This is a genomic window from Streptomyces sp. enrichment culture (assembly GCF_964273255.1).
Lineage (GTDB): Bacteria > Actinomycetota > Actinomycetes > Streptomycetales > Streptomycetaceae > Streptomyces.
The window spans coordinates 1,485,703-1,599,628 of record NZ_OZ186835.1 but is presented as its reverse complement, the minus strand read 5'-3'; the positions used below and the strand labels follow the sequence as shown (position 1 = coordinate 1,599,628).

Here is a 113,926-nt window from a genome sequence, read left to right as displayed (position 1 = left end):
TACTGGCATTGATCAGCCGTAGGTCGGTAAACCGAAGCATTGTGGCCATGGTCGTGTTCGGTTCGGTGCTTTTGGGGACCGTGGCTTGTGGAGGGGGTGAGGACCAGGAGGTGAAGGAAGTTGCAGGAACTCAGCTTTGCGGCGGGGAGGCGGTGTCTGCCGAGGCGGCCAAGGCGCTCGAAGTGATTACGGGTTCGTCGAGGTTCGAGGCGACAGGGGAAGGAAGTACCCCTGTGCGGGCGGCGGAGGACCTGGTCGAGGCTTTTCCCGCCCCGTCCGTTGCTAGAAAAGACATCTGTCGCATATTTACGGCCAAACAAGTGCCGAAGTTTGTGATGAGGATCAGCTGGAGGTTGCTCGACGGCCCTCCGTCTAATCCACCTAATCCGGACGTCACAGTACTGAATATGGGGGAGCGAACTGTGGCGCAGGCGGACAATGCGTACTTGCAGTTTGCGTGCCAGAGCGACAGATTGTCTGACTCCTCGGAAGCGGGTTACATCAGCATCAGCGTATGGCAATGGTCGAAGTACCCGGAGCCTGAAGGCGACCCCAAAGTGCTGAAGAACGCCTACGCGACCGTTGCTCATTCCTTCGCCCTAGCCATGGCCAAGGAACTGCGCTGTGAGAAGAACGGCGGGCTTCCCGAGAAGCCTGTGCTCGATCCCGTATAACCGGGGACGTGGTCGGGTAGTGGTGGCCCGACCGACCTTGCGTGGAATTCCCCGGAGCCGGACCAGCGGGCGGGAGGCTTTCCGGTGTTGTAGCGGTCGTGCGGGCGTGGCGTGAGGAGTGTCCCGGTGGGTCAGCCCGGGGAGCATGCCTCACGGCAGGGCAGGGCAGGGGTGGGCGCCGGCGTAACGGTTCCGGGCTGGGCCCTCTTCAGGTGTTCTTCTCGGAGCTGTCGTGCCGCCCCGCGCCCGGACGGTCCTGGCGGTGGCGGCTGCCCGGCAGCATCTCCTGCACCTTGGCCTTGAGTCCCTGTGTCAGCACCGAGCCGCGGTCGCTGTCGCCCTTGAGGATCGCGGCCGCCGCGGCCTCGATCTGGTCCAGTGAGGCGTGCGGCGGGATCGGCGGGACGGCCGGGTCGGTGCGGAAGTCGATCACGAACGGCCGGTCGGCGGCGAGGGCCCGGTCCCAGGCGGCTTCGACCTGCTTGGGCTTTTCCACCCGCACGCCGTCCAGGCCGATGCGCCGGGCGATGTCGGCGTAGGGGAGGTCGGGGATGTGCTGGGACTCCTCGAACTGGGGGGCGCCGGACAGGGCGCGCATCTCCCAGGTGACCTGGTTGAGGTCGCCGTTGTTCAGGACCGCCACGACGAGCCGCGGGTCGGACCACTCGCGGTAGTACTTCGCGGCGGTGACCAGTTCCATCATGCCGTTCATCTGCATCGCGCCGTCGCCGACCAGGGCGATGGCGGGCCGGTCCGGGTGGGCGAACTTCGCGCCGATGGCGTAGGGCACGCCGGGGCCCATGGAGGCCAGGGTGCCGGACAGGGAGCCGCGCATGTGCCCGCGCAGCCGCAGGTGGCGGGCGTACCAGTTGGCGGCCGACCCGGAGTCGGCGGAGAGGATCGCGTCGTCGGGCAGCTTGCCGTCCAGGGCGTGGACGACGTACTCCGGGTTGACGGGGTCGGCGCTGACCGCGGCACGGCGCTGCATGACCTCCCACCAGCGGGCCACGTTGTTCTCGATCGTGTCCCGCCATGCGCGGTCCTGCTTGCGGTGCAGCTTCGGCAGCAGGCGGCGCAGGGTCTCGCGGGCGTCACCGACGAGGTTGACCTCGTTCGGGTAGCGCAGGCCGATCATGTGCGGATCGATGTCGATCTGCACCGCCCTGGCCTGATCCAGTTCCGGCATGAACTGGGTGTAGGGGAAGCTGGAGCCGATCATCAGCAGGGTGTCGCACTTCTGCATCAGCTCGTAGGAGGGGCGGGTGCCCAGCAGACCGATGGCTCCGGTCACGTACGGCAGGTCGTCGGGCAGGGCGTCCTTGCCGAGGAGGGCCTTGGCCACTCCTGCACCCAGCACGTCCGCCAGCCGCTCGACCTCCTCGCGCGCGCCGCGGGCGCCCTGGCCGATCAGGACCGCGACCCGCTCCCCGGCGTTCAGCACGTCGGCGGCCCGCTGGAGGTCCTCGTCGGCCGGCACGGGTGCGGAGCGGCCCAGGCCGAGGCTGGAGGGGACCATCTTGAACGCGTGCGTGGGCGGGCTGTAGTCCAGCTCCTGCACGTCACCGGGGAGGATGATCGCGGTGACGGTGTGCTTCGCGTACGCGGTGCGGAACGCCCGGTCGATCACGTTCGGCAGCTGCTCGGGGACCGTGACCGTCTCGCAGAAGTCGGAGGCGACGTCCTTGTACAGACTCGCGAGGTCCACTTCCTGCTGGTAGGAGCCGCCCATGGCGCTGCGGTCGGTCTGCCCGACCAGCGCCACCACCGGCACGTGGTCCAGCTTGGCGTCGTACAGCCCGTTCAGCAGGTGGATGGCTCCGGGGCCGGAGGTGGCCGCGCACACCCCGACCTTGCCGGAGAACTTCGCGTAGCCGACGGCCTGGAACGCGGCCATCTCCTCGTGACGGGCCTGGACGAACTTCGGGTCGTTGTCCGCCCGCCCCCATGCCGCCAGCAGCCCGTTGATGCCGTCGCCCGCGTAGGCGAAGACATGGTCGACGTCCCACTCACGGAGCCGTTGGAGGATGTAGTCGGACACCTTGGTGCTGGCCATGAAGCTCCGTTCCGATCCCGTCGACGACCACGCCGCCCGCGGCCTTCGGAGCGTGCGTGACGACAGGGGCGCGCGGGGGCACGAGCGGTCCGGGTAACCCGTGCGGAATCGAGCGAAACGTTGCCCGGACCGAGCGGACACCCGTCACGTTGCCCGGACCGAGCGGACGCCCGTCGGTCCCGTCGGCCCCGTCGGCGGAGCGTCGGGGGCCCGGGCATCCGCCGGGCGCCCGGGCCCCGCCGGAGAACCGGAGCGAGGTCCTTGCGGGCCTGCTGCCATGCTTGGCACGGGTCGGGGCGGTTACCCGTCCGCCATGACGGACACACGACCGGACACCCGGCCCCTCGCTCTGATCACCGGCGCGTCCAGCGGAATCGGTCGCGAGCTCGCCCGGGAGTTCGCGCGGCACGGGTACGACCTCGTGGTGAACGCCGAGGACGAGGCGCTGGAGTCCGTGGCCGAGGAGGTGAGGACGACGGCGGGGGCCGAGGTCCGGGCGGTGCGTGCCGATCTCCGGTCGGGCGAGGGACGGTTCCGTCTCCTGGACGCGCTCGACGGCCTGACCGTCGACGTGGCCGTCCTCAACGCCGGGGTGGGCCAGGGCGGCGCCTTCGTGGACACCGATCTCGCCGACGATCAGGAGGTCATCGACCTCAACGTCACCGCCACCGTGCGGCTGGCCAAACCGCTGCTCAGGGGCATGGTGGTCCGTGGCGAGGGCCGGCTCGCCCTGACCTCGTCCGTCGCCTCGGCGATGCCCGGATCCTTTCAGCCGGTCTACAACGCCTCCAAGGCGTTCGTGCAGTCCTTCGCCCAGGCGTTGGCCGAGGAGGTCAAGGACACCGGCGTGACCGTCACCTCCTTCCTGCCGGGCCCCACCGACACCGAGTTCTTCGACCGGGCGGACATGGCGGACGACACCCGGATCGGCACCATGAAGAAGGACGATCCCGCACAGGTCGCCGCGCAGGCGTTCGAGGCGATCATGACGGGTGAGAGGAAGGCCGTCACCGGGTCGTTGAAGGCGAAGGCCCAGGGGCTGGCCGGGAAGGTGCTGCCCGACGGGCTCAAGGCGGCGGCCCACCGGCGCATGGCGGAGCCGGGCTCCGCGGGGACGGAGGACGAGGAACGGCGCACCCCGTGACGTCCGTCCAGCCGGGCCGCAGGGAGGGCGTTCGTGTCGTCCGCCCAGCCGGGCCGCCGGAGCTTCGGGTACCCGGGGGCCGTTCCCCGGCTCGTGCGGACACCGTCCGGCAGCCGCGGTGAGGGGCAGACCGTGCGGCCGTGACGGCGTGCCGTCCCCGGAGAGGCGGGATGCGCACGCGGGGCCGCTGGAAGTGTTCGGCGCGGTCCGGCTACCGGCGCCCGGCGCGGCGGATGCGGAGGGGACCGCGGGCGGACTCCTCCGCGACCGGCCGGCCCGCCTGGGTCACCTCGACCTCGCCGGCCGACACCAGACGCCAGGCGGCGCGGCGGACGGGTTCCATCAACGCCCGCCAGCCGTCGTCGTCACCGTCGTAGGCCGTGCGCGCGGCGTCGGACGGGCAGATCGAGGCGGTCGCCGAACGCTGGTCCAGCAGGCCGATGATGACCTGCTCCAGCCGCCGGTCCCGGTCTCGGTCCCGGCCATGATCCTGGCCCCGCTCCCGGGCCTCTTCCCGGTCCTCCGGATCTGCCATTTCTCCAGTGTGGCACCGTTCGCCGGGCGCGCGGGTTGTGCGGCGAGCCGGCCGCCACCGGTGGCCGAGGACCGTCGGCCGGGGGGCGACGACTTACCGCTGCACGAAGGGCGGTCCCGCCGTCGTCGTCCCGTGGGCCGGGGTGGTCCGTTGCCGTCCCGGCCCACGGGACACTGTCGTCAGGAGCCGGACAGCTCACCGCGGAGGGTGCGCGCGGCGGTCACCAGGTTCTCCAGGGAGGCCCGGGTCTCCGGCCACGCCCGGGTCTTCAGGCCGCAGTCGGGGTTGACCCACAGGCGTTCGGCCGGGATCGCCTCGAGGCCCGTGCGGAGGAGCGCGGCGGCTTCGTCCGCGTCGGGTACGCGCGGGGAGTGGATGTCGTACACGCCGGGGCCGGCCTCACGCGGGTAGCCGTGCGCGGCGAGTTCGCGGGCGACCTGCATGTGGGAGCGGGCGGCTTCCAGGCTGATGACGTCGGCGTCGAGGTCGTCGATGGCCTGGACGATGTCGCCGAACTCGGCGTAGCACATGTGGGTGTGGATCTGGGTGTCCGGGCGGACGCCGGAGGTGGTGAGGCGGAAGGCCTCCGTGGCCCAGGTCAGGTAGGCGGGGCGGTCGGTGGCGCGCAGCGGGAGGGTTTCGCGCAGGGCGGGTTCGTCGACCTGGATGACCGTGGTGCCGGCCGCCTCCAGGTCGGTGACCTCGTCGCGCAGGGCGAGGGAGACCTGGCGGGCGGTGTCGGCGCGGGGCTGGTCGTCGCGGACGAAGGACCAGGCGAGCATGGTGACCGGGCCGGTGAGCATGCCCTTGACGGGCTTGTCGGTGAGGGACTGGGCGTAGGTCGTCCAGCGGACCGTCATGGGCTCGGGGCGGGAGATGTCGCCGGCCAGGATCGGCGGGCGGACGTAGCGGGTGCCGTAGGACTGGACCCAGCCGTGCTGGGTGGCGAGGTAGCCCGTCAGCTGCTCCGCGAAGTACTGGACCATGTCGTTGCGTTCGGGTTCGCCGTGCACGAGGACGTCCAGGCCGGTCTTCTCCTGGAAGGAGATCACCTCCTGGATCTCCGTCTTGACGCGTTCCTCGTACCCGGCGGTGTCGAGACGGCCGGCGCGCAGGTCGGCGCGGGCGGTACGCAGTTCGGTGGTCTGCGGGAACGAACCGATGGTGGTGGTCGGCAGGAGCGGCAGGCCGAGGTGGGCGCGCTGGACGGCCGACCGTTCGGGGTACGGCTGGGAACGGCGGGTGTCGGTGTCGGACACGGCCTCCGTGCGGGCGCGGACGGCCGGGTCGCGGGTGATCGGGGAGGCGGCGCGGGCGGCCAGATCGGCGCGATTGGCGGCGAGTTCGGCGGCGATCGTGCCGGTGCCCCGGGCCAGGCCCTTGGCGAGGGTGACGATCTCGGTCGTCTTCTGCCGGGCGAAGGCGAGCCAGCGCAGGATCTGCGGGTCGATGTCGCGCTCGGCACCGGTGTCCAGGGGAACGTGGAGCAGGGAGCAGGAGGCCGAGACGTCGACGCGGTCGGCGAGTCCGAGAAGGGTGCCGAGGGTGGACAGCGACTTCTGGAGGTCGTTGATCCAGATGTTGCGGCCGTCGACCACGCCGGCGACCAGGCGCTTGCCGGGTAGTCCGCCGACGGCTGCGAGGGCGTCCAGGTTCGCCGCGGCGGACCCGGTGAAGTCCAGGGCGAGGCCGTCGACGGGGGCCTTGGCGAGGACGGGCAGGGCGTCGCCGAGGCGGTCGAAGTAGGAGGCGACGAGCAGCTTGGGGCGGTCGGTGAGGGCGCCGAGTTCGCGGTAGGCGCGCTCCAGGGCGGCGAGTTCGGCCGGGGTGCGGTCCTGGACGAAGGCCGGTTCGTCCAGCTGGACCCAGTCGGCGCCGGCCGCGCGCAGGTCGGCCAGGACTGCCGCGTACACGGGCAGCAGCCGGTCCAGGAGGGTGAGCGGTTCGAAGTCGGCGGGGGCGCCGGGGGCCGGCTTGGCCAGCAGCAGGTAGGTGACCGGGCCGACCAGGACCGGGCGGGCGGTCAGGGACAGCGCCAGGGCCTCCTTGAGCTCGGCGACCTGCTGGGAGGCGTCGGCGGTGAAGAGGGTGCCGGGGCCCAGTTCGGGGACCAGGTAGTGGTAGTTGGTGTCGAACCACTTGGTCATCTCCAGGGGAGCGACCTCCTGGGTGCCACGGGCCATGGCGAAGTAGCCGTCCAGGGCATCGGCCGCGACGGCGTCGCGATGGCGTTCCGGGACGGCGCCGACCATGACGGAGGTGTCGAGCACGTGGTCGTAGTACGAGAAGTCGCCGGTCGGCACCTCGTCGATGCCCGCCTCGGCGAGCTGCCGCCAGTGGGCGGCGCGCAGGTCGGCGGCGACGGAACGGAGCCGGGACGCGTCGACGCGGCCCTTCCAGTAGCCCTCGATCGCCTTCTTCAGTTCACGGTGCTGTCCCTGACGGGGGTAGCCGTACACGGTGGCCCGTGCTGCCGCGGCTGCGGACTTCGCTGTCACGGAGATCTCCTTCGCGAGATGAATCCCTGAGATCCCGGGGACGGGGGAGGACGCGAAGGGGACGGTGCACCGGACCGGACGCATGCGTTCCGGTGGCTGCGGGAACGTCCGCTCCGTCCGATGTGGTCGCCGACCCGCCCTCGAGGTCACCGGGATGTCCGCGCACGGAGTGGTCCGGGCGCGGGCAGGTGGCAGGTCTTCGGACTCGCGGGCCCGTCCTCCGTGCCGGAGGACACCTACTGGCCGTCGCTTCCCGGGTCCGGTACGTCGGACCCAGTGCGTGTGACGGCGGTCGTTCCCGCTCACCGCTGCGGGGCAGTCCCGGATTCCCACCGGGTTCCCTCTTGCGACGCGCCCGCCGTGGGGGTCCCCCATGCCTTTAGGGCTATGGGGGAGGACGGGGCGAACCAGCTGCACCCGCCAGCCTACGGGGTATGGGCTTCCCGGCGCCGGACTGTCCGTGTACCGGGACCGGGACGGAGACCGGAGCCGGGGCCGAGGCCTGGGCAGACGGCGGGGGGATCCGACGCGAAAAGGTGGATACTGGAACCTTCCGCCTCCTCCGTACCGAGCTTCTCGTGTGCACGTCACCCGGGACATGTCACCCGAGACACGTCACCCGGGGGCACACGCCCCCGGACCGGCACGCGGCGGGGGTGAAAGGGGGGCAGCGCGGGACGACGAGAGGTACACGCACATGGAGCACCCGAGGCGAGGGCCCGCCCCCGGGGAGCCCGAGCAGCAGACCCTGTTCGGGTGGGCCGACGCGGCACCGGAACCGGCGTCGACGCAGCCGTCCCGGCCGTCGTTCCGGGACAGTGACCGGGCGCGCCGGATGCTGGACATCCGGGAGATCTACGCGGAGCCGGCCGCCCTGGACTCCCCGCGTGGTGCCCGGATCGTCGCCGGGCTCCCGGGGGTCCGTGTCACCGAGGTGCCCGGCCACTGGCGCATCCCCTCCCTGCACGGCAACGACGGCAACGTCTCCCGCTGGGTACGGGTCAAGACCGAGACGCTGGTCCTCGGGGTGAAGCAGTCGCTCACGACCCGGCCCAACGGCCGGTCCGCCGACTGGATCGCCCCCGGCCCCTCCAACGGCTGCGCCATGGCCTGCGCGTACTGCTACGTCCCACGGCGCAAGGGGTACGCCAACCCCATCACCTTGTTCACCAACATCGAGGCGATCGTGGCGCACATCCGGCGCCACGTACGGGCGCAGGGGCCGAAGCCCGAGCCCAACCAGTGCGACCCTGAGGCGTGGGTCTACGACATCGGTGAGAACGGCGACTGTTCCGTCGATGCCCTGATCTGCGACAACACGGCCGACCTGATCACGGCGTTCCGGAGCCTGCCGACGGCGAAGGCGTCCTTCGCGACCAAGTTCGTCAACCCCGACCTGCTCGCTCTCGACCCGCAGGGGCGTACCCGGGTGCGTTTCTCGCTCATGCCCGCCGACGACTCCCGGCTGCTGGATCTGCGCACCAGTCCGGTCGCCGAGCGCATCGCCGCCGCGGCCGACTTCCTCGACGCGGGCTACGAGGTCCACTTCAACCTCTCGCCCGTCGTCCTGCGCGAGGGCTGGCAGCGGGACTGGGCCGACCTGCTCACCCACCTCGACGACGTGCTGCCCGCCCGTGTGAAGGAGCAGGCGGCCTGCGAGGTCATCATGCTCACCCACAACCGGGCGCTGCACGATGTCAACCTCGGCTGGCATCCGCAGGCCGAGGAGGTGCTGTGGCGGCCCGAGGTGCAGGAGGCGAAGCGCTCGCAGAACGGCGACCTCAACGTCCGCTACGCCCGCGACGTCAAGCGCCGGGCCCTGGCGGAACTGCGGGACCTGATCGCGGCCCGGGCGCCCTGGCTGCGCGTGCGGTACGCGTTCTGAGCGTGCCGCGTCGCGTCGCTTCCCGGCTCCGGGGGCGAGGGATGGTGCCCTGGGGGGGCGAGGGGCGGGGGCCCCGGCGCTGATCGCTCGGCCTGACGGCGCGGACCGCTTGACTTAGGTATGTCGTCATACCTAATATCCCGGGTGTGTCCGACAGCAGTGCCTCCGAACAGCGCATCGACCGCGTCGCCTCCGAGCTCGCGGCCTGCCTGCCTGCCCTGCACCGGGCACTGGACCGGCGGATCGCCGCCGGCTATGCCCACCCGAAGCCGCAGGAGGGCCAGCTCGCGCTGCTGCGGTACGTCGCCCAGCACGAAGGCACGACGGTGCGCGAGGCGGCGGCCGCACTGCTGATGAAGCCGAACAACGTCAGCGCCCTGGTCTCCCAGCTCACGGAGCGGGGAGAGCTGGAGCGGCGGCAGGACGGTGCCGACCGGCGCATCGCCCGCCTCCACCTCACGGCGACCTCCCGGCAGCGCATCGCCGAAGTGTCCGCCCTGGAGCGCGGCTACCTCGGTGAGGCGCTGCTCACGCTGACCGAGGGCGAGATGGACGCGCTCGGCTCCGCCATCGGCGCGCTCAACTCGCTCACGCGCGGTCTCCGCCCCGCAGCCGGCTGACAGACCGGCCCGCTGCGCGCGGGCACGAGGGGCGAGGCACGAAGGGCTCGGGCGCGAGGGGCCGAGGTCCGGTCCGGCTCACCACCGCCGGCCTCGTGTCGGCGCCGCCTCCCTTCCTCCCTTCCGTTCCCTCCATACCCCTCCCCTTCCCCTCCGTCTCCCGGGGCCTGCCGCGTGGCCCGTCCCCGGGACCGGGTGAATCCGGACGGACGTGCGGATTCACGCGGGCGTGAGCCTCGGGCGGGCATCCAGGGAAGTCCGGGGCCACCTCCGGACTCCCCTGGTCCTTCCTGATCCCGGGCGCCCCCGTGCTGCCGCGCGTCCTTTGGTTACCGCACCCCGCACCCCGCACTCCGCATACCGGTGACCGGTTGCTGGTCGACCGGTCGCCTGTCCTGCGGTGCGTATCCCCTTCCGAGAAAGAAACGGGCTTCCTTCATGACGTCCACTTCCGCGGCCCACACGGCCCCGGGCCCGGTGTCCGAGACCGGCAGGACCGCCGGCCGCCGGGGCAACCCCTGGCTCGCTCTGATCGCCGTGTCATTCGGCCTGCTCATGGTGCAGCTCGACGGCTCCGTCGTGGCCATCGCCAACCCGGCGATCGGCAAGGACCTCGGGGCGACCACGGCCGAGCTCCAGTGGGTCACCAATTCCTACCTGCTCGCACTCGCGGCCTCGATGATCCTCGGCGGCAAGCTGGGCGACCGGTTCGGCCGGCGCTTCTACTACCTCGCCGGAGTCGGCGGCTTCGTCGTCACCTCCGTCGCCATCGGTCTGGCGGGCAGCATCGAGGGTGTCATCGCCTTCCGCGCCCTCCAGGGCCTGTGCGGGGGCATCCTCATGCCCAACACCCTGGGCATCCTGCGGGCCGTCTTCCCGCCGCGGCGATTCCCGCTCGCGGTGGGCATCTGGGGCATGGTCTCGGCCGTCTCCACCTCGCTCGGCCCCATCGTCGGCGGCCTGCTCGTCGAACACGTCGACTGGACGTGGGTCTTCTACCTCAACGCGCCGATCGGCCTCGTCGCGCTGCTGTTCAGCATCGCGGTGCTCAAGGAGTCCAGGAACGCGGACGGCGGCGGGCGCTTCGACATCGCCGGTGTCGTCCTCCTCACCGCGGGACTGCTCGCGCTCGTCTTCGGCATCGTCAAGGGCGAGACGTGGGGCTGGATGTCCGGCGGGACCCTCGGGTCCATCGCCCTCGGCCTGGTGCTGCTCGTCGCCTTCGGCTGGTACGAGACCCGGCAGCCGCATCCGCTGCTGCCGATGCGGCTGTTCCGCAACCGTTCACTGACCACCGGCACGGTGATGACGGTGCTGAACTTCTTCGTGATGCTCGGCGGCATCTTCTTCATCATGCTGTACCTGCAGAACGTGCGCGGCTACACGCCGGTCGAGGCCGGCATCAGCACCCTGCCGATGTCGATCGCCTCGCTGTTCGCCTCCCCGATCGGTTCCCAGCTGACCGCGCGGTTCGGGCCGCGGGCCACGATCCCGCTGGGACTGTGCCTGTCCGCCGCGGCCATGTTCGGCATGCTGACGTGGACCGTCGACTCGTCCTACGCGACGATGTGGCCGTCGTACATCGCGATGGGGCTCGGTGTCGGCATCGTGCTGCCCGCCACCGCCGCCGCGATCATCGGCAACGTGCCGGTCAGGGACGGCGGAGTGGCCTCCGGCCTGCAGTCCACGGCGCTCCAGGTCGGTGGTGCGCTCGGCACGTCCGTGCTGGTGACGGTGATCGCCGGCAAGGCCGGTTCGTCGCTGTTCGGTGAGCTGACCGGAGCCGGGGTTCCCGCGTCCGTGGCGCAGGGCCTGCAGAAGGCGGAGGACGCGGTGGCGATGGGCATCGCGCCGGTAACCTCCGACATGCCCGGACCGCTTCGGGCGGCGGTCGTGGAGGGCAGCGGCCAGGCCTTCGTCAACGGCCTGCACTCGGCCGTCACCGTCACCGGCGTGCTCTGCCTGATCGGTGCGGTGGTCGCGGTCGCCGGGATCAAGAGCCGTGCCGCGGAGGCGCGGACTGCGGCGGAGGACGTCCCGGAGCGCGCGGTGGCGGTCGCCGCTCACTGAGGGACGGGGCGCGACGCGGGCGGCGCACCGCCGGTCTCCTGCGGGAGGCCGGCGGTGCGCACGTGTCGGACCGGCGCGTGTACGCGGGAGACCGGCGGTGCGAGGTGATCAACGCCTCCGCATCACCGGTCTCACGCCTTCCCGCCCGTCCGGGGCGGACGCGGGCGCCGCGTCACGTCATGATCGTCAGAGCGCTGGACCAGTTCAGGCCGAGCCGTTCCTGGGACGCCATGTGCAGCAACTGGAACCCCTCCAACTGGCGCGCCCAGTGCAGCGGACCCACGTCCAGCGGGCGGAGCCCGGCCCCGGTCACGAGATCGGCCACGGTCTGCCTGGCCGCGTCGTCGTCCCCGGCGATGAAGACGTCCAGGGGCCGCCCGGCCACCTCTCCCTCCGCGAGCGGACCGGCGAACGTGGTGTTGAACGCCTTGACGACCCGGCTCTTGGGGGCGGCGGCCGCGATCTGCTCCGCTGCGGAGGTGTCGGAGGGTACGACCAGCTTGTCGAAGGTGCTGAAGTCGACGGGGTTGGAGATGTCGACGACGATCGTGCCGTCCAGGTTCTCGGCCCACGCCGCGGCGATGTCGCGCCCGGCCGGATACGGCAGGGCCAGGACGACGACGTCGGAGTCGGCCGCACGGTCGGCGTCGACCGCCGAGACGTCCGCCCCGGACGCGCCCTCGCGCAACTCGGTGGCCAGCTCCTCCGCCTTGGCCCTGGTGCGGTCGTGCAGGCGGAGGCTGTTCCCCCCGGCCAGGACCCGGGTACCGATGCCGCGGCCCATGTGGCCGGCGCCGACGATGGTGACGTTCATGGGGCGCTCCTCGGAAGACGGTCCCCCCTCCCTCCCACCCTCACACCACGATCCGGACGGTGCCACTGTTCCGGGTGTGCGCGTCCGCCTGTGGGCCGAGGGAGCCCGGGCCGTGGTCCCCTTGGTCCCCGTGGTCCGGTCGGCCGTACGGTCGTGTCGTGAGCACCGTCGACGACTCCGCCTACCGCTGCCGAACCGCTGTCCCGGAGGATGCCGAGGCCCTCGGGGCGCTGGACGGCTCCTTCACCACCGACAGGGTCTTCCGCGTCACCGTCACCGAGGAGGGGTTCGCGCTGCGGGAGGTCCCGGTGGACCCGCCCGTCACCAAGGTGTTCCCGGCCGACGCCCAGGACGGCGACGGCGAGGCCGACGCGGACGACGACAACTCCCGTACCTACGTCGCCCATACGCCCGACGGTGCGCCGGTCGGCTTCGTCGCCGTCTCCTACTCCGGCTGGAACCGCCGCCTGGTCGTCGAGGACATCGAGGTCGCCCCCGAGCACCGAGGGCGCGGGGTGGGCAGGGCCCTGATGGCGCTCGCGGTGGAGTTCGCCCGTGAGCGGGGCGCCGGGCATCTCTGGCTGGAAGTCAGCAACATCAACGCACCCGCCATCCACGCGTACCGACGGATGGGCTTCACCTTCTGCGGCCTGGACACGACCCTGTACGACGGCACCGCGTCGGAGGGCGAGCAGGCCCTGTACATGAGCATGCCGTGCCGTTGAGGACGACGCGGGGGTGTGCAACCACCGGCCCGTGCACTGGCCCCTGCCCTGTCTCCTGCTCCGGTCCATGGTTCCGGGAGCCGTGACTCGATGACGTCACGTCACTACCTAGTCCTGCGGTGGAGGCGTTGACGTGTCACCGCAACCGCGCGCCCGACTGTCGACGGTGATGCACTCACCCAACCGGCTGGCCATCCTGGGCGCGCTCCGTCACGTACAGCAGGTCAACTTCTCCGCGCTGCAAGAAGGGTTGGAGCTGTCGACGTCGGAACTCTCGCGTCAGTTGGCGATCTTGGAGAAGGAGGGACTCGTGGAGATCGCCAAGTTCCGCGAGCGACGGCATGCCGTCACCAGAGTCCGCCTCTCGCCTTCGGGGCGGGAGCGGTTCGAGGCATACCTCGACGAGCTGCGCAAGGTCGTGCAGTCGGACCTCGGCAGCTGACGAGGGCGGGTGGCGAGCGGGTTCACCGTCCGTGCCCCGCCTCTCCCAACCCACTGGATCGACCTGGCGGGAGGTGCCCCGGACAGCGAAGAGCCCTGCCGTCCGACGTGGAGGGCAGGGCTCCCGCTTCGACGGAGCGGGGTGGGGCGGCGTCAGGCGTGGGTGACGAAGTCCGCCCAGGCCTCGGGGGACACGGTGACGACGGGACCGGTCATGGCCTTGGAGTCCCGGATGTGCACCGACCCCGTACCGGCGGCGACCTCGACGCAGTCGCCACCCTCTGCTCCGCTGTAGCTGCTCTTGCGCCAGGTGAGGACGAGCGTGATGGGTGGTGAGGACTCGGTGGTGTTCATAGGTCTTCCAGCAGCCTCTCGATGAACTCCAGGGACTCTCTCGGGGTGAGAGCCTGGGATCGGATAATCCCATAGCGGGCCGCGGCCAGCGCCGTCTGCTGCGGGTCGGTCTGGAGAGTGCTGGTTCCCTGGGCCTCCGTGTACGCGAACTTCCTGCCGTCGTCACGCGTGACGACCGTGAACGGACCGTCCACACCCGCGCTCTCCTCGCAGTGGAGCGGAGCAATCTGGATCTCGACGTTGCGTTTCCGACCCACGACGAGCAAGTGCTCCAACTGCTCCCGCAGCACGCCGGTTCCGCCCAGTGGGCGCCGCAGCACCGACTCGTCCATGACGAAGCTCAGCAACGGCGCGGACGGCCGGTCGAAGATGTCCTGGCGGGCGAGGCGTGCAGCGACCCGCTGCTCAATGGTCTCCTGATCCAGCGGCGGCCGCCGCATGGCCAGTACGGCTCTCATGTAGGCCTCGGTCTGGAGGAGGCCCTTGACCACGAGCGTGTCGTAAGCCAGCAGCTCGATGGCCACCTTCTCCAGGCTCGCCATCCCCTGGAAGAACACCGGATACTGGGCCCGTTCCACCTGCTCCTTCCACACCGTCAGCAGGCCGCCCGCGTCCAGTACCTCGTCGGCCCGCTCGATGGTCCTCGGTGACGGGATGCGGCGGCCCTGTTCGTAGGACGCGACGGTGGACGCGGAATAGCCGATGCGGCGTCCGAACTCCTCGCGTTCCAGGCCCGCTCTCAGGCGCAGGGTCTTCAGTGTCCGCCCGAACGCGACGACGACGGCCTGCCCGGTCGTGTCGGCCGCCGCCCCGTCCGTGTCGTCCGTCATGACGGACTCGCCCCCCGGCTTCGTGCCCTCGGTCATCGGTGCCCCCTGTCGCCTCCCGTGCCCAACGGCTTGCCGCCCGGTCCCGTCACGCACCGCGCCACGTACGGGGGGAGGTGGTGCGCGTACAACGGACCGCGTCGTCGGGTCGCCGCTGGTCACGCCGTGCGGCCGACGGGACCGTGGAGGGCGTGACGAATCACCTCCCGGGTGCCGTCGGCACCGTCCGGTCCGCGGTCGAGGCCGATGCGTCGGGCCGCGCCTTCGAGATGCGCTTCACCTCCACCCCGCGCGGTGCGCGCCTGGCCCGCCGGCTGGCCGCGCACCGGCTGGACGCCTGGGGTGTCCCCTACGGGACCGGACCGCACGAGGAGATCGTGGTGGTCGTCGGCGAGCTGGCCGCGAATGCCGTACGGCACGGTCGTGTGGGCGGCCGGGACTTCCACCTCCGCCTGGAGGTGACGGCATGCCCCCGCACGGTGCGCATCGACGTCACCGACACGCGGGGCGACCGGACCCCGCCCGAACCGGCACAGGTGCGGGCGCCGGGGGCGGAGGACGCCGGCGGCCGGGGGTTGCTGCTGGTGGCGGGGCTGGCCGCCCGCTGGGGCTGGTATCCGCGGTGCGACGGCCCGGGCAAGACGGTGTGGGCGGAGTACGCGCTACCGGCCACCGGGTGAGGAGAGGGCGCGGCCCGGGCTTGACCCTGACATCGTGACAAGGTGTCCCCTGGGTGCAGGAGGTGGTTTCGATCAACCCGACCAACGGAACCCCGCAGCAGACCCGAGTGGCCGCCGCCCTGAGTGCCGAGACGTCGTCGGTGCGGCTCCAGGCGGCGATGGCGGCCGGTTCGGCGCCGGACCCCGCCCTGCTGGAGACGCTTGTCGAGCGGTGCGCGGTCGAGCCGGACTTCTTCGTGCGGGACATGCTGACCTGGGCGCTGATCCGCCTCCCGGCGGACCTCACCCTGTCCCGGCTGCGCACGGAGCTGGACTCCGGGCGCGCCCAGGCCCGGAGCCAGGCGCTTCACACGCTGTCCAAGATCGGTGACCGTCGTGCGTACGCCTGGATCAGGCGCCCGCTGCTGCACGACGCCGACGACGAGGTGGCGCGCACCGCGTGGCGGACGGCGGTGGCTCTCGTGCCCGGGGACGAGGAGGAGAGGGCCCGCCTGGGCGACGTGCTCGCGGAGCAGCTCGGGCGGGGCGACCGGACCGTTCGGCTGAGCCTGAGCCGGGCCCTCGTGGACCTGGGGGACGCGGTTTCGCCCGCTCTGGAGAAGGCGGCGGCGGACCCCGACCCGGAGGTGGCCACCCACGCCGCGGCCACCGAGCTGCTGCGCCGGGACCCGGAGGCCGGGTTCGACGCAGCCGTCGAGGAGGCGAAGCGGGTCGTCGCCCTCGGACCGGAACGGCTCGCCGCCGCGGAGGTGGCCGCCGCGACCGCGCGGCCCGTCGGGGACCACGGGGGCGGGACAGCCGGGGCCGCCGCTTCCGAGGGGGCGCCGCATGCTGATCGGTGAGGTGGCGCGGCACTCCGGGGTGAGCACCCGGATGCTGCGCCACTACGACGCCCTCGGGCTGGTGCGGCCGACCGGCCGGACCGTCGGCGGGTACCGGGAGTACTCCGCCGAGGACGTGCGCCGGATCTTCCACGTGCAGAGCCTGCGGTCCCTCGGGCTCTCGCTCCAGCAGATCGGGCGGGCGCTCGAGGATCCTGACTTCACCCCGTCCGCGCTGGTCGGTGATCTGATCCGGTGGACGGAGGACCGGCTGGAGCGGGAGCGCGAGCTGCTCGACAGGCTGCGCGCGATCGACGCGGCGGAGCCCGGTGACTGGCAGGACGTGCTGCGCGTCGTCGCCCTGATGCAGGGCCTCGGGTCGCCCAGCGCGGCGCGCAGGCAGCAGACGGTGCTCGGCCCGGCCGGTGGTGCTGACGGCGCCACCGAGCTGCTGGCCGAGGCGGTCCTCGCGGAGTCTGATCCGCACGTGGCGGGCGCCCTGCGTTGGGCGCTCGCCCGGTCGGCCGACGACGGCGGGGCGGTGGCGTCGCTGGCCGCCGGCCTGGACTCGGACGACGCGGCCGTCCGGCGTCGGGCGGTGCGGGCGGTCGTCGAGCTGGGGGCGGACGCGCCAGGGGCCTCCGCGGCGCTGACGGACGCGCTCGGGGACGAGGACGCGACGGTGCGCGGGCACGCGGCGCTGGCGCTCGGGCGGCGCGGCGCCGGGGACGCCGTCCCGGTGCTGGTCGCCATGGTGGTCGCGGGAGACCACGACGTGGAGGCGGCCGAGGCCCTGGCGTCACTGTCCCGGGACCCCGGCTGCGCGGACCGGATCACCACCGCGCTGACCGCAGAACTCGCCGCCCCCACAGCCCGGTCCGCGGCCCGGATCCGTCTGGTCCAGGCGCTGGTCGAGCTGCCGGGGGACGGCGTGCGGGAGGTCCTCCGGGACCTGACCCGGGACGACGATCCCGCCGTCGCCCTGGTCGCCTCGGCCTTCGTGACGGTGCTCGACGAGCGGTCCACCGGGGAGTGAGCCGCCCGCCCCGCCGGGTGAGGCTCAGCCCGCAGGAGGGAGGCTCAGTCCGCCGGCCGACCTCGGGGGCGTGCGCGGCTCAGTCCGCCGACCGACCTCGGGGCGTGCGCCGTTCAGTCCGCCGAGCGGCGCAGTTCGCGGGCGCGCAGCGCGATCTGCATCTCGAACTGGGCGGCGGGGTCGCGCAGTTCCTCGCCGAACACCTCCTCCAGCTGGCGCAGCCGGTAGCGCACCGTCTGCGCGTGCACGGCGAGGCGCTGGGCGACCTCGCTGGCGTTGCGGGCACAGCTGAGCCAGCACAGCAGCGTCTCGGCGAGCCGTTCACGCTGCGGGGAGCGCACGGCGTCGAGCGGGGCGAGGCGCTGCCGGGCGAGTTCGTCGACCAACTCCTCGTCGCGGAACAGCAGCAGGGTGGTCAGGTGGTCGGCGCACCGGACGAGGCCGCTGCCGGGCAGGATGCCGCGCTGCGCGAGGTCGAGCGCGTCGCGGGCCCAGCGCAGCGAGCGGGCGCCCGCGTCGAGCGGGACGGTGGGGCCGAGCGCGCCCCGCAGGCCGCGTAAGACCCCGGCGACGGCCCGTTCGCGGCCCGGTCCCTCCGGGTCCGGCACCACGAGAACGCCCGGCCGGCCGTCGAGCCGGGCGAGGAACTCCGGCGGCACGATGCGGTTGACGGTGTCGGGCTCCCCGGTGTGCTCCGTGACGACGACGGCGATGTCCCGGGGGAGCGGCCACTGCGCGGTGCGGGCGAGCTCGGCGACCGCCTCGGGGGAGACGGCCGCGTCACCGGTCAGCAGGTCGATCAACCGGCTGCGCCGCTGCTGGAGTTCGCCGGCGGCGTGCAACCGGGCCTCGGTGTAGCCGCTGGTGGTGGCGGCCGCCATCTCGTCCAGGTGCAGGAACATGGTTTCGCCGAACGCGATGAGTTCCTGCGGCGGCAGCCGGTGGACGTCGACGAGTTCGCTCACCCGGCGCCAGGTCACCCGCGCGCCGAGCCGCAGCGCCGCCTGGAAGGAGTCGAGGCTGCGCCCCTCGTCGGCCTCGCCCTGCCCGATGCGCCGGTACGTGGCCCTGACGTCGTCCCAGTCGGCCCCCGAGCCGGACAGGCGGGACAGGAAGCCCTCCAGGGCCTGTTCGACGCCCCGGTTGACCACGTGCATGTACGTCTCGTCCGTCGGCCGGGCGTACTCGGGGATCTCGGTGCGGATGGCCTGTACGACGTCCTCGGTGATCTCACGGAGGAATGGCCGCAGGTGGTCCTGGAGTTCAGCCGGGAGGTCCGTGGTGCGGGCGTGATCCGGTCCGTGCGGGATCCTGGTGCGGGCGTCGTCCATGGGGCTCCCTCGGTGTCAGGGACATCAAAGGCGGGCCCCGTGACCTTACCGGGGAGTAAGTCCCCGGGCCCGTCGGTGTCCGACAGATCCGGCAGCGATGCTTGTTATGCAAGTGACAACGATACGGTTCGTCCCTGCGCGTCCGCACACAAGTGGGCACAGCGTGCCATGGGCCACCATCCCGGCATGACGGATCTGTTCGAGCGACGGCCCGCCGAGGAACCCGGCGTGGGCTTCTACCCGCACGGCGTCCCGTGGTCCCTGCCCGTGCCCCGGGAGACGCTGCCCGACCTGCTCGACGGCGCGGCCCGCAGGTACGGGGGACGCACGGCCCTGGCCGCCCGGGGGCACCGTACCGGCTTCCGCGCGCTGCGCCGGACGGCCGCACGACTCGCCCCGGCACTGTCCCGGCTGGGCCTGCGGCGCGGCGACCACCTGGCGCTGCTGCTGCCGGACTGCCCGGAGGCGGTGGTGCTGTGCCACGCCGCGTGGCGGCTCGGCGTGGTCGTCGTACCCGGGAGCATTCGTGATCCCGGGCGGGCCCTGGCGCACGCGGCGGTGGCCGCCGTCCCGGAGGACCGGCTGTCCGAGGTGGCCGCTCGCGCGGACCGCGCGCTCCTGCGCGCCGTGGTGACCGTCCCGGTCGCCGCGGAGGGCAGGAGGGCGGGCGCTTCCTCCCGGACCGGGGGGCGGGAGGAAGCGGGGAAGCCGGTCGCGGGGGAGCCGGTCGCGGAACCGGCCGCGGCCGTCCGGCCCGCCGCGACCGTCCCGAACATCCCCGCCCAGCGCACGAGTTCGAGGCCGGTGCACACCGGCGTCGGCCCGCGGGCCGTCCCGGCGCGGCGCGGGCCGGTGGACATCGTGTCCTACCGGGACCTCGACCGGCGGGCGGGCGGCTCGCGGCCGGACCCGGTACGGGACTGGGACTGGTCCGGCGGGCCCGAACCCGACGACGTCGCCGTCGTCGTGCACCGGCGGGACGGCACCCGGATCTCACTGCCGCACCGCGCGATCGTGGCGGCGGCCCACCAGATCGTGGCGTGGCACACCGGCCCGTTGCCGCGCCGGCCCCGTCTGCTCTCCCTGGTCCCGCTGTCCGACGCCCGGGGGATCGTCCTGGTGACGGCGGCCCTGCTGGCCGGGTTCCGCACGGTGCTGGCGCCCGGCGGCGACCCGTCGGGCGTGCTGCGGGCGGCGCGCCGGCACACGCCCACCGTGCTGGTGGCCCCGCCCGCCGCACTGGGCCGGCTCCTGGCGTGCTCCGCCCGGGAACGGCAGGCGCTGGCCGCGGTGCGCACCATCGTCACGGCTCCGCTGGACGTCACCACCGGCGAGCGGTTACGGGCGGCGGTGGGCGCCCGCGTCGTGGAGGCGTACGGGCCCACCGCCGCCGCGGGCGTCGCCCTGGCCAACCCGCTCACCGACGGCGCCCGCCCGGGGACGGCGGGAGTGGCCCTGCCGCGCACCCGGGCCCGGATCGCCGTCGAGGGGTTCGCGGGCGTGGAGGCGCTGCCGGGCCACGCCGGTGAACTGCTGCTGCACGGACCGCAGATCGGCGACGACCAGGGCCGCCGGGCGGGCGGCTGGCTGCGCACGGGGTGCCGCGCGGTGCGCGGTCCGGACGGGTTCGTCACCCTGCTGGGGCGGACGGGGGACCGGTAGTGGCTGCGTCGCGTGCGCAATTCCCCGGGGCCACCGGGCTACCGGGCCACCGGGCCACCGGACCACCGGGGTCACCGGGCCATCGGGCCATCGAGCCTCAGGCTCCGAGGTCTCGCCGCCGTGCCGATCATGACGGCCGTCGATCGGACAGGAGCCCTGATCGGGTGATCATGGGCCCGGCCCGGCCCGGCATGGGATTGGGCCCGGCCCGGCCCGGCATGGGATTGGACCCGGCCCGGTCCGGCATGGGATCGGACCCGGCGGTGGGCGGGAGAAAATCGAGGGAGCGGGCGACCGTGCGCTGTTACGGTCGGGCGCCATGAGCTGGCTTCCCGAGGACTTCGTCCACCCCGTCCAGGTACCGCTGCCGGGCGGTGGTCATCATCTGCGGCCGATCCGGGAGGCGGACACCCCGCTCGACTATCCGGCCGTGATGGGTTCGCGTGAGCGGCTGTGGACCATCTTCGGCCCGGCCTGGGGCTGGCCCGCGGCCACCATGACCTACGAGGCCGACCGGGCCGACCTGGTGCGCCACGAGCAGGAGATCGCCGCGCACCAGTCCTTCAACTACGCGCTGTTCGACGCGGCGGAGACGGCCCTGCTCGGGTGTGTCTACATCGACCCGCCGGAGAGGGCCGGCGCGGACGGCGAGATCTCCTGGTGGGTGGTGGACGACCTGGTGGGCAGCGAGGTCGAGCAGGCCCTCGACGCGCTGGTGCCGCAGTGGATCGCCGCCGACTGGCCGTTCCAGCAGCCGCGCTTCCTCGGCCGCGACATCTCCTGGTCGGACTGGCTCGCCCTGCCGGAGCACCCCGACGCGCGAGTGCCGTGAACGGGTGCGGACGGCACCGGGCGACGGGCCCGGTGCCGTCCGCCCGCCCCGACCCCAGGGGGCGTGCCCCTCGGGGGCGTGGGGCCGGGGTGGCTCGCACGGCGCGGCTCGGACGATGCGGCTCGCGGCTCGCACGGCGCGGCCCGCGGCCCGGACGGTACAGCTCGGACGAGGTGTGACTCAGACCGCTGCCGGGGCCGGGGTGCCGTCGTGGCCGGCTGCCGAGGCGGCCTGGGCCGCCTCCTCGGTGGAGCGCTCCGAGCGGATGCCGAGCATGCCGAAGGCGGTCAGGCCCGCGGCGACGAGGGCCGCCACCCCGCACACCAGGTAGGCCGTGTGGAAGCCGCTGCCCAGGGCCTCCAGGGCGACACCGTGGGCGGCGGAGCCGGGGGCGCCCGGCGGCAGGCTGTTCACGGCGATGGGTCCGCCGGCCTCGGCGATCTGCCGTGCGGCGGCCATCTGGTCGGCGGGCAGGTCCGCGCCGGCGAGGCCGGACATGAAGGCCGAGCCCGCGTTGCTCAGGGCGACGGCGCTGACGACCACGGGACCGAGGACGAAGCCGAGGTCGCGCAGCATGTTGGTGGTGGCGCTGGCCATGCCCGCCAGGTGCAGCGGGACGCTGTTCAGCGCCACGGCCGTCACCGAGCTGACGGTGCAGGCGAAGCCGACGCCGATGAGCAGGGCCGGGGCGACGAACGCGCCGAGGCTCGTGTCGGTGACGTCGAGCCGGGTGGCCAGCAGGCAGCCCGCCGCCATCACCAGGAACCCGGAGGTGAGCAGCCAGGCCGGGGCGACCCGGTGCAGCAGGCGCGAGACGACGGGGATGAGCAGGAAGGCGGGGCCCTGGAGGAGCAGGAAGGGCACCGCCACGCGGAGCGGGTCCTGGTGCTGGACGGGGCCGAGCCACATGCTCGTCGCGAAGCAGGCGCCGAGGAAGGCCAGCATGCCGATCACCGCGACGACGGACGACACGGTGAAGGCCCGGTTGCGGAACAGCTTCAGGTCGAAGATCGGTGACTCGGCACCCAGCTCCACCAGGACGAACCCGGCCAGGAAGCAGGCGCCGAGGCCGAAGGCGAGCATGACGGGCAGGGTGGTCCAGCCCGACTCGGGGCCCTCGACGGCGCCGTACAGGACGAGGATCAGGCCGAGGGCGAAGGTGATCTGGCCCGGGACGTCCAGCTTGCGGCCCTCGGGGGCCTTGGACTCCGTCGCCAGCAGGGCGGTGACCACCATGCTGACCAGGGCGAGCCCCACGAGCACCCAGAACGAGCCGCGCCACGAGCCGACCTTGGCGAACATGCCGCCGAGCAGCGGGGAGAGGGCGGCACCGGCCGACAGGAAGCCGCTCCACAGGGCGACCGCGTGCGCGCGTTCCCGCTTGGTGCGGGTGACCGCGGTGATCGCGGTCAGCGAGCCGGGGAACATGGCTCCGGCGCCGAGGCCGTTGAGGGCGGCACCGACCCACAGGACCTGCACGGTGGGCGCGAGCGCGGCCACGGAGCTGCCCGCCACGACCAGGGCGGTACCGGCGACGACCAGACGCCGGCGGCCGAAGAGGTCACCGAGGACACCGAAGGTGAACTCGAAGCAGACCACCGCGATCATGAAGGTCGCGGTGATCCAGGTGAGCTGGGATCCGTGGGTGTTGAGGTCCTGCTGGAACAGTCCGTTCAGCGAGGCCGGCAGCGCGTTCGCGACCTGGGCGACGAACACCGCGCCACAGGCGGCGGCCAGCGTGCCCGCGTAGCCCGGCATCCGGACAGCCCCCGCGGTTGGGCCCTGGGACGTCGACGTCCCGTTGTTGACGGTCATTGCTGTGATCTCCATGGCTGGGGAAAGAGGGCGTCCCGGGAACGGGAGCCTGGAGAGCCGTGAGGCGACAGCCCGGCGGTCGCGGTGGGGGAAGGGCACGACAGCGGGTCGGGCGTGATGCCGTGGAGAATGGCATTGGCTTTACGTGGCGTCAATGCTTTGAGCATGCCCTAAAGTAAGCAACTGCTCCGTAAGGCAAGGTTTCCGCATGTCGCCTCAGGGGGCGGACCGGTTCGTGGCCGCCCGCCCTGCACAGTCTGTAAGGAAGGCTTACGTAACGTGTGGAGTGGTGTCGGTCCGCCCGTTCGGCGGGCAGAGCCGCGCGTTAGGATCCGGGGCATGGCGAACCTTCGTGAAGCGCACAAGCAGATGACGCGCCGTCTGCTGCTGGAATCGGCGCTCGAACTCTTCGACGCGAAGGGGTACGCCGGCACCACGGTGGACGACATCGCGACCGCCGCGGGCACCACGCGCGTCACCTTCTACGCGTACTTCCCCTCCCGCAGCGAGCTGATGAGGGCGCTCATCGACGAGCGGCTCAACGAGGCGCTGCGCCGGGTCCGTTCCGCCGAACACGGTTCCACGGCCCACGACCTGGTCGCGACCGTCGCCGAGGGCACACCGGAGGCGATCGCGGCGTGGCTGCGGCAGACCGCCGAGCGGTGGCCGGACATCCGGCCCATCATCCGTGCCGGGCGCGCCGCCGCCGTGGTCGATCCGGAGCTCACCGACCTGGTGGAGGGCTGGCTGGAGGAGGCGATCAGCGACATCGAGGACGGTCTGGACCGCGCGGGCCGCTTCGAACCGCACCAGCGCCGCTTCCGCGGCGTCCTCGCGATGGCCCAGTTGGACTTCGTCGCCCAGAACTGGCACCGCGCCGACTGGAAGCTCAGCCGGGACCAGATGCTGGACGAACTCGGCGAGAGCTGGGTACGGCTCCTGACCTGACCTGACCTGACCGGGCCTGCCCTGCCCTGGCCTGACTCGACCTGACCGGGTCTCACCGGGCCTGGTGTGGCCTCTCACCGGGCCTCGCGTGGCCTGGCCTCTCAGCGGGCCTGCCGCACACCGAGCCGCTCAGGCCGGTCCCACCCGGCCCACGACGATTCGTCCGCCGCACCGCGCCACAGGCCCCGTCCCGCCACACCGCGCCACAGGCCCCGTCCCGCCACACCGCGCCACAGGTCCCCGCCCGCCCCACCACGCGCCCCGTCCCGCCGCACCACGCCCCGGCGAGCCGCCGGCGCCCGGAGCAGCCGCCGACACCCGCAGCAGCGGCCGGCACCCGGAGCAGCCGCCGGCACCCAGGGCGGCCCCGGGCGCCCGGGGCAGTGCCGGGCGCCCCGGGGCGGCGGCGCGAGCCATCCCGCCCCTGCCCGGGGTTCCAGGGCGTCACCGGCGCCCGTCAGAGCTGCGCGGCGGCGTCCCGGAGCAGGGTGCGGAACCAGGCGACGAACTCCTGGTCGCCCGAGCGCGGGTTCCACACCATGTCGATCCCGAGACCGGGCAGCGGGAACGGGAACTCCTCGATCCGCAGGTCGGCCAGCGTCCGCATGGCCGCGGCGACCCGGTACCGGAAGAGGGCGACGCCCCCGGCGCGGGCGACCAGGACCGGCACGAGCAGGAAGTCGGAGACCCGCAGGCCGACCCGGTAGGGGACTCCGTGGTCCTCCAGCACCGAGTACGGGAACACCCGCCGTTCGGTGTCGACGACGATGTGGGGGCGGCCCGTCAGCAGGTCCAGGGTGCTCTCTTCCGGCCGGGCGTCCGCGCCGGCCACGACCACCACGCGGTCGTCGTAGAGACGTTCGCGCGGGTGCGGGGCGAAGTGCGCCTCGGAGATGAGGACGACGTCGACGCCCTGGTCGGTGAAGGTCGCCTCGGTGGGCACCGTGATGGTGCGCAGCCGCAGGGTCACGCCCGGCGCCCGTTCGGAGACCAGCCGGATGAGGTGCGGGCCCATGACGAAGGCGGTGCTGTTCGTCATGGCCACCGTGACGACCCGGTGGTCCGTGGCGGGGTCGAAGGAGGGCAGGTCGACGATGTGCGCCGTCTGCTGCAGCACGCTGCGCAGCGGGGCCAGGAGCTGGGTGGCCTTCGGGGTCAGGGTGACGCCCGGCCCCTGCCGGACGACGAGGTCGTCGTCCAGCAGCCGCCGCATCCGCGCCAGGGCGTGACTCATCGCGGGCTGGGAGAGGCCGACCCGCGCCGCGGCACGGGTGACCGAGCGCTCCTCCAGGAGCGCGAGGAGGGGCACCAGCAGGTTGAGGTTGACCGAGGCCAGACGGTCCAGCGACGAACCCGCGGCGCCCTCCGCCCCGGCCCCCGTGCCGTCCGGTGCTCCGGCCCCCGTAACCTCCGCGTCGGCCCTCGTGCCGTCCGCGCGGTCGCCTTCCGCCTGATCGCCTGTGCCGCCCGGTGCCCCGGCCCCCGTACCGGCCCCCGTACCGTCCCGCGCGTCGTCCGCCGCGTCGTCCTCCGCGCGGTTCTCGGCCTCGTCCATGGCCAGGAATGCTACGCGGCGGACTCGCTCAGCCGGCGCAGCCGCGGGATCGGGATCCGGTAGTTGAGCGCCGCGGCGAGGCCGATGCCGTCGGCGTGCTGCCAGCGCATGAGCGCCCGGCCGGTCCCGGGCTCGCCGTCCACGAGGACGGGGTCCCCGGTCGGCGGCAGCGGGCCGACGGCCTTGAGGTTCAGCCCGAACTGCTCGGTCCAGAAGTAGGGCTGGAACGCCAGCGCAGGCGCGTCCGCGCCCTGCACCAGGGCCCTTGCGGCGCACTTCGCCTGCTCGATCGCGCTGCTCCACAGCGGGATGCGGCGCGGACCGGACGGGGTGGGCAGGCCCACGAGGTCACCGGCGGCGGCGATGTCCGGCCGGGCCAGCCCGCGCGCGTCCACCGGGACGACGCCCCGCTTCACGAGTCCCGTGCCGTCCAGCCACTCCGTGTTGGGTACGTCGCCGACGGCGGACACCACGAGGTCCGCCTCCAGCACCGTGCCCTCCGCGAGGACCACCCGCGGGTTGTCCTCCCCCCGCCCCTCCAGGCGGGCCGAAGCGGTGTCGACGACCGTGAGCCCCTGTTCCCGCGCCGCCGTCACGAAGACGCCGGCCAGGTATGGGCCGAGCTGCACGGTCAGCGGCAGCCCCTGGGAGACGACGGTGACCTCGCACCCCGTGGCGAGGCAGCCCGAGGCGATCTCCATGCCGAGCGGACCGCCGCCGACCACGACGACCGACGGGCGGCCGGCCAGCCGGCCGCGCAGCGTCAGCGCGTCGTCGAGCCCGCGCAGGGTGATCTCCCCGTCCAGCGCGGACAGCCGCCGGGCCCGGGAGCCGGTGGCCAGGACGATCCCGTCGTAGGGCAGGTCGGTTCCGTCGTCGAGGCGGACGCGGCGGCGGTCCGGGTCGAGCCCGGTCGCCCGGACGCCCAGCAGCTCGGTGGCTCCGTGGGCGGCCGGCGGCAGCTCGTGCGCGGTCAGGTCCTCACCGTCGAGCAGGAGCGCCTTCGACAGGGCCGGGCGGCTGTACGCCGGGTGCGGCTCGTCGCCGATGATCGTCAGCTCGCCGTCGAAGCCGCTCTCGCGCAGGGTGTCGGCCGCGGTGAGCCCGGCGATGCCGTTGCCGACCACCACCACGCGCCGCAGGGTGGCGGTGCTCATGCCAGCCTCAGCGCGGCGACCGGGCACACCCGGACGGCGGCGTTCGCCGCGGCGGCGTCCGCGGTGTCCGCCGGCTGGCGGTCCAGGACGAGTTCGCCGTCGTCGTCCAGGTGCATGAGCTGCGGGGCGGCCTCCTCGCACAGGCCGTGCCCCTCGCAACGGGCGCGGTCGAGAACGATGTTCATGCCGGGACCACCTCCAGGACGGGGAGTTTCTCGATGCTGCGGGTGATGTTGCTGGGGACGCGGTCCTCCGGGCCCAGGACGAGGCGCTCCACGCGACGGGACAGCGCGTCGATGACGGCGTGCGCCTCCAGGCGGGCGAGCCCCTGGCCGGCGCAGCCGTGCGGCCCGTACCCGAAGGACAGGTGGTCGATCGGGTTGCGCTCGACGAGAAAGGCGTCCGCGTTCTCGTAGTGCCGGGGGTCGCGGTTGCCGGCGCCGAACAGGACGGCGACCTGGGCCCCTTCGGGGATGAGGGTGCCGTCGACGGTGACGTCCCGGGTGACGCGGCGTCCCCAGGCGTGGATCGGGGCCCAGTAGCGCAGCACCTCGCTGAACGCGCTCGGCACCAGCGAGGGGTCCTCGCGGATCAGCGCGAGCTGGTCGGGGTGCTTCCCGAACAGGGCGACGATGTTGCCGATCGAGGCCATCGTGGTGTCGACGCCCGCCCCGAGGTACTGGTGGATGATGTGTCCGGCGGTGCCCGCGGGGATGTCGCCCCGGGCCTCGGCGTGGAAGATGCCGCGGCCCACGGAGCCCTCGGCCAGGTCGGCGGCCCTGACCTGGGAGCACCAGGCGTACAGCTCGCCGGCGATCGGGAAGTTCTCGGCGGTGCGCTGGTTCATCGGGCCGATGACCTGCATGGCGGCCTGGCCCCAGCGCAGCATGTTGTCGCGCGCCTCGCCGGTGAAGCCGATCAGGTCCGCGACGACCTCCAGGGGGAACGCCCGGGCGAGCGCGTCGATCGCCTCGAAGGAGCCCTGCTCGACGAGGGCGGCCACCAGGGCGTCCGCCTTGGCCTCGATCTGCCCCTTCAGACCGCGCAGCGCGCGGGGCGACAGGTTCTCGGTGAGGGTGGCGCGCAGCTGGGTGTGCACCGGCGGGTCGGAGGCGAGCGAGGTTCCGGTGAGTGCCTCGTTGACCGCCGGATTGAATCCGATCGACGTGGAGGAGAAGGACTCCCAGTCCGCCAGGGCGCCCCGGATCGCGTCGTAGCGCGTCAGCGCGTAGACGTCGTTCTCCGGCAGGTGGACGACGGAGCCGAGGTCCCGCAGCGCGGCGTAGGCGGGGTACGGGTCGAGGAGGACCTCGTCGGCGAAGAGGTCGAGGTCCGAAGTGGGTGGGGTGCTCATGCCCTCAGTGAAGGGAGCCCGCACCCATTCGGCAAGTGAATGTTCTGCATGATCCGACATGCATGCGACGCATGATCGCTGGTCACGAGCCCGGATCAGGGAAGTGTGCAATATTTTTTCTATGCGTTCATTTCATTGACGCCGTGTAAACCGAATGGCTACGGTGACCGCACCCACCGGGTGCCGCGCACCCCACCCCGGACACGTGAGGCAGCCATGAGCGTCGAGAGCACCACCGTCAACACCGTCCTGGGCCCGGTGCCGGCCGAGGAACTGGGCGTCGTCGCGATCCACGAGGCGCTGCTGTCCGTGGTGCCCGGCGCGGAGCACGCCTTCGACGTCACCCTCGACCGCGCCGAGATCTACGAGCTCCTCGCCGCGAAGCTGAAGGACTTCCGCGCCCACGGCGGCGGCACCCTCGTCGACAGCACCGGCATGTTCCACGGCCGGGACGTACGGCTGTACGAGACCCTGTCCCGCGCGACCGGCGTGCACATCGTCGCCTCCACCGGCCAGGGCCCGGAGGAACTCCTCGGCGGCTACTTCCTGACCCCGCAGACCAACCCGCCGACGCCGTGGCCGGCCGAGAAGTTCGCCGATCTGTTCGCCCGGGAGGTCACCGAGGGCATGGTCGTCCCCCGGGTGGAGCGGCGTGGCGCCGCCGGACTGGTGGCCACCGCCGCCACCCGGGAGGGCATGACGGCCACCGACGAGAGCCTGTTCCGCGGCGCCGCCCGCGCCGGACTCGCCACCGGCGTCGCCGTCTCCGTCCGCCCCGGCGCCGACGCCCTGCACGACCTCGACGTCGTCCTCGACGAGAAGCTGCCCGCCGACCGGGTCGTCGTCGGCGGACTCGACCGCCGGGACCTCGCCGCCGCCGGCGCCCCCCTGGAGGTCGCCCGCCGGGGTGCCCGCGTCGCCCTTGACCACGTCGGCACCGAGGACGAGGACCACCTCACCGACGCCGAACGCGCCGCCCTGGTCGCCGAGCTGGTGGCGGCCGGGTTCGCCGACCGCGTCCTGCTGTCCACCGGCGCCACCGGCGTCGCCAAGGGCCACACCGGCAACGACCTGCCCTACAGCCACGTTCTCACCGTCTTCGTCCCGCTCCTGAAGGCGCGCGGACTCGGCGACGAGGACACGCGGCGGATCCTCGAGACGAACCCGCGCGCACTGCTGTCGGTGCGACCGGCGCGCTGAGCGTCCGCCCGAACGACCGTCAGGCTTCAGGCTTCTTCATTCAAAGGTGAGTGCTGTGTCGAGAGTGAACACCGTCCTGGGGGCGGTCCCGGCCGAGGAACTGGGGCTCGTGGCCGTCCACGAGCACATCGGCTACGGGATGCCCGGCTCCGAGCTGGACACGACGTGGTGGAAGACCCCCGAGCAGCGGTACGAGGAGACCGTCCCCAAGCTGCGCGCGTTCCACGAGTACGGCGGCGGCACCTTCGTCGACGCCACCGGGATCTGCAACGGCCGTGACGTCGACTACTACAAGTCGCTGTCCGCCAAGACCGGCGTCCACATCGTCGCCTGCACCGGCTTCGTCGGCGGCGACACCGCGCTGCCGCACTTCGCCCGCGCCGACGTGGACTACCTGATGCGGCAGTTCGTCCACGAGATCACCGTCGGCATCGGCGACACCGGCAGCCTCGCCGGCGTCATCAAGGTCGGAGTCAGCCGCGGCGGTCGCATGACCGACCTCGACAAGCGCATCTACCGGGCCGCCGCCCGCGCCGCGCTCACCACGGGCGTGCCCATCCTCACCCACCTGGCGATCGACGCCGAGAATGCGATCTCCATCTTCCGCGAGGAAGGACTCCCCCTGGACCGCGTCCTGTTCGGACACGTCGACGACGGGGTCAACGCCGACAGGACCCGCGACGTGTGGATCGCCGAGCAGGGCGGACGCATCGGCTTCGACACCTTCGGCTACGAGACCGAACTCCCGGACCCGCCCTTCTGGGCCCGCCCCCGCAAGGAGCGCCTCGACCACTTCCTGCGGTTCATCGACGGCGGCCGCAGGATCGGGCAGGTCCTCGCCTCCGCCGACGCCAACTGCAGCCCGCTGGGCTGGCCCGGCGTCAAGGGCCACACCGTCAACTACATCTTCGAGGACCTCATTCCGGACCTCCGTGCCGCCGGTCTCGACGAGGCCGCCATCGAGACGATCTTCGTCCACAACCCGGCCGCCTTCCTCACCCTCCAGAAGTAGAGAGAACCACCATGCAGCTCTCGGACCTCAAGAACCTGAAGATCGCCGTCGTCGGAGCCGGCTACGGCGGCGCGGCGGCCGCCAAAGCGCTGAGCCTGCTCGGCGCCCGGGTCGACGTCTACGAACAGGCCACCCGCATCCGGGAGGTCGGCGCCGGCATCGGCCTGCGCCCGTCCACCATGAACCGCTTCCGCGAGTGGGGCATCTTCGACGCGATCGCGAAGGTCAGCTCCCCGAGCGAGTACTTCGAGATCCTCACCGCCACCGGTGACCCGATCATGAAGGAGGCGTGGCCCGCCGACGGCGAGCAGACCCACACCCACCTGATCCACCGCGGCGACTTCATCGAGGCACTGCTGGGCGTGCTCCCCGAGGGCATGGTGCACCTCGGCCACAAGCTGGAGGCCGTCGAGGACAAGGGCGACCGCTCCGTCCTGACGTTCGCCGACGGCAGGACCGTCGAGGCCGACCTGGTCGTCGGCGCCGACGGCATCAAGTCGGTCGTGCGGGACCGGCTGTTCAGCGACCAGGGCCCGGTCTTCTCCGGCGAGCGCGCCTACCGCGCGGTCATCTCCGTGGACGACGCCCACGGCATGGTCGTCGACGACAACCTGCGGATGTACATCGGCAAGGGCACGAAGATCTACCTGCTCCCGCTGCGCCACCGGGGCCAGGTCTCCTTCGACATCACCGCCCTGTGCCCGGACCCCACCTGGAACCCGCGGGTGACCCGGGAGGACATGCTGAAGACCGTCGAGGGCTTCGACGAGCGCCTGGTCTCCATCACCCGCGGGCTCGACCTCGACACCGTCAACGTCCGCGGCGTCTACGACATCGACCCCGTCGACACCTGGCACTCCGACTCCGTCGTCCTGCTCGGCGACGCGGCGCACTCGATGCTGCACCACCAGGGCCAGGGCGCCAACTCCGCCATCGAGGACGGCGGCGCGCTCGCCGACGCCCTGCGCGAGGCGGACTCCGTCAAGGAGGCGCTGGCCCTCTACCAGGCCACCCGCAAGCCGGTGACCGACAAGCTCCAGAGCATCTCGCGCCAGGGATGGAGCGAGGACGAGATCGACGAGGTCTTCCCCGGACAGAAGCCCGCGGCCGCCGCGGCCCAGGAGTAACCCATGCCTCTGCACCCCGAGATCGCCAAGGTCCTGGCGAGCCTGCCCGCCCCTCCCGAGGGCCCGCTCGACCCCGTCGCCCTGCGCGCCGCCGAGGAGGCGCAGGCCGCCCCGTCCGAGGAGCGGCTGCCCCTGCACGCCGTCGAGGACGTCACCGCCCGCACCGCCGCCGGGGACGTGCCCGTGCGGATCTACACCCCGGACGCCGCGGAACGCCACGGCGTGATCGTCTACTTCCACGGCGGCGCCTTCTTCCTCGGCAGCCTGGAGACCCACGACCACGTGGCGCGGTCGCTGGCCGCCGAGACCGGCCACAAGGTCGTCTCCGTGGACTACCGCCGGGCCCCCGAGGCCGCCTTCCCGGCCGGCCTCGACGACTGCCACGCCGTCGTGCGCTGGGTCGCCGGACAGGGCGACGAACTGGGCTGGGACGGCACCACCCTCGCCGTCGCCGGCGACAGCTCCGGCGGCAATTTCGCCGCCGCCGTCGCGGCCCGCGCACACGACGAGGGCTTCGACCGGATCACCCACCAGATCCTCTACTACCCCTCCCTGGACCTGGACTTCGACACCGGCCGCTACGCCTCGCTGCGGGAGAACGCCGTCGGCTACGGCCTGGAGACGGCGGGGCTGAAGCCCTTCAACGCCTTCTACCTGGACAGCGGCGCCGACCCCGCCGACCCGCTGGTCTCACCGGTCAAGCGGCAGGACCTCACCGGTCTGCCGAAGGCCCTCGTGGTCACCGCCGAGTTCGACCCGATGCGCGACGAGGGCGAGCTGTACGGGCAGCGGCTGCGCGAAGCCGGGGTGGAGGCCACGGTGAGCCGCTACCCGGGCGCCGGCCACGGCTTCGTCCAGCACTTCTCCTGGATCCCCGAGTACCACCGGGTCTTCGCGGAGACGCGGGACTTCCTCGGCCGGTCCTGACCGGCCACCCGGAACGAGCGGAGCGGAAGCAGCATGACGCGAGCAGTCCCCGTCCACCCCCTGGTCTCGCCATGGGGCCGGTTCGGGCTCTACAGCTTCTACATCGACGCGCCCCAGCCCGCGATCGTCGACACCGGTATCGCCTCGTCCCCCGCCGAGGGGATGGCGCCCGCGCTGGAGGCGATCGGGCGGCGCATCGAGGACGTGCGCTGGATCCTGCTGACGCACGGTCACATCGACCACGTCGGCGGGGCGTTCGCCCTCTGGGAGATGACCGGCCGGCGCGCCCAGGTGGTGATCCACGAGGCCGACGCGCCCTTCCTCCGCTCGCGCCGGGCCCATGTGGCGGAGTACGCCGCCGGGCGCGGCCGCTATCTGCGCGACCCGGAGGGCGAGGCGAAGGTGGCGGCCGCGGCCGACGCCGTCATCTCCGGCGAGACGGAGCCCACCCTGCTGGTCCGGGGCGGTGAGACCCTGTCCCTCGGCGGCGGGGTGACCGTGTCCGTGCACGCGGTCCCCGGGCACACGCCCGGCTCCGTCGCCTACGTCCTCGACGGGCAGCGGGCCGCGTTCACCGGGGACGCCGTCCAGGTGCACGGCGCGGCCAACGGCTTCCCCGGCTACACCGACCCGGGGGCCTACCGCGCCGGCCTGGAGCACCTGCGCGACACCGTCCGCCCGCGGCACCTCTACCTCGGGCACCCCTACCGCCGTGCCGACGGCACGCCCTACGGAGTGGAACTCGACGAGGACGAGGCCCGCCAGGCCCTCACCCAGAGCCTCGACATCGAGAGCCGGGTCGCCCGGGCGGCCTGCGACTGCCTGCGGGCCGGCCTCAGGGAGACGGACTCGCCGTACTCGCCGTTCGGGCCTGTCGCCGAGGAACTCGGCTACACCGGTGACCCCACCCTCGAACCGTCGCCGTTCTTCACCACGCTGGCCGGCTACCGCACGCACTTCGACCGCACCCCGTGACACAGGAGCACCACGTCATGACCGACCTCCAGACCATCCGGGCGGGCGAGCAGACCATCGCCGTCCGCAAGGACCTCCGGGTCCCGATGCGCGACGGCGTCGAGCTCGCCGTCGACGCCTACCACGGTCAGGACGACACCCCCCGCCCGGCCCTGATCGCGATGAGCGCCTACGGCAAGGAGCTCCAGGCCCTCGCCCTGACCACGCCCCCGCAGCTGCGGCCCAGCCCCATGTGGGACGGCTGCATCGAGGCGGGGGACATCGCCCGCGTGGTGAAGGAGGGGTACGTCCACGTCATCGGCGACATGCGCGGCACCGGCGACTCCGGCGGCGTCATGATCGGCAACTACAACTTCGGCGGGGTCTCCCAGGGGCAGGACCTGTACGACGTCGTCGAGTGGGTCGCCGCGCAGCCGTGGTGCGACGGCAACGTCGGCATGATCGGCATCTCCTACTTCGGCTCCATGCAGGTGCTCGCCGCCGCCGAACGCCCGCCGCACCTCAAGGCGATCTTCGTCAGCGGCGGCCACTACGACTTCTACGAGACGACGTACCACGGCGGCGTCATGTGGTTCATGCCGCGTGCCGCCCGTGAGGGACGCGGCGGCGACTCGGGCATCGCCCACACGAACGTCAGGTCCCGCATGCAGGAGGTGTACTCGCCCGAGGAGCTGAGGAAGCTGGTCGACGAGCGGCTGCGCGACCCGGACGTGGCGGCCTGGCCCAACCTGGTGCACGTCCTCAAGTACCCCAAGAACCGTGAGTTCTGGTTCGACATCGTGATGAACCCGCTCGACGGCGACTGGTACGAGGAGCGCAACCCGGTCAACCTGGCCCGGAACATCGACATCCCGGTCTACCTCCAGATCGACCAGGGCCGCGGCTGGACCGTCGACGGCCACATCGAGCTGTTCGACGTCCTCAAGGGCCCCAAGAAGCTGGACATCGGTTCCTACCCCCCGATGCAGTCGCGCCCCTGGATCGAGGAGCACGACAAGATGTTCCGCTGGTACGAGTACTGGCTCAAGGGCGTCGACAACGGGATCATGGACGAGCCGGCCGTGCAGGTCTTCGTGGAGGGCTCGCGCGAGGTCGTCACCGCCGGGCAGTGGCCGCCGAAGGAGACCGAGTACAGGTCCCTGTACCTGCGGCCCCGGCGCAAGCTGTCCTTCGAACCGGAGGCGATGGGTGCCGAGCACGCCGCCCCCGACGGCTTCTACCAGGCGCCGCTGACCGTCACCGACCGGGTGGAGATCCTCGACTGGCGCACCGAGCCGTTCGAGAAGCCCACCGAGCTGATCGGCACCGGTGCGGCGCACCTGTTCGCGGAGATCGACCAGGACGACACCAACTTCATCCTGCGCCTGTGGGACGAGGCCCCCGGCGGCAAGCGGCAGCTGATCACCAGCGGCTACCTCAAGGCGTCGCACCGCGAACTCGACGAGGAGCGCACCACCGAGGGCAACCCGTACCATCCGCACACCCGCGCGGTGCCGGTGGAGCCGGGGACGGTCCAGGAGTACGTGCTGCGGCTGTACCCGTTCGCGGCGACCTTCCTGCCGGGACACCGGCTGGTGGTGGAGCTGTCCAACAACGAGCCGCTCGCGGACGCGCACAACGCGCTGCTGCCGCCGGACGCCTTCCACCTGCCGGTGGGCCGCCCGGTCACGCACAAGATCTACCGGGACGCCGCCCACCCGTCCCGGCTGGTGCTGCCGTTCACCACGGCGCCCGCCACCGGCGCGGCGCAGTAGCGGCCCAGGACGCCTCAGGGCCGGCCGGGGGACACCGTCCCCCGGCCGGCCCTTCGCGCGCGGGTGCCGCGGCGGCTCACACCGCCTCGGCCAGGTCCCGCTCCACGGCCCGTGCCGAGGCGTCCAGGACGGCGACCAGGGACCGCAGCCGCTGCGGGTCGTACCGCACGCTCGGCATCGACACCGACAGGCCCGCCCGCGCCCGGCCGCCGGTGTCGCGCACCGGCACGCCGACCGCCACCAGCCCGCGTTCCGACCGCTCCCGGTTGACGGCGCAGCCGTTGCGGCGCAGCCGCTTCAACTCCGTGCGCAGCGCGTCCAGGTCGGGGCGCTCGCCGGGCCGGTCGGTGTACCGCTCCGGTGCGTAGACGTCCCTCAGCTCCTCGTCGGACAGGTCGGCGAGCAGCAGCAGACCGGCCGTCGTGCGGTGCGCCGGGAACACCATGCCCTCCCGGGAGCCCACCCGCAGGGTCTGCCGGCACTCCACGGAGGCGATGAAACGGGCCGTGTCCCCGGTGCGCACGATCAGGTTCGCCGTCTCGTCCAGCAGGTCGACGACCCGTTGCAGGTGCGGCAGGGCCACCGCGCGCAGCCGGGAGACGAAGGACTGGGAGTGCGCGGCGAGTTCCAGTACCGGCCCGGCCCGGTAGACGCGGTCCTCGCCCTGCACGGCGAAGTCCCGGTACACGAGCATCGCCAGCAGCCGGTGCGCGGTCGAACGCGCCACCCCGAGCCGCTCGGCGATCTGCGACACGGTCGCGCCGCCCTCCATCTGCAGCACGGTCGCCGCCCGCAGCGCGTGGTCCACGCTGGCGATGGGGTAGGGCGGCGGCGTCTTGAGCGGTTTGTCCATCCCGTCGGCCCTTCCGGAGGTCGTGGACGCCCCGGTGCCGGGCGCTCCGTCTCCCGCCATCCTCTCATGCGTTCTGCTCAGCAGAATTCGCATGTTCTTCAGAGAGGCACACGGCACCCTGGGGCCATGACGCACTCCTCCCTCGCCCACGACACGGTGACGGGTTCCCCGGTCCGGCTCGAAGCCGTGGCCGCGGAGGGGCAACCCGAGGTCACCCCCGCCCTCGAAGAGCTGTACCGGGGCTTCGAGAAGGAACTCCTGGTCCCCCTGTGGACCGAGATCGGCGACCTGATGCCGGCCCACCCGCGGTCCCGCGCCCTGCCGCACCTGTGGCGGTGGGAGCGCCTGCGGGAACTGGCCGCGCAGGCCGGCGAGCTGGTTCCGGTCGGCCGCGGCGGCGAGCGCCGCGCCATCGCGCTGGCCAACCCCTCGCTCGGCGGGCGGCCCTTCGCCACCCCGACGCTGTGGGCGGCCATCCAGTACCTGATGCCCGGCGAGGACGCCCCGGAGCACCGCCACACCCAGCACGCCTTCCGCTTCGTCGTCGAGGGCGAGGGCGTGTGGACGGTCGTCGGCCGCGACCCGGTGGCCATGCGGCGCGGCGACTTCCTGCCGCAGGCCGGCTGGAACATGCACGCCCACCACAACGCCACGTCCGAGCCGATGGCCTGGATCGACGGACTGGACATCCCCTTCCAGTACACGAGCGAGTCGCAGTTCTTCGAGTTCGGCCGGGACGAGATCAGCGACGCCGAGCGCATCACCCCCGACCGTTCGCGCTCCGAGCGGCTGTGGGGCCACCCCGGGCTGCGCCCGGTCGGCGCCGCACCGGCCGGCCCCGGCTCCCCGCTGCTCGCCTACCGCTGGGAGCACACCGACCGCGCCCTCGCCGACCAGCTCGCCCTGGAGGCCGAGGGGTACGGGGGCACCGTCGAGCCGGGACACGCCGCCGTCCGCTTCTCCGACCCGGCGACCGGCGCCGACGTCCTGCCGACCATCCGCGCCGAGGTGCACCGCGTCGCGCGCGGCACCGAGACGGCCCCGGTGCGCGAGACAGGGTCCTCCGTCTACCAGGTCTTCGACGGCTCCGGCACGGTCACCGTCGGCGACACCACCTGGTCGGTCAGCCGCGGCGACCTGTTCGTCGTCCCCTCCTGGCAGCCGTTCTCGGTCCGTTCCGAGGCCGGGTCCACCGACTCCGACTCCGGCGCCCTGGACCTGTTCCGGTTCAGCGACTCGCCGATCTTCGAAGCCCTGCGGCTCGACCGTACCCACGTGGAAGGAACCACCCGATGAAGCTCGCCACCCTCCGCACCGGCGGCACCACCCGCGCCGTGAAGCTGGACGGCGACGTCCTGGTCGACCTCGGCGCCCCCGACCTGGGCGCCCTGCTCGCCGAGGAGGGCTGGGCCGGGCGCGCGGCCGCCGTCACCTCCGACGGCGCCACCAGCTACCCGGTGGCGGGCGCCGACTTCGCCCCCGTGGTGCCGACCCCCTCCAAGGTGGTGTGCGTCGGCCTCAACTACCGCAACCACATCCAGGAGATGGGCCGCGACCTGCCCGAACACCCCACCCTGTTCGCCAAGTTCGCGGACTCTCTGATCGGCGCCGGCGACGACATCGTCCGGCCCGGCGAGACCGAGCAGTTCGACTGGGAGGTCGAGCTCGCGGTCGTCGTCGGCAAGGGCGTGCGCCGGGCCCGCGGCGAGGAGGCCGAGCAGGCCGTCGCCGGTTTCACCGTGCTCAACGACATCACCTGCCGGGACTGGCAGTTCCGCACCCGCGAGTGGCTCCAGGGCAAGATGTGGGACTCCACCACGCCGGTCGGCCCGTACCTGGTGACCCCCGACGAGCTGCCGGGCGGCGTCCGCCCCGCCCTCGACGTCACGCTCACCGTCGACGGCGAGGTGATGCAGTCCGACACCACCGGCGACCTGCTGTTCGACCCGGTCGACCTGATCGAGTACGTCTCGACCATCACCCGGCTGAACCCCGGTGACATCATCGCCACCGGCACCCCCGGCGGCGTCGGCCACGCCCGCAAGCCCGCCCGCTACCTCCTCGGCGGCGAGCGGATCGTCACCGAGATCCAGGGCATCGGCCGCCTGGAGAACACGGTCGTCAAGGAGAAGTCCGCCTGATGGCCCGCACCTTCGACCAGGCCCGCGACTGGAGCAGGCACGGCACGGAGCTGCTGCTGAAGGCCGCCGACGGTCTCGACGCCGCCGCCTTCGCCGGACCCAGCACGCTGCCGGGCTGGAGCCGGGCCCACCTGGCCGCCCACGTCGCCGCCAACGCTGAGGCGCTGTCCAACCTGGTCCACTGGGCTGCCACCGGCGAGCCCACCCCCATGTACGCCTCCCCCGAGGAGCGCGCCGCCGGCCTCGAGCGGGGCCGGGCCCTGCCCGCCGCCGAGCTGACCGCGTGGCTGCGTTCCTCGGCACGGGCGCTGGAGGAGGGCATGGCCGCGCTCGGCGACGAACAGTGGCGCCGCGAGGTGGTCACCGCGCAGGGCAGGACGGTGCCGGCTACCGAGGTGCCCTGGCTGCGGTCCCGGGAGGTGTGCGTGCACGCCGTCGACCTGGCGGCCGGCGTCACCTTCGGGGACCTGCAGGAGGACTTCCTGGCCGCCCTCTGCGACGACGTCGTGGCCAAGCGCTCCGCCGCCCCCGGTCCGGCCGTGACCCTGCGGGTGCCGGCCGGCGACACCACCTGGAACCTGCCCGGCGACGGCGAACCCGCCCTGGTCGAGGGCACGTTGCCGGACCTCGCGGCCTACCTCACCGGACGGGGCGCCGTGCCGCGCACCGCCGACGGAAGCCCCGCCCCCACGCTGGGCGCCTGGCTCTGACCAGGGGTCCGCGAACCGTAAGGAACCGATCATGAATCCTGAACCCACCCCCGCCGGGCGGCCCGACGTCCTCGTGGTCGGCGGCGGCATCGGCGGCCTCGGCGCCGCCTTCGCCCTGTCCCGCCAGGGGCTGCGGGTCCGTGTCCTGGAGCGGGCCCCGGCGTTCGGCGAGGTCGGCGCGGGCCTGCAGATCGCACCCAACTGCACGCGCATCCTCGACGAGTACGGTCTCCTCGACGAGGCCCGCGCACTCGGCGTCGTGCCGGACGCCATGGTGATGCGCGACGCCCTCGACTCCAGCGAGCTGACCCGGCTGGACCTGCGCGACCTGGAACGCCGCTACGGGTTCCCGTACATGGTCATCCACCGCAGCGACCTGCACGGCATCTTCCTGCGCGCCTGCGAGCGCGCCGGGGTCGAACTGCTCACCGACCGCACGGTCGTCGACTACGAGCAGACCGCGGACGGCGCCCTGGTGCGCCTGGCGGACGGCAGCACCGAGGAAGCTCCCCTGGTGATCGCCGCGGACGGCCTGAACTCCGTGGCGCGCACCAAGCTGATCGGCGACGACGTGGTCAGCTCCAGCTACGTCGCCTACCGGGCGGCCGTGCCGATCGAGCAGGTCCGGGACAACGGCATCGCGGAGAACGACGTCACCGTGTACGTCGGCCCGCGCTGCCACTTCGTCCAGTACGCCCTGCGCGGCGGCGACATGTTCAACCAGGTCGCCGTGTTCGAGTCGCCCAAGGCCCTGGCCGGCCAGGAGGACTGGGGCACCCCGGACGAGCTGGACGCCGCCTTCGAGGCGACCTGCGACCCCGTGCGCAAGGGCATCCCGCTGATGTGGCGGGACCGCTGGTGGCGGATGTTCGACCGGGACCCGGTCGACACCTGGGTCCACGGCCGCGTCGTCCTGCTCGGCGACGCCGCGCACCCGCCGCTGCAGTACATGGCGCAGGGCGCGATCATGGCCATCGAGGACGGCTGGGTGCTCGCCGAGCACTACGCGCGGCTGGCCGGGGCAGCCCCCGAGGGCACCCGACCCGCGTGGGAGGACGCGCTCGCCGCGTACCAGGCGGTCCGGGTGGAGCACTGCCGCCGCGTCCAGACCACCGCCCGCGCCTGGGGCGAACTGTGGCACCTCGACGGGGAGCCGCGGCTGCGCCGCAACGCGATCATGCGGGCCCGGGACACCTACGACTACCACTTCACCGACTGGGTGTACGGTCCCACCGCCCTGACTCCCGACGAGGAGCCGCCCCTGTTCACCCCGATCCCGCTGTCCTCGGCCGCCCCTGAGGAGACCGGGGGAGGTGCCCTGGCGGCGACCGGCAGCGACGCGGCGTAGACCCTCGACGCCCGTCGCCGGCCCCGCGCCGCCCCCACCGCCGCCCACGACCCCCGCCGGGGACGTGGGCGGCGGCTTTTTCAGGCGGGCACCGGCGGGGGAGGGGCGACGGGCCGGACGGGTCCGGAGAAGCCGAGCGTCCGGTAGACCGTCACGCCGTGCGCGAGACCCGCGCACGCCTGCGCCGCCGCGGTCGCGCGGTGGGTGTACGCCGGGTCCGCGGTGTCCAGCAGCACACCCAGGGCCGTCCCGCTGTGGCCGACCGCGACGCCCAGACCGCCGACCTCGCGGCAGATCTCGCACAGCGGGTCCAGCAGCCGTTTCGGGCGCAGCGCCTGGTTCATCCGCGCGCTGCGGGTGGCGATCCGGCCCACCGCGGCGAGGTCCTGGGCGCGCACGGCGAGGGTGAGCCGGTCCAGCAGGCGCGCGTACTCGCGCCGGTCGGCCGCCGTGAACGGCTTCGGGAGGCGGTTGAAGGCGACCGTGTCGACCGCGCCGCCCTCGTCCACGCCCACCACGGCCATCGGCGGCAGTGACCCGAGCACCGCCCGCAGCCGCACGCTGCGGTGGTGGAAGGCGACGATGCCGGGATGCAGCACGCCGTCGGTGGGCTCGATGCGGGCCAGGAGCCGCTCGATCCGGGCGGCGGGCATCGCCAGGCCGAGCGCCTGCCCCATGGCCCGCGCGGTGGCGACCAGATCGGCGGACGAACTGGCCAGCCCTTTGCCCTCCGGCAGCAGGCTGCTGACCGTGAGCACCCCGCCGGCCGGCCGCGGGGCCTCGGCGAGCAGGAGGCGGGCCAGCCGCAGGGCCTTGCGCTTCCCGGCCGGCCGCACCACCACGCCGGTGGCCGCCGGGTCCGGCCGGAAGACCGCTCTCGTCCAGCGCGCCACCGGCAGGGTGACCAGGAAGTCCCCGTCCCTCTCCGGCAGTACGCCCTGCAGCAGTTCGCCGAAGGTGCCGTGGGCGGTACCCACTCCGGTGCGCACGCGAGTCCTCCGTGATGGGGTGTCAGCCGTCATAGATGAAAGTGAAAATCATTTGTACGCGAGTGGGGCCGGAGTGGGCAACCCCGGGTTCCGTCCGCTGGCCGGCGCTCGTGCTACCGACTCTTTCGATGTTGACAATCATTTTCATTTGATGTGATGCTCACGCCGGTCCCGTCGCCGACCAGACAGGAGGACCGGCATGGACCCGCACATCGCGGAGGCGGTCAAGAGACCGGATCTCATCTCGCTGCAACCGGACTTGGTGTGTCTCCGCTTCGAGAGCATGAAGCTCCACTCGGCCCTCGGGGCGGTGCGCCACCTCCTGGAGACCGGCGCCGTCCGCCCCGGTGACACGCTCGTCGACAGCTCCAGCGGCATCTACGCCCACGCGCTCGCCCTCGCCTGCCACCGGTACGGGATGAAGTGCCACATCGTGGGCTCCACCACCGTCGACCACACCCTGCGCGTCCAGCTGGAGATCCTCGGCGCCACCCTGGAACAGGTCCGGCCCTCCCAGGACCTGCGCCTCGACCAGGAGTCCCGGGTGCGGCGCGTCGCCGAGATCCTGGACCGCAACCCCACGTACCACTGGATGCGCCAGTACCACGACGACATCCACTACCTCGGCTACCGCGAAGTGGCCGCACGGATCGACCGGGAGATCCCCGGCGTCCCCCTGACGCTGGTGGGCGGAGTCGGTTCCGGCGCCTCCACCGGTGCCCTCGCCACCTGGCTGCGCGAGGCCGGCCGCGACGTGTCGCTGGTCGGCGTCCAGCCCTTCGGGAGCGTCACCTTCGGCGCGCAGCACGTGACGGACCCCGACATGATCATCGCCGGGATCGGCAGCGCCATCGAGTTCCGCAACGTCCGCCACGCGCTCTACGACCGGATCCACTGGGTCGGCTTCGACTGCGCCCTCTCCGGTGCCGTCCAACTGCTCCGGGACACCGGCATCTTCGCCGGCCTGTCCACCGGTGCCGCCCACCTCGCCGCCCACTGGGAACGCCGCCGGGACGGCGCCCGCACCCACGTCTTCATCGCGCCCGACACCGGCCACCGCTACGTCGACGACGCCTACGCCCGGCACCGCGAGGCGAAGGACCCCGACGCCCTGAAACCGCACGAGATCACCGACCTGCGCGACCTGCGGCGCCCCTGGTCCACCGCGGCCCGAGCCGACCTGCGCCTGCCGGACTCCCCCCGCCCCGCCGACCGGAGAGACTGACATGCCCCACCCCGAGCCGCGCACCGTGGCCGCCCTGACCGACGCCGTCCTGGCCGGCGCCCACGGACCCGACCCCCACGCCCTGCACGTCACCAGCGCCTTCCGGATCTACCACACCACCCGGCTGGCCGGCGGCGATGTCACCTACCACAACCACTACTTCGTTCTGCGGACCGGACCCGTCTTCGGCGCCTGCGCCTTCGAGGCCGGCGAACTCGCCCCCGACATCTGCGAGAACGCCTCCGGACACACCCTCGCCGCGCTGCTGCGGCACCCGGCGACCCCCGTCCGGACCGCCGCGCTCGACGCCTACCTGTCCCACGTCACACCCCACCGGGAGGCGCCCGGCGCCGAACCCGTCGCCCTGCCCGCCGGCACCCCGGAGGTCCGGGCCCGCGCCCGGGACGCCGCCGTCGCCTCCCTGCTCGACATCGCGCCGGGCGCCAAGGTCGCCCTCATCGGCGTGGTCAACCCGCTCATCACCGCGATACACGAGCGGGGCGGCGTCTGCCTGCCCTGCGACCTCAACCTGCGCACCACGCAGTGGGGCGAGCCGGTCACCGACGACATGACCGAGGTGCTCGCCGCGGCCGACGCCGTCGTCGCCACCGGCATGACCCTGAGCAACGGCACCTTCGACCTCGTCCTCGAACACTGCCGGGACCAGGACGTCCCCCTCGTCGTCTACGCCCAGACCGGCAGCGCCGTCGCCCGCGCCTTCCTCTCCCGCGGCGTCACCGCCCTGAACGCCGAGCCCTTCCCGTTCTCCCAGTTCAGCGCCGAGCCCACGACGATGTACCGCTACCGGACCGGCCGCCCGGCCCCCGCACTCCCCGGCGAGGACGGCCCGTGAACACCGACGCCTCCCGCAACCCCGGGGCGGGCGCGGGGACTTCGCCGGGCAAGGACCCCCTGCCGGGCGACCTCGTGATGGCCCGCGCCCTGTGGCCGGTACTGCTGGCCTCCGCCGTCGGACTGCTGCCGTTCACCGTCTTCAGCACCTACCTCGTCCCCATCGCCGACCGCGCCGGCAGCGGCGTCGCCGCCGTCGGCGGCCTGCGCGGACTCGGCGGGCTGGCCGCCCTCCTGGTCGGCACCGCCCTCGCCCCGTTCCTCGACCGGGTGCGCCGCGACCGGGCGGCGGCGGGCGCGCTCGTCGTCCTCGGCGCGTCGGCGGCGCTGGGCGCGAGCGGCGACTTCGTGCTGCTGGCCGCCTTCTGCCTGCTCGTCGGCGCGAGCACCGCCGTACTGAACCCGGCCCTCACCGCCGCGGCCGCCGACCGGTACGGCGACGGGCCGGCGGCCGGGCGGGCGGCGACCCTGGTCACCGCCACCCAGTCGATGACCGCGATGCTCGCCGCACCGGCCGTCGCGCTGCCCGCCCTGTTGTGGGGCTGGCAGGGCGACCTCCTCGCCGTGGCCGCCGCCTGCCTCGTGCTCGCCGCGGTCGTCCTGACCCGCGGCCGGCGCGAGGCGGACGGGGACCGCCCGGGTGCCGAGGCCGCCCGGCACCCCGGCTACCTGGCCTCGTTCCGCGGACTCGTGGCCGTCCCCGGCGCGGTGCCGCTGCTGCTCGTCTCCCTGCTGCGCACCGCCGTGTTCATGGGGTACCTCGCCTACCTGGCCGCCCACTACGACGAACGGTTCGGGCTCGGCCCCGCCGTCTTCGCCCTCGTGTGGACGCTCAGCGGCACCGCGTACTTCGTCAGCAACCTGCTCACCGGACGGATCACCAACTCCGCCACCCCCCGCCTGAGCACCGAACGGCTCCTCGTCGTGGGCCTGTTGACGTCCCTGGCCTCGGTCGTCGCCTTCTACGCCACCGACCGGTTGCCGCTCGCCCTCGCGCTCACCGCGCTGCACGCCGCGAGCCACGCCGTCGTCGCCGCCTGCGCCGTGAGCCTGCTCGTGCGGCGCTGCGGAGCCCGGCGCGGCGCCGCGCTGAGCCTGAACGCGGCGGGGCAGAGCCTCGGCGTCTTCGCCGGCGCGGCCCTCGGCGGCGCGGGCCTCGCCCTGGCCGGCGACGCGGGCATCGCCACCGTCTTCGGCGCCCTCGTGGCCGTCGCGCTCGGCGCCGCCCTGCTGGTCGTCCGCACCCGCCCGGACGAGCCGGAGGAGCAGGATCAGGACCCGGGGCGGACGCCATGAGGGGACGGCTCGCCACCCGGGGCGGACTCCTCGCGGCCTGCGCCGGGCTGACGGCGGTGCTGCTCGCCTCCGTCGTCGTGGCCGTCGGCCTCGGCGCAGCGGTGATCACCCCCGCCGAGACCGCCCGCCACCTGTGGGCGGCACTCAGCGGCGGCACCATCACGGCCGAGGAAGTGACCACCCATCAGATCATCTGGCAGATCCGCACCCCGCGGGTGCTGCTGGCCGCGCTCGTGGGCGCCGGACTGAGCGCGGTCGGGGTCGCCATCCAGGCGCTGGTGCGCAACGCGCTCGCCGACCCCTTCGTCCTCGGCGTCTCCTCCGGGGCGTCCGTCGGCGCCGTCGCGGTGACCGTCACCGGGGGGCTCGCCGCGCTGGGCGTCCACGCCGTGTCGGCCGGCGCCTTCCTCGGCGCGCTGGCGGCGTCGCTGCTGGTGTACGCCGCCGCCCTGCGCCGCGGGACGCTCTCCCCGCTGCGGCTGGTGCTGACCGGTGTGGCGATGGCGCTCGGCTTCCAGGCCGTGATGAGCCTGATCGTCTACACCGTGCCCGACGGCGAGGCCACGAGCACGGTCCTGTACTGGACCATGGGCAGCTTCGGCGCCGCCACCTGGGGGGCCCTGCCCGTCGTGGCCGCCGTCGTGCTGCTCGGCGTGGCGGTGCTGCGCCGGCACGGCAGGGCCCTGGACGTACTGGCCCTGGGCGACGAGACGGCGGCGAGCCTGGGCGTCGATCCCGACCGGCACCGCAAGGGACTCCTCGTCCTGGTCTCCCTGGTCACCGGCGTGATGGTCGCCGTCAGCGGCGCCATCGCCTTCGTGGGCCTGGTGCTGCCGCACGTGGTGCGCATGGTGGCCGGGGCCGGCCACGCCCGGGTGCTCACCGTGGCGCCGCTCGCCGGTGCCGTGTTCATGGTGTGGGCCGACCTGGCGGCCCGGACCGTGGTGGCCCCCAGGGAGCTGCCGCTCGGCGTGATCACCGCCCTGGTCGGGGTGCCGGTCTTCGTGACCCTGATGCGGCGCCGCCAGTACCTGTTCGGGGGCACCTGAGATGGACCTGCGACTGAACGGGCTGTCGGTGGTGACCGACGGCCGCAGCCTGGTGCGCGAGTTGTCCCTGGAGGTGCCCGACGGCAGCGTCGTGGGCCTCGTCGGGCCGAACGGCAGCGGCAAGTCGACCGCCCTGCGGTGCGTGTACCGGGCCCTGCGCCCCACCTCCGGCACGGTCCTGGCCGGCGGGGAGGACCTCGCCCGGCTGCCGGTGCGCCGCGCCGCGCGGATCGTCGCCGCCATGACCCAGGAGGGCGCGGTCGACCTCGACTTCACCGTGGAGGAGGTCGTCGCCCTCGGCCGGGCGCCCCACCTGCCGGGCAACCGGGCCCTCGGGGCACGGGAACGGGAGTTGTGCGAGCGGGTCATGGACCGGCTGGGCATCGGCGGCCTCGCCCGGCGCGGCGTCCTCACCCTCTCGGGCGGCGAACTCCGGCGCGTGCTGCTGGCCCGCGCCCTCGTCCAGGAACCGGAGATCCTCGTCCTGGACGAGCCCACCAACCACCTTGACCTGCGGCACCAGCTCGACCTGCTCTCCCTGCTGCGCGGCTCGGGGCTCACCGTCCTCGTCGTGCTGCACGACCTCAACCTCGCCGCGGCCGCCTGCGACCGCCTCGGCGTGCTCTCGGCCGGGCGCCTGGTCGCCGCCGGGAGCCCCGCCGACGTCCTGACCCCGGAGCGGATCCACGACGTCTTCGGGGTCCGGGCCGACGTGGTCCCGCACCCCCTCACCGGCCGCCCGCAACTGCTGTTCGCACTCGGCTCCGGGCCGAACGACGGCCTGGGCGACGGCCCGAACGACGGCCTGAACGACACCTCCACCTGAAAGGGCACTCCCATCATGCGCACCCCCCGCTCCTCCCGTCCGGCCCGGCGCCGGGCCGCCGTCGGCTCCGCCGTCGCGGCCACCCTGCTGCTCAACGCCTGCGGAGCCGAGGTGAGGCCCGAGGCCGGGTCCACCGCGGAGACCGTCACCGTCAAGCGCTGCGGCGAACCCGTGGAATACACGGTGCCGCGGCGGGCCGTGGCCTACGAGGGCGGCAGCGCCGACAAGCTGTTCGCCCTCGGCCTGACCGACCACGTGCACGGCTACGTCATGCCGCCCGCCAACCCGCCGGTGAGCGAGTCGCCGTGGGCGTCGGAGTACGCCCGGGTGAAGATGCTCAGCGACGACCTCCTCAACAAGGAAGTGGTCGTCGAGGCCCGCGCCGACCTCGTGGTGGCCGGCTGGAACTCCGGCTTCAAGGACGAGCGGGGCATCACCCCCGAGATCCTCGACAAGCTGGGCATCCAGAGCTTCCTGCACACCGAGAGCTGCTTCAACTACCCGGGCCATCCCGAGCGGATGCGCCCCTTCGAAGCGCTCTACACCGACCTCGAACGGCTCGGCACCATCTTCCGCGTGGAGGACCGCGCCCGGCGGGTGGTGGCCGGGCTGCGCAAGCGGGTCGAGGCCGTCGCCGACGGGGCGCCCGCCAACGGCGCCCGGCTCCCCGTCTTCCTCTACGACTCGGGCACCGACCAGCCCTTCACCGCGGGCAACCAGGTGCCGCCGAACGAGATCATGCGCATCGCGGGCGCCCGCAACGTCTTCGACGGGCTCGACCAGCGCTGGACCCAGGTCACCTGGGAGGCCGTGGCCCGCTCCGAGCCGGAGGTCGTCATGATCCTCGACTACGGGGACAAGCCCGCCGAGAAGAAGATCGAGTTCCTGCGGACCTCCCCCCACACGCGGGACCTGCCCGCCGTCCGGAAGGGCAACTTCTTCGTCCTCGACTACAACGAGGGCATCAGCGGCCCGCGCACCGTCGACGGGCTGGAGAAGTTCGCGGCGTACCTGCGCACGCTCTCCGGCTGAGCCCCCCGGGGCCCGTCGCCCGCTTCCGGGCCCGCCGTGCGGAGCGTCACACCCGCCCGGCCGAGCGGGGACCGGGAACCGTCCGTACTCCCGGTGGGCGCGTGATCCGGATGCGAGGATGTGACCTCGATGAGGGCAGGGTGGGCAGCGCGCACGGTGCGGGCCGCGGTGTTCGCGGCCGTCTGTGTGCTGCTCGCCGCGCTCGGCCACACGCTGATGTCCGGCGCGGCGGTGCCCGGGTGGGCCCTGACCGCCGGCGCGGCGGTCAGTGGCGGCGCGGCCTGGTGGCTCGCCGGACGGGAGCGCGGGCCGGTGCTCGTGGGTGCCGTCACCGTCGTCGCGCAGGCGGCCCTGCACGCAGGGTTCTCGCTCGCCCAGGCGTTGACCGGCCCCCCACGGGCGGGCGGTGACACGCTGCTCGGGCGCTGGCTGGACCACCTGCTGTGCGCCGCGGCCGCCGGCCCGGCCGGCCACCACCTCCCGGCGCCCGGCCCCGCCGGGGCCTCGGCCCACGCCGGCCACGCAGCCCACGCCGGCCACCGCGGGCACGACCCGGGGGCGGAGCACCTGGACGCGCTCGCCTCCGTCCCCGGTCCGGTCCTGGACCACGGCGCGGCCGGGCTCTCCCCGTCCGGCATGCTCGCCGCCCACCTGCTGGCCGCACTGCTGTGCGGCCTGTGGCTGGCGCACGGTGAGCGCGCCGCCTTCCGCCTCGTGCGGGCCGTGGCCGGACTGCTGCTGACGCCCCTGCGCCCGCCGCCCCGGCTCCCCGCGCCGCCGGAGCGTCCGCGCGGGCCCCGGCGCACCACGGGCGCGGACCGCGTCCCGCGCCTGCTGCTCCTCACCCACGCGATCACCTCCCGGGGGCCGCCGGCCCGGCTCGCTGTCGCCTGACGACAGCCGGATCCCCGGGGCCGCGGCCCGCCGCCGCCGACGTGCGTCGGCCGCGCGGCCGGTGCCGCCCGAACCACCGGTCGCGCCCCGGGCACCGGCCGCGCACCACCGTGCCCGGCCGCCCCCTCACACCACCCCTCACCGGCCCCGACGTGCCGTGGACGGCCGCCCGGTGCCCGCGCACCGGCGTGCCCGCGGCCCGGGCGCCGCCGTGCCCGTGCGGCGTGCCCCCGCGCGCACGCACCCGTCACGCGACCGCCCGGCGGCCGGCCGAGGGCCCGGAACCCGGACCGCCCGGAAGGACACCCACGTGACCACCCCTGCCCTCGTGCCGCCACCGGCACGGCCCCACGACGAGACCACGACCGCCTGGGCACTGGCCGCCCGGAGCGGCGACCCCGACGCGGTGGACCACCTCGTACGGGCCCTGCACCGGGACGTCCGGTGCTTCCTGCTGTTCCTCGGCGCCGACCCGCAGAGCGTCGACGACCTGGCGCAGGACACCTTCCTGCGCGCCCTCGGCGGCCTGCACCGGTTCGAGGCCCGTTCCTCCGCCCGCACCTGGCTGCTGTCGATCGCCCGCCGCACGCTGGCCGACAGCATCCGGCACACCGCGTGCCGCCCCCGGTCCGCCGACACCGAGGACTGGGCCGCCGCCGTCGAGGGCGCCCAGCCGCGCGGCCTGCCCGGCTTCGACGAGGGAGTCGCCCTCGGCGGCCTGCTGGACGCGCTGCCCGCCGACCGGCGCCGGGCGTTCGTGCTGACCCAACTGCTCGGCCTGCCCTACGCGGAGGCCGCCGCCGTCACCGACTGCCCCGTCGGCACGGTGCGTTCCCGGGTCAGCCGCGCCCGCACCGCGCTGGCCCGGTGGCTGGACGAGGCGGAACGGCCCTGCGCCCTGGACGCGGAGGCGCCGTGATGTGACGGTTCTGCGACGACGGCGGTGACCCGTGCCCCGGGGAACGAGAGGCGGTTCCATGACCAGCAGACACAGCGCGACCGATGGCCCCGGCCCGGCCGGCGCGACCCCGGTGTCCCGGTGGCGGCCGGAGCCGGTGGTCCCCCGCCCGCTCGTCCCGCTGCACCTGCGGCTGACCGGGACCAACCGGCGGTACGTCACCGCCGAGGGCGCGCGGCGGCACCTGCGCGAGCGGACGCTGCGGCCCCGCCCGTACGGGCCGCCCCGGCGGCTGCGCGCGGACGTGACCGTGTCCGTGGAGCGGTGGCGGAGCTGGCCCGTCTACACCCTGGGACCCGCCGCGGGCGGCGCCCGGGGTGCCGTGGTGTACGTGCACGGCGGCGCCTGGGTGAACGAGATCGTCGCCCCGCACTGGCGCCTGGCGGCGCGGATCGCGGCCGAGGCGGGCACGCACGTCGTCGTACCGGTCCACCCCCTGCTCCCGTTCGCCACCGTCGCCGATGTCGTCCCGGCGATGGTCGGCCTGTTCCTCACCGTGCGGGAACGGCACGGCGCCACCGCGCTGGCGGGGGACTCGGCGGGCGGGCAGATCGCGCTGTCCACGGCGGTGCTGCTGCGCGAGACCCACCGGACGGTCGCGCGGCGCACCGTGCTCGTCTCACCCGCCCTGGACCTGTCGTTCACCCACCCGGGCATCGACGCCGTGCAGCCGTACGACCCCTGGCTGGCCCGGCCCGGCCTGCGGGTGTTCGCCGACCACTGGCGGGGCGGCCTGCCCACGTCCGACCCGATGGTCAGCCCCCTCGCGGCCGACCCGCGCGGTCTGGGCCCGGTGACGCTGTTCAGCGGCACGCACGACATCCTCCACCCCGACGCCCGGCTGTTCGCCGACCGGGCGCGGGCCGCGGGGGTGGACGTCGAACTCCACGAGGCGCGGGGGGCCGTGCACGTCTACCCGCTCACCCCCACCCGGGACGGCGCGCGGGCCCGGTCGGTCGTCGTGGACCGCCTGCGCGCCCCGTCCGGCGGCCGGGACCCGTCGGACTGACCGGCGGATGCCCGGCCGGTACGGGGTGGCGACCGCCTGGTCAGGGGGCGGTGGAGAGGGTGCCGCGCTGCCGCACGGAGAACCGCGGACGGTCCCTCGTTCGGCGACACGGTGGGGTTCGAGGACGCGGTGACCGGGTCCGAGGTGCCGAGCAGGGACATCGCCCGGTCGTGACGGGTCGTGCGGAGGTGACGACCGCCGTGCGGGGGAGGTGAGCGGCGCGACGGCGCCGACTGGGCCGACAGGTCGGCGTGTTCGGTGCCGCCGGGAGCCACCGGACCGCTGTGCTCCAGCACGCCACCGGACGGCGGGGCGGCGTCCGCGCGGCCGGCCAGGGGACCGGCCGGCGCCGCGCCGCCGGCCGTGACGGGCGGCGAACGTCCGCGCGCGGGGCCCCTGGGGCCGGAAGGACAGACCGGGCCCCGCGCCACCGGTGACGGGTGGCCGGGACTGCGGGGCCCGGTGACCCACCGGACGGCGCGCGGGAGAGCGCACGCCGTCCGGCGGGCGGTCAGGCGCCCTTCACCGCCGGGACCTCCGGTGCGGGCACCGGCACGGGGCCGTCGCCCGGCTGCGGATGGACGCAGTGCCAGCGGTGGCCGTCCGGGCCGTCCGTCGCGGCCGGGAACGACTGCGCGCACGCGTCGTCCGCTTTCCAGCAGCGGGTGCGGAACGGACAGCCCGAGGGCGGGTTGGTGGCCGACGGGACCGGGCCGTGCAGGACGATGCGGTCGGGCCGCTCCAGCAGGCTCGGCGTCGCCGACAGCAGGGCCTCGGTGTACGGGTGGCGGGAGGCGCCGGACACCTGCGCGGACCTCCCCTCCTCCACCACGCGGCCCAGGTACAGCACCGCGATGCGGTCGGCCAGGTAGCGCACCGTCTGCACGTCGTGCGAGATGAACACCATCGCCAGACCGAGCCGGGCGCGCAGGTCCACCAGCAGGTTGAGGATCTGCGCGCGCACCGACACGTCCAGCGCGCTGGTCGGCTCGTCGGCGACGATCAGCTCCGGCTCCAGGGCCAGCGCCCGGGCGATGGCCACCCGCTGGCGCTGACCGCCGGAGAGCTGACCGGGCAGCGCCTCCAGGGTGTGGCCGGGCAGGCCGACCAGGTCGAGCAGCTCCGTCACGCGCCGCTCGCGTTCCTCCCGGGTCCCGCGCCGGTGCACGTCCAGCGGGTCGCGCAGGATCCGCCGCACCGGCAGGCGCGGGTTGAGCGCGGTGGACGGGTCCTGGAAGACCACGCCCACGCTGGAACCGAACCGGTCGCGGCGTTCCGGGGCGGGCATCCGCCACAGGTCCTGGCCCTTGAAGTACACGTGGCCCTCGGTGGGCTTCTGCAGCCCGGTGACGACCCGGGCCAGCGTGGACTTGCCGCAGCCCGACTCGCCGACCAGCCCGAGGATCTCACCGCGCCGCACCTGGAGGGAGGCGTCGGTCAGCGCGTGCACGGCGTCCCGGCGCAGGATGCCGCCGCTGCGCGCCTTGTGCCGCACGTGGATGCCGTCGAGGCGGACGATCGGGTCGGTCGCGGTCTCCAGCGGTTCCATCGGGGTGTCCTCGGTGACGGTCATCGGGCACCTTCCAGCGACTTGGCCGGCGGGCGCACCGGCGCCGGGTGGTGGCAGGCGAACAGGTGGTCCTGCGCGCCGTCCCGGTCGGTGGCCGGCGGCGGGGTGGTGGCGCACAGCTCGGTGGCGGCGGGGCAGCGGGAGGCGAACCGGCAGCCGGCGCCGAACGCCTTGGGGGCCGGCACGACACCGCGGATCTGGTGCAGCCGCTCCGCGCCCGCCTCCAGCGAGACGACGGAGCCGAGCAGCCCCCGGCTGTAGTGGTGCGCCGGATCGGTGAGCAGGGCACGGGTGTGACCCGCCTCGGCGACCTGGCCGGCGTACATCACGGCGACCCGGTGGGCGAGGTCGCCGACCAGGGCCAGGTCGTGCGAGACCAGGACCATGGCGAAGCCGAGCTCGTCGCGCAGCTTCACCAGCAGCTCCACGACCTGGGCCTGCACCGTGACGTCGAGCGCCGTCGTCGGCTCGTCGGCGATGAGCAGCCGCGGGCTGCGGGAGAGCGCCATGGCGATGAGCACGCGCTGGCGCTGGCCGCCGGACAGCTCGTGCGGGTAGCTGCGCAGGGTCCGCTCGGGCGACAGCCCGACCAGTTCCAGCAGCTCGGACGGGGTCCGGGTGCCGCCGCGCGAGGTGAGCCGCTTCAGCTGGGTGCCGATGAGCACCGACGGGTTCAGCGAGGACATGGCGTCCTGGTAGACCATCGCGATCTCCGGGCCCATCAGCGCCCGGCGTTCCTTCGGCGACAGCGTCAGCAGGTCGCGGCCCCGGTAGAGGATCTCGCCCTCCGCCTCGGCGTTGCGGGCCAGCAGGCCCATGACCGCGAGGCTGGTGATGGACTTGCCGCAGCCGGACTCGCCCACCAGGCCGAGGGTCTCGCCCTCGCGCACGGTGAAGGAGATGCCGTCGACGACGCGGGTGTCGCCGTAGCGGTCGGGGAAGCGGATCGTCAGGTCGCGCACCACCAGCAGGTCGGCCGCGTCCTCGGCCAGCGGGGGCACCGAGGGTTCCATGGCCTCCAGGCGGGTGGCGAGGCGCTCCAGGGCGGCGTCCACGTCGGCGCGCTCGGCGGCCGGGGCGGCCTCGGTGACGGTCTTCTCGGCGGTGTCGCCGCCGTCGGCGCGGGCCTTGTCCGGGGAGGCGGCGGCGTCCGTCATGCCCTCGGAGAGGACGTTGAGCGCCAGCACCGTGATCAGCAGGCACAGGCCCGGGAAGAGGGTCGCCCACCAGCCGCCGGACAGCAGGATCTGCCGGCCGTACGCCAGCACGCTGCCCCAGCTGGGGTCGGGGTCCTGCACACCGGCGCCGATGAAGGACAGGCTCGCCTCGAAGATGATCGAGTCGGCGACCATGACGGTCGCGAACACCAGCACCGGGGCGGCGCAGTTGATGGCGACGTGCCGGGCCACGATGAAGTGGCGGCGGGCGCCGATGACCTGTTCCGCGGCGACGTAGTCCTCGCCGTACTGCTCCAGCACGTTGGCCCGGACCACGCGGGCCAGGGAGGGCGAGTAGACGAACGCGATGGTGAAGATGATCACCGGGACGCTCGGTCCGAACACCGCGACCAGCACGGCGGCCAGGGCGATGGGCGGGAACGACATGATGACGTCGAGCGTGCGCATCACCGACTCGTCGGCGAACTTGCGGGAGGTGGCGGCCAGCGAGCCCAGCACCGAGCCGATGACCAGCGCGAGGAGCGTCGCGCCGAGGCCGATGACGAGGGAGTAGCGCGCACCGTGCACCACCCGGGCGAACACGTCGCGGCCGGCCCGGTCGGTGCCGAACCAGTGGTCGCCGTCCGGCCCCTGGGCGGGGGTTCCGGTGGCGAGCGGGTCCTGGGTGAGCAGCGGCGCGAAGACCGCGGCCAGCACGACGACGAGAAGGACCCCGAGAGCGATGCGGGAGGGGACGGGCAGTCGGCGCAGGCGGGTGCCGGGCCTGAGCCGCTCGGCGAGGGAGCGTGGGGCGAACATCACACCGTCCTGATGCGCGGGTTGACGAGCAGGTAGAGCAGATCGACGACGACGTTGACCACCAGGAAGGCCACGGCGATGGTGAGCACGGTGCCCTGCACCAGCCCGACGTCACCCCCGGTGACCCCCTCCAGGATCAGCTTCCCCATGCCGGGCAGGTCGAAGATCGCCTCGATGACGACGGCGCCGCTGAGCATGTAGCCCACCTTGACGCCGAGCACCGTCAGCGGGGTGACCAGGGCGTTGCGCAGCACCGACCGGATGATCAGGAACGGGGGCAGGCCGCTGCCCCGCGCGGTGCGCACGTAGTCGCGGTCGAGTTCGGTGACCATGGCGGTGCGGATCAGCCGGGCCAGCGAGGAGGCGACCGGCAGGGCCAGGGCCACCGCGGGCAGTGTCATGCTCTGCAGCCAGCCGCCGAAGGAGTCGGCCGGGTTGACGTAGCCGCCCGTCGGGAACACCGGCATGTTCAGCGCGAACTGCTGGATCAGCAGCACGCCGAGCCAGAACGAGGGCAGGGCGATGCCGGCCATGGACAGCACGCGGAAGACCTGGTCGGGCCAGCGGTCCCGGTACATGGCGCTGAGGACGCCGAAGACCAGGGCCAGCACCACGGCCAGCGACAGACCCAGCAGCGTCAGCTGGAGGGTGAGCGGGAAGGCGGTGGCGATCCGGTCGGCGACGGGCTGGCTGGGGGGCACGGTGACCCCGAGGTCGCCCTGGACCAGATCGGTGAGGAAGGCAAAGTAGCGGACCGGCAGCGGGTCGTCGAGACCCTGCGCCTCGGCGAACGCGGCACGCGCCTCGGGGCTCGCGCTGTCCCCGAGCGCGTTGTACGCGGGGTCGACCGGTGAGAACTGCAGCACCACGAAGACCAGCAGCGCGATGCCGAGCACCATCACCGGCATCATCGCGACGCGGCGCAGCGCGAGCCGGAGGAATGCAACCATCGTGAGGTTCCTAGGGGTTGGGGGGCCGGGCCGCCGCCGTCCCGGTGGGGGCGGCGGCCCGGCGGCAGTGCGCGGGCGGGGCTCAGGCGCGGCCGACGTCGACGAAGGACAGGCCGGTGGTGGGCAGCGGCTTGAAGCCCGGCAGCGTCCCGTCCTTCCACGCGGTGGGCAGCTTGCGGTGCAGCACCGGGTAGAGGGCCGCCTCGTCGGCGACCAGATCGGTGACCTCGGCCCACAGCTCCTTGCGCTTGGCCTCCTCGGGCTCCGAAGCGGCCTTGTCCAGCAGCGACTTGACCTTCTTGTAGGCGGCGGAGCCCGTCCAGCCGTACCGGTTCTCCGGCCAGAAGCCGTAGTAGAACCAGCGCAGCAGCAGGTCGGCGTCGTTGCCGAAGACCGACGGGTCGCCGGGCGCGGCCAGCGCCTCGAAGTCGCCCTTGTCGACCTTGGCGTACTGGGCGGGGGACTGGGCGATGTCCAGCTTGGCGTCGATGCCGACGGCGGCCCAGCTCTCCTTGATCAGGGGCGCGATGTCCTTGACCCAGCCGGTGTCGGTGAGCAGCAGCGTGAAGGAGAGCTTGCCGACGCCCGCCTCCTTCAGGAGCTTCTTGGCCTTCGCCGGGTCGTGGCCGTAGACGGTGGCGGCCTTGTGGTAGTCGGGGTGGGTGGCGGGCACGTACCCGCTGGCGGCCTCGGCGTTGCCCAGCAGCGCGGTGGAGATGATCTTCTCGGTGTCCAGGGCGTAGTGCAGCGCCTGGCGCACCCGCTTGTCGGTGAAGCGCTTGTCCTTGGTGTTGAACATCAGGAACAGCAGGCCGAAGGACTGGACGGACTCGACCTTGTCCTTGCCGGAGAAGCCCTTGACGTCGATGTAGGGCACGTCCTCGATGGCTTGGACGCGACCGGACCTCAGGGCGCTGACCCGGGCCGACGGGTCGGACATCAGGTACCAGACCATCTTCTTGGCCTTGGCCGGATGCGGCCCGTTGTACTTGTCGTACTTCTCCATGACGATCTTGTCCTCGCGGACCGCCGACACGAAGCGGTACGGGCCCGAGCCGACCGGCTTGGCGTCGAACGCCTTGGGGTCGGCGCCGGCGATCTTCTTCGGCACGATCCGCACCACGGCGATGCGCGAGGGGAACAGCGCGAAGGGGTGCTTCAGCTTGAACTCGACCGTCTGCTCGTCGAGCGCCTTCACCTGGTCGATGAAGGGCACGAACTGGGCCATCAGCGAGGCGTTCTTCGGGTCGAGCACCCGCTCGAAGCTGAAGACCACGTCCTCGGAGGTGACCGGCGAGCCGTCGTGGAACGTGGCACCCTTGCGCAGGGTGGCCCGGTAGGTGGTCGCGTTGATCTTCTGGGGCATCGCGGTGGCCAGCGTCGGCCGGGCGACGAGCGTCGCCGGGTCGAGGTCGACCAGGCCCTCGAAGATGTGCATGTTGGCGGCGTACGGCGTCGCCCCCGAGGTGATCATGGGGTCGAAGCCGGTGGACAGGGGGTAGGACAGGCCGGCCTCGATGGTGCCGGTGCCGCTGCCGGAGCCGGAACCCTCCGCGTCGTCCCCGGTGCTGCCCGGGCCGCCGCAGGCGGACAGGCTCGCGGTGATCGCGGTCGCCACACCGATGGCGCCGGTGTATCTCATGAAGGTGCGGCGGTCGACGCCGGCTGCGCTGCGCGGGGACAAGGAATCCTCCTGGCGGGGAGTCATGACGGGCGAGGATGAGATGCGGAATGGCTGATTCTGTAGGACGGGGTGGCGTGAACGTATCCCGACCGGACGCATCAGACGTCTGATGTCTGATGCTTGATAGCGTGGGAACGTAGCCGGGCAACGGGAGAGGGGTCAAGAGGTGGCGGTGGGACAAAGGGCGATTCGGGGTGCCGTTTCGGAGTCCAGGGCGGGGCGACAACCCCTGCGCCAGGAGGTCGTCGACGGGATCAAGTCGTACATTCTGCGCAACGAGCTGCGTCCGGGGGACCCGTTGCCGACCGAGCCCGCCCTGTGCGAGGCCCTGGGCGCGAGCCGCTCCAGCGTGCGGGAGGCGATCAGGATCCTGACCGCGCTCGACATCGTCGAGGTGCGGCACGGCCACGGCACCTACGTCGGCCGGCTCAGTCTGTCCGCCCTGGTCGAGAGCCTGACCTTCCGCGGCCTGCTCAGCCCGGACGACGACTTCCAGGTGCTCGGCGACCTCATCGAGGTGCGCGAGCTGTTCGAGCGCGGCATGGCCGAGCGCCTCGTGGAGTCCCTCAGCGACGAGCAGATCGACCGGCTGGAGGTGCTCGTCGGTGAGATGCGCAAGGCGGGGGCGGGGGAGGGGCACGGCTTCGTGGAGGCCGACCGCGCCTTCCACACCCTGCTCGTGGCCCCTCTCGGCAACGACCTGATCGGCCAGCTCTCCGCGGCGTTCTGGGACGTGTACGTCATTGTCGCGCCGCACCTCGACGTGTTCACGCCCGAGCACGAATCGGCCACCATCGCCAACCACCAGCGCATCGTGAACGCCGTGCGGGACCGCGACCCGGTGGAGTTCGCGGCGGCCCTGGCCGAGCACTACGCACCGGTCCGCAAGCGCATCGCGGAGGCCCGCGCCCGGCGCTGACCTGCATCTCCACGGCGGAGGCGGCCCCGGACGGGGGCCGCCTCCGCCGTGGTGCGTGCGGGGCGTCAACGGGTGTCCGGGAGTGGCCCGGTCGGGCGTCCGGCACCCCGGCGGCCCGCAGGGGGCGGTGAGCCGGGGCACTTGACGGCCGTCGTCCGGATCTTTAATGTCCCCAGGACACCAGACATCAGACGTCTGCTGTTGGTCGGGGCGGCGTCACGTCCCCCCGCACCCCCCTCGTCCCACCTCACCCCTCGCCTTTCGTCCCCCTTCCTCGCGCTGCGCCGCGCGCACGCCTCACCCACCGGGGCCCTCTCCATGCCACTGACGGACCTCACCCTCGCCGAGTGCCTCGCGCTCCGGCCCGACCTCGACGAACCCGCCGACCTCGACGCGTTCTGGCAGCGGACCCTGCACGCGGCCCGCGCGGCGGGCGGGACCCCCCGCTACACGCCCGTGGACACCGGCCTCACCCAGGTCACCACCTACGACGTGACGGTGCCCGGCTTCGCGGGCGAGCCCGTCCGGGGCTGGCTGCACCTGCCCGCCGGGGCGCGGGAACCGCTCGGCTGCGTCGTGGAGTTCCTCGGCTACGGACGCGGCCGCGGCCTGCCGCACGAGCAGGTCCTGTGGGCCACCGCCGGCCACGCGCACTTCATCATGGACACCCGCGGCCAGGGCTGGTCCACCGCCGGCGGCGAGACCCCCGACACCGTCACCCTCAACGGCGACGTGCCCGGCTTCCTCACCCGGGGCGTCAACAGCCCGGACGACCACTACTACCGGCGCGTCCACACCGACGCCGTCCGCTTCGTCGAGGCCGCCCTCGCCCACCCGGCGGTCGACCCCGACCGGGTCGTGGTGACCGGGCACAGCCAGGGCGGCGGCATCTCGCTCGCCGTCGCCGGACTGGTGCCGGGCCTGGCGGGCGTCATGACCGACACCCCGTTCCTGTGCGACATCCGCCGCGGCGCCCTGGTGGCCGGCGCACCGCCCTACACCGAGATCGCGGAGTACCTGAGCCTGTACCGCGACCGCGCCGAGACCGTCTTCACCACCCTGTCCTACGTCGACGCCGCCGTGCTGGCCTCCCGCGCCACGGCACCGGCGCTGTTCTCCATCGCCATGATGGACGCCGTCTGCCCGCCCTCCACGTGCTTCGCCGCCTACCACCGCTACGGCGGTGCCAAGGACCTGCGCGTGTACGAGTTCAACGGCCACGAGGGCGGCGGCGGCCACCACCGGCGCGAACAGCTCACCTGGCTCAAGGAGCTGTTCACCACCCCCCAGCCGGAGGCCGACCCCGGTCCCTCCACCCTGCACGACCCGCAGTTCGCCTGATCCCCACCTGAGAAGAGGCCCGATCATGCAGCGCAGAGTCACCACGGCCGTCGTCACCGCCGGAGCCACGCTGGCCCTCCTGGCCGTCGGCACCCCCGCCCACACCGCCGACCAGCAGGCCGCCGCCGCCCCCGCCTTCGGCACGCTCACCTCGCAGGACATCGCCACCGCCGGCACCGGCTCCCCGTACTACCGCATCCCCGCCCTCACCCGGACCACCAAGGGCACGCTCATCGCGGCCTACGACGCCCGCCCCACCCTCGGCGACCTGCCCAGCAACATCGGCGTGGTGATCCGGCGCAGCACCGACGGCGGCACCACCTGGCAGACCCAGCAGGTGGTGCGCAAGGAGGCCGCCCCCAAGGGCAACGGCGACCCCAGCCTCCTCGTCGACCGGGAGACCGGGCGCATCTTCGCCTTCTACTCCTCCACCGTGAACCAGGGCTACTTCGGCTCGGCCACCGGCAACGACGAGAACGACCCCGACATCCAGCAGGCCGACTACAGCTACTCCGACGACGACGGCCTGACCTGGAAGCACGAGCGGATCACCGCCGAGATCAAGAACCCGGCCTGGGGCGGCATGTTCGCGGCCTCCGGAGAGGGCATCCAGCTGCGCCACGGCCGGTACGCGGGCCGCCTCATCCAGCAGTACGCCGTCCGGCACAACGGCGGCAACTACGCCCTGAGCGTCTACAGCGACGACCACGGCGCCACCTGGAAGGCGGGCAGCCTCGTCGGTCCCGGCGCCGACGAGAACAAGACCGTCGAGCTCTCCGACGGCCGCGTCATGCTCAACAGCCGCTCCGCGCCCTACCGCAAGGTGGCCTACTCCAGCGACGGCGGCGTCACCTACACCCCCTTCCAGCAGGACACCGAACTGCCCGACCCCGCCAACAACGGCTCCATCGCCCGCTTCGCCCCCGACGTGCCCGCCTCCCACCCCCGCTCGTCCTGGCTGATGTTCAGCAACACGGCCACCACCAGCGGCCGCAGCAACCTCACCGTCCGCCTCTCCTGCGACGACGGACAGACCTGGCCGGTGCGCAAGACCGTCGAACCCGGCTCGGCCGCCTATTCCACGCTCACCCCGCTCGGCGACGGCACCGGCTCCAACCCGCGGGTCGGCCTGCTCTGGGAGCGCGCCAATTACCGGCACATCACCTACTCGTCCTTCGACCTCCACTGGCTCGGCGGAGTCTGCGCCCCGGTCACCGTCACCCCGCCCGCCTCCCTGCCCGCCGGGAGGACCACCACCGTCACCGTGCGCGTCGTCAGCCAGAACGACGTCACCCTGCCCGGCGGCACCGTCGCCCTCGACCTGCCCGCCGGCTGGAGCGCCCCCGAGGTCGCCGTGCCCGCACTCAACCCCGGCCAGGGCGCCAACATGAGCATCCCCGTCACCGTGCCCGCCGGCACGGCGGCGGGCAGTGTGAAGGCCACGGCCGAGTACACGGTCCGCGGCCGGCAGCACTCCTACGGCGACACGACGTTCACCGTCACCGCGCCGTAGTCCCGGCGGGGCCGCCGCGCGCCGGTCCGGCCGGTGCGCGGCGGCCCGTTCCCCCGATCCACCACTCGCAAGCCCCAGGAGAACTCCCATGTCCCCGTCCCAGCCGCTGCGCGGCGTCGTCCCGCCCGTCTGCACGCCCCTGGACGCGTCGGGCGAGGTCGACACCGTCTCGCTCACCCGGCACGTCGAGCACCTCGTGGGCGGAGGCGTGCACGGGCTGTTCGCCCTGGGGTCCAGCAGCGAGGTCGCCTTCCTCACCGACCGGCAGCGCGACGTGACCCTGCGGACCGTCGTGGAGGCCGTCGCCGGCCGCGTCCCCGTCCTCGCCGGCGTCATCGACATGACCACGCCCCGCGTGCTGGCCCACGCGGAGGCCGCCCGCGCCGCCGGCGCCGACGCGCTCGTCGCGACCGCGCCCTTCTACGCCCGCACCCACCCCATCGAGATCGCCGCCCACTTCCGCACCCTGCGTGCCCGCGTCGACCTGCCCCTGTACGCGTACGACCTCCCGGTCTCCGTGCACAGCAAGCTCTCCGTCGCCCTGGTCCGCGAACTCGCCGAGGACGGCACGCTGGCCGGCCTGAAGGACAGCAGCGGCGACGAGGGCGGACTGCGCCGGCTGATCGTCGCCCTCGGCGGGCGCCACGGCCGCGCCACCGGCCCCGCACCCGGCTTCAGCATCCTCACCGGTTCCGAACTCACCGTCGACGCCGCCCTGCTGGCCGGCGCCGACGGCGTCGTCCCCGGCCTGGGCAACGTCGACCCCGCCGGGTACGTGCGCCTCTACGACGCCGTGCGCGCCGGGGACCTCGGCAGTGCCGTCGAGGAGCAGGAGCGGCTCGTGGAGCTGTTCGGCATGGTCGACGCGGGGCCGGAGAGCGAGATGGGCCGCAACTCCTCCGCCATCGGCGCCTTCAAGCACGCCCTGCGCCTGCTCGGCGTGTTCGCCGACGGCACCACCGCCGCCCCCCAGATCCAGCTGGGCGAGGCGTCGGTCGCCCTCGTCGAGGAGCGTCTGCGCGACGCCGGCCTGCTCCCCGTCCGATGACCGTGCGGCACGGCGCGCCCTCGGTCATCGGCCTCGACCTGGGCGGCACGAAGATCGCCGCCGCGCTCGTCGCGGACGACGGCACGATCCTGGCCCGGCACTCCCTGCCCACCCCCGCGACGTCCGGGGCGGAGGCGGTGCTCGACGCGCTGGCCCAGGAGGTCCGCGCGGTGTGGGCCCCGGGAGCCACCGCGATCGGCGTCGCCGCCGCGGGCGTCGTCGACCCGGTCACCGGCACCGTCACCAGCGCCACCGACACCATCCGGGGCTGGACCGGCACCGCCCTCGCGGACGGCCTCGCCGCCCGCACCGGACTCCCGGTGGCCTGCGACAACGACGTCCGCGCGGCGGCCGCGACGGAACTCGCCCCGCTCCCCGGCGGGCGTCCCGACGGCGACGGCCCGGGAAGCACGATGATCTACGCGGCCGTCGGTACCGGCGTGGGCGGCGCCGTCGCCGTCGACGGGCGGATGCTGAGCGGTGCGGCGGGCGTCGCCGGGCACCTCGGGCACCTGCCGAGCCCCGAGGCCGACGGACTGCCCTGCACCTGCGGCGCCACCGGCCACCTGGAGGCGATCGGCGCGGGGCCCGCCATCACCGCCCAGTACACCAGGACCAGCGGCCTGGCCGCCGAGCGTCTGGAGCGGGTGGCCGCCCGTGCGGCCGACGGCGATCCGCACGCCACCGCGGCCGTCGTGCTCGGCGCCCGCGCCGTCGGCCGTGCGCTGGGCGGTCTGGCCAACGCCCTCGGCGCCGACCGGGTCGTCGTCGGCGGGGGCGTCCCCCGGATCGGCGCCCTGTACCTCGACGCCCTGAACGCCGCCTTCGCCGCCGAACTCATGCCCCCCTTGCGGCACCTGCGTCCCGTGCCGCCCCGCGGCGGACCCGACGCCGCGGTGCTCGGCGCCGCCGCGCTGACCCGCACCCTGCCCCTCCACCACCCCCGCACCATCGGAGCGCCACGATGACCCCGACCCTGGCCGACACCCTCCGGGGCCGCCTGATCGTCTCCTGCCAGGCCCCGCCCGGTGACCCGATGCGGCACACCGACACCCTGGTCCGCATGGCCCTCGCGGCCCGGGCCGGCGGTGCCGCGGCCGTCCGCGTCAACGACCCGGAGGTCGTCGCGGCCACCGTCGCGGCCGTCGACCTGCCGGTGATCGGGCTGTGGAAGGACGGGGACAGCGGCGTCTTCATCACCCCGACGGTGCGGCACGCCCTCGCCCTGGTGGACGCGGGCGCCGCCGTCGTCGCCGCCGACGCCACCGACCGCCCGCGCCCGGACGGCGGTTCCTTCGCCGCCCTGGTGGAAGCCGTGCACGCGGCGGGCGCGCTGGTGATGGCCGACGTCTCGACCTACGAGGAGGGCCGCAGGGCGGCCGAGGAGGGCGCCGACTTCGTCGCCTCCACGCTGTCCGGGTACGTGCCGGGCTCCCCGCAGCAGGACGGCCCGGACCTGCGGCTGGTGGCGGACCTGGCGGTCGGCGCGGGCGCCCCGGTGATCGCCGAGGGCCGGATCGCCACCCCGGAGCAGGCCGCCGGCGCGCTCGCGGCGGGCGCGCTGAGCGTGGTCGTCGGCACGGCCATCACGGCGCCGACCGCGCTGACCCGCCACTTCGTGGCCGGGTTGTCGGACGCCGGGCTGCCGCGTTGACGGGCTGCCGGGCTGACGGGCTGACGAGTTGACCGGCCGACTGGTCGAGCGGCCGGCCGGCTGAGCGGCTGACGTCCGGCCGATGGTCGGGCGAGCGCCGGGCGGGCGGCCGGCGGGCGGTGCCCCAGGGACGTCGGCCCCGTCCCGGTGACCCCAGGACTCCGGAGGGCGGCGTGGATCCACGGTGAGCGTGGACCCACGCCGCCCTCGCGCGCGTCCGCGTCCCCGCGGGCGGAAGGGGCGGCCGTCGCCTCGGCCGACCGGCCGCGGGCCGGCGAGCCTCGTCCGACGGAGCCGGCTCGGGCCCGACGGAGCCCGACGGAGCCGGATCGGGCCCGACGGAGCCCGATGGAGCCGGATCGCGCCCGACGGAGCCGACGGAGCCGGATCGAGCCCGACCGAGCCCGACCGAGCCCGACGGCCCCGTCCCGCCCGCCGGGTGACGTGGTCACCCCGCTGCCGCCCCGGCCGCCGTCACCGCCTCCGCGGTTGCTCCGGAGGCGTCAGGGTCGCCGTGAACCGGTAGCGCGAGCCCCGGTACACCGAGCGGACCCACTCCACGGGGGTGCCGTCCTCGTCCCGCGAGTGACGGGACAGCAGCAGCATCGGCAGGCCCACGTCGGTGCCGAGCAGTCCGGCCTCCCGCGGGGTGGCGGGGGACGTCTCGATGGTCTCGTCGGCCACCGCGAGGCGCACGCCGTAGACCTCGGACAGGGTCGAGTACAGGGAGGCGCTGCGGGACAGATGGCGGCGCAGGTGCGGGAAGCGCCGCGCCGACAGGTGGGTGGCCTCGATGGCCATCGGCTCGCCGCCGGCCAGCCGCAGCCGTTCGATGCGCAGCACCCGGTCGCCCCGGTCCACCTCCAGCAGCGCGGCGAGATCCTCGTCGGCCGGGACGTATCCCAGGTCCAGGACCTCGGACGCGGGGTGGAGTCCCTGCGCGCGCATGTCCTCGGTGTACGAGGTGAGCTGGAGGGTGCGGTACACCTTGGGGCGGGCGACGAAGGTGCCCTTGCCCTGGATGCGGTCCAGGCGCCCCTCGCTCACCAGCTCCTGCAGGGCCTTGCGGACGGTCGTGCGGGAGGTGCGGAACTCGACCGCGAGCAGACGTTCGGCCGGCATCGGAGCACCGGGGCTGCGCTCCTCGGTCATGCGCAGCAACCGCTGCTTGATGCGGTAGTACTTCGGAACCCGGCCGACACGGCCGGTGCGGCCGGGCGCTGCCCCCGGGTCGGCCGGGGCGCTGCTGACGTCCGTGCTCATGACCTGCCTTCCGCCTGGTGTCCGGCGCGCGGACGGCAGGTGCCGGCCGCGGTGCACGTCGGCGGACGGCCGGTGTCGGCGCCGCACGCTCGGCGGTCCCGTTATAACCGCGCCTCGCCCGGTTGGTCTAGTCCAACCCTCGACGCGTCCGAGTTTGGGTGGAATCCGATGCCCCAATTGACGTTGCCGTGCCGTTATCGACTGCCGCGCATTCGACCCTTGACAGGGCCATAGGTCTAGGCCAAGCTCCCCTTGCTGGTCTAAACCATTTAGAGGAAGCCGGGTCCCAGCCCGCCGAGCTGTTGCGCCGTTGTGAGGGTCACCGCCGAGGGCGTGGGTGTGCAAGGCATTCCTGAGGAGGGGTGGCGCGTGAAGCGCAAGCTGATAGCCGCGATCGGAGTCGCGGGCATGCTGTTCTCCGTGGCCGCGTGCGGCGGGAACGACGGCGACGGAGACAAGAAGGCGGGCGCGGACGGTTACGCCGGCCAGACGCTCACGGTCTGGGTGATGGACGGCTCGTCGCCGGACCAGTGGCAGAAGGACCTCACCGCCGAGTTCGAGAAGAAGACCAAGGCGAAGGTCAAGTTCGAGGTCCAGCAGTGGAACGGCATCCAGCAGAAGCTGACCACCTCCCTGTCCGAGGAGAACCCGCCGGACGTCTTCGAGATCGGCAACACCCAGACCCCGGCCTACGCCAAGACCGGCGGCCTCGCCGACCTCGGTGACCTCAAGGCCGAGATCGGCGGCGAATGGACCGAGTCGCTCAACGAGTCGTCCGTCTACGAGGGCAAGCAGTACGCGGCGCCCTGGTACTTCGCCAACCGCGTCGTCCTCTACAACAAGAAGGTCTGGGCGGACGCCGGCCTCAAGGACACCCCCAAGACCCGCGACGAGTTCTACGACGCGCTCAAGACCATCGGTGAGAAGACCGACGCCGAGCCGATCTACCTGCCGGGCCAGAACTGGTACCACTTCGTCGGCCTGGTGATCGGCGAGGGCGGCGAACTGGTCAAGAAGGACGGCGACACGTACGTCTCCAACCTCGACGACCCGAAGGTCGCCGCCGCCGCGGAGACCTACAAGAAGTTCCAGGCGCTGTCCAAGGCGCCCAAGGACAAGGACGAGGCCACCCCGCAGCAGGGTGAGGTCTTCGCCGACGGCAAGGTCGGCGCGTTCATCGGCATGGGCTGGGAAGCGGGCATCGCGACCGAGGCCAACCCGAAGATCGAGAAGGACATCGGCTACTTCACCATCCCCGGTGCCACGGCCGACAAGCCCGAGGGTGTCTTCCTCGGCGGCTCCAACCTCGCCGTCGCCGCGGGCAGCAAGAAGCAGGAGCTCGCCAAGGAGTTCCTGAAGATCGCGCTCTCCGACAAGTTCGAGGGCCAGCTCGCCAAGCTCAACGGCGTCATCCCCAACAAGGAGTCGCTGCAGAGCAACCTGGAGGGCAACGCCCCCGCCGAGGCCGCCGCGCCGGCCGCCGCCGTCGGCGGCACCACGCCGCTGATCCCGCAGTGGGCGGCCGTGGAGAACGACCCGAACCCGATCAAGACGTACCTGACGGCCGTCCTGAACGGCAAGACCCCGGCCGAGGCCGCGAAGCAGGTCGAGGGCGAGTTCAACAAGCGCCTGGCGCAGCAGCAGTAGCCGCACAGCGAGCGCACGGAACGGGCGGGGGCCGGCCACTCGCCGGCCCCCGCCCGGCGTCGAGTATGTCGAGAAGAGAGATCGCGAGCATGACCGTGCAGACCGAACGGCCGCCCTCCGGCCCGGCGGACGTCCGCAAGGCGGACACCGCAGGGCCCGGCAGGCCGACACCGAGAGCGGCGTCGCGCGCCGGCGCGCTCGCCCCGTACCTGTTGCTGCTGCCCGCCTGTGTGGCCTCCGTGCTGCTGCTCGGCTGGCCGCTGCTCAAGGACGTGCTGCTGTCGTTCCAGAACCTCAACATGACGCAGCTGATCCAGCGCGCCACCGAATGGAACGGAGTCGACAACTACCAGGCGGCCCTCACCAGTGAGGACTTCTGGCGGGTCACCCTTCGCTCGATCCTCTTCACGGCGGTCAACGTCGCCCTGATCATGGTGCTGGGCGCACTGGTCGGACTGCTGCTCGCCCGCCTCGGCAAGTGGATGCGGTTCACCCTGCTGCTGGGCCTGGTCCTCGCCTGGGCCATGCCGATCGTGGCCGCCACCACCGTCTACCAGTGGCTGTTCGCGCAGCGCTTCGGCGTCGTCAACTGGGTCCTGGACAAGCTCGGCTGGCACTCCATGGCCGACTACAACTGGACCAGCAGCCAGATGTCGACGTTCTTCGTCATCACCCTGCTGATCGTGTGGATGTCCGTCCCGTTCGTGGCGATCAACCTCTACGCGGCGACCACCACCATCCCCAAGGAGCTCTACGAGGCCGCGTCCCTCGACGGCGCCGGCGCCTGGCGGAGCTTCACCACGGTCACCCTGCCGTTCCTGCGGCCGTTCCTCTACGCGACCACGTTCCTGGAGGTCATCTGGGTCTTCAAGGCGTTCGTGCAGGTCTACCTCATCAACAAGGGCGGTCCCGACCGGCTCACCGAGATCCTGCCCGTCTACGCCTTCGTCGAGGGTGTCGGCAACCAGCACTACGGCATGGGCGCGGCGATCGCCGTCCTGACCATCGCGATCCTGCTCGGCCTGACCGCCTACTACCTCCGGATCGTGCTCAAGCAAGAGGAGGACGAGCTGTGAAGCGCTCGCTCTTCGGCCGCCTGTGGCCCAACGTCACGGCCGCCGTCCTGTTCATCGGCTTCGTCTTCCCCGTGTACTGGATGTTCAACACGGCCCTCAAGCCGACCGGCGACATCCTCTCGGAGGACCCGGTCTGGTTCCCGGCCGACCTGACCTTCGAGCACTTCAGCACCGCGATCAACGTCGACCACTTCTGGACCTACGTCACCAACTCGCTGACCGTCACCGTCCTGGCCGTGGTCTTCTCCCTGGTGATCGCGCTGGCCGGCTCCTTCGCCCTGGCGCGGATGCGCTTCAAGGGGCGGCGCGGCTTCATCATCGGCTTCATGCTGGCCCAGATGGCGCCGTGGGAAGTCATGATCATCGCGATGTACATGATCGTGCGGGACGCGTCCATGCTGAACAGCCTGGTCCCGCTGACGCTCTTCTACATGATGATGATCCTGCCCCTCACCATCCTGACGCTGCGCGGCTTCGTCGCCGCCGTGCCCAAGGAACTGGAGGAGTCGGCGATGGTCGACGGCTGCACCCGGGCCCAGGCGTTCCGCCGGATCATCCTGCCCCTGCTCGCGCCGGGCCTGATGGCCACCTCGCTGTTCGGATTCATCACGGCGTGGAACGAGTTCGCGCTCGTCCTGGTGCTCAACAAGGACCCCGAGTCGCAGACCCTGCCGCTGTGGCTGTCCAGCTTCCAGAGCCAGTTCGGCAACGACTGGGGCGCGACCATGGCCGCCTCGTCGCTCTTCGCCATCCCGATCCTGATCCTCTTCGTCTACCTGCAGCGCAAGGCCGTCAGCGGCCTCACCGCCGGCGCCGTGAAGGGATGACCGCCACCCCATGACGACATTCACCACCGGCACCGACACCCTCACCCGGGACGCGCTCGCCGTCCTGCAGCCGGGCTTCGACGGCACCACCGCGCCCGACTGGGTGCGCCGCCGCCTCGGCGAGGGCCTCGCGTCCGTCGCCCTGTTCGGCCGCAACGTCGCCACCGCCGAGCAGGTGACCGCGCTCACCGCCCAGCTGCGGGCCGAGCGGGACGACCTCCTGGTCGCCATCGACGAGGAGAGCGGCGACGTCACCCGCCTGGAGGTCCGCACCGGCTCCTCCTTCCCCGGCGCCCACGCCCTGGGCGCCGTCGACGACACCGCCCTCACCCGGGACGTCGCCCGCGAACTGGGCCGCCGGCTCGCGGCCTGCGGCGTCAACTTCAACTGGGCTCCCTCGGCCGACGTCAACGCCAACCCCGCCAACCCGGTCATCGGGGTGCGCTCCTTCGGCGGGGACACCGCCCTGGTCTCCCGGCACACCGCCGCCTACGTCGAGGGCCTGCAGTCCACCGGCGTGGCCGCCTGCGCCAAGCACTTCCCCGGGCACGGCGACACCAACGTCGACTCCCACCACGCCCTGCCGCACATCGACCTGGACGCCACCACCCTGCACGAGCGGGAGCTGGAGCCGTTCCGGGCGGCGATCGCGGCCGGCACCCGGGCCGTCATGAGCGCCCACATCCGGGTCCCCGTGCTCGACCCGGAGCGCCCCGCCACGCTCTCCCGGCGCATCCTCACCGGCCTGCTCCGCGAGGAACTCGGCTACCAGGGCCTCATCGTCACCGACGGCATGGAGATGCAGGCGATCTCCGGCACGTACGGGCTGGAGCACGGCGTGGTCCTCGCCCTCGCCGCCGGTGCCGACGCGATCTGCGTGGGCGGCGGGCTGTGCGACGAGGGCACCGTGCAGCGCCTGCAGGACGCGCTCGTCACCGCCGTCCGCGTCGGCGAACTGTCCGAGGAACGGCTCGCCGACGCGGCCTCCCGGGTCCGTGAGCTGGCCGCGTGGACGGCGAGCGTCCGCGACGCACCCGGCACCGCCGCCGCGGCGCGGCCGGAGATCGGCCTCACGGCGGCCCGCCGCGCGGTCACGGTCACCCGCACCGGTCCCGCCGCACCGGTCGCCGGCCCGGTGTTCGTGGCCACGTTCAGCCCGGCGCCCAACATCGCGGTGGGCGACGAGACCCCCTGGGGGGTCGGCGCGGAACTGGAGCGCCTGCTGCCCGGCACGGCCTCCGGCACCTTCACCGGGCCCGACGCCGGGGCGCGGGCCCTGAAGGCGGCGGACGGGCGCCGCGTCGTCGCGGTGGTCCGCGACGAGCACCGGCACCCCTGGATGGGCGCCGCCCTGGACACGCTCCTGGACGCCGGACCGGACACCGTTGTCATCGAGATGGGCGTACCGCAGTCCGCCCCGCGCGGTGCCCTGCACATCGCCACCCACGGCGCGGCCCGGGTCTGCGGGGTGGCCGCCGCGGAAGCGGTGGTCGCGGGCTGACCGGGCGACGCGCCCGCGGCACACGCGTGACGGGCGCCCGGAACACGGCCCTGCCGCGTCCCGGGCGCCCGTCGTGTGCGTCAGGCCGTCGTGCGCGTCAGGCCGCCGTGTGCGTCAGGCCGCCGGCTGCATCAGCCGGGCCAGCAGGTCGTCCAGGGTGACCATGCCGACGAGACCGCCCCCGCCGTCGCGGACCACCGCCAGGGTGGAGCGGCGGCGGCGCAGCACGTCGATCGCGTCGGCGACCGTCGTGCCGACCGTCACCTCGGGCACCGGACGGGCCAGTTCGCGGGCGCTCGTGACGCGCCCCCGGGCCCGGGCCACCAGGGCGTCCCGGGCGTGCACCGAGCCGAGCACGGCGCCCCCGTCCCGCACCAGCAGCCGCGTCCGGTCATGAGCGGCCGCCACCCGCAGCAGCTCCTCCACGCCCGCGCCGCCGCCGACCGAGACGATCCGCGCGGCGGGCACGGCCAGTTCACCCACCGGTGTCTCCGGCTCGGTCAGCGACCGGGTCAGCAGCTGCGAGTCCGCCGCGCTGATCAGGCCGAGCCGTTCCGACTCCGCCACCAGATGCGTCAGCTGCTCCCGGTCGTGGACCGAGGCCAGCTCGTCGCGCGGGGTCACCCGGCACATCCGCACCAGGACGTTGCTCACCGCGTTCAGCACCCGGATCAGCGGCCGGACGGCCTTCACCAGGGCCCGGAACGGCGGCGCGAGCAGCATCGCGGAGCGCTCGGGGTGGGCGATGGCCCACGACTTGGGCGCCATCTCGCCGACCACCATGTGCAGGAACACCACGACGATCATCGCGACGGCGAACGCCACCCCGTAGCTGAGCGCGCTGGGCAGGCCCAGGCTGTGCAGCAGGGGGTCCAGTTCGTGCGAGATCGCCGGCTTGGACACCGAGCCCAGGCCCAGGGTGCACACCGTGATGCCCAGCTGCGCGCCGGCCAGCATCAGCGACAGTTCGCGCATCCCGGCGAGCGCGGCACCGGCACCGCGCCGCCCCTCGGCCGCCGCCTTCTCCATGCGGTGCCGCTTGGCGGCGACCAGCGCGAACTCGGCGGCCACGAAGAACCCGCTGCCGACGAGCAGCAGCACGGTCACGAAGAGAGCCGTCGGGAAACTCATGACCCCTCCTCGGCCGGGTGGAGCTCACCGGTGAGCGACGTGATCCGGACGCGTTCGGCCACGTGCCGGTCGAGCGTGCGCACGTCCAGCACCGCGTGGCCGCCCGCGGGCAGTTCGACGGTCACCCGGTCGTCCACCGTCGGGAAGCGGCCCAGCCGGTCCACGATCAGACCGGCCACCGTCTCGTAGTCGTCCTCCTCGGGCAGCCGGACCCCGGTCGCCTCGGCGACCTCGTCCAGCCGCCGTCCGGCGTCCACCAGCCAGCCGTCGCCGTCGGCCACCGCGAGCTGGGCGACGGTGTCGCTCTCGTCGGCGATGTCCCCGACCAGCTCCTCGGCGATGTCCTCGTAGGTGACGATGCCGGCGACACCGCCGTGTTCGTCGAGGACGACGGCGAACTCGTCGTCCTGCTCCCGCATGCGGGCCACCGCGTCCGGCAGTTCCAGCGTGTCCGGCAGCAGCAGGGGCCGCCGGGCCACGTCGGCGGCGGTGGCCCCGGCCAGCCGGGCGGCGGGCAGCGCCATCAGCTCGCGCACCCCCACCACGCCGGTGACGTCGTCGGGGTGGTCGCCCAGCACGGGGTAGTTGGAGTGGCCGTGGGCGGCGATCAGCCGGACCGCCTCCTCGGCGCCGGCGTCCCCGCGCACGAACACGGCGTCCCGGCGCGGCACCATCACCTCGTGCAGGGTGCGCTCGGAGAACTCCAGCGCGTGGTCCAGCAGGGTGGCGGTGTCCCGGGGCAGGGCGCCGTTCTCGTGGGACTCGCCGATCAGGTGGCCCAGCTCCTCCAGCGTGGCACCGTGGTGCAGCTCCTCGACCGGCTCGATGCCGACACGGCGCAGCAGCCGGTCGGCCGCCCCGTCGAAGATCCGCACGACCGGGCCGACGACCTTCAGGTACGCCAGGGTGGACCCGGACAGCGCCTTGGCCAGCCGCTCCGGCACGGCGATCGCGAGGTTCTTCGGGGCCAGCTCGCCCAGCACCATCTGCACGACGGTGGCCAGGACGAACGCCAGCACCACGGAGATCCCGCTCACGGCCGCGTCGGGCAGCCCCACCCCGGACAGGGCGGGCCGCAGCAGGGCGGACACGGACGGCTCGGCGATGAAGCCGACGACCAGTCCGGTGACGGTGATGCCCAGCTGCGCGCCGGACAGCATGAAGGACAGCCGCTCCAGCACCTTCAGCGCGCGGGCGGCCTGCCGGTTCCCGGCCTCGGCCTCACGGGCGAGGGCGAGCCGGTCGGCGGAGACGTAGGCGAACTCCTGGGCCACGAAGTAGCCGGTTCCGGCGGTGAGCACGAACACGGCGAGCAGGCCCAGCAACGCTTCGGCGGCACTCATCGAACACCATCCCGTCGCGTGCCGCGGTCACTCGAGAGGTGACGGGATGGTCGGGGACTGGGTCCCGGGGGGTCCGTCGATCTGGCGGACACAGATGCACTCCTCATCAGGGGTCGGTCTCGGATCCAACGATTATGACCGGACCCGTGTTCCCGGGCGGGCCGGGCCGATGCCGACGGGCACCGGCCCGGCCCGGGACGTGCTGCGATCCGCGGCCGGACGTCCGGACGGGAGTGCCGGTTCAGAGATCGAACTCGTGCGGCGGCAGGTCGAGCGCGTAGCAGGCCTCGCGGACGACCGCCCGCTCGTCCTGGTCGAAGTCGCCGTCGGCGCCGCCGATGACGATGCCGATCTGGATCACGGCCCGCGCCTCGGCCGGCTTCTTCTTGGCCTTGGCGACCTCCTGCAGCACGCTCACCTTGCCGAACGCGAAGTCGGCGGTCAGCTTGTTCAGGTTGTCCTCGAAGCGCCGGCGCAGGTCGTCGGCGGGGAAGTTCTGCAGCACGTCGTTGCCGGCGATGAGCTGGGCCACGCGCTGCCGCTCGGACGGGTCTACGGTGCCGTCGGCCGCGGCGACCAGGGCGCACATGGCCATGCTCGCGTCCCGGAACGCACCGCTCTTGAGGTCGTTCTTCTTCGCCACCAACTGGTTCTGCATCTGCGACGCGGAATCCTTGAGTCGGTCCCACAGGGCCATGCCCACTCCATGTATCTCGGTGTGCTCGGGGGGTTCCCGGTTCGGTTCGGTCGGAGCACCCGGCCCACGACGCGGACCCGGCCCCCCATGTCTACAGCACTGTAGAAACTAGCGGTCGGGTGCGGAAGTTCCCCTCGGGGGCTGCCGGAGTGCGGTGCGGGTGGACGTGCGTGCGCGGACCGGGTGCCGGGTGTGCCCGGTGTGCCGGGCGTGCGGTCGCAGGCGCGCGGGGCGGTGCGGCGTGACGTGCGGCCGGCCGGTCGCCGTGGCCCGTGAGGGGCGGGCCGGACCCGGCGGTGGCAGTCCGGCGGCGCGGCGGCTGTCCGGCCGTGCCGTGCGGCCCGTGCGGTGGCCGTCCGTCGATGGCGGAGCGTGTCGTTATTGGGCCGAACGGGTGACCATGCGTAAGAATTGCCCGATGCAGACTGCCAGCGCGACCCAGGACGGAGCATGCCGGTGAGCAGCCACGACGTCACCGACGAACAGTGGGCGGGGCTCGCCCAGGTCGTTCCGCTGCGCGGCCGCGACGCCTGGCCGTCCGCGGTGGACCACCGGTCCGTGCCCGAGGCCGAGACACAGGCGCGCCGCCGTTTCGTCGTCCTGCGCGTCAACGTCTTCGCGGACGCCCGCGACGTCGCCGAGACCCTGATGTCCGGCATCCCCGTACTGCTCGACCTCACGGGCGCCGAGACGGAGGTCGCCAAGCGGGTGCTGGACTTCAGCACCGGCGTCGTCTTCGGCCTGGCCAGCGGCATGCACCGGGTCGACCGCAATGTGTTCCTGCTCACCCCGGCCGGCACGGAGGTGACCGGTCTCATGGAGGAGGCGGGGGTCCCGGGGGTCTGAACCGAGGTGATCCGGAGTCCGCGGGGGCGCGGAGACGACCGCGACCTCGGCAGCCGGTGGTGGTCGCCGGGACCTCCGCGGCCCGAGCGGAGCGGCCGGCCCACGGCGACCGGCCGTCCCCGCGCACGGCCCGCCCGCGCCCGCGCCCGGGACCGGTCCCGCGCGCGGGCGTGACGGGGTGCGGGAGGGCGTGCGTGGCGGCGGGACCCGCCTCGCCGTTCGTGGGAAGACCTCCCGAGCGGAACGGTTCGCCGCGCGAAGACGGTCCTACCGTCCCGTCCATGACCCCGCCCTCCCCGGCCCTCGGCCGACTCCGGCCGCCGGCCCCGGACACCCTCCCGCCCGACGCCGCCCCGGCGCCCCGCCACCCCGAACGGCCGCGCGTCACCGAGCTGTTGCTGTCGGCGTTCGCCGGACACCGCGGCACCGTCCTGCCGTTCGGACCGCTCACCCTCCTCGCCGGCCCCAGCGGCAGCGGCAAGAGCAGCGCCCTGCGCGCCTACGAGGCGCTCGCCCGGCTCGGCGGCGGGGCGCACCTCGGCGAGGCGCTCCCGGACCCGGGCGCCTGCGTGCCCGAACGCTCCCGGCCCGACGCCCAGCACCGCCGCGGCTTCCGCATCGGCTGCACCGCCGACGGTCCCGAGGGGCCGGTCCGGCTCGAAGTCGCCGTCCAGGCCGAACCCGGTCTGCGCATCGTGGGGGAGCGGCTGACGGCCGGCGGACGGGTCCTGCTGGAGACCGCGCTGCGCGACCCCGCGCGGCGCGTGGTCCAGGCCGCCTGGCACACGGCCGGCTCGACCCCGGTCACCCGCGGCCCGCTCCCCGACGACCGCCTCGGCACCGCCCTGCTGCCGCTGCGCGTCGCGGGCCGGACGCCCGGCCAGCGCAGGGTGCTCGCCGCCGCCGAGCAGATGGTCGTCGCCCTGCGGTCGGTCTTCTCCTGCGACCCCCGGCCCGGCCGCATGCGCGCCCCCGTCCCGGCCGGCGGCGGGCGGCTGCAGGGCGGCTGCGACAACCTCGCCGACGTGCTCCTGCGCACCCGGACCGAATGCGGGCGGCGGCACGCGCTGCTCGTCGCCGCCGTCCGCGCGGGGTGCGCCGGACCGGTCGTCGACCTGTTCGCCGAACCGGCGCCCGGCGGGCGGGTCCGGGCCCTGCTCGACCGCGGCACCGGCGTGCGCACCGACCTCGGCCGGCTCGGCGACGGCGAACTGCGCTACGTCGCCCTCGCCCTGGTCCTGCTCACCGGCCCCGGCGTGCTGGAGGTCGACGCGCCCGGCGAGGTCCCCGCCGCCCTGCAGACCCTCACCGTGCTCGCCGACGGCCTGGACCGGGGGCTCGACCCGGTCCAGCGCGCGGAGTTGCTGCGCCTGGCGGCCCGGATGTGCGAGCGGGGGCACATCCGGCTGACCGGCACGGTGAGCGACCCCTCGTGGGCCGCGGGGGTGGAGGGAGTGACGGTGGTACACCTGGACCGTGACTGATCCGCACCACGACGAGCCGCCCGCGCCCCTCGACCTGCCGGGACTCCAGCGCCGCCTCGCCGCGTTCGCCGCGGCGCGCGACTGGCAGCCGTACCACACGCCGAAGAACCTGGTCGCCGCCCTCAGCGTCGAGGCGTCCGAACTGGTCGAGATCTTCCAGTGGCTGACGCCGGAGGAGTCGGCCCGGGTGATGGACGACCCGGACACCGCGCACCGCGTCACCGACGAGGTCGCCGACGTCCTGGCCTACCTCCTGCAGTTCTGCGAGGTCCTGGGCGTCGACCCGCTGGCCGCCCTCGCCGCGAAGATCGACCGCAACGAGGACCGCTTCCCGGTCTGAGGCGGACAAGGGGGAGTCTCCTGCTCCGTTTTCACTCTCCGCAGCGGAAAGCGGTCTCGTCTCCTGTTCGTATCCCCAGATTTCGGCCTTCCCCTGGCTTTCTGTTGCGGACTCTCTCACTCTGGGTAATGGACAAGGGAGTTCACGTGGACGCGTGGGCAGCGCGTTCGGACCGGACGGGGGCAGCGCATGGACGCTGTGCGGCTCATCGAGACGAGCAGGCGGGCCCTGGCGGCGAGCACCGACCTGCCGGGCCTGCTGACCGAGGTGTGGCAGGCGCAGGCGCTCGCCCAGGCGATCGGCAGCCGGCTCGCGGTCTGTGGACCGCCAGAGCTGCGGGGGGAGGCCATCGGGCTGACGGAACTGGCCGGCCGAGGCTGCGGCGTGCTGGACGCCCCCGGCCTGAAGGGGGGCGACCTGCGCGCCGCCCGGCTCACCGACCTCGGAGACGCCCGCCGGGCCCTGCTGCACCTCGGCGGTCTCCTCGGCGACGTCGGCATCACCCTGGTCGGCCTGGCCTGTGCCGCCCGGGACGAGGCGACGTACTGGCAGTGCATGGAAGCCATCGACGCCGCGGACGAGTCGCGTGACCGGGTCCTCGACATGCTCCGCAGACTGGCGGACCGCGAGGCGGCGTTACCGGAGCGGGAAGCGGGCTGAACCCCGCCGGCCCCCGCTACCCTCCCGGCCCGCCCGTCCGCACCCCCGGGACGCCGCGTGACCACCGGCTGCGTCGGGTCGGCCGGGTCGGCAGGGTCCGCCTGGTTCGCCGCGCCCGCCGCGTCCGCCAGGCCCCCTGGTCGCCGCGCCCGCCACATCCGCCGGGTTCGTCGCATTCGTCGCGTCCGCCGTTTCCGTCGCCCAGCCGTGCGGCCGCCCGGCCGTCCGGCCGTCGGCGGAACGGCTCCGGGCCCGCCACGGCTCCGGGCCCGCCACGGCTCCGGGCCCGCCACGGCTCCGGGGCCGCCACGGCTGCGGACCCGCCACGGCTGCGGGCCCGACGACGCGGGCTTCGCGCGCCCCGGCCGCCGTCCGGCCGGACCACCGCCCCGCTCCCGCGGCACCCGCGCACACGCCTCTCAGGTGGTGACCCGGCGCTCCCCGCCCGCCCCTGGGCCGGCCCCCGCCCCCTAACCGGCCCCCGCCACCTGGCTCGCGCCCGCCCCCGGCGCCGGCCCCTCCGACGTCCCGGTCCCCGTCCCCGCCCGGTCCGCGGGCGCGGCCGCCCGGTCCGCCGAAGCGTCCCGGAGGTCCGCGTCCAGCGCCGAGAGGTCCGCGTCCAACGCCGCCATCAGCTCCTCCATCTGCTGCAGCAGCCCCTTCGGCTGCCCGCTCCCGCCCTGCTGCGGCACGCTCTCTCCGGACACGACACGGCCTCCTCGGCCCCTGGCCCCCCGCCGGGGGCCGACACGGTGGCGCACCGGCGCACGGCCCCGGCGCGGGCGCCGGGTGGTCCGGCTCCGACCCGGCCAACGATCTTCACCGGGACGGGTCACCGGTCCGGTCATACCGCGGTCGCCGGACCGCCCCGGATTCACCCGACCGTGGAGCGAAGCGCGCGGGGCGTGCGGGGCGCGCCGGGTCCGGGCGGAGCGTCCCGGCCGGGAACAGGCAGGATGGAGGCATGGACCTGCGCATCTTCACCGAGCCCCAGCAGGGGGCCACCTACGACACCCTGCTCACCGTCGCCAAGGCCACCGAGGACCTCGGGTTCGACGCCTTCTTCCGTTCCGACCACTACCTCAGGATGGGTTCCGCCGACGGCCTGCCCGGCCCCACCGATGCCTGGATCACCCTCGCCGGCCTCGCCCGCGAGACCAGCCGCATCCGGCTCGGCACCCTCATGACCGCCGCCACCTTCCGCCTCCCGGGCGTCCTCGCCATCCAGGTCGCCCAGGTCGACCAGATGTCCGGCGGACGGATCGAACTCGGCCTCGGCGCGGGCTGGTTCGAGGAGGAGCACGCGGCGTACGGCATCCCCTTCCCGAAGGACAAGTTCAGCCGCCTCGAGGAGCAGCTGGAGATCGTCACGGGCCTGTGGGCCACCGGTCCCGGCAAGACCTTCGACTTCCACGGCAAGCACTACGACCTCACCCGGTCGCCCGCCCTGCCCAAGCCCGTACAGTCGAAGATCCCGGTCCTGATCGGTGGCCACGGCGCCGTCCGCACCCCGCGGCTGGCGGCCCGTCACGCCGACGAGTTCAACATCCCCTTCGCGTCCCTCCAGGACACCGAGCGCCAGTTCGGCCGGGTCCGCGCCGCCGCGCAGGAGGCGGGCCGCGACCCGGAGGAGATCGTCCTGTCCAACGCCCTGGTCGTCTGCGTCGGCAAGGACGACGCGGAGGTCGCCCGCCGGGCCGCCGCCATCGGCCGGGAGGTCGACGAGCTCAAGGCCAACGGCCTGGCGGGCTCGCCGGCCGAGGTCGTCGACAAGATCGGACGGTACGCCGAGACCGGCTCCCGGCGGATCTACCTCCAGGTGCTGGACCTGCACGACCTCGACCACCTGGAGCTGATCTCGTCCCAGGTGCAGTCGCAGCTCCCGTAGCGCCCCGCACCCGGCCACCCGGTACGCCCACGCCCCCCGACGGGACCGCCCCGCACCCCGGGACGGTCCCGTCGCGCGGCCCCCCGGCACCCCGGGACGGTCCCGTCGCGCGGCCCCCCTGGAAAATTCGAAAGGCTTTCGCCGCCGATCCCGGTACGTTGGCACGACGCGCCGGAGATCCGCGCGTTTCAGCACTTCAGAAGGTGTCCGGGGGGTCCCACCGTGTTCCTGACGATCAGTACCACCGGCGTTCCCGAGCGCCCCGCGACCGATCTCGGTTTCCTGCTGCACAAGCACCCCGGCAAGGCGCAGTCGTTCTCCACGACCTGCGGGCGGGCGCACGTCTTCTACCCCGAGGCCGACGCGGAACGCTGCACCGTGGCGCTGCTGCTGGAGGTGGACACGGTCGCCCTGGTCCGACGCGGCCGGGGCAAGGGCCGCGGCGGCGCACCCGACGCCGCCCTCGCCCAGTACGTCAACGACCGTCCCTACGCGGCCTCCTCGCTGCTCTCGGTCGCCCTCGGCAACGTCTTCTCCAGCGCCCTGCGCGGGGTGTGCAACGCCCGCCCCGAACAGCCCGGCCTGCCGCGCCCGCTGCGCGTCGAGGTGCCCGCCCTGCCCGCCCGCGGCGGCCCCGCGCTGGTCCACCGGCTGTTCGAGCCGCTCGGCTGGAACGTCACGGCCGACCCCGTGCCGCTGGACACCGCGTTCCCGGAGTGGGGCGACTCCCGCTACGTGCGGCTCGTCCTGGAGTCGGACACCCTCACCCTCGCCGAGGCCCTGCGCCACCTGTACGTGCTGCTCCCGGTCCTCGACGACGCCAAGCACTACTGGGTCTCCCCGGACGAGGTGGACAAGCTGCTGCGCGTCGGCGAGGGCTGGCTGCCCGGCCACCCGGAGCAGCGGCTGATCACCAGCCGCTACCTCACCCGCCGCTGGTCGCTGACCCGTCAGGCGCTCGAACGCCTGGAACTCCTCCGGCTCGCCGAGTCCGACGACAGCGACGTCCAGGAGATCGACAACGCGGTCGCCGAGGAGACGGAGACCGAGGAGAAGCCGACGCCGCTCGCCGTGCAGCGCAGGGACGCGATCCTCGCCGCGCTCCGCGGGGCGGGGGCCGCCCGGGTGCTCGACCTGGGCTGCGGGCAGGGCCAGCTGGTGCAGGCGCTGCTCCGCGACCCGGCGTACACCGAGGTCGTCGGCCTCGACGTGTCGATGCGCGCGCTGACCATCGCCTCCCGGCGGCTGAAGCTGGACCGCATGGGGGAGCGGCAGGCGGCCCGGGTCAAGCTCCTGCAGGGCTCGCTCGCCTACACCGACCGCCGGCTCCAGGGGTACGACGCGGCCGTGCTCAGCGAGGTGATCGAGCACGTCGACCTGCCCCGGCTGCCCGCGCTGGAGTACGCCGTGTTCGGTGCCGCCCGCCCCCGCACCGTCGTCGTGACCACACCGAACGTCGAGTACAACGTGCGCTGGGAGACCCTCCCGGCCGGTCACGTCCGGCACGGCGACCACCGCTTCGAGTGGACCCGCGCCGAGTTCCGCGACTGGGCCGCGAAGGTGGCCGGACGGCACGGCTACACCGTGGAGTTCGTCCCCGTCGGACCCGACGACCCCGAGGTCGGACCACCCACCCAGATGGCCGTGTTCACCACCGGCACCGAGAAGGAGGCGAAGGCCGCATGACCACCACGACACCCGCAACCGGCGCCGCGCGTGCGGACGGCCGCGTCCTGCCCGTCACCGACCTCTCGCTGGTGGTGCTCGTCGGCGCCTCCGGCTCGGGCAAGTCCACCTTCGCCCGGCGCCACTTCAAGCCGACCGAGATCCTGTCCTCCGACTTCTGCCGCGGCCTCGTCGCCGACGACGAGAACGACCAGAGCGCCAGCCGGGATGCCTTCGACGTGCTGCACTACATCGCCGGCAAGCGCCTGGCGGCCGGCCGCCGCACCGTCGTCGACGCCACCAGCGTCCAGCAGGAGTCCCGCAAGCAGCTCGTCGAGCTGGCCAAGCGGCACGACGTGCTGCCCATCGCCATCGTGCTCGACGTGCCCGAGGAGGTGTGCGCCGAGCGCAACGCGGCCCGCACCGACCGCGCCGACATGCCCCGCCGGGTCATCCGCCGGCACACCCGCGAACTGCGCCGCTCGCTGCGCCACCTGGAGCGCGAGGGCTTCCGCAAGGTGCACGTGCTGCGCGGCGTGGAGGAGGTCGAGCAGGCCACCGTCGTCACCGAGAAGCGGTTCAACGACCTGACCCACCTCACCGGCCCCTTCGACATCATCGGCGACATCCACGGCTGCTCCGCCGAACTGGACGCCCTGCTCGGCATCCTGGGCTACGCCGACGGCGTGCACCCCGAGGGCCGCACCGCCGTGTTCGTCGGCGACCTCGTCGACCGCGGCCCGGACAGCCCCGGAGTGCTGCGGCGCGTGATGGGCATGGTGAAGGCGGGTCACGCGCTGTGCGTGCCCGGCAACCACGAGAACAAGTTCGGCCGGTACCTCAAGGGCCGCAACGTCCAGCACACACACGGACTCGCCGAGACCATCGCCCAGATGGAGGGGGAGAGCGAGGAGTTCCGCGCCGAGGTGCGGGAGTTCATCGACGGACTCGTCAGCCACTACGTCCTCGACGGCGGCCGGCTGGTGGTCTGCCACGCCGGCCTGCCCGAGAAGTACCACGGCCGCACCTCCGGCCGGGTCCGCAGCCACGCCCTGTACGGCGACACCACCGGCGAGACCGACGAGTTCGGCCTGCCCGTGCGCTACCCGTGGGCCGAGGACTACCGCGGCCGGGCCGCCGTCGTCTACGGCCACACCCCCGTCCCGGAGGCCACCTGGCTCAACAACACCATCTGCCTCGACACCGGCGCCGTGTTCGGCGGCAAGCTGACCGCGCTGCGCTGGCCGGAGCGGGAACTGGTCGACGTACCCGCCGAGCGGGTCTGGTACGAGCCGGCCCGCCCGCTGCGCACCGAGGCCCCCGGCGGGCAGGACGGCCGCCCGCTGGACCTGGCCGACGTGCACGGGCGCCGCGTCGTCGAGACCCGGCACGCGGGCCGGGTGTCCGTGCGGGAGGCGAACGCGGCGGCGGCCCTGGAGGTCATGAGCCGGTTCGCGACCGACCCGCGGCTGCTGCCCTACCTGCCGCCGACCATGGCCCCGACGGCCACCTCGCACCTCGACGGCTACCTGGAGCACCCCGAGGAGGCGTTCGCCCAGTACCAGCGGGACGGCGTCTCCCGGGTGGTGTGCGAGGAGAAGCACATGGGCTCCCGCGCCGTCGCCCTGGTGTGCCGGGACGCGGAGACCGCCCGCGCCCGCTTCGACGCCGACGGAGTCACCGGCTCCCTCTACACCCGCACGGGCCGCCCCTTCTTCGACGACGCCGCCGTCACCGAGGAGATCCTGGACCGGCTGCGCGCCGCGGCGACCGCGGCCGGCCTGTGGGAGCGGCTGGAGACGGACTGGCTGCTGCTGGACGCGGAGCTGATGCCGTGGTCCCTGAAGGCCGGCGGGCTGCTGCGCACCCAGTACGCGGCCGTCGGCGCCGCCTCCGCCGCGGTGTTCCCCGGCGCCCTGACCGCGCTGGAGAGCGCGGCGGCCCGCGGCGTCGACGTGACGGACCTGCTGGGCGGCCAGCGTGAACGGGCCGACGCGGCCGAGGCGTTCACCCGCGCCTACCGCCGCTACTGCTGGACCACCGACGGCCTCGACGGGGTGCGGCTCGCGCCGTTCCAGATCCTGGCCGTGCAGGGCCGCAGCCTCGCCGCGCTGCCGCACGACGAGCAGCTGGCCCTGATCGACCTCATGGTGGAGCACGACGGCACCGGGCTGCTGCAGACCACCCGCCGCCTGTACGTCGACACCGGCGACCCCGAGTCGGTGCGCGCCGGCGTCGACTGGTGGCTGGAGATGACCGGGCGCGGCGGCGAGGGCATGGTCGTCAAGCCGGTCGACGCCCTGGTCCGGGACCCGGAGGGGCGGCTGGTGCAGCCGGGCATCAAGTGCCGGGGCCGCGAGTACCTGCGGATCATCTACGGCCCCGAGTACACCCGGCCGGAGAACCTGGCCCGGCTGCGCGGCCGCTTCCTCAACCACAAGCGCTCCCTGGCCGTCCGGGAGTACGCGCTCGGCCTGGAGGCCCTGGACCGGCTGGCCGCGGGGGAGCCGCTGTGGCGGGTGCACGAAGCGGTCTTCGGGGTCCTCGCCCTGGAGTCCGAGCCCGTGGACCCGCGCCTGTAGCGCCTCCGCCCCGGGACCCGTGACGGGATCCGGCCGACTGCCCCCTCCCGAGGGCCGGCCGGACCCCCTCCCGGGCGCCCGGGGGCCGCGGCCGCCCTCCCTGCGCGTGCCGCCGCGTGGCCGCCCGTGCCGTGCCGTTCCGTGCCGGCCGGGGCCGCCCGGCGGCTCGCGGCGGGCACGGCCGGGACCGGTCCGGTGTCCGCGGGCGGCAGGCGGCACACGTTCACTTTCCGGCCGGAGAGGGGTGAACCCGGGCTCGGGTGGTCAGGATGGAGGCATGACCTACCATGTCGCCTCGGAGACCGGACGCCTGCGCCGGGTGATCCTGCACCGGCCCGATCTGGAGCTCAAGAGGCTCACCCCCAGCAACAAGGACGACCTGCTCTTCGACGACGTGCTGTGGGTGCGCCGGGCACGCGCCGAGCACGACGGGTTCGCCGACGTGCTGCGCGACCGCGGGGTCGCCGTCCACCTCTTCGGCGACCTCCTCACGCAGACCCTCGACATCCCCGAGGCCCGCACGATCGTCCTGGACCGTGTCTTCGACGAGAAGGAGTACGGGCCGCTGGCCACCGACCACCTGCGGGCCGCGTTCGAGACGCTCCCCTCACGGGACCTGGCGGAGGCCCTGGTCGGCGGCATGACCAAGCGGGAGTTCCTGGACACCCACCCGGAACCGGTCTCCGTGCGCTTCCACGCCATGGAGCTGGACGACTTCCTCCTCGGCCCGCTGCCCAACCACCTCTTCACCCGGGACACCTCCGCCTGGATCTACGACGGCGTCGCGATCAACGCGATGCGGTGGCCCGCCCGGCAGCGCGAGACCGTGCACTTCGAGGCGATCTACCGGCACCATCCGCTGTTCCGGGACGAGACGTTCCGGGTCTGGTCCGAGGGACAGGCCGACTACCCGTCCACGATCGAGGGCGGGGACGTACTGGTCATCGGCAACGGCGCGGTGCTGATCGGGATGAGTGAGCGGACCACCCCCCAGGCGGTGGAGATGCTCGCGCACAAGCTGTTCGCGGCCGGGTCCGCGGAGACCATCGTGGCGCTCGACATGCCGAAGAGACGTGCCGTGATGCACCTCGACACGGTGATGACCATGGTCGACGGCGACACCTTCACCCAGTACGCCGGTCTCGGCATGCTCCGCTCGTACACCATCGAGCCGGGCGTGGGGGACCGGGAGCTGAAGGTCACGGACCACCCGCCGGAGCACATGCACCGGGCGATCGCCGCCGCGCTGGGGCTCAGCGAGATCCGGGTGCTCACCGCGACCCAGGACGTGCACGCGGCGGAACGGGAACAGTGGGACGACGGCTGCAACGTGCTGGCCGTCGAGCCCGGCGTGGTCATCGCCTACGAACGCAACGCCACCACCAACACGCACCTGCGCAAGCAGGGCATCGAGGTGATAGAGATCCCCGGCAGCGAACTGGGCCGGGGCCGGGGCGGCCCGCGCTGCATGAGCTGCCCGGTGGAACGGGACCCGGTGACGTGACCCGCTGGCACGGCGCCCGGTGACGTGACGGGCGGGACGCCCCCGTGGTCCGGTCCGGTGACCCGGCGGGCGGGACGCCTCCGTGACCCGGTCCGGTGACCCGACGCCGTGACCCGGTCCGGTGACCCGACCCGGTGAGGTGACCGGGCGGCCTCACCGGCACCGTGGTGGTCCCGTACCGGTGCCCGGCGGCCCGCCTCGGCGCCACCCACGTCCATGACCCCCACCCGCCCGCATACAAATTCTGGTACTCGTATAGAATTCCATCCGTCCTGTCCCGTCCCGTCCCCGCACCCTGGAGCGCCCCATGGCGACTGTCCCGACCGCCCTCGCCGGCCGCCACTTCCTCAAGGAGGCGGACTTCACCGAGCAGGAGTTCCTCGGCCTGCTCGATCTGGCCGCGGAGCTGAAAGCCGCCAAGAGGGCCGGGACCGAGACCCGTCACCTGGTGGGCAGGAACGTCGCGCTCATCTTCGAGAAGCCGTCCACCCGGACCCGGTGCGCCTTCGAGGTGGCCGCCGCCGACCAGGGTGCCTCCACGACCTACATCGACCCCAGCGGCTCCCACATCGGCAGGAAGGAGTCCGCGAAGGACACCGCGCGGGTGCTCGGCCGGATGTTCGACGCGATCGAGTTCCGGGGCGACGCGCAGGCGACCGTCGAGACCCTCGCCGAGTACGCCGGAGTGCCGGTCTACAACGGTCTCACCGACGAGTGGCACCCCACCCAGATGCTGGCCGACGTGCTCACCATGACCGAGCACAGCGCCAAGCCGCTGAAGGAGATCGCCTTCGCCTACCTCGGCGACGCCCGCTTCAACATGGGCAACTCCTACCTCGTCACCGCCGCGCTGCTCGGTCTGGACATCCGGATCGTCGCCCCGAAGACCTACTGGCCCGCGCAGGACGTCGTCGACCGCGCCCGGACGCTCGCCGAGGGGTCCGGGGCCCGCATCACGCTCACCGAGGACGTCGCCGAGGGGGTCGCGGGCGCCGACTTCGTCGGCACCGACGTGTGGGTGTCGATGGGGGAGGCCCAGGAGGTCTGGGACGAGCGGATCGCCGCCCTCGCCCCGTACGCGGTGACCATGGACGTGCTGCGCGCCACGGGGAACCCGGACGTGAAGTTCCTGCACTGCCTGCCCGCCTTCCACGACCTGGGCACCCAGGTGGCCCGCGACGTGTACGAGCGGCACGGCCTGGCGTCCCTGGAGGTCACCGACGAGGTCTTCGAGTCGGCCCACTCGGTCGTCTTCGACGAGGCGGAGAACCGGATGCACACGATCAAGGCCGTGCTGGTCGCGACGCTGGCCTGAGGCATCGCGGGTGCCGTGCCGGTCGTCCGGCGGGCGCGGCACCCGGGCCGGTCCCGTCAGCGGGACGGCCGGCGCGGCCCCGGCACGGCCGGCAGGCGGAACCACACCGCCTTGCCGGTCGGGGTGGGCCGGTGGCCGCAGGACGAGCTGAGGGTGCGGATCAGCAGCAGTCCGCGCCCGTGTTCCTGCCAGGGGTCCGGTTCGCCCGGCAGCGGCCGGGTGAGCCGGAGCGGCGGCTCGGGATCGGGGTCGTGCACCTCCACCCGGCAGCCGGTCGGCAGCAGCTCCACCACCAGCTCTATCGGACTGCTGCCCGTGGTGTGCTCCACCGCGTTGGCCACCAGTTCCGCCGTCAGCAGCTCCGCCGTGTCGCTGTCCGCGCAGTGCTCCACCTCGGCCAGGGCCGTCCGGACCAGGGCACGCGCCACGGGCACGGCCGCGGTCGTGTGCGGCAGCGCGACGCGCCAGGAGGCCGGGGCGGAGGGGTGATCGTGCAAGGCGGGTCCGTTCATGGAGCAGGCTGTCCTGCTTTCAATTACTCAATGGTACGGCTCCCCGGGCAGGCCCCCGGAGGGACCCCGCCGGACCCGCGCCGGGTGCCGTACCGGGGCGTCCGGCCCCGGCACCGCAGGGCGTACCCCTCCCCGGGCCCCGTCCCGCACGGCGGGCCGCGCTGTGACCCGCCCGTCGACGAGCCGTGACGGACGTGACCGGGCCCCGACCCGGGCGGGGCGATCTTATCGTGCACTCGTGACGACGGTCACGAACGGGTGATAGCTTCGAGGGGCAGCACTCAGTGAGCCGCGCAGTGCCCGCCCGAGGAGGCCGCCCTCATGAGTCCCTTCACCGGCTCCGCCGCCCGCACCGCCCGCTGGGGACACCTGCGGGTCGAGCGGGCCGACGGCGTCGCCACCGTCACCCTGGCCCGCCCCGAGAAGCTCAACGCGCTGACCTTCGGCGCCTACGCCGACCTGCGCGACCTGCTCGCCGAACTGTCCCGGGAGCGCTCCGTGCGGGCGCTGGTGCTGGCCGGCGAGGGGCGCGGCTTCTGCTCGGGCGGGGACGTCGACGAGATCATCGGCGCCACCCTCGCCATGGACACCGCCCAACTGCTCGACTTCAACCGTATGACCGGCCAGGTGGTGCGCGCGGTGCGGGAGTGCCCGTTCCCGGTGGTCGCCGCCGTGCACGGGGTGGCCGCGGGCGCCGGCGCCGTCCTGGCGCTCGCCGCCGACTTCCGGGTCGCCGACCCCACCGCCCGGTTCGCCTTCCTTTTCACCCGGGTCGGCCTGTCCGGCGGCGACATGGGCGCCGCCTACCTGCTGCCCCGGGTGGTCGGCCTGGGGCACGCCACCCGCCTGCTGATGCTCGGCGAGCCCGTGCGGGCCCCCGAGGCCGAGCGGATCGGCCTGATCAGCGAACTCGCCGACGAGGCCGGCGCCGACGAGGCCGCCCACGCCCTCGCCCGGCGCCTGGCCGACGGCCCCGCCCTGGCCCACGCCCAGACCAAGGCGCTGCTCACCGCCGAGCTGGACATGCCGCTGGCCGCCTCCGTGGAGCTGGACGCGGCCACCCAGGCCCTGCTGATGAACGGCGAGGACTACGCCGAGTTCCACGCGGCCTTCACCGAGAAGCGCCCGCCGAAGTGGCGGGGGCGGTAGGGATGCGGGTCGCGGTCATCGGCGGCGGACCCGGCGGCCTGTACGCGGCGGCCCTGCTCAAACGGCAGGACCCGGCCCACGAGATCACCGTCTTCGAGCGCAACGCCCCCGACGACACCTTCGGGTTCGGCGTCGTGCTCTCCGACGAGACCCTCGGCGGCATCGAGCACGCCGACCCGGACGTCTACGCGGCGCTGCGCCGGGACTTCGTGCGCTGGGACGACATCGACATCGTGCATCGCGGCATCCGCCACACCTCCGGCGGCCACGGCTTCGCCGCCCTCGGCCGGCACCGGCTGCTGGAGATCCTGCACGCCCGCTGCCGCTCCCTGGGCGTGCGGCTGCGCTTCGGCACCGAGGTGTCCGACCCGGCCCGGCTGGCCCGCACCCACGATCTGGTGGTGGCCGCCGACGGCGTGCACAGCGGCACGCGCGCCGCCTTCGCCGACGTCTTCCGGCCGACCGTGACCGCCCACCGCTGCCGCTACATGTGGCTGGCCGCCGACTTCGCCTTCGACGCCTTCCGCTTCGAGATCGCCGAGACCGCGCACGGCGTGATGCAGCTGCACGGCTACCCCTTCGCCGCCGACGCCTCCACCGTCATCGTCGAGATGCGCGAGGAGGTCTGGCGGGCCGCCGGATTCGACCGGACGACCGAGGACGAGTCGGTGGAACGCTGCGCCAAGCTGTTCGCCGACGCGCTCGGCGGACGCCCGCTGCGCTCCAACAAGTCGGCCTGGACCACCTTCCGCACGGTCGTCAACGAGCGCTGGTCGCACGGCAACCTCGTGCTCCTCGGCGACGCCGCGCACACCGCCCACTTCTCCATCGGCTCCGGCACCAAGCTGGCCGTCGAGGACGCGCTGGCCCTGGCCGGCCACCTCGGCGAGGAGCCCTCGATCGACCGCGCCCTCGCCGCCTACGAGGCGGAACGCCGCCCCGTCGTCGCCTCCACCCAGCGCGCCGCCCGGGCCAGCCTGGAGTGGTTCGAGAACCTGGCCCGCTACCTCGGCCAGCCGCCCCGCCAGTTCGCCTTCAACCTGCTCACCCGCAGCCGCCGCGTCACCCACGACAACCTGCGGCTGCGCGACGCCCGGTTCACCGGGGCCGTGGAGGAGGAGTTCGGCTGTCCGCCGGGCACCCCGCCGATGTTCACCCCGTTCCGGCTGCGCGGACTGACCCTGCGCAACCGGGTCGTCGTCTCCCCCATGGACATGTACTCCGCCACCGACGGCGTCCCCGGCGACTTCCACCTGGTCCACCTCGGCGCGCGGGCGCTGGGCGGGGCGGGACTGGTGATGACCGAGATGGTGTGCGTCAGCGCAGAGGGCCGCATCACCCCCGGCTGCGCCGGCCTCTACACCGCCCGCCAGGCCGACGCCTGGCGGCGCATCACCGACTTCGTGCACGGCAGCGCCCCCGGCACCGCGATCGGCGTCCAGCTGGGCCACAGTGGCCGCAAGGGCTCGACCAAGCTGATGTGGGAGGGCATGGACGAACCCCTGGACGACGGCAACTGGCCCCTGGTCGCCGCCTCCCCGCTGCCCTACCGGCCCGGCAGCCAGACCCCGCGCGAACTGAGCCGGGCCCAACTGACGGACATACGTGAACAGTTCGTGGCGTCCGCCCGGCGGGCGGCCCGGGCCGGCTTCGACCTGCTGGAGCTGCACTGCGCCCACGGCTACCTGCTCTCCGGCTTCCTCTCCCCGCTCACCAACCGCCGCACCGACGCCTACGGCGGCTCCCCTCGGAACCGGCTCCGCTTCCCGCTGGAGGTCTTCGACGCGGTCCGCGCCGCGTGGCCCGGGGACCGGCCGATGACCGTCCGCATCTCCGCGACCGACTGGGCCGAGGGCGGCGTCACCGGCGACGACGCCGTCGGCCTCGCCCGGGCCTTCGCCGCGCACGGGGCGGACGCCATCGACGTGTCCACCGGCCAGGTGGTCGCCGGGGAGCGGCCGGAGTTCGGGCGGTCGTACCAGACGCCGTTCGCCGACCGCATCCGCCACGAGGTGGGCGTCCCGGTGGTCGCCGTCGGCGCGATCTCCTCCTGGGACGACGTCAACTCCCTGATCCTGGCGGGCCGTACCGACCTGTGCGCGCTGGCTCGCCCGCACCTGTACGACCCGCACTGGACGCTGCACGCGGCGGCCGAACAGGGCTACGACGGTCCGGGCGTCGCCTGGCCGGCCCCCTACCGGGCGGGCAGCAGGCCCCCGCAGACCGGGCGCAAGGACGTCACGGCCCCCCGGACCGTCCCGGACCGCGCGCCGGTGCACTGACCCGACGGCGACGGTGGCGGTGGCGGTGGCAGCAACGGCGAGGGTGGCGGTGGCAGCGACGGCGACGGCGGGACGGCACCGGCCCCCGGTGTCACCCCGGACGCGCCTGCGGCGTCAGAGTCCCGCGAAGGCGGCGCCCGCGTCCCGCAGACGGGTGTGCAGTCCGTGGAAGACGGCGGCCGACCGCGCCCCCGGCCAGCCCTCGGGGAGCAGCGCGGCCGGCAGGCCCGGGTCGGTGTAGGGCAGGTGGCGCCAGGAGTCCAGGGCGAGCAGGTAGTCGCGGTACGCCTCCTCGGGCGGGGTGTCCGCACGTCCCTCCCAGCCGCGCAGCACCTCCTCGTGCCGGTCCAGGAACGCCTCGTGCTCCTCGGCGATCCGGGGCAGGTCCCACCAGCGGGCCACCGCGTCGGCGGTGGCGGCGAAGCCGAGGTGCTCGCCGCGGAAGAAGTCGACGTACCGGTCCAGGCCCAGCCGTTCCAGGGTGTGCCGCGTCTCCTCGTGGAAGCGCGCGGGGGCGATCCACACGCCGGGGGCCGCCGTGCCGAAGCCGAGCCCGGCCAGGCGGGAGCGCAGCACGTGCCGCTTCTGCCGCTCCGACTCCGGTACGGAGAACACCGCGAGCACCCAGCCCTCCTCCTCCGGCGGGGCGGTGGCGTAGATGCGACGGTCGCCGTCCTCCAGCAACTGCCGCGCGTCGGCGGACAGTTCGTAGCCGGCGGCGCCCTGTGCGGTGCGGGCCGGGACGAGCAGTCCGCGCCGTTTGAGCCGGGACACCGACGAACGGACGGAGGGGGCGTCCACGCCCACCGCCGCCAGGAGCCGGATCAGCTCCGCGACGGGCACCGGGCCCGGTGCGAAGCGGCCGTACGCGCCGTAGAGCGTGACGATGAGAGACCGTGGAGCAGGCTGGTCGGACACGTTGATCATCTTAGGTCGTGCGGTCGGCGTCCGTCCCACCGCGTCGTGCCCGGCCGGCGCCGCCCGCGGCGGACCGCAGCCGGAAGCGCTGCAGCTTGCCGGTGGCGGTGCGCGGCAGCGCGTCCAGGAACACGATCTCCCGTGGGCACTTGAAGGGCGCCAGCTCCGACTTCACGAACGTGCGCAGCGCCTCCCCGTCGCGCTCGGCGCCCTCCTTGAGGACCGCGTACGCCACCACCACCTGGCCGCGGGCCTCGTCCGGCCGCCCCACCACGGCCGCCTCGACCACGTCCGGGTGCCGCAGCAGGGCGTCCTCCACCTCCGGTCCGGCGACGTTGTACCCGGCGGTGATGATCATGTCGTCCGCGCGGGCGACGTAGCGGAAGTAGCCGTCGGGCTCGCGGACGTAGGTGTCGCCGGTGATGTTCCAGCCGTCGCGCACGTAGTCGCGCTGCCGCGGGTCGGCGAGGTAGCGGCAGCCGACCGGACCGCGCACCGCCAGCAGGCCCGGCTCGCCGTCCGGGACCGGCTCGCCGTCGGCGTCCTGCACGCGCGCCTGCCAGCCGGGGACCGGGACGCCCGTGGTGCCGGGGCGGATCCGCTCGTCGGCGGCGGAGATGAAGATGTGCAGCAGCTCGGTGGCGCCGATGCCGTTGATGATGCCCACGCCGGTGCGCTCCCGCCAGGCCCGCCAGGTCGCCGCCGGCAGGTTCTCGCCCGCCGACACGCAGCGCCGCAGCGAGGACACGTCGTGCGCGTCCAGGCCGTCGAGCATCGCGCGGTAGGCAGTGGGCGCCGTGAACAGCACCGACACCCGGTGCGCGGCGATCGCCGGCAACAGCTGGTCGGGGTGGGCCTGTTCGAGCAGCAGGGCGCTGGCGCCCGCCCGCAGCGGGAAGACGACGAGACCGCCGAGCCCGAAGGTGAAACCGAGCGGGGGACTGCCCGCGAACACGTCGTCGGCGCGGGGGCGCAGGACGTGCCGGGAGAAGGTGTCCGCGATCGCCAGCACGTCCCGGTGGACGTGCATGCAGCCCTTCGGGCGTCCGGTGGTGCCCGAGGTGAAGGCGATCAGCGCCACGTCGTCGGCCGCGGTGGGCACCGCCGCGTACGGGGTGCCGGGCGCCGGGCGCCGCAGCAGGTCGTCCGGGGCGTCGCCCCCGTAGGTGGTGATCCGCAGACCGGGGACCTCGGCCTTCGCCAGGTCGTCGACCGCCCGCACGTCGCACAGGGCGTGCCGGACCTCGGCGATCTCGCAGATGGTGCTCAGCTCGTGCGGGCGCTGCTGGGCCAGCACGGTGACGGCGATCGCGCCCGCCTTGAGCACCGCCAGCCAGCAGGCCGCCAGCCAGGGGGTGGTCGGGCCGCGCAGCAGCACGCGGTTGCCCGGCACCACCCCGAGGTCGCCGCTGAGCAGGTGCGCGAGCCGGTCCACGTGCGCCCGCAGGTCGCCGTAGGTCCAGGTGCCCCCGTCGGGCGTGCGGAAGGCCGGGCGGTCGCCGGGCGGGCCGTGCAGCAGCTCGACGGCGCAGTTCAGCCGCTCGGGATACGCCAACTCCGGCAGGTCGAAGCGGAGTTCCGGCCACTGACCGGGTGGCGGGAGGTGGTCGCGGGCGAAGGTGTCGACGTGCGCGGTGGCCCGTGGCTTCATGACGGTTCGCCCCCTCGGCGTGGTGGGCTCGCAGAAGGAGCGTATCGTGTTGGTGACGACAGTCAACGGTTCGCGATAACCTCGGACGGCCGTCCGGGGCGGAACCCGTGGGGGCGGCCCGGCGGGAGGGAAGGGACCGGCGATGACCGCATTCTCGCTCGAACCGGCACAGGCCGACTGGTGCGCCGAGCTGCGGGAGCTGGCCGCACGGCGCCTGCGGCCGCTCGCCGGCCGGGGCGAGCCCGGCCGCGTCAACCGGGCCCTGGTCACCGAACTCGGCCGGCTCGGCCTGCTGTCCCGGCTGTTCACCTCCGGCGCCCTCGACCTGTGCCTGATGCGCGAATCCCTGGCCCGTGCCTGCACCGAGGCCGAGACCGCGCTCGCCCTCCAGGGACTCGGCGCCCACCCCGTGCACGCGCACGGCACCGAGGCGCAGCGCGGCCGCTGGATCCCCCGGGTGAGCGACGGCAGCGCGGTGGCCGCCTTCGCGCTCAGCGAGCCCGGCGCCGGATCCGACGCGGCGGCCCTGGCCCTGGCGGCCGACCCGGACGGCGCCGGCGGCTGGCGCCTGACCGGCGAGAAGTGCTGGATCTCCAACGCGCCCGAGGCGGACCTCTACACCGTCTTCGCCCGCACCGGCCCCGGCGCCGGATCCCGCGGCGTGACCGCCTTCCTGGTCCCCGCCGATCGCCCCGGACTCACCGGCACCCCCCTCGACATGCTCTCCCCGCACCCCATCGGAACCCTGCGCTTCGACGCCGTCCCGGTCACCGCCGACGACCTGCTCGGCGAGCCGGGCCGGGGCTTCCGGGTGGCGATGGACACCCTCAACCTGTTCCGGCCCAGCGTCGGTGCCTTCGCCGTCGGGATGGCCCAGGCGGCACTCGACGCCGCCCTCGAACACACCGCGTCCCGCGAGGCGTTCGGCGGCCGCCTCGGCGACCTCCAGGCCGTCTCCCACCAGGTCGCCGAGATGGCGGTGCGCACCGAGGCGGCCCGCCTGATGGTGTACGCGGCGGCCGCCGCGCACGACGCCGGTGAACCGGACGTCCCCCGGCGCGCGGCCATGGCGAAACTGCTGGCCACCGAGACCGCGCAGTACGTCGTCGACCGCTCGGTGCAACTGCACGGCGCCCGGGCGCTGCGCCGCGGTCACCTGCTCGAACACCTCTACCGGGAGGTGCGCGCCCCCCGCGTCTACGAGGGGGCCAGCGAGGTGCAACGCGGCATCATCGCCAAGGAGTTGTACAAGTCTCTGGAGGACCGTTGACCGCCGAGCGCATCAACCCGCCCGACCTCTCCCCGCCGGCCGGCTTCTCCCACGCGGTCGTCGCGACCGGCGCCCGGGTGGTGTTCCTGGCCGGCCAGACCGCGCTCGACGGGGACGGCAAGGTGACCGGCGACACGCTGCCCGACCAGTTCACCCGGGCCCTGGCCAACCTCCTGGCCGCCCTGCGCGCGGCCGGCGGCACCCCGGCCGACCTGGCCCGCGTCACCGTCTACGCCACCGACATCGCCGACTACCGGGTCCACGCCCGGGACATCGGCCGCATCTGGCGGGAGGCGGCGGGCCGTGACTACCCGGCGATGGCGGTGGTCCAGGTGGTCCGCCTCTGGGACGAACGGGCGTTGGTGGAGCTCGACGGGTTCGCGGTCCTGCCCTGACCGGCGGCGCGGCCCCGCGTCACCCGGTCCGCCCGGCGCCCCCTGCCCCGGTGCCGTCCGTGTCAGGCGGCGACCGCGAGAGGGCCGACGGGTGCCCGGTGCGGTGCGACCACCCGGCCGTCGGGCAGCAGTTCACCGGTGTCGTCGAAGACGATCGAGCCGTCGCACAGCAGGCTCCAGCCCTGCTCGGGGTGGGCGGCCACCACGTGCGGGGCAGGGGATCCGGTCCGGGCGCAGGAAGGCTGGTGGGCACACATGGTGCACCTCCACATCGGTGGGACGTTCCGAACGGGCCGTACCCCTCGACGATGCGCCCGCCCCGGCCCGCCGCGGAACGGGCGGGCGCGAAGCGTGACAGCTCCCGGACATTCCCGGGACGGTTCCCCGACGCCCGGTGCGGACTCGCCACCGAAGGGGTGAGGGTCACGGCCCCGGGCCCTCCCGCCCGGTACTGGTGGACACCCGCAATTCCCTCATAACGGGAGGTTCCCCCCATGGCTCTCCGCTTCCTGTCCCCGCTCTCCCCGCGCTCCGCGCTCGGTGCCGCCGTCGGCGCAGCGCTGCTGCTCCTGGGCTCCGCCGCCGCGGCCCCCACGGCGGCGGCGTCCACCGCCCCACAGGAACTGGTCACCGTCGACTCCGTCGGCCGCGTCGCCGCTGACGGCACCGTCACGCTCACCGGCACCTACCGCTGCCTCGCCGCCGCCGGACCGGTCTTCGTCAGCTCCTCGCTGCACCAGGAGCCGTCCACCGTCCGCTACGGCATCGGCGGCACCCGCGCGGTCTGCGACGGCCTGACGCACCGCTGGGAGAACACCGGCACCGTGCCCGAGGGGACGTTCACGCCCGGTGCGGCCGACGTCGAGGCCACGCTGCTGGAACTGCGGCCCGCGGGCGGCCTGCCGCTGCCCGCCTTCCACGCCGTCAGCAGCAACGGCATCACCCTCGTCGACGGCTAGGGGGCCTCCCGCTCGGATCCGGCCGGGCAGGCGGGCCCTTGATCCGGCCTGATCCGCACGAAGGACATCAGGGCCCGTCCGGCGGATCATGCCGGAGACGCGGGGCCCGGCATGCGCACCCGCGGCGTTGCCGCCTGTTTCCCGTCCCTCACCCGCACGACGGATCCCCGTGCCCGCGCCCTGCCGGACACGGGCAGGCTGCGGCGCGCGGCCCTGCCGGACCCCGGCCTGGTACCGCCGCGCCCCGGCGGTCACCCTGGTGGCATGGTCACCCTCCGTCACACGGTGCTGCTCACCCCCGTCCCGCGCGCCTGGTCCGCCGACGCCCTCGCCACCGCCCTCGACGTGGTGGAATCCACCCGCGCGGAGGCGGACGGCCGGCTGGTCCTCCCCGACGGGCGGCCGGTGCCGGACGTGCGGCTGACCGGGGGCCGCCATCTGCGGCGCGGCGCGGTCCACGAGGGCGAGCCCGGGAGCGGGGCGGCCGGGAGCGGCGGCGCGGCGGCCGGCCGGAACACGGCTCCCGCGGCGCACGGCACCGCCGCCCCGCCGACCGGTGACCCCGTGACCGCCGTCCCGGCGGCCCGCCACGCCCCCGCGCCACGCCCCCGCGTCACACCTCCGTCGTCGGCCAGTCCAGCAGCCGGGCGCCGATGACCGCCGTCTGCAGCATGTAACGGTGCGCCGGATCCGCCGGGTTGGCGCCGGTGAGGCTGCGGATGCGCTCCAGGCGGTAGGTCAGCGCGCGCACGCTCAGGGAGAGGCGGCGGGCCGCCTCCGCGGCCACGCACCCGGCGTCGAAGTACGCGGTGAGGGTGTCCAGCAGCGGCATCGGGCCGCCGCGCGCCGTGGTGAGCGGGCCCAGGGTGTTGTGCACCAGGTCGGCCATCGCCTGCCGGTCGCGGGACAGCACCGGGTAGACGAGCAGATCCGCGGCCCGCAGCACCGGTTCGTCCATGCCCAGCCGTTCGGCGATCTCCAGCGTGCTCAGCGCCTCCTCGTAGGACTGGACGACCCCGCCGGGCCCCGGCCGTGCGCGTCCGACGGCGACCTGGCCCCCGTCGGTGGCGGCGTGCGCCTGCTTGGCGAAGTAGGACAGGACTTCCTCCTGGTGACCCGGCGCGATGCACAGCAGCCGCCCGTCCTTGGTGGTCAGCAGCACGTTGCGGTCGTCGAACCGTGAGATCAGGGCGAGTTCCACCCGGCGGGCCACCGGGTCGCCCTCGTCGTAGGCGACCGGGCCCCGGGCGACGGCCACCGCGTGGGCGTGGGACAGCCGCAGACCGAAGCGTTCCGCGCGTTCCGCGAGCCGGCCCAGGTCGCTGCGTCCGTGCAGCAGGTCGTCGATGAACTCCCGTCGCGCCGCCTCCTCCTGACGGACCGCCATCCGCTGGGCCCGCTCGTACCCCTCGGCGAAGGCGTCCACCACCTGCTGGACGGCGGCCAGGGCTTCGGCGGCCGATTCGCTGGTGCGCGGCCAGGCGTCCCGGGCCGCCCCCAGATGGGCGCTGACCAGGCGGCGCAGTCCGAAGCCGTCCTCCGCGGCCCGTTCCCCCAGGGCCCGGCGGGACGCGATCTCGTCCCGGGTGAGACGTCTGCCCGTCGCGGCGACCTCCGCCAGGATCCGGGCATAACCTTCGAGATAATCCTCCGGAATCTCGCGTTCCGCCACTGATCCCCCTCAATATTGACGCGCTCCTGACGCGCCCCTGACGCCGTCCTGACGCGGAGTTGGCCCGCCCCCGGCATGCAGACCCTAGTGAATATTGCCGGAATCCGGCAATGCGCGAGTGGATCAGCCTCGGGCATCATGGACCGCGGGGAGCACCACGGAAGGTTCCGGTGCCGGGCACCGGCAGGTGCGGGTGCCCGAACCGGAATCGCGCGGTGCCACCGCGCGGTGCCGGCCGTACAGGCACCGCGGATGTGCGCGGCGAGCGCGAAGACGGAGCGGGACGACGAACGGAAGGGGGCCGGGGGATGCGCGTACTGATGGAGACCGCGACCGGCCTGCCCGTCCTGCTGTTCACCGCCGGCCTGATCGTGGCCGCCGGCTTCTGGCTGCTGGTCGCCCTCGGTGTCACCACCGCCGACGCCTTCGACGGGGACGCGGACCTGCGAGCCTGGGGTCTGGGCGGGGCGCCGGTCGCGGTCGTGCTGTCCCTGCTGACCCTGACGGCGTGGCTGCTCGCCCTGGGCGCCGCCGTGCTGCTGGCCGCGTTCGGGCCGACGGGTTCCGGAAGCGGACTGCTGCGCCTGCCGGTCGCGGCCGGCGCGCTGTTCGCCGCCTGGCGGCTCACCCGCTTCTTCGTCCGGCCGCTGCACCGGCCCTGCCCCGACGAACCCGGGCCGTCCCGGTCGGTCCGCGCGCTCGACGGGGACCGGGGCGGCCTGCCGCACGCGCCGCACGACGGGGCCGGCGCTCCCGTCCTGCCCGTGCCGCACGACCGCGCCGCCTGAGCCCGCTGCTCCCGCGCCCCGGCGCGGCCCGCCTCCGGCACACCACGACCCCACCCGCCTCCCGCCCGGCGGGCCGGCCCCGCGCCCTGCCCGCGGCCCGTCACACCCCGCCGTTCCCCGACACCGCTCCGTCACCGCATTCGCTCACCACCCCAGCTCTCGAAGGACGTGTCCCATGGATGCCGCCACCGTGGGCATCGCCGCAGTCGCCGGCGCCTGCCTGTTGTTCGTGCTCGTCGCCCTGCTCGTCGTCTCCAAGCTGTTCCGCAAGGTGGAACAGGGCAAGGCCCTCATCGTCTCCAAGATCCGCAAGGTGGACGTCACCTTCACCGGCCAGGTCGTCCTGCCGGTGCTGCACAAGGCCGAGGTCATGGACATCTCGGTGAAGACCATCGACATCACCCGGGCCGGCAAGGAAGGACTGATCTGCCGGGACAACATCCGCGCGGACATCCGCATCACGTTCTTCGTGAAGGTCAACAAGACCGTCCAGGACGTCATCCGGGTCGCCCAGGCGGTGGGCACCGCCCGCGCCAGCGACCGTGACACCCTCCAGGAGCTGTTCCACGCGAAGTTCTCCGAGGCGCTGAAGACCGTCGGCAAGCAGATGGACTTCACCGACCTCTACACCAAGCGCGAGGAACTGCGGTACCGGATCATCGAGGTCATCGGCGTCGACCTGAACGGCTACCACCTGGAAGACGCCGCGATCGACTACCTGGAGCAGACGCCGCTGAACCAGCTGGACCCGGGAAACGTGCTCGACGCCCAGGGCATCCGCAAGATCACCGAGCTGACCGCCGTGGAGCACATCCGCACCAACGAGGCCCAGCGCGGTGAGGAGAAGGAGATCACCCGGCAGAACGTCGACGCGCGCGAGGCGATCCTGGAGCTGGAGCGGCGGCAGACCGACGCCGAGATCAAGCAGCGCCGCGAGATCGAGACCGTCCGGGCCCGCGAGGAGGCCGAGACCGCCCGGGTGGTGGAGGAGGAGCGCCTGCGCGCGCAGAGCGCCTTCCTGCAGACCGAGGAACAGCTCGGGGTGCAGCGCGAGAACCAGGCCCGCGAGGTCGCCGTGGCCGCCAAGAACCGCGAGCGGGTCATCGCCGTGGAGAGCGAGCGCATCGAGAAGGACCGCCAGCTGGAGGTCATCGCCCGCGAGCGGGAGACCGAACTGACCAGGATCGCGGCCGAGAAGGAGGTCGAGGCGGAGAAGCGGGAGATCGCCGAGGTCATCCGGGAGCGGGTCGCGGTGGACCGCACGGTCGCCGAGCAGGAGGAGTCCATCAAGCGGCTGCGGGCCGTCGAGGAGGCCGAGCGCGAGCGGCAGGCCGTCATCATCGCCGCCGAGGCCGAGGCGCAGGAGAAGCTGGTCAAGGACATCAAGGCCGCCGAGGCCGCCGAGCAGTCCGCCACCCACCGCGCCGCCGAGGAACTCACCCTGGCCGAGGCCCGGTTGAAGACCGCCGACCTGGACGCACGGGCCAAGCTGCGGGCGGCCGAGGGCATCCAGGCGGAGGCCGCGGCCGAGGGACTGGCCGCCGTCCAGGTCCGCGACAAGGAGGCCGACGTCATCGAGAAGGCGGGCCGTGCCGAGGCCGAGGCCACCCAGGCCCGGATGCGCGCCGAGGCCGAGGGTGCTCGCGCCAAGGCCCTCGCCGAGGCGGAGGCCGTCGGCGAGAAGCTCCGCGCGGAGGCGGCCGGCCTCACCGAGAAGGCGGCGGCGATGGCCGCCCTGGACGAGGCGTCCCGCGGTCACGAGGAGTACCGGCTGCGCCTGGAGGCGGAGAAGGACGTCCGGCTGGCCGGCCTGGAGGTGCAGCGGCAGGTCGCCGAGGCACAGGCCACGGTGCTCGCGACCGGCCTGGAGAGCGCCGACATCAACATCGTCGGCGGGGAGTCCGTCTTCCTCGACCGCCTGGTCTCCTCCATCGCGCTCGGCAAGGGCGTCGACGGGTTCGTCAAGAACTCCGAGACCGCCCAGGCCCTCGCCGGGCCGTGGCTGGACGGCACGGCCAGCTTCACCGACGACCTGAGCCGCGTCCTCGGCTCCGTGTCGACGGCCGACGTGCAGAACCTCACCGTCTCCGCCCTGCTGATGAAGCTGATGCGGGCCGGCGGCGAGAACACCGGTCGGTTCGAGGAACTGATCGCCAAGGCTGGTGAGTTGGGGCTCGCGGACACTCCGCTGGCCGCGTTGAACGGCCACGCCCGGGCCTGACCCACCACCGACCGGGAGCCGCCGCACAGGGGACGGCGGCTCCCGGTCGTCCCACCCCGAGAGGCAGCCATGACCACCGGCACCCACGAGACGGCCACCCCGCACGCGCCCGGCACGGCGGACCCGCACACCCACGGCTCCACGGGCCCCGCCGCGGCCCCCGGAGGCGACCGCGGCGACAACGGCCCCGCGACGCCGGGCACGACGCCCCCCGGTACCGAGACCCCTCCCGGCGGCGACAACACGGCCCGCACCCCCGGCACCGACGACGCCGACGGCGGCGCCTACCAGGTGCTGCGGGACCGCCTCGGCGCCGAGGCCGCCGAACTCGCCCGCCGCGCCGACGAGCTGAACCGGCGCCGGATCGAGGAGTTCGGCTCCGCCGGGCTGCGCCTGGCCGGCACCGAGCGGCTGCGCACCGAGCGCACCAGCGTGCCCCGCGACCTCGTCGCCGTGGGCGACGCGCTGCTCTTCGGCTACGAGGCCCGCCCCCGCCCGGAGACCGACACCGCGGTCGGCGACGTGCTCGCCCTGCACGACCGCGACCTGAACCGGCTGCCCGACGACGCCGTCCCCGGACTCCTCGACGACCCCGCGTTCGTCCGCGAGTTCGCCGCCCTGCACCGCTACTACCGCCAGGCACGCCTGCTGCGGCTGCGCCGGGTCGACGGCAAGCTGCTCGCCGTCTTCCAGACCGGCGACAAGGCCGACGACATCCGCGTCCTGCGCTGGTCGGTCACCGAGGACGGCCGGACCGCCTTCCTCGACGCACGCGGTGACCGCGACCACGCCCGCACCCCGGCCCCGGACGTCGAGTGGACCCGCACCACCCGCGAGGACCACGTCCTCGGCCGCCACCCGCACGTCTCCGTCCTCGGCGAGGTCTTCGTCGACACCCTCGGCGGCACCCTCACCGTCAAGACCGCGAACGACACGGACAGCGCCGACGGCATCCACAGCGAGCCCGTCGAGGAGCCCCTGCAGTCCCTCGCCGACGCCGAGATCGCCCACGCCCGCGTCGGCGCCCTCGTCCTGCTGCGGATCCTGCCCTACAAGGAGACGGCGTACCGCCACCTCGTCTTCAACACCCTCACCCGGACCGTCGTCCGCCTCGACGCCATCGGACAGGGCTGCCGCCGCCTCCCCGGCGACCAGGGCATCGTCTTCCCCGGCGGCTACTGCCTGGCGGCCGGATCACACAAGACCTACGACCTCGACACCGACGGCACCGCGTTCGAGCGCGAGGTCCGCTCGCCCAACGGCGAGGACGTGCTCTACGCCTTCCACGCCCCCGCGCGGGGACGCGCCCTGCTGCTGTCGTACAACGTCATCCGGGAGGAGATCGCCACCCCCCTCACCGGGCACGGCTGGGCCCTGACCGACGACGGCACGCTGACCCTGCTGCGGCCCGACGGCGACGACCCCGCCCGTGTCCACCCCGTCCAGGTCTGGCACACGCCCTACGTCTCCGACACCCACGCCGCCGCCCAGCCGCCCGGCGACGGCCCGCTCGCCCGGCTCGGCAACGCCGACCTGGTGCACGGCATCTCCGACTGCCTGTCCCTGGCCCGCTCCGTCGCCGAGACCACCCCGACGACGGAGGTGTACGAGGCCCTGGTCACCGCCTGCGTGCGCACCCTCGACGCCCACCACTGGCTCGGCGACGGCGAACTGGGCGACCTGCGCTCCCCGCTGGAGCGGATGCGCACCACCGCCGGACAGGTCCTCGCCGAGTTCGAGACCGTCCGCGCCCTCACCCGCCACGCCGCCGACGCCCTCGACGAGGCCGCCGCGCGGGTCGCCGCCGTGGTGCGCCGGCTGCGCGGCGAACAGCCCCGCGAGGCGGCCGCCTGGGTCACCGGACTCACCGAACTCCGGCACGCCCAGGGCCACCTGCTGACCCTGAAGGACATGCGGTACGCGGACCGCGCCCGCATCGGCGAACTGGCCGCCGGCGCCGAGGCGGACCTCGCCTCCTTCGGCCGGCGCGCCGTCGACTTCCTCGCCCGCGAGGACGCCTTCGCCGCCCACCACGCCGACGTCGAACGCCTCGTCGCCGACGCGGAGGCCGTCACCACGGCCGCCGAGGCCGCCCCGGTCGCCGCCCGCCTGGAGGAACTCGCCGACGGACTGCGCACCGTCACCGAGGTGGTCGCCTCCCTCGACATCGCCGACACCACCGTCCGCACCGCCGTCCTGGAACGCGTCGCCGAGGCCCTCGGCGGCGTCAACCGGGCCCGCGCCACCCTCGACACCCGTCGCCGCGCCCTGCTGGAGCGGGAGACCCGCGCCGCCTTCGCCGCCGAACTCGCCCTGCTCGGCCGCACCGTCACCGGCGCGCTGGCGGCGGCCGACACCCCCGAGGCGTGCGACGAGCAACTGGCCCGCGCCCTCGCCCAGCTGGAGGTGCTGGAGTCCCGCTTCGCGGAGTCCGACGACGTCCTCGGCGAGCTGATGGACCAGCGCACCGGCATCCACGACGCGTTCACCGCCCGCCGGCAGAGCCTCACCGACGCCCGCGCCCACCGCGCCGAACAGCTCGCCGCCGCCGCCGACCGCGCCCTGGAGGCCGTCGCCCGCCGCTCCGCGGCCCTGGCCGACGCCGACGCCGTCAGCACCTACTTCGCCTCCGACCCGCTGGTCGACAAGGTCCGGCGCACCGCCGACGAACTGCGCGAACTCGGCGACCCGGTACGGGCGGAGGAACTCGACGGCCGGCTCCGCACCGCCCGCCAGGAGGCGGACCGGGCGCTGCGCGACCGCACCGACCTCTACGCGGACGGCGGCCGGACCGTCCGCCTGGGCGGCCACCGCTTTGCCGTCACCGGCCGGAGCCCCGAACTCACCCTCGTCCCGCAGGGCGACGGCCTGGCCTTCGCCCTCACCGCCACCGACTACCGGGCCCCCGTCGACGACCCCGCGATCCTCGCGGCCCGCCCCTACTGGAACCGGCACCTGCCGTCCGAGTCGCCCGAGGTCTACCGCGCCGAACACCTCGCCGCCCGTCTGCTCCACGAGCACGGCCCCGACGCGCTGAACGCCGCCGACGACCTCGGCGCGCTGGTCCGCCGGGCCGCCGAGGAGGCGTACGACGAGGGGTACGAACGCGGGGTCCACGACCAGGACGCCACCGCGATCCTCACCGCCGCCCTGCACCTGCACGGCACCGCGGGCACCCTGCGCCACGAACCGGCCGCCCGCGCCGCCGCCCTGCTGTACTGGGCGCACGGCACCACACCGGAACAGCGGTCCGTCCTCACCCGCCGGGCGCGCTCCCTGGCCCGCGCGGCCGACGCCTTCGGCCCGACCGCCGCACTCGACGACCTCCGGGCGGAGACCGAGCGGGCGCTCGCCGACTGGCACGGCGACGCGTCCGTCCCCGCCGGGGCTTCGGCCGCCTACCTCCTGGAGGAACTCACCACCGTCCCCGAGGGGTTCGTCCTCGCCGGCCGGGTGCGCACCCTGCTCGACCGCTTCCGCGACGCGGTCCGCACCGCCGGCTACGAGGAGGACCTGCCCGCCCTGGAGGACCTGTCCGCGCGCCGCTGCCTGGTCGAGGCGTGGCTGACGGCCTACGCCACGGCCGCCGGTGCCGATGTCACCCCCGGCGACCTCGCGGAGGCGGTGGCCGCCGAGCTGTGCCCGGACGTGCCGCGGCACGTCTCCGACGCGCCCCTGAGCACCACCGTGGAGGGGCTGCTCGGCACCCATCCCCGGATCACCGACCGCCGGCTCGGCCTGCGCGTCGACGAGTTCCTCGCCCGCACCCGCAGGTTCCGGGAACAGGACGTGCCCGCGTTCCGCGCCTTCCAGCGCCACCGCACCGAGCTGCTGACCGCCGAGCGGGCCCGGCTGCGGCTGGACGACCACCGCCCGCGCGTGATGGCCTCGTTCGTCCGCAACCGCCTCGTCGACGAGGTGTACCTGCCGCTCGTCGGGGACAGCCTCGCCAAGCAGCTCGGCACGACCGGCGAGGACGGCCGCACGGGCGCCGGCGGCCTGTTGCTGCTGCTGTCCCCGCCCGGCTACGGCAAGACCACGCTCATGGAGTACGTGGCCCACCGCCTCGGCCTGCTGCTGGTCAAGGTGAGCGGCCCGGCCCTCGGTCACGCCGTCACGTCCCTCGACCCGGCCGAGGCGCCCAACGCCACCGCGCGCCAGGAGATCGAGAAGATCAACTTCGCGCTGGCCGCGGGCGGCAACACGCTCCTGCACCTCGACGACATCCAGCACTGCTCGCCCGAACTGCTCCAGAAGTTCATCCCGCTGTGCGACTCCACCCGCCGGGTGGAGGGCGTCTGGCAGGGCGAGCCGCGCACCTACGACCTGCGCGGCAAGCGGTTCGCGGTGTGCATGGCCGGCAACCCCTACACCGAGTCGGGTGAGGCGTTCCGGGTGCCGGACATGCTCGCCAACCGCGCCGACGTGTGGAACCTGGGCGACGTCCTCACCGGCAAGGAAGAGGTGTTCGCCCTGAGCTTCGTGGAGAACGCGCTCACCGCCAACCCGGTCCTCGCCCCGCTCGCCGCCCGCGACCGCGCCGACCTCGCCCTGCTGCTGCGGCTGGCCGCGGGTGACCCCACGGCCCGCCCCGACCGGCTCGTCCACCCGTACGCGCCCACCGAACTCGACCGCGTCCTCGGCGTGTTGCGCCACCTGCTCACCGCCCGCCGCACGGTGCTCGCCGTCAACGCCGCCTACATCGCCTCCGCCGCGCAGTCCGACGACGCCCGCACGGAACCGCCGTTCCAGCTCCAGGGCTCCTACCGCAACATGAACAAGATCGCCCAGCGCATCCAGCCGGTCATGAACGAGGCCGAACTCGCCGCGGTCGTCCACGACCACTACACGGCCGAGGCCCAGACGCTCACCACCGGCGCCGAGGCGAACCTGCTGAAGCTGGCCGAACTGCGCGGCACGCTCACCCCGGCGCAGGCGGACCGCTGGGCCGAGGTCAAGGCCGCCCACGTCCGCACCAGCACCCTGGGCGGCCCGGACGACGACGCGCTCACCCGCGCCATCGCCGCGCTGGCCGTCCTGGGGGAGCGGATCGCCGCCGTGGAGAGCGCCATCACCCGCGCGGCCGACCCGCGCCGCCTCCTCGCCGGTCCGCCGCCGCACCCGGCGCAGCCGGCGCCCCCGTCGGCGTCGTCGCCCAACGGGCACGGGGCCGGACGGGCGGAGGTGGGCTGAGGGAGCGAGAGGGGCGAGGGGGCGTCGGCCACCTCCCGGCCGGGGGACGGGAGGTGGCCGGCCGGCGGTTCCCCGGTGCGCGGCGCCGGAGTACCGCGCGGCGCCAAGTCCCGCCGGACCTTCACGACAAGACCCCGCGTCAGAGGTTTATCCACGCGCGTAGTTGATGTGGGCACCTCAGTATTCGGGGCATTCCGGATGACTTCCCGCGCGACGGTTACCGCGCGGTATCCCGGCCTGCTACAACCGTGCTTGCTCCCTCAACTACCGGTGCAAGTAATGCGCGTGAAGGGTGGATACACGTGTCAGTGCGTTCCCTCGCGGCTTCTCTGGCGACCCTCCTGCTGGGTGCCGCCACCGTCCTCGGCCTGGCGCAACCCGCCTCGGCGGCCGGACAGCACTACGTCGCCCTCGGCGACTCCTACTCGTCCGGCGTCGGCGCCGGCAGCTACACCGGCGAAAGCGGTGACTGCAAGCGGAGCACCAAGGCGTACCCGCAGCTGTGGGCGAACGCCAACTCCCCGGCCTCCTTCCGGTTCGTCGCCTGTTCGGGTGCGACGACCTCCAGCGTCTCCAGCGGGCAACTGGGTGCGCTGACCGCCTCCACCACGCTCGTCAGCGTCTCGGCGGGCGGCAACGACATCGGCTTCGCGGACGTCATGCAGGCCTGCGTGCTGCAGAGCGAGGCCACCTGCGTCAGCCGCGTCAACACGGCCGTCGGCCAGATGCAGAGCACCCTGCCCGGCAGGCTGGACTCGCTCTACAACGGCATCCGCGCCCGCTCCCCGCAGGCGCACGTCGTGGTCCTCGGCTACCCGCGCTTCTACAAGCTGTCCGGCAGCTGCATCGCCGGCCTGACCGAGACCGAGCGCGGTGCCATCAACAACGCGGCCGACGTCCTCAACGGCGTCATCGCCAAGCGCGCCGCCAACGCCGGGTTCACCTACTCGAGCGTCGTCGACGAGTTCACCGGACACGAACTCTGCTCCGGCGACGCCTGGCTGCACAGCGTGACCCTGCCGGTCACCAACTCCTACCACCCCAAGGCCGTCGGCCAGTCCAGCGGCTACCTGCCCGCCTTCCGCTCGGCGCTCTAGACCTCGCGTCGCCCGCAGGGCGCCCGCCGGCGGGCCCTCAACCGGGGGCCGGCCCCCGCCCGGAGGCCGGCCCCCGGAAGGCCCGCCGACGGACCGCCCGCCACAGTCCCTCCTCTGAGGGCCCGTTCCCCCCGACCGCGCACCGCCCGGGGGGAACGGGCCCTCGGCTCACCGTCCCGGGGTCCCCGGCCCCCGGCGGCCTCCGGCCGCACCCGAACCACTCGGCGCGTCCGCCGAATCCGCCGAATCCGCCGAATCCGCCGCATCCGGCGTGTGCGGCGCCCCGCGCACCCCGCGGGGCGCCGGACGGTCCGCGAGGCCCCCGTCGTCCGCGAGGGCGAGAAGCTCCTCCGCCGTCCGCGGCCCCGCGGACGCGTCGCCCAGCAGGCCCCGGGTCCGCAGGACATGGCCGGCCGCCACACCCCAGGGCAGCCGCAGACCGGCCGCGGCCAGCAGGTCCGTACGGGCCAGCAGGCCGGCGACCGGGCCGGTGCGCACCCCCGACGGGGTGAGCAGGGCCGCGTCGTCGGCCCAGCGCAGCGCGAGGTCCACGTCGTGGGTGGCCATCACCACCGTGGTGCCGCCCTCGCGCAGTGCGTCGAGCGTGGCGAGCAGGCGCTCCTGCCCGTCCGGGTCCAGGCCGGCGGTCGGCTCGTCCAGGATCAGCACGCGGGGCCGCATCGCCACCGCCCCCGCGATCGCCGCCCGTTTGCGCTGCCCGTAGGAGAGCAGGTGGGTCGGCCGGTCGGCCAGGGCGGTGATGTCCAGCGCGGCCAGTGCCTCCGCGACCCGGTGCCGCACCTCGGCGTCGGGCAGCCCGAGGTTCAGCGGCCCGAACGACACGTCCTGACCGACGGACGCGGCGAACAACTGGTCGTCCGGGTCCTGCACCACCAGCTGCACGGCCGTCCGCAGCCGGGTCAGCCCCGCCCGGTCGTGGCGCACCGGCTGCCCCAGCACCGTCAACTCCCCGGTGTGCGGGCGCAGTCCGCCGCTGAGCAGGCGCATCAGGGTGGTCTTGCCGCTGCCGTTGCGGCCCAGCAGGGCCAGGGCGCGCCCCTCGCGGACCGCGAAGTCCAGGCCGCTGAGCACGGCGGGCCGTCCTCGTAGGCGAAGGACGCGTCCCGCAGGGCGACCAGGACGGACCCGCTCACGACAGCGGCCCTTCCAGGACGAGGGCCAGCGCCGCGAGGGCCGCCAGCAGGGCCAGGCTCGCGGCCGTGAACGGCACGGACACACGCACCTCGGGCACCAGCACGCGCAGGGTGCCGTCGTAACCGCGCCCGGCCAGCCCGGCCTGGAGCCGCGCCGCCCGGTCGAAGGAGCGCACGAAGGCGGTGGCGCCGAGCCCGCCCAGTGAGCGCCAGGCCGCGGCCCGGGTGGTGTGCCCGAGCCGGGCGGCCTGCGCCTGGCGGACCCGGCGGACGGCGTCGAGCAGCAGGAAACTCATGCGGTACGTCACCAGGGCCACGTCGACGAGCGGCGCCGGCACCCCGGCCCGGACCAGGCGGGGCAGCAGGTCGGACACCGGGGTGGTGAACGCGAACAGCAGCACGCCGAGGGAGGCGGCGGAGGTCCGCAGCAGCACCTCCGCGGCCCGCTGCGGGCCGTGGGCCGCGGGGGAGAGGAACCCTCCGGAGCCGCCCACCTGCACCAGGAGCGGGAGCGCCCCGGTGACGCAGAAGGCCAGCGGCACCCGGTAGGCGCGCCACAGCCGGCGGCCGGGCACCCGGGCCGGGCCCAGCAGCAGGGCGAGGGCGGTCGCCAGCACCAGGGCCGCGCCCGGCCAGGGCGGCAGCGAGATCGCGAGCACGGTGAGCCCGAGTCCCAGTACGGCCTTGTCCACGGGATGGCGGCGGCGCCAGCGACTGCTGTGCGCCGCCGCGTCGATCGGGAGCACGCGGGATCAGACCCGCCGCTCGCCGTCGGCGTCCCCGGGGCGGGGGGCCGGGTCCCCCTGCGCGCCCGGACCGGCTGCCGTGACCCCCGCGTCCGCGCCCATGGCGGTGGAGGCGGACGCCCGCTCCTCGCCCTGCCGGCGGCCCCGCCGCAGCCCGAAGTAGTAGGCGAGGACGCCCGCGCCGATCGCCGCCTGGAGGGCGAACAGCGCCGACTCGACCTCCCCGGACGGCGGTTCGTACAGCGGGGAGAACCACGGTTCGTAGTCCGGGGCGATCTCGGTGATCGCCGCCTCGGCCTCGGCGTCCGCGCCGGCGAACGGCTCCTCCTTGTGGTCGCCGAGCCCGAACACCAGCGGGATCACCGCGAGTGCGGCGACGGCGAGCAGCAGCAGCGTGTCGATCCTGGCGTTCCGGCTCATCGGGTCACCGCCCCGGACGCCGTGTCCGAGGTGCCCGGGGCGCCGGAGGCGTCCGCCGTCGCCCGTCCGGCCCGCGTCACCAGCACGCCGAGCCGGGTCAGCTCGCCGCGGCTGGAGCGCACCAGCAGGCGCATCACCAGGACGGTGAGCAGCCCCTCGCTGACCGCCAGCGGGATCTGCGTGACGGCGAAGACGGCGCCGAACGTGCCGAGCGCCCCGGCGAAGCCGCTGCCCGGGTCGGGGAACGCGAGCGCCAGCTGCACGCTGGTCACGCAGTACGTCGACAGGTCGGCGGCGAACGCGGCGGCGAACACCGCACCCATCAGCGGCACGTCCGCACGGCGCAGCAGCCGGTAGACGCCGTACCCGGCCCACGGCCCGACGACCGCCATCGAGAAGACGTTGGCGCCGAGCGTGGTCAGCCCGCCGTGGGCCAGCAGCAGCGCCTGGAACAGCAGGGTGATCGTGCCCAGCACCGCCATGACCGGCGGCCGGAACAAAATCGCGCCCAGTCCCGTCCCCGTGGGGTGGGAGCAACTGCCGGTCACCGACGGCAGCTTGAGCGCGGACAGGACGAACGTGAACGCTCCGGACGCGCCCAGCAGCAGCGTGCTCTCGGGATGGTTCCTGACCTCACGGACGAGCGACCGGGCTCCGTGGACGACGAACGGCGCCGACACGGCACCCCAGGCGACCGCGTGCGCCGGTGGCAGAAAACCCTCGGCTATGTGCATGGCTCAGCAGACCCTCTCCAGCACCTCGTGGATGGTTGACGCGCCTTGGCCGGTCTCCTGGCTGACGGGTACCACCGCCCGTGCTCCGCCTTCCCGGGTCCCGAGGGACCCAGTGGCCGCCCGTGGGGGCAGGAGCAGGACTTCCCGATCACAGTGGCGAGGGCCGCACCGGTGTCGCACCGGATTTCCCGTCACCAAGGCGTGGCGACAGTAGTGCCCGCGCCCGTCCGGTGACAAGCGGTCACGGGGGGCGCACGCACGGCGCCCGGACCGCACGGATCCCGCGCCCCCGGAGTGAGAGGGCGCATCGGGACTGGGGGGAGCCGGTACCGGGTAGCCCCTTGCTGCAACTAATATGCAACAACGATTGTCGGTCAACTGGAGTGTGAGGTTCGATGACGACCCGACGCGTACGGAGCGCCGCCGTCGCCGCGGTGATGGCGGGCACGGTCGCCGCCTGCTCGGCACCGGGCAACGGCGGTGCGGACGGCGGTGCAGCCGCCGACGCCGTGGTGATCGGGGTCCCCTCCGAGCCGGACACCCTGAACCCGCTGCTCGGCTACGGCAAGGACGGCAACTCCAAGATCTTCGACGGGCTGCTGGCCCGCGACGCGGAGATGAACCTTAAGCCCGCCCTCGCCAAGGACCTCCCCGAGGTCGCCGACGACGGCCGCACCTACACCTTCACCCTCCGCGACGACGTGAAGTTCACCGACGGCGAGCCGCTGACCAGCGAGGACGTCGTCTACACCTACCGCACGGTGCTCGACGACAAGACCAACAACACCGCCAAGAGCGAACTGGACGCCATCAAGGAGGTCCGGGCCGACGGCGACCACAAGGTCGTCTTCACCCTCGACTACCCCTACGCGGCCTTCGCCTCCCGCACCGTGCTGCCCATCGTCCCCGAGCACGTGGTCGGAAAGCAGGACCCCAACACCGGCTCCTTCAACACCCGGCCGATCGGCACCGGACCGTACGTCCTCACCGACTGGCGCAAGGGCGAGAAGCTCACCTTCAAGGCCAACCCGGACTACTGGGGCGGCGCCCCGAAGGTGAAGAAGCTCACCATGGCGGTCATCGCCGACGACGACGTCCGCGCCACCCGGCTGCGCTCCGGCGACCTCGACGGCGCGACCCTGCCGCCCAACCTGGCCGCCACCTTCGAGAAGGACGACGACCGCAGGACGTACCGGGCCACCTCCTACGACTTCCGCGCGGTCACCCTCCCCACCGAGAACCCCGTCACCCGCGACACCGCCATCCGCCGGGCCCTCGACCTCTCCGTGGACCGCAAGGCCATGGTCGACAAGATCCTCGACGGCGCCGGCCGGCCCGCCTACGGCCCCCTCCCCGTCGACGACTCCTGGTTCGCCGAGGACGTCGAGCGCCCCCGCGACCTCGCCCGCGCGAAGAAGATCCTCGACGACGCCGGCTGGAAGCCCGGCAAGGACGGCATCCGCGCCAAGGACGGCCGCCGCGCCGCCTTCACCCTCTACTACCCCTCCGGCGACAAGGTCCGCCAGGACCACGCCCTCGCCTACGCCTCCGACGCCAAGCAGGCCGGCATCGACGTCACCGTCGAGAGCGGGACCTGGGAGGTCATCGAGCCCCGCATGAAGCAGGACGCCGTCCTCGCCGGCTTCGGCAGCGTCGGCGACCCCGACTTCGGCCTGTACACCCTGCTGCACTCCTCCCTGGCCGGCGACGGCTTCAACAACATGGCCCGCTACGACGACCCGGCCGTGGACAAGGCCCTCGACGAAGGCCGCCGCACCCGCGTCCAGGCCGAGCGCGAGGCCGCCTACGACGACCTCCAGCGCGCCCTGGTGAAGAACCCCGGGTACACCTTCCTCACCCACATCGACCACCTCTACGTCCTCGACGACGACTGGGACGGCCTGACCACCCAGACCGAACCGCACGAGCACGGCTTCGCCAGCGGCCCCTGGTGGAACGTCGAGGACTGGAAGCCGAAGAAGTGAGCACCCTGCCCTGGGCGGCGATGGGACGGCTCGTGGCACGGCGGGCCCTGTTCGCCGTGCCCGTGCTCCTCGTCGTCACCTTCGGCGCGTTCGCCCTCGCCGCCGCCTCCCCCTTCGACCCGGTGAAGGCGTACGCGGGCACCGCCGCCCTGGGCGCCGACCAGGAGACCCTGGACCGCCTGCGCGAGAACCTGGGCGTCGACCGCCCCCTCACCGCCCGCTGGTGGGACTGGCTGACCTCCGCCGTCACCGGCGACCTCGGCCAGTCCACCGTGATGCGCCAGCCGGTCGCCGAGGTCATCGGCGAACGCCTGCTCTGGTCGACGCTGCTGTGCGCCGTCGCCTTCGTGGTCGCCGTGCTGCTCGGCACCCTGCTCGGGGTGCTGGCCGCCCGTCGCCCCGGATCGCTCCTCGACCGGGCGATCACCTCCGTGTCGTACTCCCTGGAGGCCGCCCCGGTCTTCTGGATCGCCCTGCTCGCCATCTGGCTGTTCGCCCTGAAACTGGACGTCCTGCCGGCCGGCGGCCTCACCGACACCGGCAGCGACCACGTCACCGCCGGACAGCTCGCCACCCACCTCGTGCTGCCCGCCGGCGTCCTCGCCGTCTCCCAGCTGCCCTGGTTCACGCTCTACGTCCGCCAGGGCGTCGGCGACGCCCTCGCCGAGGACCCCGTGCGCGGCGCCCGGGCCCGCGGCCTCGCCGAGCGCACCGTCCTGCTCGGCCACGCCCTGCGCTCCGGCCTGCTGCCCGTCCTCACCCTGATCGGCTCCCGCGTACCCGAACTCATCACCGGCGCCCTGCTGGTGGAGACCGTCTTCAGCTGGCCCGGCATCGCCGCCGCCACCGTCGAGGCCGCCACCGCCGTCGACTTCCCGCTGCTGGCCGCGCTGACCACCCTCGCCACCGCCGCCGTCCTCGCCGGAAACCTGCTCGCCGACCTGCTGTACGGACTCACCGACCCGAGGGTGAAGCTGGATGAGATGTGATCCCCATGGCTGACACCACCCTGGAGAAGACCCCCCTCCCCGGGCCCGCCCTGCGCGAGCGCGGCACCGCCCGCCGCTCCACCCACACCCTCCGGCTGCGAGTCTCCGCCGCGCTGGTCGCCCTGACCGTCCTCGCGGTGCTGCTCGTCCCGCCCCTGGCCCAGCTCGACCAGCAGACCGTCGACCTCTCCGCCAAACTCCTGCCGCCCAGCTGGTCCCACCCCTTCGGCACCGACGACGTCGGCCGCGACCTCCTGCTGCGCTGCGTCTACGGCCTGCGCGTCTCCCTGCTCGTCGGCCTGGTCGCCGCGCTCACCGCCACCGTCATCGGCACCGCCGTCGGCGCCACCGCCGGCGCCCTCGGCGGCTGGGCCGACCGGCTCGTCATGCGCGTCGTCGACGCCATTGCCTCCGTGCCGCACCTGCTGCTCGGCATCTTCATCGTGGCGATGTTCCGGCCCGGCGTCTGGCCCGTGGTGATCTCCGTCGCCCTCACCCACTGGCTGTCCACCGCCCGCATCGTGCGCGCCGAGGTGCTCTCCCTGCGCTCCCGCCCCTACATCGACGCGGCCGTCTCCGGCGGTGCCTCCCGGTGGCGGGTCGCCCTGCGCCACCTGCTGCCCGGCGTCCTGCCCCAGGCCGGACTCGCCGCCGTCCTGATGGTCCCGCACGCCATGTGGCACGAGAGCGCCCTGTCCTTCCTCGGCCTCGGCCTGCCCCCGCACACCGCCAGCCTCGGCACCCTCATCCAGGGCGCCCGCGGCTCCCTGCTCGCCGGGCAGTGGTGGCCCACCCTGTTCCCCGGCCTCTTCCTGATCATCCCCACCCTCGCCATCGCCGGACTCGCCGGAGTCTGGCGGGAACGGATCAACCCCCGCCGCCGATCGGAGCTCAGCCTGTGACCGCGTCACCCCCCGTGCTGTCCGTCCGCGGCCTGACCGTGCGCTTCCTGATGCCCGGCGGGCGCCGGGTCGCCGCCGTCACCGACGCCCACTTCGACGTCGCCCCCGGCGAATGCCTCGCCCTGGTCGGCGAGAGCGGCTGCGGCAAGTCCGTCCTCGCCTCCGCCCTCCTCGGCCTGCTCCCCGCCAACGCGCGCACCGCCGGCCACGCCCACCTCGGCGACCTCGACCTGCTCACCGCCGGCGAACGCACCCTGGCCGGCCGCGTCCGCGGCCGCCGCATCGGCCTCGTCCCGCAGAGCCCCGCCGCCCACCTCACGCCCGTGCGCACCATCCGCGCCCAGGTGGAGGAGACCATCGCCGAACTCACCGGCGTCCGCGGCCGGGCCGCCCTGCGCGAGGCCGCCGAGCTGGCCGCCGCCCGCGCCGCGTTCCCCGCCGACCACCTCGACCGCTACCCGCACGAACTCTCCGGCGGCCTCGCCCAGCGCGCCGCCACCGCCCTCGCGCTGATCGGCGACGCGCCCCTGCTGCTCGCCGACGAACCCACCACCGGCCTCGACCGCGACCTGGTCGAGCGCACCGTCGACGAACTGCGCCGCCACGTCGACGCCGAACAGGGCCGCGCCCTGCTGATGATCACCCACGACCTGGCCGCAGCCGCCCGCATCGCCGACCGGGTCGCCGTCATGTACGCGGGCCGCATCGTCGAACTCACCCCGGCGGACACCTTCTTCGGCGCACCCGGCCCCCGCCACCCCTACAGCCGCGGCCTGCTGGACGCCCTCCCCGACCGCGCCTTCACCCCCATCCCCGGCCTGCCCCCCGAACTCGGCAGCCTCCCCGACGGCTGCGCCTTCGCCCCCCGCTGCGACCGCGCCACCCCGGCCTGCGCCACCGTCCCGGCCCTGACCGACGCGGTCGCCTGCCACCACCCGGTCCCGGCCCGCACCCCGGAGGAAGCCCGTGCTTGAACTGCGCGCCGTCACCGCCGGCTACGACCGCCGCGCCCCCGTCGTCCGGGACGCCTCCCTCACCGTCGCCGCGGGCGAGGCCGTCGGCCTGCTCGGCCCCAGCGGCTGCGGCAAGTCCACCCTCGCCCGGGTCGCCGCCCTGCTGCACCGCCCCGACGCCGGCAGCGTCCTCCTCGACGGCACCCCCGTACGGCACTGGCGCCACCGCGCCCCGCGCGCCGCCCGCACCGCCTTCGGCGTCGTCTTCCAGCAGCCCCGGCTCTCCGCCGACCCCCGGCTGCGCCTGACCGACCTGATCGCCGAACCGCTGCGCGCCACCGGCCGCCGCGAGGAGATCCCCGCCCGGGTCCCCGAACTCGCCGGGACGGTCGGCCTCACCCCCGACCTGCTCACCCGCCGCCCCCACGAGGTCAGCGACGGCCAGCTCCAACGGGCCTGCCTCGCCCGCGCGCTGGTACTGAAGCCGCGCCTGCTCATCTGCGACGAGATGACCGCCATGCTGGACGCCTCCACCACCGCGGCGCTGGTGGCCGTCGTCGAGGACTACCGGGCGGCGACGGGCGCCGCCCTGCTCGCGGTGGGCCACGACCAGATCCTGCTCGACCGGTGGTGCGACCGCACGGTGCACTGGGACACCGTGGCCGCCCCCGCGAGGACGGCTCCCCGGGAGGCCCTCACCGCCCCGTAGGCGAGTGGTCCGGACGGGGCCGGTGACGCGGCCGGCCGGGCCCCACGGACACCTGCGCGACCTCGGCCGCGTACCGGCCCCGGACGTCCACGGACGCCCTGCGCGACCCCGACCACGTCCATGGACGCCCTGCGCGACCCTGACCACGTACTTGCCCCGGACGCCGCCCGCCTTCAGCTCCCGGTGTGCCGCCGCCGTCTCCTCCAGGGCGGAGACCGTGTCCACCGCGGGCCTCAGCTTCCCTTCGGCGACATGGCGGGCGGGATCGTCGAAGTCCGCCCGCCGGGGGGTGCCGCTGAAGAAGCACACCCGGCCCCGTCCGTGGACGGCGCCGACCGCGAGGCGGCCGAGCGACGCGGCGGGCCGCTCCAGGCCGAAGGCGAGGGTGACCATGCGACCGCCGGTCCGCAGCAGGCGCCGGAAGGTCCGCAGATCGGTCCCCACGGTGCCCAGGACCACGCGAAGCGGCCCGGGTCCGCCGGCCGCACGGCCCGCTGGTCGACGGCCAGGTGCGCGCCGGGCGGCTCCAGTTCGTTCCGCGCCGACCGGGGGGCCGGTGAACCGCTGCCCCCGCCGGCCGCGCTGACCCTGCGCAGCCTCCCGGCGGCACCCGGCGGTCCCCGGGGGCGGCGACGGCGGCCTTCCGGGGCCTGACACGCACCGGCGGACGGCGCCCGTCGCAGGGCACGTCCGGTCCGGCCCCCGCGGAGTCACCCCGGGACCGCGCCCACAGGCCCGGCCGCCGCCCTCACAGCGTCACGTCGGCCCACTGCGCCAGCAGGTCGTCGTCGCTCA

General features: G+C 73.8%; 98 protein-coding genes, 2 pseudogenes and 2 riboswitches (1 of these 102 cut by a window edge). Of the genes and pseudogenes, 66 read left to right on the top strand and 34 right to left on the bottom strand.

Annotated features, from left to right (window positions below; genetic code table 11):
- The first annotated feature begins 47 nt into the window (after positions 1-47).
- A complete protein-coding gene (locus ACSU53_RS06885) occupies positions 48-674 on the top strand; it encodes a hypothetical protein (RefSeq protein WP_437025603.1) in 627 nt (208 codons plus the stop codon).
- A gap of 208 nt (positions 675-882) precedes the next feature.
- Here the strand turns inward: ACSU53_RS06885 and ACSU53_RS06880 are convergent, their stop codons facing one another.
- Positions 883-2,727 carry a thiamine pyrophosphate-requiring protein gene (locus ACSU53_RS06880; protein ID WP_437025601.1) on the bottom strand — a complete coding sequence of 615 codons (1,845 nt, stop codon included), beginning with the start codon at positions 2,725-2,727 and terminating at the stop codon, positions 883-885.
- 313 nt (positions 2,728-3,040) lie between these two features.
- On the opposite strand from ACSU53_RS06880, the gene ACSU53_RS06875 reads away from it, so the two are divergent.
- A complete protein-coding gene (locus tag ACSU53_RS06875) occupies positions 3,041-3,871 on the top strand; it encodes an SDR family NAD(P)-dependent oxidoreductase (RefSeq protein WP_437025600.1) in 831 nt (276 codons plus the stop codon).
- Between the two features lie 211 nt (positions 3,872-4,082).
- Here ACSU53_RS06875 and ACSU53_RS06870 read toward each other — a convergent pair whose 3' ends face one another.
- Positions 4,083-4,406, bottom strand: a complete 324-nt coding sequence (locus ACSU53_RS06870) for a DUF3253 domain-containing protein (RefSeq protein WP_437025598.1) — start codon at positions 4,404-4,406, stop codon at positions 4,083-4,085.
- A gap of 179 nt (positions 4,407-4,585) precedes the next feature.
- Positions 4,586-6,904: a 5-methyltetrahydropteroyltriglutamate--homocysteine S-methyltransferase gene (gene metE / locus ACSU53_RS06865; RefSeq protein ID WP_437025596.1), complete on the bottom strand. Its 2,319-nt coding sequence runs from the start codon at positions 6,902-6,904 to the stop codon at positions 4,586-4,588.
- Between the two features lie 193 nt (positions 6,905-7,097).
- Positions 7,098-7,247, bottom strand: a riboswitch (cobalamin riboswitch).
- A 354-nt stretch (positions 7,248-7,601) separates the two neighbouring features.
- Here metE and ACSU53_RS06860 point away from each other — a divergent pair.
- The 3 genes from ACSU53_RS06860 (at position 7,602) to ACSU53_RS06850 (ending at position 11,479) form a co-directional block, all read left to right on the top strand.
- On the top strand, positions 7,602-8,789 hold the full coding sequence (locus ACSU53_RS06860) for a spore photoproduct lyase family protein (protein ID WP_437025594.1): 1,188 nt from the start codon (positions 7,602-7,604) through the stop codon (positions 8,787-8,789).
- Between the two features lie 146 nt (positions 8,790-8,935).
- Entirely contained in the window at positions 8,936-9,409 is a 474-nt protein-coding gene (locus ACSU53_RS06855) for a MarR family winged helix-turn-helix transcriptional regulator (protein ID WP_437025592.1), read from the top strand.
- Between the two features lie 438 nt (positions 9,410-9,847).
- A complete protein-coding gene (locus ACSU53_RS06850; RefSeq protein WP_437025590.1) occupies positions 9,848-11,479 on the top strand; it encodes a DHA2 family efflux MFS transporter permease subunit in 1,632 nt (543 codons plus the stop codon).
- 172 nt (positions 11,480-11,651) lie between these two features.
- Here the strand turns inward: ACSU53_RS06850 and ACSU53_RS06845 are convergent, their stop codons facing one another.
- Positions 11,652-12,293, bottom strand: coding sequence for an NADPH-dependent F420 reductase (locus tag ACSU53_RS06845; RefSeq protein WP_437025588.1), 642 nt, complete (start codon positions 12,291-12,293; stop codon positions 11,652-11,654).
- A 158-nt stretch (positions 12,294-12,451) separates the two neighbouring features.
- Here ACSU53_RS06845 and ACSU53_RS06840 point away from each other — a divergent pair, with 158 nt between their 5' ends.
- Positions 12,452-13,018 carry a GNAT family N-acetyltransferase gene (locus ACSU53_RS06840; RefSeq protein WP_437025586.1) on the top strand — a complete coding sequence of 189 codons (567 nt, stop codon included), beginning with the start codon at positions 12,452-12,454 and terminating at the stop codon, positions 13,016-13,018.
- Between the two features lie 169 nt (positions 13,019-13,187).
- The gene (locus ACSU53_RS06835) at positions 13,188-13,460 is read left to right on the top strand and encodes a transcriptional regulator (protein ID WP_192232704.1); all 273 of its coding nucleotides are present in this window, start codon (positions 13,188-13,190) and stop codon (positions 13,458-13,460) included.
- Positions 13,461-13,612: 152 nt separating this feature from the next.
- On the opposite strand, the gene ACSU53_RS06830 is transcribed toward ACSU53_RS06835, so the two are convergent.
- Positions 13,613-13,813 (bottom strand): DUF397 domain-containing protein, encoded by a 201-nt coding sequence (locus tag ACSU53_RS06830; protein ID WP_437025585.1) that lies wholly within the window; start codon positions 13,811-13,813, stop codon positions 13,613-13,615.
- Positions 13,810-14,679, bottom strand: coding sequence for a helix-turn-helix domain-containing protein (locus ACSU53_RS06825; RefSeq protein WP_437025583.1), 870 nt, complete (start codon positions 14,677-14,679; stop codon positions 13,810-13,812). The genes ACSU53_RS06830 and ACSU53_RS06825 overlap by 4 nt, the downstream gene beginning before the upstream one ends.
- 152 nt (positions 14,680-14,831) lie before the next feature.
- On the opposite strand from ACSU53_RS06825, the gene ACSU53_RS06820 reads away from it, so the two are divergent.
- From ACSU53_RS06820 to ACSU53_RS06810, 3 genes are read left to right on the top strand one after another with little or no spacing between them, the layout of a single operon-like run.
- Complete coding sequence (locus ACSU53_RS06820; RefSeq protein ID WP_437025581.1) at positions 14,832-15,320, top strand: ATP-binding protein; 489 nt, start codon at positions 14,832-14,834, stop codon at positions 15,318-15,320.
- A 53-nt stretch (positions 15,321-15,373) separates the two neighbouring features.
- Complete coding sequence (locus ACSU53_RS06815; protein WP_437025579.1) at positions 15,374-16,162, top strand: HEAT repeat domain-containing protein; 789 nt, start codon at positions 15,374-15,376, stop codon at positions 16,160-16,162.
- The gene (locus ACSU53_RS06810) at positions 16,149-17,177 is read left to right on the top strand and encodes a MerR family transcriptional regulator (RefSeq protein WP_437025577.1); all 1,029 of its coding nucleotides are present in this window, start codon (positions 16,149-16,151) and stop codon (positions 17,175-17,177) included. The genes ACSU53_RS06815 and ACSU53_RS06810 overlap by 14 nt, the downstream gene beginning before the upstream one ends.
- A 113-nt stretch (positions 17,178-17,290) precedes the next feature.
- Here ACSU53_RS06810 and ACSU53_RS06805 read toward each other — a convergent pair whose 3' ends face one another.
- Positions 17,291-18,508 carry a PucR family transcriptional regulator gene (locus tag ACSU53_RS06805; protein WP_437025575.1) on the bottom strand — a complete coding sequence of 406 codons (1,218 nt, stop codon included), beginning with the start codon at positions 18,506-18,508 and terminating at the stop codon, positions 17,291-17,293.
- 186 nt (positions 18,509-18,694) lie between these two features.
- On the opposite strand from ACSU53_RS06805, the gene ACSU53_RS06800 reads away from it, so the two are divergent.
- Complete coding sequence (locus ACSU53_RS06800; protein WP_437025573.1) at positions 18,695-20,170, top strand: AMP-binding protein; 1,476 nt, start codon at positions 18,695-18,697, stop codon at positions 20,168-20,170.
- 319 nt (positions 20,171-20,489) lie between these two features.
- Complete coding sequence (locus ACSU53_RS06795; protein ID WP_437025571.1) at positions 20,490-21,002, top strand: GNAT family N-acetyltransferase; 513 nt, start codon at positions 20,490-20,492, stop codon at positions 21,000-21,002.
- Between the two features lie 180 nt (positions 21,003-21,182).
- Here the strand turns inward: ACSU53_RS06795 and ACSU53_RS06790 are convergent, their stop codons facing one another.
- Positions 21,183-22,817 (bottom strand): MFS transporter, encoded by a 1,635-nt coding sequence (locus ACSU53_RS06790; protein ID WP_437025569.1) that lies wholly within the window; start codon positions 22,815-22,817, stop codon positions 21,183-21,185.
- A gap of 339 nt (positions 22,818-23,156) precedes the next feature.
- Between ACSU53_RS06790 and ACSU53_RS06785 the strand changes: the two genes are divergently transcribed.
- Positions 23,157-23,765 (top strand): TetR/AcrR family transcriptional regulator, encoded by a 609-nt coding sequence (locus tag ACSU53_RS06785; RefSeq protein ID WP_437025567.1) that lies wholly within the window; start codon positions 23,157-23,159, stop codon positions 23,763-23,765.
- A gap of 457 nt (positions 23,766-24,222) precedes the next feature.
- On the opposite strand, the gene ACSU53_RS06780 is transcribed toward ACSU53_RS06785, so the two are convergent.
- Genes ACSU53_RS06780 through ACSU53_RS06765 form a run of 4 tightly spaced genes read right to left on the bottom strand, consistent with a single transcriptional unit; the run spans position 24,223 to position 27,831 of the window.
- Positions 24,223-25,320 carry a LysR substrate-binding domain-containing protein gene (locus tag ACSU53_RS06780; protein WP_437025565.1) on the bottom strand — a complete coding sequence of 366 codons (1,098 nt, stop codon included), beginning with the start codon at positions 25,318-25,320 and terminating at the stop codon, positions 24,223-24,225.
- An 11-nt stretch (positions 25,321-25,331) separates the two neighbouring features.
- The gene (locus tag ACSU53_RS06775) at positions 25,332-26,477 is read right to left on the bottom strand and encodes an NAD(P)/FAD-dependent oxidoreductase (RefSeq protein ID WP_437025563.1); all 1,146 of its coding nucleotides are present in this window, start codon (positions 26,475-26,477) and stop codon (positions 25,332-25,334) included.
- Complete coding sequence (locus ACSU53_RS06770) at positions 26,474-26,662, bottom strand: ferredoxin (RefSeq protein ID WP_362096549.1); 189 nt, start codon at positions 26,660-26,662, stop codon at positions 26,474-26,476. The genes ACSU53_RS06775 and ACSU53_RS06770 overlap by 4 nt, the downstream gene beginning before the upstream one ends.
- Positions 26,659-27,831, bottom strand: coding sequence for a cytochrome P450 (locus ACSU53_RS06765; RefSeq protein ID WP_437025561.1), 1,173 nt, complete (start codon positions 27,829-27,831; stop codon positions 26,659-26,661). Before ACSU53_RS06765 ends, ACSU53_RS06770 begins: the two co-directional genes overlap by 4 nt.
- A gap of 216 nt (positions 27,832-28,047) precedes the next feature.
- Here ACSU53_RS06765 and ACSU53_RS06760 point away from each other — a divergent pair, with 216 nt between their 5' ends.
- The 6 genes from ACSU53_RS06760 to ACSU53_RS06735 are packed head-to-tail and all read left to right on the top strand — an operon-like array spanning position 28,048 to position 34,826.
- On the top strand, positions 28,048-29,031 hold the full coding sequence (locus ACSU53_RS06760) for a phosphotriesterase (RefSeq protein WP_437025559.1): 984 nt from the start codon (positions 28,048-28,050) through the stop codon (positions 29,029-29,031).
- Between the two features lie 55 nt (positions 29,032-29,086).
- On the top strand, positions 29,087-30,043 hold the full coding sequence (locus ACSU53_RS06755) for a phosphotriesterase (RefSeq protein ID WP_437025557.1): 957 nt from the start codon (positions 29,087-29,089) through the stop codon (positions 30,041-30,043).
- 11 nt (positions 30,044-30,054) lie between these two features.
- On the top strand, positions 30,055-31,170 hold the full coding sequence (locus ACSU53_RS06750) for an FAD-dependent oxidoreductase (protein ID WP_437025555.1): 1,116 nt from the start codon (positions 30,055-30,057) through the stop codon (positions 31,168-31,170).
- 3 nt (positions 31,171-31,173) lie between these two features.
- Positions 31,174-32,097 carry an alpha/beta hydrolase gene (locus ACSU53_RS06745; protein WP_437025553.1) on the top strand — a complete coding sequence of 308 codons (924 nt, stop codon included), beginning with the start codon at positions 31,174-31,176 and terminating at the stop codon, positions 32,095-32,097.
- A 33-nt stretch (positions 32,098-32,130) separates the two neighbouring features.
- Positions 32,131-33,072: an MBL fold metallo-hydrolase gene (locus ACSU53_RS06740; protein WP_437025551.1), complete on the top strand. Its 942-nt coding sequence runs from the start codon at positions 32,131-32,133 to the stop codon at positions 33,070-33,072.
- A 17-nt stretch (positions 33,073-33,089) separates the two neighbouring features.
- Positions 33,090-34,826, top strand: a complete 1,737-nt coding sequence (locus ACSU53_RS06735) for a CocE/NonD family hydrolase (protein WP_437025549.1) — start codon at positions 33,090-33,092, stop codon at positions 34,824-34,826.
- A gap of 76 nt (positions 34,827-34,902) precedes the next feature.
- On the opposite strand, the gene ACSU53_RS06730 is transcribed toward ACSU53_RS06735, so the two are convergent.
- Complete coding sequence (locus ACSU53_RS06730; RefSeq protein WP_437025547.1) at positions 34,903-35,679, bottom strand: IclR family transcriptional regulator; 777 nt, start codon at positions 35,677-35,679, stop codon at positions 34,903-34,905.
- Between the two features lie 126 nt (positions 35,680-35,805).
- Between ACSU53_RS06730 and ACSU53_RS06725 the strand changes: the two genes are divergently transcribed.
- From ACSU53_RS06725 to ACSU53_RS06710, 4 genes are read left to right on the top strand one after another with little or no spacing between them, the layout of a single operon-like run.
- On the top strand, positions 35,806-36,975 hold the full coding sequence (locus ACSU53_RS06725; protein ID WP_437025545.1) for a cupin domain-containing protein: 1,170 nt from the start codon (positions 35,806-35,808) through the stop codon (positions 36,973-36,975).
- Positions 36,972-37,820 carry a fumarylacetoacetate hydrolase family protein gene (locus tag ACSU53_RS06720; protein WP_437025543.1) on the top strand — a complete coding sequence of 283 codons (849 nt, stop codon included), beginning with the start codon at positions 36,972-36,974 and terminating at the stop codon, positions 37,818-37,820. The genes ACSU53_RS06725 and ACSU53_RS06720 overlap by 4 nt, the downstream gene beginning before the upstream one ends.
- On the top strand, positions 37,820-38,530 hold the full coding sequence (locus tag ACSU53_RS06715) for a maleylpyruvate isomerase family mycothiol-dependent enzyme (RefSeq protein ID WP_437025541.1): 711 nt from the start codon (positions 37,820-37,822) through the stop codon (positions 38,528-38,530). Before ACSU53_RS06720 ends, ACSU53_RS06715 begins: the two co-directional genes overlap by 1 nt.
- 31 nt (positions 38,531-38,561) lie before the next feature.
- Entirely contained in the window at positions 38,562-39,878 is a 1,317-nt protein-coding gene (locus tag ACSU53_RS06710; RefSeq protein ID WP_437025539.1) for an FAD-dependent oxidoreductase, read from the top strand.
- Between the two features lie 80 nt (positions 39,879-39,958).
- Here the strand turns inward: ACSU53_RS06710 and ACSU53_RS06705 are convergent, their stop codons facing one another.
- Positions 39,959-40,867 (bottom strand): GHMP family kinase ATP-binding protein, encoded by a 909-nt coding sequence (locus ACSU53_RS06705; RefSeq protein ID WP_437025537.1) that lies wholly within the window; start codon positions 40,865-40,867, stop codon positions 39,959-39,961.
- Positions 40,868-41,066: 199 nt separating this feature from the next.
- Here ACSU53_RS06705 and ACSU53_RS06700 point away from each other — a divergent pair, with 199 nt between their 5' ends.
- The 9 genes from ACSU53_RS06700 (at position 41,067) to ACSU53_RS06660 (ending at position 50,008) form a co-directional block, all read left to right on the top strand.
- Complete coding sequence (locus tag ACSU53_RS06700) at positions 41,067-42,092, top strand: pyridoxal-phosphate dependent enzyme (protein ID WP_437025535.1); 1,026 nt, start codon at positions 41,067-41,069, stop codon at positions 42,090-42,092.
- A gap of 1 nt (position 42,093) precedes the next feature.
- A complete protein-coding gene (locus ACSU53_RS06695; RefSeq protein WP_437025534.1) occupies positions 42,094-42,945 on the top strand; it encodes a Rossmann-like domain-containing protein in 852 nt (283 codons plus the stop codon).
- On the top strand, positions 42,942-44,240 hold the full coding sequence (locus tag ACSU53_RS06690; RefSeq protein WP_437025532.1) for an MFS transporter: 1,299 nt from the start codon (positions 42,942-42,944) through the stop codon (positions 44,238-44,240). The genes ACSU53_RS06695 and ACSU53_RS06690 overlap by 4 nt, the downstream gene beginning before the upstream one ends.
- Complete coding sequence (locus ACSU53_RS06685) at positions 44,237-45,289, top strand: FecCD family ABC transporter permease (RefSeq protein ID WP_437025530.1); 1,053 nt, start codon at positions 44,237-44,239, stop codon at positions 45,287-45,289. Before ACSU53_RS06690 ends, ACSU53_RS06685 begins: the two co-directional genes overlap by 4 nt.
- A 1-nt stretch (position 45,290) precedes the next feature.
- On the top strand, positions 45,291-46,115 hold the full coding sequence (locus tag ACSU53_RS06680) for an ABC transporter ATP-binding protein (protein WP_437025528.1): 825 nt from the start codon (positions 45,291-45,293) through the stop codon (positions 46,113-46,115).
- Positions 46,116-46,130: 15 nt separating this feature from the next.
- Entirely contained in the window at positions 46,131-47,147 is a 1,017-nt protein-coding gene (locus tag ACSU53_RS06675) for an ABC transporter substrate-binding protein (protein WP_437025526.1), read from the top strand.
- 129 nt (positions 47,148-47,276) lie between these two features.
- Positions 47,277-48,041 (top strand): hypothetical protein, encoded by a 765-nt coding sequence (locus ACSU53_RS06670; RefSeq protein ID WP_437025524.1) that lies wholly within the window; start codon positions 47,277-47,279, stop codon positions 48,039-48,041.
- 310 nt (positions 48,042-48,351) lie between these two features.
- Positions 48,352-48,960: a sigma-70 family RNA polymerase sigma factor gene (locus ACSU53_RS06665; protein WP_437025523.1), complete on the top strand. Its 609-nt coding sequence runs from the start codon at positions 48,352-48,354 to the stop codon at positions 48,958-48,960.
- Between the two features lie 58 nt (positions 48,961-49,018).
- Positions 49,019-50,008, top strand: coding sequence for an alpha/beta hydrolase fold domain-containing protein (locus ACSU53_RS06660; protein WP_437025521.1), 990 nt, complete (start codon positions 49,019-49,021; stop codon positions 50,006-50,008).
- Between the two features lie 511 nt (positions 50,009-50,519).
- Here the strand turns inward: ACSU53_RS06660 and ACSU53_RS06655 are convergent.
- From ACSU53_RS06655 to ACSU53_RS06640, 4 genes are all read right to left on the bottom strand, one after another.
- Positions 50,520-51,527 (bottom strand): oligopeptide/dipeptide ABC transporter ATP-binding protein, encoded by a 1,008-nt coding sequence (locus ACSU53_RS06655; RefSeq protein ID WP_437033060.1) that lies wholly within the window; start codon positions 51,525-51,527, stop codon positions 50,520-50,522.
- A gap of 50 nt (positions 51,528-51,577) precedes the next feature.
- Entirely contained in the window at positions 51,578-53,554 is a 1,977-nt protein-coding gene (locus tag ACSU53_RS06650) for a dipeptide/oligopeptide/nickel ABC transporter permease/ATP-binding protein (protein WP_437025519.1), read from the bottom strand.
- Positions 53,554-54,504, bottom strand: a complete 951-nt coding sequence (locus tag ACSU53_RS06645; RefSeq protein ID WP_437025517.1) for an ABC transporter permease — start codon at positions 54,502-54,504, stop codon at positions 53,554-53,556. Before ACSU53_RS06645 ends, ACSU53_RS06650 begins: the two co-directional genes overlap by 1 nt.
- A gap of 82 nt (positions 54,505-54,586) precedes the next feature.
- Positions 54,587-56,212, bottom strand: coding sequence for an ABC transporter substrate-binding protein (locus tag ACSU53_RS06640; protein ID WP_437025515.1), 1,626 nt, complete (start codon positions 56,210-56,212; stop codon positions 54,587-54,589).
- Positions 56,213-56,354: 142 nt separating this feature from the next.
- On the opposite strand from ACSU53_RS06640, the gene ACSU53_RS06635 reads away from it, so the two are divergent.
- The 6 genes from ACSU53_RS06635 (at position 56,355) to ACSU53_RS06610 (ending at position 62,663) form a co-directional block, all read left to right on the top strand.
- Complete coding sequence (locus tag ACSU53_RS06635; RefSeq protein ID WP_437025513.1) at positions 56,355-57,107, top strand: FadR/GntR family transcriptional regulator; 753 nt, start codon at positions 56,355-56,357, stop codon at positions 57,105-57,107.
- A 318-nt stretch (positions 57,108-57,425) separates the two neighbouring features.
- Complete coding sequence (locus ACSU53_RS06630; protein ID WP_437025511.1) at positions 57,426-58,448, top strand: acetylxylan esterase; 1,023 nt, start codon at positions 57,426-57,428, stop codon at positions 58,446-58,448.
- A gap of 25 nt (positions 58,449-58,473) precedes the next feature.
- Entirely contained in the window at positions 58,474-59,961 is a 1,488-nt protein-coding gene (locus ACSU53_RS06625) for an exo-alpha-sialidase (protein ID WP_437025510.1), read from the top strand.
- A gap of 88 nt (positions 59,962-60,049) precedes the next feature.
- Entirely contained in the window at positions 60,050-61,009 is a 960-nt protein-coding gene (locus ACSU53_RS06620) for a dihydrodipicolinate synthase family protein (RefSeq protein WP_437025508.1), read from the top strand.
- Positions 61,006-61,977, top strand: coding sequence for an ROK family protein (locus ACSU53_RS06615; RefSeq protein ID WP_437025506.1), 972 nt, complete (start codon positions 61,006-61,008; stop codon positions 61,975-61,977). The genes ACSU53_RS06620 and ACSU53_RS06615 overlap by 4 nt, the downstream gene beginning before the upstream one ends.
- On the top strand, positions 61,974-62,663 hold the full coding sequence (locus ACSU53_RS06610; RefSeq protein ID WP_437025504.1) for an N-acetylmannosamine-6-phosphate 2-epimerase: 690 nt from the start codon (positions 61,974-61,976) through the stop codon (positions 62,661-62,663). The genes ACSU53_RS06615 and ACSU53_RS06610 overlap by 4 nt, the downstream gene beginning before the upstream one ends.
- 474 nt (positions 62,664-63,137) lie before the next feature.
- Here the strand turns inward: ACSU53_RS06610 and ACSU53_RS06605 are convergent, their stop codons facing one another.
- Complete coding sequence (locus ACSU53_RS06605) at positions 63,138-63,926, bottom strand: GntR family transcriptional regulator (protein WP_437025503.1); 789 nt, start codon at positions 63,924-63,926, stop codon at positions 63,138-63,140.
- A 369-nt stretch (positions 63,927-64,295) separates the two neighbouring features.
- On the opposite strand from ACSU53_RS06605, the gene ACSU53_RS06600 reads away from it, so the two are divergent.
- The 4 genes from ACSU53_RS06600 (at position 64,296) to ACSU53_RS06585 (ending at position 68,977) form a co-directional block, all read left to right on the top strand.
- Positions 64,296-65,573: an extracellular solute-binding protein gene (locus ACSU53_RS06600; RefSeq protein ID WP_437025501.1), complete on the top strand. Its 1,278-nt coding sequence runs from the start codon at positions 64,296-64,298 to the stop codon at positions 65,571-65,573.
- 89 nt (positions 65,574-65,662) lie between these two features.
- On the top strand, positions 65,663-66,649 hold the full coding sequence (locus ACSU53_RS06595) for a carbohydrate ABC transporter permease (RefSeq protein ID WP_437025499.1): 987 nt from the start codon (positions 65,663-65,665) through the stop codon (positions 66,647-66,649).
- On the top strand, positions 66,646-67,476 hold the full coding sequence (locus ACSU53_RS06590) for a carbohydrate ABC transporter permease (protein WP_437025498.1): 831 nt from the start codon (positions 66,646-66,648) through the stop codon (positions 67,474-67,476). Before ACSU53_RS06595 ends, ACSU53_RS06590 begins: the two co-directional genes overlap by 4 nt.
- Positions 67,477-67,486: 10 nt before the next feature.
- A complete protein-coding gene (locus ACSU53_RS06585) occupies positions 67,487-68,977 on the top strand; it encodes a glycoside hydrolase family 3 protein (protein ID WP_437025496.1) in 1,491 nt (496 codons plus the stop codon).
- A gap of 114 nt (positions 68,978-69,091) precedes the next feature.
- On the opposite strand, the gene ACSU53_RS06580 is transcribed toward ACSU53_RS06585, so the two are convergent.
- The 3 genes from ACSU53_RS06580 to ACSU53_RS06570 all read right to left on the bottom strand — a co-directional run bounded on the left by ACSU53_RS06580 (position 69,092) and on the right by ACSU53_RS06570 (position 72,148).
- Complete coding sequence (locus ACSU53_RS06580) at positions 69,092-70,108, bottom strand: hemolysin family protein (RefSeq protein ID WP_437025494.1); 1,017 nt, start codon at positions 70,106-70,108, stop codon at positions 69,092-69,094.
- Positions 70,105-71,451 carry a hemolysin family protein gene (locus ACSU53_RS06575; RefSeq protein ID WP_437025492.1) on the bottom strand — a complete coding sequence of 449 codons (1,347 nt, stop codon included), beginning with the start codon at positions 71,449-71,451 and terminating at the stop codon, positions 70,105-70,107. The genes ACSU53_RS06580 and ACSU53_RS06575 overlap by 4 nt, the downstream gene beginning before the upstream one ends.
- Positions 71,452-71,692: 241 nt before the next feature.
- Positions 71,693-72,148 carry a tellurite resistance TerB family protein gene (locus ACSU53_RS06570; protein WP_437025490.1) on the bottom strand — a complete coding sequence of 152 codons (456 nt, stop codon included), beginning with the start codon at positions 72,146-72,148 and terminating at the stop codon, positions 71,693-71,695.
- 450 nt (positions 72,149-72,598) lie between these two features.
- Between ACSU53_RS06570 and ACSU53_RS06565 the strand changes: the two genes are divergently transcribed.
- The 4 genes from ACSU53_RS06565 (at position 72,599) to ACSU53_RS06550 (ending at position 75,478) form a co-directional block, all read left to right on the top strand.
- Positions 72,599-72,994 carry a cell division protein SepF gene (locus ACSU53_RS06565; RefSeq protein ID WP_437025488.1) on the top strand — a complete coding sequence of 132 codons (396 nt, stop codon included), beginning with the start codon at positions 72,599-72,601 and terminating at the stop codon, positions 72,992-72,994.
- Positions 72,995-73,275: 281 nt separating this feature from the next.
- The gene (locus ACSU53_RS06560) at positions 73,276-74,478 is read left to right on the top strand and encodes an ATP-binding protein (protein WP_437025486.1); all 1,203 of its coding nucleotides are present in this window, start codon (positions 73,276-73,278) and stop codon (positions 74,476-74,478) included.
- The gene (locus ACSU53_RS06555) at positions 74,471-74,818 is read left to right on the top strand and encodes a nucleotide pyrophosphohydrolase (RefSeq protein WP_437025484.1); all 348 of its coding nucleotides are present in this window, start codon (positions 74,471-74,473) and stop codon (positions 74,816-74,818) included. The genes ACSU53_RS06560 and ACSU53_RS06555 overlap by 8 nt, the downstream gene beginning before the upstream one ends.
- Before the next feature lie 189 nt (positions 74,819-75,007).
- Positions 75,008-75,478: a DUF6099 family protein gene (locus ACSU53_RS06550; protein WP_437025482.1), complete on the top strand. Its 471-nt coding sequence runs from the start codon at positions 75,008-75,010 to the stop codon at positions 75,476-75,478.
- A 470-nt stretch (positions 75,479-75,948) separates the two neighbouring features.
- On the opposite strand, the gene ACSU53_RS06545 is transcribed toward ACSU53_RS06550, so the two are convergent.
- The gene (locus ACSU53_RS06545; protein ID WP_437033492.1) at positions 75,949-76,185 is read right to left on the bottom strand and encodes a hypothetical protein; all 237 of its coding nucleotides are present in this window, start codon (positions 76,183-76,185) and stop codon (positions 75,949-75,951) included.
- Between the two features lie 257 nt (positions 76,186-76,442).
- On the opposite strand from ACSU53_RS06545, the gene ACSU53_RS06540 reads away from it, so the two are divergent.
- The 5 genes from ACSU53_RS06540 (at position 76,443) to argF (ending at position 84,432) form a co-directional block, all read left to right on the top strand.
- Positions 76,443-77,366 carry an LLM class F420-dependent oxidoreductase gene (locus tag ACSU53_RS06540; RefSeq protein WP_437025481.1) on the top strand — a complete coding sequence of 308 codons (924 nt, stop codon included), beginning with the start codon at positions 76,443-76,445 and terminating at the stop codon, positions 77,364-77,366.
- Positions 77,367-77,588: 222 nt separating this feature from the next.
- Entirely contained in the window at positions 77,589-79,052 is a 1,464-nt protein-coding gene (locus tag ACSU53_RS06535; protein WP_437025479.1) for a 3' terminal RNA ribose 2'-O-methyltransferase Hen1, read from the top strand.
- A complete protein-coding gene (locus ACSU53_RS06530) occupies positions 79,049-81,613 on the top strand; it encodes a polynucleotide kinase-phosphatase (RefSeq protein ID WP_437025477.1) in 2,565 nt (854 codons plus the stop codon). The genes ACSU53_RS06535 and ACSU53_RS06530 overlap by 4 nt, the downstream gene beginning before the upstream one ends.
- 277 nt (positions 81,614-81,890) lie before the next feature.
- Positions 81,891-83,117, top strand: coding sequence for an arginine deiminase (locus ACSU53_RS06525; protein WP_437025475.1), 1,227 nt, complete (start codon positions 81,891-81,893; stop codon positions 83,115-83,117).
- A 307-nt stretch (positions 83,118-83,424) separates the two neighbouring features.
- Positions 83,425-84,432: an ornithine carbamoyltransferase gene (gene argF, locus ACSU53_RS06520; RefSeq protein ID WP_437025473.1), complete on the top strand. Its 1,008-nt coding sequence runs from the start codon at positions 83,425-83,427 to the stop codon at positions 84,430-84,432.
- Positions 84,433-84,488: 56 nt separating this feature from the next.
- On the opposite strand, the gene ACSU53_RS06515 is transcribed toward argF, so the two are convergent.
- The gene (locus ACSU53_RS06515; protein ID WP_437025471.1) at positions 84,489-84,944 is read right to left on the bottom strand and encodes an ATP-binding protein; all 456 of its coding nucleotides are present in this window, start codon (positions 84,942-84,944) and stop codon (positions 84,489-84,491) included.
- A gap of 321 nt (positions 84,945-85,265) precedes the next feature.
- On the opposite strand from ACSU53_RS06515, the gene ACSU53_RS06510 reads away from it, so the two are divergent.
- Positions 85,266-86,093 carry an enoyl-CoA hydratase family protein gene (locus tag ACSU53_RS06510; protein WP_437025469.1) on the top strand — a complete coding sequence of 276 codons (828 nt, stop codon included), beginning with the start codon at positions 85,266-85,268 and terminating at the stop codon, positions 86,091-86,093.
- 2 nt (positions 86,094-86,095) lie between these two features.
- Positions 86,096-88,375 carry a bifunctional salicylyl-CoA 5-hydroxylase/oxidoreductase gene (locus ACSU53_RS06505; protein ID WP_437033057.1) on the top strand — a complete coding sequence of 760 codons (2,280 nt, stop codon included), beginning with the start codon at positions 86,096-86,098 and terminating at the stop codon, positions 88,373-88,375.
- A 114-nt stretch (positions 88,376-88,489) separates the two neighbouring features.
- Here the strand turns inward: ACSU53_RS06505 and ACSU53_RS06500 are convergent, their stop codons facing one another.
- Together ACSU53_RS06500 and ACSU53_RS06495 are read right to left on the bottom strand one after the other, a co-directional pair.
- Complete coding sequence (locus tag ACSU53_RS06500) at positions 88,490-89,302, bottom strand: PaaX family transcriptional regulator (protein ID WP_437025468.1); 813 nt, start codon at positions 89,300-89,302, stop codon at positions 88,490-88,492.
- 1 nt (position 89,303) lies between these two features.
- Entirely contained in the window at positions 89,304-90,944 is a 1,641-nt protein-coding gene (locus ACSU53_RS06495) for an AMP-binding protein (protein ID WP_437025466.1), read from the bottom strand.
- A gap of 142 nt (positions 90,945-91,086) precedes the next feature.
- Here ACSU53_RS06495 and ACSU53_RS06490 point away from each other — a divergent pair, with 142 nt between their 5' ends.
- The gene (locus tag ACSU53_RS06490; protein ID WP_437025463.1) at positions 91,087-92,214 is read left to right on the top strand and encodes an acyl-CoA dehydrogenase family protein; all 1,128 of its coding nucleotides are present in this window, start codon (positions 91,087-91,089) and stop codon (positions 92,212-92,214) included.
- The gene (locus tag ACSU53_RS06485; RefSeq protein WP_437025461.1) at positions 92,211-92,609 is read left to right on the top strand and encodes a RidA family protein; all 399 of its coding nucleotides are present in this window, start codon (positions 92,211-92,213) and stop codon (positions 92,607-92,609) included. Before ACSU53_RS06490 ends, ACSU53_RS06485 begins: the two co-directional genes overlap by 4 nt.
- A gap of 62 nt (positions 92,610-92,671) precedes the next feature.
- Here ACSU53_RS06485 and ACSU53_RS06480 read toward each other — a convergent pair whose 3' ends face one another.
- Positions 92,672-92,866 (bottom strand): DUF5999 family protein, encoded by a 195-nt coding sequence (locus ACSU53_RS06480; protein WP_437025459.1) that lies wholly within the window; start codon positions 92,864-92,866, stop codon positions 92,672-92,674.
- Between the two features lie 237 nt (positions 92,867-93,103).
- On the opposite strand from ACSU53_RS06480, the gene ACSU53_RS06475 reads away from it, so the two are divergent.
- Positions 93,104-93,568, top strand: coding sequence for a DUF6299 family protein (locus tag ACSU53_RS06475; protein ID WP_437025458.1), 465 nt, complete (start codon positions 93,104-93,106; stop codon positions 93,566-93,568).
- A gap of 264 nt (positions 93,569-93,832) precedes the next feature.
- Complete coding sequence (locus tag ACSU53_RS06470; protein ID WP_437025456.1) at positions 93,833-94,225, top strand: hypothetical protein; 393 nt, start codon at positions 93,833-93,835, stop codon at positions 94,223-94,225.
- On the opposite strand, the gene ACSU53_RS06465 is transcribed toward ACSU53_RS06470, so the two are convergent.
- Positions 94,182-95,240 (bottom strand): PucR family transcriptional regulator, encoded by a 1,059-nt coding sequence (locus ACSU53_RS06465; RefSeq protein WP_437025454.1) that lies wholly within the window; start codon positions 95,238-95,240, stop codon positions 94,182-94,184. The two genes, ACSU53_RS06470 and ACSU53_RS06465, sit on opposite strands and share 44 nt — an antisense overlap.
- Positions 95,241-95,548: 308 nt before the next feature.
- On the opposite strand from ACSU53_RS06465, the gene ACSU53_RS06460 reads away from it, so the two are divergent.
- From ACSU53_RS06460 to ACSU53_RS06445, 4 genes are all read left to right on the top strand, one after another.
- Positions 95,549-96,028, top strand: a complete 480-nt coding sequence (locus ACSU53_RS06460; protein ID WP_437025452.1) for a hypothetical protein — start codon at positions 95,549-95,551, stop codon at positions 96,026-96,028.
- A gap of 175 nt (positions 96,029-96,203) precedes the next feature.
- The gene (locus ACSU53_RS06455) at positions 96,204-98,249 is read left to right on the top strand and encodes an SPFH domain-containing protein (RefSeq protein WP_437025450.1); all 2,046 of its coding nucleotides are present in this window, start codon (positions 96,204-96,206) and stop codon (positions 98,247-98,249) included.
- A 69-nt stretch (positions 98,250-98,318) separates the two neighbouring features.
- On the top strand, positions 98,319-103,442 hold the full coding sequence (locus tag ACSU53_RS06450) for a DNA repair ATPase (RefSeq protein WP_437025448.1): 5,124 nt from the start codon (positions 98,319-98,321) through the stop codon (positions 103,440-103,442).
- Positions 103,443-103,744: 302 nt separating this feature from the next.
- Entirely contained in the window at positions 103,745-104,539 is a 795-nt protein-coding gene (locus tag ACSU53_RS06445; protein ID WP_437025446.1) for an SGNH/GDSL hydrolase family protein, read from the top strand.
- 330 nt (positions 104,540-104,869) lie between these two features.
- Here ACSU53_RS06445 and ACSU53_RS06440 read toward each other — a convergent pair.
- The 4 genes and pseudogenes from ACSU53_RS06440 to ACSU53_RS06425 form a co-directional block, all read right to left on the bottom strand.
- Positions 104,870-105,693: pseudogene (locus ACSU53_RS06440) on the bottom strand (energy-coupling factor ABC transporter ATP-binding protein); the annotation flags it as partial.
- Positions 105,690-106,439, bottom strand: coding sequence for a cobalt ECF transporter T component CbiQ (gene cbiQ / locus ACSU53_RS06435; protein ID WP_437025444.1), 750 nt, complete (start codon positions 106,437-106,439; stop codon positions 105,690-105,692). The pseudogene ACSU53_RS06440 and the gene cbiQ, both read right to left, overlap by 4 nt.
- A 6-nt stretch (positions 106,440-106,445) precedes the next feature.
- A complete protein-coding gene (locus ACSU53_RS06430; RefSeq protein WP_437025442.1) occupies positions 106,446-106,859 on the bottom strand; it encodes an energy-coupling factor ABC transporter substrate-binding protein in 414 nt (137 codons plus the stop codon).
- Positions 106,856-107,593, bottom strand: coding sequence for an energy-coupling factor ABC transporter permease (locus ACSU53_RS06425; protein WP_437025440.1), 738 nt, complete (start codon positions 107,591-107,593; stop codon positions 106,856-106,858). The genes ACSU53_RS06430 and ACSU53_RS06425 overlap by 4 nt, the downstream gene beginning before the upstream one ends.
- A 30-nt stretch (positions 107,594-107,623) precedes the next feature.
- Positions 107,624-107,807, bottom strand: a riboswitch (cobalamin riboswitch).
- Between the two features lie 181 nt (positions 107,808-107,988).
- On the opposite strand from ACSU53_RS06425, the gene ACSU53_RS06420 reads away from it, so the two are divergent.
- From ACSU53_RS06420 to ACSU53_RS06400, 5 genes are read left to right on the top strand one after another with little or no spacing between them, the layout of a single operon-like run.
- Positions 107,989-109,578 carry an ABC transporter substrate-binding protein gene (locus ACSU53_RS06420; protein ID WP_437025438.1) on the top strand — a complete coding sequence of 530 codons (1,590 nt, stop codon included), beginning with the start codon at positions 107,989-107,991 and terminating at the stop codon, positions 109,576-109,578.
- Between the two features lie 20 nt (positions 109,579-109,598).
- Complete coding sequence (locus ACSU53_RS06415) at positions 109,599-110,567, top strand: ABC transporter permease (protein WP_437033056.1); 969 nt, start codon at positions 109,599-109,601, stop codon at positions 110,565-110,567.
- A 5-nt stretch (positions 110,568-110,572) separates the two neighbouring features.
- Positions 110,573-111,469, top strand: a complete 897-nt coding sequence (locus ACSU53_RS06410; protein WP_437025436.1) for an ABC transporter permease — start codon at positions 110,573-110,575, stop codon at positions 111,467-111,469.
- Positions 111,466-112,443 (top strand): ABC transporter ATP-binding protein, encoded by a 978-nt coding sequence (locus ACSU53_RS06405; protein ID WP_437025434.1) that lies wholly within the window; start codon positions 111,466-111,468, stop codon positions 112,441-112,443. The genes ACSU53_RS06410 and ACSU53_RS06405 overlap by 4 nt, the downstream gene beginning before the upstream one ends.
- Positions 112,436-113,131 carry an ABC transporter ATP-binding protein gene (locus tag ACSU53_RS06400; protein WP_437025433.1) on the top strand — a complete coding sequence of 232 codons (696 nt, stop codon included), beginning with the start codon at positions 112,436-112,438 and terminating at the stop codon, positions 113,129-113,131. The genes ACSU53_RS06405 and ACSU53_RS06400 overlap by 8 nt, the downstream gene beginning before the upstream one ends.
- A 135-nt stretch (positions 113,132-113,266) precedes the next feature.
- On the opposite strand, the pseudogene ACSU53_RS06395 reads toward ACSU53_RS06400, so the two are convergent.
- Positions 113,267-113,652, bottom strand: a pseudogene (locus ACSU53_RS06395) (zinc-binding dehydrogenase); the annotation flags it as partial.
- 227 nt (positions 113,653-113,879) lie between these two features.
- Positions 113,880-113,926, bottom strand: partial view of a SpoIIE family protein phosphatase gene (locus ACSU53_RS06390; RefSeq protein ID WP_437033054.1) — the final stretch only. Its footprint extends 2,641 nt past the window's final position; 47 of the gene's 2,688 nt are visible here — the last part of the coding sequence; the start codon falls outside the window, past its right edge; it ends in the stop codon at positions 113,880-113,882.

Coding starts and splice junctions, on each gene's coding strand:
- ACSU53_RS06885 (WP_437025603.1), top strand. CDS start 48: ATGGTCGTGTTCGGTTCGGTGCTTTTGGGGACCGTGGCTTGTGGAGGG.
- ACSU53_RS06880 (WP_437025601.1), bottom strand. CDS start 2,727: ATGGCCAGCACCAAGGTGTCCGACTACATCCTCCAACGGCTCCGTGAG.
- ACSU53_RS06875 (WP_437025600.1), top strand. CDS start 3,041: ATGACGGACACACGACCGGACACCCGGCCCCTCGCTCTGATCACCGGC.
- ACSU53_RS06870 (WP_437025598.1), bottom strand. CDS start 4,406: ATGGCAGATCCGGAGGACCGGGAAGAGGCCCGGGAGCGGGGCCAGGAT.
- ACSU53_RS06860 (WP_437025594.1), top strand. CDS start 7,602: ATGGAGCACCCGAGGCGAGGGCCCGCCCCCGGGGAGCCCGAGCAGCAG.
- ACSU53_RS06850 (WP_437025590.1), top strand. CDS start 9,848: ATGACGTCCACTTCCGCGGCCCACACGGCCCCGGGCCCGGTGTCCGAG.
- ACSU53_RS06845 (WP_437025588.1), bottom strand. CDS start 12,293: ATGAACGTCACCATCGTCGGCGCCGGCCACATGGGCCGCGGCATCGGT.
- ACSU53_RS06835 (WP_192232704.1), top strand. CDS start 13,188: ATGCACTCACCCAACCGGCTGGCCATCCTGGGCGCGCTCCGTCACGTA.
- ACSU53_RS06830 (WP_437025585.1), bottom strand. CDS start 13,813: ATGAACACCACCGAGTCCTCACCACCCATCACGCTCGTCCTCACCTGG.
- ACSU53_RS06825 (WP_437025583.1), bottom strand. CDS start 14,679: ATGACCGAGGGCACGAAGCCGGGGGGCGAGTCCGTCATGACGGACGAC.
- ACSU53_RS06810 (WP_437025577.1), top strand. CDS start 16,149: ATGCTGATCGGTGAGGTGGCGCGGCACTCCGGGGTGAGCACCCGGATG.
- ACSU53_RS06805 (WP_437025575.1), bottom strand. CDS start 18,508: ATGGACGACGCCCGCACCAGGATCCCGCACGGACCGGATCACGCCCGC.
- ACSU53_RS06800 (WP_437025573.1), top strand. CDS start 18,695: ATGACGGATCTGTTCGAGCGACGGCCCGCCGAGGAACCCGGCGTGGGC.
- ACSU53_RS06795 (WP_437025571.1), top strand. CDS start 20,490: ATGAGCTGGCTTCCCGAGGACTTCGTCCACCCCGTCCAGGTACCGCTG.
- ACSU53_RS06790 (WP_437025569.1), bottom strand. CDS start 22,817: ATGACCGTCAACAACGGGACGTCGACGTCCCAGGGCCCAACCGCGGGG.
- ACSU53_RS06785 (WP_437025567.1), top strand. CDS start 23,157: ATGGCGAACCTTCGTGAAGCGCACAAGCAGATGACGCGCCGTCTGCTG.
- ACSU53_RS06780 (WP_437025565.1), bottom strand. CDS start 25,320: ATGGACGAGGCCGAGAACCGCGCGGAGGACGACGCGGCGGACGACGCG.
- ACSU53_RS06775 (WP_437025563.1), bottom strand. CDS start 26,477: ATGAGCACCGCCACCCTGCGGCGCGTGGTGGTGGTCGGCAACGGCATC.
- ACSU53_RS06770 (WP_362096549.1), bottom strand. CDS start 26,662: ATGAACATCGTTCTCGACCGCGCCCGTTGCGAGGGGCACGGCCTGTGC.
- ACSU53_RS06765 (WP_437025561.1), bottom strand. CDS start 27,831: ATGAGCACCCCACCCACTTCGGACCTCGACCTCTTCGCCGACGAGGTC.
- ACSU53_RS06760 (WP_437025559.1), top strand. CDS start 28,048: ATGAGCGTCGAGAGCACCACCGTCAACACCGTCCTGGGCCCGGTGCCG.
- ACSU53_RS06750 (WP_437025555.1), top strand. CDS start 30,055: ATGCAGCTCTCGGACCTCAAGAACCTGAAGATCGCCGTCGTCGGAGCC.
- ACSU53_RS06745 (WP_437025553.1), top strand. CDS start 31,174: ATGCCTCTGCACCCCGAGATCGCCAAGGTCCTGGCGAGCCTGCCCGCC.
- ACSU53_RS06740 (WP_437025551.1), top strand. CDS start 32,131: ATGACGCGAGCAGTCCCCGTCCACCCCCTGGTCTCGCCATGGGGCCGG.
- ACSU53_RS06735 (WP_437025549.1), top strand. CDS start 33,090: ATGACCGACCTCCAGACCATCCGGGCGGGCGAGCAGACCATCGCCGTC.
- ACSU53_RS06730 (WP_437025547.1), bottom strand. CDS start 35,679: ATGGACAAACCGCTCAAGACGCCGCCGCCCTACCCCATCGCCAGCGTG.
- ACSU53_RS06725 (WP_437025545.1), top strand. CDS start 35,806: ATGACGCACTCCTCCCTCGCCCACGACACGGTGACGGGTTCCCCGGTC.
- ACSU53_RS06720 (WP_437025543.1), top strand. CDS start 36,972: ATGAAGCTCGCCACCCTCCGCACCGGCGGCACCACCCGCGCCGTGAAG.
- ACSU53_RS06715 (WP_437025541.1), top strand. CDS start 37,820: ATGGCCCGCACCTTCGACCAGGCCCGCGACTGGAGCAGGCACGGCACG.
- ACSU53_RS06710 (WP_437025539.1), top strand. CDS start 38,562: ATGAATCCTGAACCCACCCCCGCCGGGCGGCCCGACGTCCTCGTGGTC.
- ACSU53_RS06700 (WP_437025535.1), top strand. CDS start 41,067: ATGGACCCGCACATCGCGGAGGCGGTCAAGAGACCGGATCTCATCTCG.
- ACSU53_RS06695 (WP_437025534.1), top strand. CDS start 42,094: ATGCCCCACCCCGAGCCGCGCACCGTGGCCGCCCTGACCGACGCCGTC.
- ACSU53_RS06685 (WP_437025530.1), top strand. CDS start 44,237: ATGAGGGGACGGCTCGCCACCCGGGGCGGACTCCTCGCGGCCTGCGCC.
- ACSU53_RS06680 (WP_437025528.1), top strand. CDS start 45,291: ATGGACCTGCGACTGAACGGGCTGTCGGTGGTGACCGACGGCCGCAGC.
- ACSU53_RS06675 (WP_437025526.1), top strand. CDS start 46,131: ATGCGCACCCCCCGCTCCTCCCGTCCGGCCCGGCGCCGGGCCGCCGTC.
- ACSU53_RS06670 (WP_437025524.1), top strand. CDS start 47,277: ATGAGGGCAGGGTGGGCAGCGCGCACGGTGCGGGCCGCGGTGTTCGCG.
- ACSU53_RS06660 (WP_437025521.1), top strand. CDS start 49,019: ATGACCAGCAGACACAGCGCGACCGATGGCCCCGGCCCGGCCGGCGCG.
- ACSU53_RS06650 (WP_437025519.1), bottom strand. CDS start 53,554: ATGTTCGCCCCACGCTCCCTCGCCGAGCGGCTCAGGCCCGGCACCCGC.
- ACSU53_RS06645 (WP_437025517.1), bottom strand. CDS start 54,504: ATGGTTGCATTCCTCCGGCTCGCGCTGCGCCGCGTCGCGATGATGCCG.
- ACSU53_RS06640 (WP_437025515.1), bottom strand. CDS start 56,212: ATGACTCCCCGCCAGGAGGATTCCTTGTCCCCGCGCAGCGCAGCCGGC.
- ACSU53_RS06630 (WP_437025511.1), top strand. CDS start 57,426: ATGCCACTGACGGACCTCACCCTCGCCGAGTGCCTCGCGCTCCGGCCC.
- ACSU53_RS06625 (WP_437025510.1), top strand. CDS start 58,474: ATGCAGCGCAGAGTCACCACGGCCGTCGTCACCGCCGGAGCCACGCTG.
- ACSU53_RS06620 (WP_437025508.1), top strand. CDS start 60,050: ATGTCCCCGTCCCAGCCGCTGCGCGGCGTCGTCCCGCCCGTCTGCACG.
- ACSU53_RS06615 (WP_437025506.1), top strand. CDS start 61,006: ATGACCGTGCGGCACGGCGCGCCCTCGGTCATCGGCCTCGACCTGGGC.
- ACSU53_RS06610 (WP_437025504.1), top strand. CDS start 61,974: ATGACCCCGACCCTGGCCGACACCCTCCGGGGCCGCCTGATCGTCTCC.
- ACSU53_RS06605 (WP_437025503.1), bottom strand. CDS start 63,926: ATGAGCACGGACGTCAGCAGCGCCCCGGCCGACCCGGGGGCAGCGCCC.
- ACSU53_RS06595 (WP_437025499.1), top strand. CDS start 65,663: ATGACCGTGCAGACCGAACGGCCGCCCTCCGGCCCGGCGGACGTCCGC.
- ACSU53_RS06585 (WP_437025496.1), top strand. CDS start 67,487: ATGACGACATTCACCACCGGCACCGACACCCTCACCCGGGACGCGCTC.
- ACSU53_RS06580 (WP_437025494.1), bottom strand. CDS start 70,108: ATGAGTTTCCCGACGGCTCTCTTCGTGACCGTGCTGCTGCTCGTCGGC.
- ACSU53_RS06575 (WP_437025492.1), bottom strand. CDS start 71,451: ATGAGTGCCGCCGAAGCGTTGCTGGGCCTGCTCGCCGTGTTCGTGCTC.
- ACSU53_RS06570 (WP_437025490.1), bottom strand. CDS start 72,148: ATGGCCCTGTGGGACCGACTCAAGGATTCCGCGTCGCAGATGCAGAAC.
- ACSU53_RS06565 (WP_437025488.1), top strand. CDS start 72,599: ATGCCGGTGAGCAGCCACGACGTCACCGACGAACAGTGGGCGGGGCTC.
- ACSU53_RS06560 (WP_437025486.1), top strand. CDS start 73,276: ATGACCCCGCCCTCCCCGGCCCTCGGCCGACTCCGGCCGCCGGCCCCG.
- ACSU53_RS06550 (WP_437025482.1), top strand. CDS start 75,008: ATGGACGCTGTGCGGCTCATCGAGACGAGCAGGCGGGCCCTGGCGGCG.
- ACSU53_RS06540 (WP_437025481.1), top strand. CDS start 76,443: ATGGACCTGCGCATCTTCACCGAGCCCCAGCAGGGGGCCACCTACGAC.
- ACSU53_RS06530 (WP_437025477.1), top strand. CDS start 79,049: ATGACCACCACGACACCCGCAACCGGCGCCGCGCGTGCGGACGGCCGC.
- ACSU53_RS06525 (WP_437025475.1), top strand. CDS start 81,891: ATGACCTACCATGTCGCCTCGGAGACCGGACGCCTGCGCCGGGTGATC.
- argF (WP_437025473.1), top strand. CDS start 83,425: ATGGCGACTGTCCCGACCGCCCTCGCCGGCCGCCACTTCCTCAAGGAG.
- ACSU53_RS06515 (WP_437025471.1), bottom strand. CDS start 84,944: ATGAACGGACCCGCCTTGCACGATCACCCCTCCGCCCCGGCCTCCTGG.
- ACSU53_RS06510 (WP_437025469.1), top strand. CDS start 85,266: ATGAGTCCCTTCACCGGCTCCGCCGCCCGCACCGCCCGCTGGGGACAC.
- ACSU53_RS06505 (WP_437033057.1), top strand. CDS start 86,096: ATGCGGGTCGCGGTCATCGGCGGCGGACCCGGCGGCCTGTACGCGGCG.
- ACSU53_RS06500 (WP_437025468.1), bottom strand. CDS start 89,302: ATGATCAACGTGTCCGACCAGCCTGCTCCACGGTCTCTCATCGTCACG.
- ACSU53_RS06495 (WP_437025466.1), bottom strand. CDS start 90,944: ATGAAGCCACGGGCCACCGCGCACGTCGACACCTTCGCCCGCGACCAC.
- ACSU53_RS06490 (WP_437025463.1), top strand. CDS start 91,087: ATGACCGCATTCTCGCTCGAACCGGCACAGGCCGACTGGTGCGCCGAG.
- ACSU53_RS06480 (WP_437025459.1), bottom strand. CDS start 92,866: ATGTGTGCCCACCAGCCTTCCTGCGCCCGGACCGGATCCCCTGCCCCG.
- ACSU53_RS06475 (WP_437025458.1), top strand. CDS start 93,104: ATGGCTCTCCGCTTCCTGTCCCCGCTCTCCCCGCGCTCCGCGCTCGGT.
- ACSU53_RS06470 (WP_437025456.1), top strand. CDS start 93,833: ATGGTCACCCTCCGTCACACGGTGCTGCTCACCCCCGTCCCGCGCGCC.
- ACSU53_RS06460 (WP_437025452.1), top strand. CDS start 95,549: ATGCGCGTACTGATGGAGACCGCGACCGGCCTGCCCGTCCTGCTGTTC.
- ACSU53_RS06455 (WP_437025450.1), top strand. CDS start 96,204: ATGGATGCCGCCACCGTGGGCATCGCCGCAGTCGCCGGCGCCTGCCTG.
- ACSU53_RS06450 (WP_437025448.1), top strand. CDS start 98,319: ATGACCACCGGCACCCACGAGACGGCCACCCCGCACGCGCCCGGCACG.
- ACSU53_RS06430 (WP_437025442.1), bottom strand. CDS start 106,859: ATGAGCCGGAACGCCAGGATCGACACGCTGCTGCTGCTCGCCGTCGCC.
- ACSU53_RS06425 (WP_437025440.1), bottom strand. CDS start 107,593: ATGCACATAGCCGAGGGTTTTCTGCCACCGGCGCACGCGGTCGCCTGG.
- ACSU53_RS06420 (WP_437025438.1), top strand. CDS start 107,989: ATGACGACCCGACGCGTACGGAGCGCCGCCGTCGCCGCGGTGATGGCG.
- ACSU53_RS06415 (WP_437033056.1), top strand. CDS start 109,599: ATGGGACGGCTCGTGGCACGGCGGGCCCTGTTCGCCGTGCCCGTGCTC.
- ACSU53_RS06410 (WP_437025436.1), top strand. CDS start 110,573: ATGGCTGACACCACCCTGGAGAAGACCCCCCTCCCCGGGCCCGCCCTG.